This is a genomic window from Noviherbaspirillum agri, from assembly GCF_054780595.1.
Map to the genome: position 1 here is coordinate 1 of NZ_BAAGWA010000015.1, position 87,275 is coordinate 87,275.

An 87,275-nucleotide genomic window follows, 5' to 3' on the forward strand; every position below is an offset into this window, starting at 1 on the left:
CGGCGCCGCTTCGGCTGTACTTGCTGATTCTCTTCCATGGTGTACACGTGTCCACTTGAGTTTATGGTGGACACGATGCTCCGCGATCTTGACCTGCCGATTCAAGATGCGATCACCGGGCGCTTACTCATGATCAATCCCCGCGCAATTATCGCTGCTCGTCGCTTCGGCGAAATCCGCTACGCGGTAGCGTCCGAAACCACAGGGAACCTCTCTCGGTTATTGGGCAAATTCGGTCTTACGCCAGACGAGTCGCTTCTGGTCGAACATGATCGAGACTCCGCGCTTCAAATCCTGATCACCCTCTTGTGGAGGGACATGGCATACGATGACGAGTGCATGTCTAAGGACGAGGCTGAATCGCTGGCGCTGCAAATACTTACCGAGCACGAAAGCCCAGGCTGTAGATACTTTTCGAACGGAAATGTCGCCAAGGGTGAAAGTTGGAACCCCCTCACCGAATCAACGTTCGATGCCGGGCTGGTGGTGACCAACACGGTAGCCAACAATCACTTCTGCATATGGTTCCAAGACGAAGACTGAAGTCCAACAATCCGGTGACCCATCACGTCGGGCGAACGGGCGTCCGGCAACAGCAGCGTATAACTGCGCCGTGATGAATGGCTGCCCCGCCAAGCGATCCTCAGCTTGAAAATGCACGATATGCGGCTACATTAAAAGAAACGGCGCGTAGCCTGGTGTCTCACGCGCCGTTTCTCTTTATAAATTTCTCCTGATTACACATCCGTCGCGCTCTGCACGGCGCGAGCAAAGTCCCGCCAATGATCCACAAGCCCAAGCTGCAAATCTACCTCGACCTCGACGGCGTGTTTGCCGATTTCGATGCGCGCGTCAAACACCTGACCGGCAAACATCCCCACCAGCTCGATCGCGCCCATTTGTGGAAGATGGTCAATGCCGACAAGCGCTTCTTCGCCGAGCTGGAGCTGATCGAAGGCTGCATGCTGCTGTGGGAAGCGACGAAGGACCTTGAGCCGATTTTTCTCACCGGCGCACCGTCTTCGCGTGTCTTCCAGGAACAGAAGCGCGAATGGGTGTCGCGCATCTTCGGGCAGGAGTTCGTTGTTCACGTAGTGCCGAGAAAGTTGAAGCAGGATTTCAGCGGGCCACACAAAGTGCTGATCGACGACACGCCGGAGAACATCGAGCAATGGATCGCGCGCGGCGGGCACGGCATCCTGCACAAGGGCGACCATGCATCGACGGTGCACGCGCTGCAGGAACTGCTGCGGCTGTACGTGGAAGAAAAGTAGCGCATGCTGCCGGCAGGCAGCATTTACGCCTTGTGCACCTCGCGCGAATCGACCGGCGCTTCGACGCGGTCATGCATGCCATAGTCGCGCACGACATGCGCCACCCGCAGCCGGTAATCGGCAAACACGCCGCCGCGCCCTTGTGCCTGCGCGCGACGATGACTCTCCAGGTTTCGCCATTGCGCCACCGCTGCCTCATCGCGCCAGAATGACAGGGAAAGGATCTTCCCCGGCTGCGAGAGGCTTTCGAAGCGCTCAATGGAAATGAATCCGTCGATCCGTTCCAGCTGCGTGCGCAGCTCCGCAGCCGTATCGAAATAAGTCTGCCGCTGCCCTTGCTGCGGCTGTACTTCAAAAATGACGGCGATCATTGCCGCTCTCCTTGCAGCTCCGCTGGAACATGCAGCGTGCCTTCCACGACTTCGGTAAAGCTGCGTTCCTCGCGCAGGATGAAGCGCTTCTCCTGCGCCATCGCAAAGTTGTCGCGGCCGTCGGGATCGGATTTCAGCCTTGCTCGATAGGCCTCGTATGCAGCCAGGCTGTCGAAGGCGATCAGTCCGCATGCGACATTGTTCGTGCCTTCATGCGGCAGGAAATACCCGATCAGGTGGCCGCCGCAGCGGGGAATGATGCGGCCCCAGTTCTCGGCATATTTCTTGAAGGCATCGCGTTGGAAGGGATCGATCTCATAGCGGATGAAGCAGGTGATGGTCATGGCAGTCCTCGTCAATGTGGGCGTAGCCGCTGTTGCTAGCCGCTGGCGCAGTGTTACGAGCGGGTACATAACGGCACGATACGCGCTTGTTCCACCAAGATGGTTCGGCTAACATCGAACCATGAAAGACGGCCCCAACATTGTCGGCATCGCTGCGCTGATTGGCGACCATGCGCGCGCCGATGCGCTGACCGCATTGATGAGCGGGATGGCATTGACCGCAACGGAGCTTGCCAATGCGGCGAATGTGACGAAGCAGACGATGAGCTCGCATCTCGCGAAGCTGCTCGATGCCGGTCTGATCGCGGTCGAACCGGCAGGGCGGAATCGCTACTATCGGATTGCCGGTGAAGAAGTCGCCGCGCTGCTCGAATCCCTGATGGGTGTGGCCTACATGACAGGCGCAGTGCGGCTACGTTCGAGCCCGCGCGAACCGGCATTGCGCAAGGCGCGTGTCTGCTACGACCACCTCGCCGGCGAGCTTGCGGTGCGTCTGTATCAGGGTCTGCTGCGGAAGAGGGCGCTGGCGTTGAGCGTTGACGGCGTCGATGTCACGCCGGCCGGCCAGCAGCTATTCGCGCAGCTTGGCATTGATACGGCAAGGCTTGCTGCACAGCCGCGCTCTTTCTGCCGCACCTGCCTTGACTGGAGCGAACGCCGGCATCATCTGGCAGGAAACCTGGGAGCTGCCCTGCTGGCACGAATGATCGAGCTGGGATGGGCGAAACGGGCGAAGGATTCGCGCGTGGTGACTTTTACCGCTGCCGGCGAGAGCGCGCTGCTTGCGCTGGCAGGCAACGAAAGCCGGCCAGCGGCGCATGACGAGGTGCCGCTTGCCACCGCCACGGCCGTGATGGTGAAGCAGGCAGCGGCCAATACCGGTTTCGCGGATCGACACAGAAAAACATAGAACAACATAGGAGCATGCATGACACAGATTGCTGACACACCGCCGCCGCCTTATTACGCGGTCATCTTTACTTCGCTGCGTACGGAAGGCGATAACGGCTATGCGGAGATGGCGCGGCGGATGGTCGAGCTCGCCAGCGAGCAGCCGGGATTCCTTGGTGCGGAATCTGCGCGCGACGGCGTCGGCATCACGGTGTCGTACTGGAATGATCTCGAATCGATCAAGGCCTGGAAAGCCGACGCGGAGCATCGGGAAGCGCAGGTGCTCGGGCGCAAGCAGTGGTATTCCGCATTCAAGACCCGCATCTGCAAGGTTGAACGCGATTACAGCTTCGATATCCGGTAGCGGTATCGTGTGCATCCTTGAGTGGAAGAATAAAAAGGCCGGCGTACATGCCGGCCTTTTCATTGGGCGGAAAGTGGGTGCCTTCCCGCTCTCGCAATCAACAGGAATTAACTTGAATTAACTGTTCTCCAGGAAGGTCTTCAAACGGTCCGCACGCGATGCATGGCGCAGCTTGGCCATGGCCTTGGATTCGATCTGGCGAATACGCTCGCGGGTGACGTCGAACTGCTTGCCGACTTCTTCCAGCGTTGCGTCGCTGCCGGTGTCGATGCCGTAACGCATGCGCAGCACCTTGGCTTCTCGCGGCGGCAGCGAATCCAGCACGTCGCGGATCACGCTGCGCATCGACGCATGCATTGCTGCGTCGGCCGGGGCAACCGTCATGCTGTCCTCGATGAAGTCGCCGAGTTGCGAATCGCCGTCGTCGCCCATCGGCGTGTCCATCGACACCGGCTCCTTGGCGATCTTCAGCACCTCGCGGATCTTCTTCTCGGGCATGTCCATCTTCTTCGCCAGCGTCGCGATGTCCGGCTCGGAACCGGTCTCCATCAGGATCTGGCGCGAGATGCGGTTCATCTTGTTGATCGTTTCGATCATGTGCACCGGCACGCGGATGGTGCGGGCCTGGTCGGCGATGGCGCGGGTGATCGCCTGGCGGATCCACCACGTCGCATAGGTCGAGAACTTGTAGCCGCGGCGGTATTCGAACTTGTCCACCGCCTTGAGCAGGCCGATGTTGCCTTCCTGGATCAGGTCGAGGAACTGCAGGCCGCGGTTCACGTATTTCTTCGCGATCGAGATCACCAGGCGCAGGTTGGCCTCGGTCATTTCGCGCTTGGCTTTTTGCGCACGCATTTCGCCGGTGATCATCTGCTTGTTGATCGAGCGCAGTTCCGCCAGCGGCAGCGCGACGCGCTCCTGCAGTTCGATCAGTTTCTGCTGGTATTCGCGGACCGCGGGCGCATAGCGGCGCAGCACCGGGCCGTAGGCCTTGCCGCTGTCGGCTTCCGTCTCGACCCAGTCGAGGTTGGTTTCGTTGCCCGGGAAGGCGCGGATGAAGTGCTCGCGCGGCATGCCGCACTTGTTCACCGCGACGTCCAGGATCTGCTTTTCGATGTGGCGAACTTCCTCGACCTGGCTGCGTACGGTTTCGCACAGCTTCTCGACAACCTTGGCAGTAAAGCGCATGCCGAGCAGCTCGTGTGAAATCGCATCCTGTGCCTGCCGATAGGCGTCCGACTGGCGGCCGGCGTTTGTCGACGCGGCCAGCATGCGTTCGTATGCCGCAGCGATGACGTCGAATTTTTGTAGTGCGGCCTTGCGCAGTTCGCCCAGTTGCTCGTCCGAGAGGCTTGCTGCACCAGCGGCGACGCCGCCGCTTTCTTCATCCTCGTCGTCCGCGTCCTCCAGGTCCTCGTCGCTTTCATCTTCTGCGGCGCTGACGGTGACCGGTGCAGTGTCCGGCGCATCGAGATCGACCAGGCCGTCGATGACGTCGTCGATCTTGATTTCATCCTTGCGGATGCGCTCGACCTGCGCGAGGATGGCAGCGATCGATGCCGGGCAGGCGGAGATCGCCTGCATCATGTCTTTGAAGCCTGCCTCGATGCGGCGTGCGATCTCGATCTCGCCTTCGCGCGTGAGCAGCGCCACCGAGGCCATCTCGCGCATGTACATGCGAACCGGGTCGGTGGTGCGGCCGAAATCGGAGTCGACGGTGGACAGCGCGGTGGTCACCGCTGCTTCGGCTTCCTCCTCGTCGTCGCCGCCGACCGGGGCGACATTGTCCGACAACAGCAGCGTTTCCTCATCAGGAGCCTGTTCATAGATGGCGATGCCCATGTCGGTAAACATCGCGATCAGGTTCTCGACCGTTTCTTCCGCAGTCGAGTCGTCCGGCAGATGGTCGTGGATCTCGGCATGCGTGAGGTAGCCGCGCTCCTTGCCGAAGCGGATCAGTGCCGCCATTTTCTTGCGGCGCACTTCCAGTTCTTCCGGGCTCAGGCTGACGTTCGCCAGGGCATCGACACCTTTGCCGGCTGCCTTGCGCGCGCGCGCCTTGGAGGCGGCATCAAGTTCGGCGCGTTCCAGCGCGTTCAGTGCACGGACTTCGTCGTGCTCGGGCTTGAATTCCGACGGACGGCGGCCGCGGCGTGCCGGGACTTTCACCGCCGGCAGGACGTAGCCGGAGGTGTCGATGGCAGCGGTGGCGGCGGCAGGCTGGGCCGGCGCTTTCTCTGCCGGCGCTTCGGCTTTGGCTGCCGCGCGACGCACGACTTTGGCGCGTGCCGGTGCAGCGGCGGCCGGGCCTTCCGCTGCAGGAGCAGTGTTGGTTTCCACGGCGAGCACAGGCGCAGCGGCGGTGACGGGAGCTGCCGGTGCCGGGGCCGCGGCGGGCTCCGCTACAGGAGTCGATACCACAGGATCCGACGCCAGCGCCGGTTCTGCGGCGGCAGGCTTGACGATCGTTTTGGCGACGCCCTTGCGCACGACGACCACTGCCTTCGGTGCCGGGGCCGCGACTGCGGGGGCCGTCTCGGCCTCCGGCAAATCCGCTGCAAACGCCGTCGCCAGGGTTTCTTGCGTTGCGGCCGGAGGCGGTGTGACCGTGGTGACCAGGCGCGATCGCTTGGTGACTACCGTCACGGCAGACGGCACCAGCAAGGGATCCGCCGAGTGGCTCAGGGTTCGCGTGGATGCCGGCTGCGTCGATTGTGCCGATGCCGGCTTTGAAGTTTTTGCAGTCAGTGTCAGTGTCTTAACAGGCTTTGTCATCACGTGAATCTCGGAGAAGGCATCCGGTCGCCCGGTCCGCGCAGTCGCAGTCCCGGGCGGCATGCAATATCGAGCCGTGCGCGCAAAAAGGCGCGCAACGTGCCGGATTCCATGCTCGAGCCTTACTCGTTGGGGAAATAGTTGTTGGTCAAATCGGAGCGATAAATCAGTCGGTCCTGCAGATATCTGACGGCCTGTCTCGTGGCAGCGGGCTGGAACACGTCTGCAAGGCAGTCAGCAGGGCAGGAGGGTGCGTATTATATGGGGGTTTAAAGAAATATTCACGCCACTGCAGCGGAAATCGGACAGCGTTTTGACATATACCGAATGCCGCATGTTCCCTTGCGAAGAATGTTCTCGAAAGAGACCTTATCTGCGGCTAACAAGTGCGGTTCTCACGAGATTGCCGGCTGCGGCGTCCAAAGATAATTTATCTGCCGCTTGTTTTTCAGTTTTGGAGTGTTGTATCGCGATTGCTGCGGCTTCGGTCAGGCAAAAATGTTCTAACCGGTGCGTACGGGGAAGCGCCCTGTGAATTCCTCGACCGGGCAGCGGCGGGGCGTGGCAGCGCCGGCTGCGCATTTCGTGGATGAAAATGCGCAGCCTCGACGTTATTTCTCAACCTTATTCGGTGACCAGTCGCGGCACACCGTCCCACTCGTACGCGTCGAGCCGTTCCTGCTCTTCTGGCGTGAAACGGGCATTGCGCAGTTTCTGCATCGCAAATTGCGCTTCGCTTGTCTGCAGGGTGCTTCCGGTGAGTGCATTTCGTTCGGCAATATAAGCGTTGACCCGCGCCTGCCATGCGGATTCTTCGCCCTCCATGCTTGCCAGCCGTGCCGCGGTTTCCGCAGATAATGCTTGCGCGCGTGCACGGTAGACTTCGTCCTCGCTGGCGCCGCGTGCGCGCATTTGCTGCACCGACTGCTCGACGGCGGCAATATCCGAAGGCGAAGGTTTGTTCATGAACTCCTCGGGGATGCCGCGATTCGTAGTCTGTTCTGCAGCCGGTTCCGTATCCTGCGTGCCGTTTCGGGGCAACGCGGCCTCCGCTGGATCGCTGCGGGCAGAATGCGGGACGGTAATCGCATCCATTGGCTTGATGAACGCGAACAGGTCGCGCTCCACGGGTAGCGTCGCGCGCTCGTCATCCTTTGCCGACATTGCTGCGGAAACAACGGCAACCGCAACGACGACTGCGGCGCCCAGCCACGCAAGATGATTCCTGGTTTCCATTCTCAATCTCCTTGCGGTAGAGCCGCCGCGGCAGCTCTACCATCACACTGTTACAGCCCGTACAAAATGCCTGCCAACCGGTCGAATATCGGATAAACCGCCGATGTCGATACCAGCCAGCCGACGACGTCGAAGTGATCGTAGTTGTCGTAGTAACCCATATAGTTCCAGGTGCCGCGCAAGGAATTGCCGTCGAATGCGCGCGACGGTTGTCCTGCAGGCGCTTTCATGCTGACCGTATTGACCACGCCATCGTTCGGGAACCAGCTGCTGTCGATCAGGACCCGGCTCGGGTCGGTTTGGGTATAGGAACCCATGCCACGCACGAAGAGCGACGGCACGACCCACTCGCCGGCGGTCGGCTTGGTGAAGAAGATCATGTCGTTGCGTGCATAGTGGTAGCTGCCGCTCTGGAACGGTGCGATGATGCGGTCGGTGCCGTTGCAGCAGAAGCTGCCCTTTTCCGTCGCCATGCTGCCCATCGAGTAGTAGAACACGTTCGGCGAGGTTTTCACCCAGGCATTGAGCTCCCTGGCACCGTCCGGGCTCAGATCCCAGTGGGCGGCATCGCGGTTGTTCGACGACCAGAAGGGGGCGCCCTTGGTGCGCTCAAGGAAGTCCGCAGCGGACTCCGACGGCCCTTGCGCCAGGCCATACTGTTCGAGGTCGAAGCCATACAGCGCACTCGACCCGCCCAGTCCCGCCACTTCGACGAACTTGCCGATCATCTCCGACACGTTCGGCACCCAGTTGAAGATTACGTTGCGCAGCGTGGTGCCATTGTGCGGGGTGGCAATCGTCGTCGCGCTCTTGATCCAGCCGACCTTGCCGCCGGTGAAGAGTGCGCCGCCGCCTTCGTCGCCGTTGGGCGAGCCGTTTTCCAGCAACTGGATCAGCGTGCGGACGGTCTGGCCTCCTTGGCTGTGCGCGACGAAATGGATCGGATGCGCCGCGTCCCATTGCGGATACAGCGCCAGCGGATAGCGGTTCGGGTTGTTGTTCGGATCGGTTGCCCAGCACTTGCCGGCAGGTTTCTGGATCTTGCCGTAGGCGGCAAACTGTGCCGTCCGCTTTGCGCCGTAGTCCGCACAGCCGCCCTTGATCTGGTAGTACAGCTCGACTGCGCGGTCCCAGTTCGAGCTCACCGGTCCGACCGATGCGGTAAATACCTGGTGCGAGCCGTTATAGGATCGCATGCGCGCTTCGATGTCGTTGAAGCCGCCCCAGTACTTGAAGTTGGTTCCCTTCAATTCATTGGGACCGAAGCCGAGAAAGCCGTGTACCAGCACGATGGGATCGTTGTTCGCCGCGACTGCCGACTGGCCGGACAGGACGGCGGACAAGGCCACCGTCGCTGTCGCGAGGAACCTTGCCGCTCTCTTGAATAAAAACGCCATTGTGAGTCTCCTTATTGTGGTTTGTCTTGATGTGCTGCGTGATCCGGTTCAACAAGAACCGATCCCGATAGGTCGCCTGCGCACGGCAAACAGGCGTGCGCATGCCTTCTCTCCGAGCAGGAAAGGCGGCGTGCATGCAGCGTCGCCGCGCGATGAAATCTCAGCGCACAGGGCAATGCAGGCTCATGGCGAGATGGCGCATACAGCGCCGGCGATCCCTACGGGGATGGGCTCTCGGTCGGGCTCGTCGGGAAGGCAGCTACAGATGGAAGCCGGAAGGCGTTACCGTGCGGACGGCGGCCAGGGAGGGGGGAATGAAGAGTCGGCGTGGCATCATGGTTGTCTCCTGTATGGTCTTCTTTTAGTGAATGAACCCAAACGCAGGATCTCAAACAAAAGCGAACGGATTCGAAAGCATTTCACCATACGGGGCACCGGTGATCTGTAACAGCGGGTGGCCAGTCAAGCCAATGCCATGACTGCAGGAGCCACGCGGCTTATTTCATGTCAACAAGGTAACGAATTTAGTTGCAGTGAGAACCGAAAGTTGGTAGGGAAATTCCGCCTTCCAGTTATTGATCCAGTGCGAATTTGTCGCACTCTCGCCCCCCCTCTGCTGCTCGTGGGAGAGCGGGCGAGGGAACAGTGCAACAGAATACGGCCGGGTCGATAAAGAAGTCCTGCATGCCCGGGACGGGAGTCTTACGGACGAATCTCTCTATTGCCGGCAGATGCGTGCGACGAAGATGAAAAAGACCGGCACGGATGCCGGTCTTTGCCGTTGGATCATGGCTAACCGGTACCGCCGCTCATCCTTGTGCCAGCAGGGCGGCAACACGGTCGCGCAGCATATCCGGCTGCACTTGCGCAGCCGGCAGCGCATGGCCGATGTTCAGCCCGACACGGTTGAACGCACCGCGGCGAAACGGCCTCACCATGGCCACGCGGTCACCCTTGACCACTTCAACACGGCTGAAGAAGGAACCCCACAGGTTGGTCAGCGCCATCGGCACGACCGGCGGGCGGATGCCGTCCTGCTCGGCGCGCTCGAGGATTTTCATGATGCCGCCCTTGAAGGTCTGCAGGTTGCCGTCGCGTGTCAGGCCGCCTTCGGGGAAAATGGCCAGCAAATCACCTTCGCGCAGCACTTGCGCTGCACGTTCGAACGCCTGCTCGTACGTGTCCGGGTCCTCGTTACGCGGCGCAATCGGGATCGCCTTCGCCAGGCGGAACAATGCGCCCAGCACCGGGATGCGGAAGATGCGGTGATCCATGATGAAGTAGATCGGGCGCGGGCTGGCCGCCATCAGCAGCACTGCATCGATGAAGCTCACATGGTTGCAGGTCAATACCGCAGGCCCGGACAGCGGAATGTTCTGATCACCGCGCACCCGGAAGCGGTAGATGAGGTTCGACATCACCCAGGCGACAAAGCGCAGCAGGTACTCCGGCACGAGCAGGAAGATATAGCCGGCGACCACTGCGTTGGCCAGCGCAATGAAGAGGAACACCTGCGGGATCGTCACGCCCAGTTTCAGCAGGATGCCGACGATCACCGAGCTGGCGATCATGAACAGCGCATTCAGGATATTGTTGGCGGCGATGATGCGGGCACGATGCGTCGGCTGCGCGCGCAACTGGATCAGCGCATACATCGGCACGCTATACAGGCCGGCGAACAGGCTCAGCAGCGACAGATCGGCCATTACGCGCCAGTGATAAGGCAGTGCCAGGAACTGGCCGAGCGCGAGTGTCTCCGACGGCGGCAGGGAACGTGTTGCGAAATACAGGTCCAGCGCGAACACGGTCATGCCGATCGCGCCCAGCGGCACCAGGCCGATCTCCACATGGCGGCGGCTCAGCACTTCGCACAGCAGCGAGCCGGTAGCAATGCCGACCGAGAACACGACCAGCAGCACCGATGCCACTTGTTCATTGCCATGCAGGACATCGCGCGCCAGGCTGGGGAACTGGCTGAGGAACACCGCACCGAAGAACCACATCCAGCTGATGCCGAGCAGCGAGCGGAACACCACGAGGTTCCCGTGCGCCAGCTTCAGGTTGCGCCAGGTTTCGCTGACAGGGTTCCAGTTGATCGTCAGGTTCGGATCGGTCGCCGGAACAGCGGGAATCAACTGCGCGATCACGCGCCCGACAATGGCCAGCGCCATACATGCGATTGCCACTTGCTGGTGGCCGACTTCCGGAATCGCGACCAGCAGGCCGCCGACAACATTGCCGAGCAGGATCGCGACGAAGGTGCCCATCTCGACCAGGCCGTTGCCGCCGGTGAGCTCGCGCTCGTCCAGCACCTGCGGCATGTACGCATATTTCACCGGGCCGAACAGTGTGGAATGCAGGCCCATCAGAAAGGTGCAAACGAGCAGCAGCACCACCTGGTGGGAAAGGAAGCCATACGCGGCGAGCGCCATGATGACGATCTCGAGGTTCTTCACGAAGCGGATGATCTTCGTCTTCTCGAACTTGTCCGTGATCTGGCCGGCGGTCGCGGAGAACAGCAGGTAGGGCAGGATGAACAATGCACCGATGACCAGCCCGGCCATCGCCGGCGGCATCCAGTCGATCTGCAACTGGTAGGTCACCATCACGGTGAAGGCAAACTTGAACAGGTTGTCATTCGCCGCGCCGGAAAACTGCGTCCAGAAAAAGGGCGCGAACCGGCGCTGGTGCAGCAGCGTGAACTGGTTGGGATGATGGGAAGCAGATTCGGTTTGCACGGCTTCACTGGCGGACGGCGTGCGCGCGGAAGGTTGTTCCATGTCGTACCTCGATAAATAGAGTGGCACGAATATACACGCAGGCGATACTAATGTGACAATTTTCGATACCATAGGCGTCCTGGGCTACCGCCGGTAGCGAAAAATGACACTTTTATGCCACTTCCATGACGACCACCGCCAATCTCATCGCTGCCATCAAGGATGAACTCAAGTCCGCTGGCATGACCTACGCCGACCTCGCACAGAAGCTGAAGATGTCAGAGTCCAGCGTCAAGCGCATGCTGGCCAAGGGAGAAATGCCCTTGTCGCGGGTGGATACGATCTGCAGCGCATTGAAGATTGACTTTGCAGAACTTGCCCGTCGCGTGGCGGACGCGCAGCCATTGCTCGCCGAACTGACGCTGGCGCAGGAAAAAGCCGTGGTCGCGGACAAGAAGCTGCTGCTCGTTGCGATCTGCGTGCTGAGCCAGTGGACGCTGGAGCAAATCATTGCGCATTACCGGCTGACCGAGGCGGAGGCGATCAAGTACCTGGTGCAACTGGACCGGCTCGGCATCATCGAACTGCGCCCGCTGAACCGCTACCGCCTCAAGCTGGCCAAGACCTTCCGCTGGCGGCCGCACGGCCCGGTGATGAACTTCTTCCGCGAGCATGCCTTGCTTGATTATTTTGCCGGCGGTTTTGACAAGGAGGCGGAAGCGCTGCTGCTGGTCCACGGTTCCATCAGCAAGAGCCTGGCGCCGGCGTTTGTGGAGCGACTGCAGCGCGTTGCGCAGGATTTCGCGCAGCAGCACCAGACCGACCAGAAGCTGCCGCAGCAGCATCGGGAAGGTTATACGCTGCTGCTGGCGATGCGCTCGTGGGAATACGAAGTTTTCGAACGCTTCCGCCGTTAGAGCATTTTTCCCCTAACCGTACGCGGCCAATCTCGAGCCTGCGATGCTCGCCGTACCTCACGTACGGCTGCGCTTCTCGTCCCGACCTTGGCTCGCGTACAGTCAGGCTAAAAACGCTCTGGCAGGCGGTTGTAAAACTACTGCGCGGGCCGCCTCAGTAGGCTGCGGTGCTCTGCGTACCATCCATACGCGTGCGCTCCTCGTCCACAGCGCCGGCCCGCTCGCTACGTTTTTCAACCGCCTGCCAGAGCGATTCGCCTGCCTGTGCAAGGGGCCCATCTTGGGTCCGCGATGCTCGCCGCCCTTGCAGGGCGCGTATTCGCTGGCAGGTAAATACTTCTTCGCAGGCGGGCAGCATACTGCCCGAATTCCCTGCTGCACCATCGCGTACGGCTGCGCTTCTCGGATTCGGCGTCCAAACCCAACCTGGCCTCCCTTGCACAGGCACGCAAATCACTCAGAAAGCTGGTTAGCACACGTGTTGCTTGTGGCGTCTACTGCTCATACGCCGCCAGCCGCTTTTGCTCGTCCTCGGCGAAATATGCCTGACGCAACTGCAGCAATGCCGCCTCGCGATCTTCGCTGCGTTGTTGCGCGGTGGCTGCCAGCAACTGGTTGCGTTGGGCGAGATAGGCGTTGATGCGCGCTTTCCATTGCATGTCTTCGCGGTCGACTTCTGCCAGGCGGGAGGCTGCTTCCGGCGAGAGTGCGGCGGCGCGCATGCGGTAGATCTCGTCGTCGCTCGCGCCTTGGCTGCGCAGCTTGCTCACCGTTTCCTCAAGCCTGACGACTTGCAGCGGCGCGTCGCGCGCCTCCCGCAACACCTGGGGCAGCGCGGCATCGAGCGCAGCCAGTTTTTCCGCTTTCTGCACCGGGCTCAGAGACTGGTCCTGGCTGACCTCGAGGCGGGCAACCGCGTCGAGATGCTGGGTGTCCTCCATGCCGAACATCGCTTCTGCTTCCGCCGGACTGAAAAAGCGTGCACGCGTCTGCTGCATCGCCGCCAGCCTGGCACGCAGTGCATCGGGGCTGGCGCCTGTGGCCGAAGGATTCTTCTCGACGTCCACCAGCGCCTGCTTGTAATTCAGATAGCGTGCCAGCACATCCTTCGCCTCTGCTGCTGCACGCGGCTTGAGGCGCACATCGAGCACGCGCTCGATCTCCTGGCGGATGGCATCGAGCGGCTTCTCGCCGATGCCGCTGAGGTAATAGTCGAACAGGCGCACCAGTTCGGCATTGACAACGATCGCTTCACCGTCCGCGACCTGCAGTTCGCCGTCAGGGCGCGTGCCGTCCAGCGAGCGAAGGAAGGGAAACAGGTCGGGCGCCGCAATCTCGCGTGTTTCGGGCTTTTGCGGCGTACGGATCGAAGAAATGGTCAAAAAAGCAGCGGCGATCCCCACCGCTGCAAGGACCACAATGGTCGTTTTTTTCATTGCTGTCGCCTTTACAGCCCTAGGTTCTTCAGGCGGTTGGCGTGCTGGCGGAACAGCGTGACCGGGTTGGTTTCGAAGATGTTGACAATGCCGATCGTCTGGTTGACCTCATCCAGGTGGTTCATCCTGTAGTCGTCGCGAATCACGCGGCCAAGGTGGGTGGAGCAGCTGCTGACGAGGCCGTCGTTCTTGGCAAAGCCGAAGGCAAGCGACGTGAGTGCGAGGCCGGGGTCCAGCACGTCGAAGATATTGGTGTAGGGCTGCGCACCGCTCCATGAGAAGTAGTGCACGCCGCGCTCCTGATAGGCGCCTTCGCCGCAGGCCGTGGCCGGCACGCCATACGGATGGGCGGCGTTGAACCTGGCAGCGCCCACCGTGCTCAGCGAGTTTGCCGCCGCACGCGCGTTCTGCGGGTAGCCGGAGCCGCCGGACAGGAAGCTGATGATCTGTGCGAGGCCGTTGGCGACCGACTCGACGACGGCAGCCGACAGCGACCCTTCCGGTGCGATGCCGAGGATCAGGTTCGCCACGTTGGAGCCCTTGTTGACGCCGCCGATGCTGGTCACCGATGCGACCAGGTCAGGGCGCACGGAGGCAACATAGCGCGCCGTCGGGCCGCCGTGGCTGTGTCCGATCAGGTTCACCTTCTGTGCGCCGGTGGCGGCGATGATCTGCTTCACCTGCTGCAGCAGCTGTTCGCCGCGCACTTCCGTGCTGTTGGCGGCCGGCACCTGTGTCACATACACGCGGGCGCCATCGCTGCGCAACGCAGACGGAATGCCGTACCAGTATTCGAGAAGGCCGATGTTGTCAAAGCCGAAGAGGCCATGCACCAAAACGATGGGGTATTTCGTCTGGGTGTAGCCCTGGGCGAAGGAGGAAGAGGAAAAGCCTGAGAACGCGAGCAAAACCACGACGGCAAGCCGCCAGAAAGCTTTTTTCATACGGTGTCTCCTGGTTGGTGTTTTTGTTGAAGGCTCTGGAAATGCAGTAAGTCGTCGCTGGCGGACCTCCTTTCGTCATGTGCGGAATGCGGGGCTGGCGGCAAAGCGGGGGTGTTGCTTGCCGTATATGCAAGGCGGGCTGGTTGCCTGCCTGCTGCGGGGCGACGTTGGAGCCGGCAAGCGCTGCCTGCGTCAACATCGTGTGTATTTAATAGCGCTCAAGGTACGCCGCTGTACCACTTCACCCTTTGGGAGAAATCAATTTCCCTCGCAATTCGACAGGGTATGGCGCTTGAACGCATTTCTCGGGTGTCGTACGCGCTGCGGCAGATACCGTGCGGATATTCCGCTTCAGGAGAAGAACAAAGCTTCGTTCTTTGTTGTCATATCTCTCATTGAAAATCGATATATGGACCCGGAGGAGTGTGTACCGCAATGGAGAACGAAATGAACATGAACGAGCCTGAAGGCTCGGCACATCGATTGAGCGGAAAGACCGTGCTGCTCGGCGTTGCGGGTGCCGCAGCAGCCGTGACCTTGCTGGCTCTGGCGCGATCTCGCCGGCACATGCGGCGCTACGGCGACAAGGCGAGCGAACGTCGTAATCCCATGCATTTTTTCCTTGCGGGCACGCATCCGCTGCGGCGCAGGATCGATACCAGCGGCGCGCATCCCCTGTTTGAGCGGCGTCAGTCGGTCTACGACGCATACTGAACGCCGCGAGGCGCTTTACAGGGCTGGCTGACAGACTCTTGCTACACTTGGCCGCGACATGCGGAAGGATCAGGATCTTCCTTCCGCGTTGCGCATGCGTTCCCGCATCGTCGCGGGCGCTGGTGGCGGCAAGCAGGAGGAAGAGCAGTGGCAAAAAAATGGTGGTCGTTCCTGGTCAAACAGCTGCCCGAGAAGCCGGCGCAGGACGGCTGGTATGAGACCAGCACGGACGGTTTCGCCACGACGCTGGTGCTGTACTGGCGTGACAGCGAATGGGTCGTTGCGCCGGACAGCCCAAGAGGAAAGGAACATATCCGTCAGGATCGGCAGTGGCGTGAGCTGTCCTGATTACCTGCCTCTCAGGCGATCTTTTCCGCCCGGCACAAGCTCGGCAGAAATCAAGTATTCTCTTTCCTCCCGACAACAATGCGGTTGACGTCCCGCGACGCACCGCCGTCCGACTTCGCTTCAGCAGCATGAATCATCCGCTCACGCCGTCCACCATCCTGTTCCTCCTGATTCCGCCGATCCTGTGGGCCGGCAATGCGGTCGTCGGCCGGCTCGTGCACGAGATGGTGCCGCCGATCACGCTCAACTTCCTGCGCTGGGCGCTTGCCTTGCTGATCCTGTTGCCGCTGGCTGGATGGGTGCTGCGCAAGGGGAGTGGTATGTGGTCGCATTGGCGGCGCTTTGCGCTCCTGGGATTGTTGGGTGTCGGCGTGTATAACGCACTGCAGTATCTGGCGCTGCAAAGCTCCACGCCGATCAACGTGACGCTGGTTGCGGGCAGCATGCCTGCCTGGATGCTGCTGGTTGGCCGCTTGTTCTTCGGCGCGAGAGTGTCTGGCAAGCAGATTGCCGGTGCGGCGCTGTCCGTGGGCGGGGTTCTGCTCGTGCTGAGTCGCGGCGAGTGGCAGCAGTTGCTGGCGCTGCGTCTCGTGCCGGGCGACCTCTACATGCTGCTTGCCACTGTGATCTGGTCCTTGTACAGCTGGCTGCTGGCCGAACGCAAAGAACCTGAAGCCATTCGCAACGACTGGGCTGCATTCCTGCTGGCGCAGGTGACGTTCGGCGTGATGTGGTCCGGCGTCATGACGGCGGGCGAGTGGACGCTGGGCAGTCCGCAGATCCACTGGAGCTGGCCGCTGCTGGCTGCCCTGCTTTACGTCGCAGCCGGGCCGGCCGTGGTGGCGTTTCGCTGCTGGGGCACCGGTGTGCAGCGCGTGGGGCCGAGCATTGCGTCGTTCTTCAGCAATTTGACACCGCTGTTTGCTGCCCTGATGTCCTCGGCCTTTCTCGGGGAGTTGCCGCACCTGTATCACGCGGTTGCGTTTGCACTGATCGTGGGCGGCATCGTCCTGTCGTCGCGGCGTTAAGTTAATTTACAACGCCGATCAGCTCCGGATCATCCGCGTGATCGACGAGGATGCGCCGCACGCGATCCTGCCACAGCGTTGCGAATTCTTGTGCTTCCTCCGGCGAGGCCTGCCCCGACAGCGTCTTCTGCAGCAATCCCATCATGAGCGGGTTAGCGGGGACACGGCCGATGTGCATTTCCAGATCGACGGCGGCGCCGGTATCCGCGCGCTCAAAGCGGGCCTGTGCCTTGATGTCCGCGCCGAACTGCAGCAAATTCTGCCGCCGGAAATGTCCGGCGATGCCCTTGAAACCGCCTGCACCCGCAGCACCCGTGACGAGTCCGGCCACGCTGCCGATCACGCCGGTTACGCCTTCATCCTGCGCATCGGCAAAGCGCACGTACACCGCACCGCGTTCCGGTATTTGTTCCGGGTAAAGCAGCTGCAATGCGCGTCGCGTCATCAGGTAGGCGCCAGCGACGGTGGGGCAGGAGTGGCCGGCCAGCCGCACGGCGTCGACGTAGCGGTAGGTGAGGATGCCGCCCGTGCTGGCACCGAGGAATTCTGCAAGGGCGTCATGGACCGTGATGCTGGGTGCATCATCGAAAAAAGCCGGGGTATTCATGGGTTTTCCTTTCTCTGTCAGGCGCGGCAGAGCTGCTGCGAAATGCTCCGCGCATGGTGGATCTCTTCAAAGTCATTGCGCAGCACGGCAACGATGTCGCCGTCGATGGCGCGGTCAGCGGCCATCTGGTCCAGGACGGCAAGGCATTGCGCACGTGCCATGCCGCGCCGGTAAGGACGGTCCTCTGTAATCGCTGTAAACACATCTGCCACCGCGATGATGCGTGCGCCAAGCGGAATATGACGCGGACGGAACGGGTAGCCGCTGCCATCGAGGCGATCGTGATGCAATGATGCCCAGGTGTTCACGGTTTCGAGGCCGGGCACCATGGAAAGTATCTGGTGCGTGTAATAGGGATGCTGCTTGATGATCAGCATTTCTTCCGGTGTCAGTTTTCCTGGCTTGTCGAGAATGGCCGACGGCATGGCCAGCTTTCCGATATCGTGCAGGTAGCCGGCAACACCGACCAGCGTCGTCTCCTGACCGGAAAGGTCAAGCCGGACCGCCAGTGCCTCGCTTGTCGCCGCGACGCCGCTCGAATGCGTCGCCGTGAAAGAACTGCGGTAATCGATGATTTTCCCGAAGATGCGGGATAAACGATGCAGCTCTTCCAGGTCGAGCGGGACGGTCGAGCCACCGAAGCGGCGCTTGAGTATCTGTTCCTTGTGCCGGCTCACCAGATCTAGCCAGAATGACTCCTTCTGCGAAACCGACTCGAAGGCCTGCGCGGCAAGAGGGTGAAACAACCTGGGCGAACTTGCTGCAACGGTTTTTCGGATTGACGCAGCGTGCTGCAGAATCTCGCTGTCGCTGCAGGGGGCTACGGCAATGCCATCTGCCATGCGAAGGATGTGGCCGGACATGGGAACGGCCTCGCCGGCAGCTTCGCTCCCGCGGCCATCGTCCCAGTCCACGTGATGGAAGCGGATCGCGTCTGCGGCACGCGCAAACGGAGAGAAGTCGCGCAACATCAGGTAACCCTCGACGCCATGGCGATGCACGTCATCCGACGGCTGGCTTGCCAGATCGCTTGTCAGCGCCGCATCGAGCAAGCCCATCCAGGCCGGTGAGCATGCGGCGGCAAGGTCGTGCAGCGCGCCGGCAATCAGCACATCCTGCGTTTTCTCCCTGCTGAAGCCGAGCTCTTCTGCAACGCAGGAGGCAATATAGGCGACGCGCAGGTGGTGTTCGGAGATCGCCGGATGCAGAAAATCGATCGCGCGGGCAAGGCACAGCACCATGTCGAACAGGTTGACATCGAATCCGCTTTGCGCCGTCGTCATGATGTGAGTGCCTGGTTAAAACGGTATCAGCTTGCTTCGACGACCGGATAAAAATCGGTGTCTTCGCGGCGCATCCGTTCGTACAGGACTTTCAGCACGCTGTTTGCATCCGAGCGGAAGGCTTCCGGGTTCTGCGATACCGTGAACGGCGTGTTCCAGCGGCGCGCAAAGGCGAGATAGGCCGATGCAATCCCCGTCATCTCATCCTGGAACCGTTTCCCCATGCGCGCGAGCTGGGCGTTGCCGGTGTTTTCGAGCGCCGGGTAGAGCAGCTTGTCTTCGACTGCAAGGTGCAGCTTGATTGTCGAGCTCATTGAAATGATGGCCTGCGATATGTCGGCCGCATTGTCGCGGATGCCGCTCTTGACGAGCGTTCGTAAAGTTGCGATGCCATTGAGGATGTCAACGTGTTGCTGCTTGAACTTGTCGATGTTCATGTGGGCTCCCTGCAGATTGGTCCGATTGGGTGTGAGGACACGCACGGCTCGAGTGATGTGATGCACTCGCCGCTTGAAAATGCTGATGTGAATCAATTCTAGCGAGAACGATTTAAACATGCAAATAAAATGAATGTTTAAATTAGCAGGGCTGCGCCGAAGGGAATCGACCCGATTCCCTTCATGGAAAAGGGCTGTTCTACAATGCGATGCGGCGCCAACGCCATCATCGCCATGCATTGCCGGAACGGCAACGGCACATGTGCATCAATCACTTCTCCGAAGAATCCGGTGACCGAAACATCCCAAGCCAAACGACCTCGCTGTACGACCTGCCTGCGTGCGCAGACCTCCTGCATCTGTCGCTGGATCAGACCGACTGCCAATGTACCCGAGGTGCTTCTTCTGCAACATCCGATGGAAGTGGCCAATGCAAAGGGCAGCGCGCGGTTGCTGCACCTGAGCCTGAGGCGCAGCCGGCTGGAGACCGGCGAGGCATTCGATGCGCATGTGCTGCATGCACTGCTATATGCAGCGGCACCACGATCGGACGATGCGTTGCCGGGCAGTGCAGAAAGCACGAAGTATCCCGTGCTGCTGTATCCGGACACGCCCGATTGCCGGTCACTTCAAATATGTCCGCCGCCGTCGCTGGATGCCGCTGCCATTGCCGATCTGGAAAACGTGCGTCTTGTCGTGCTCGACGGAACCTGGCGCAAAAGCCGCAAGATGTTGTACGCCAATCCTTTGTTGCAGGCATTGCCGCGCCTCGCGCTGCAGGGCATGCCCGCCTCGCGCTACCTGATTCGCAAGGCGCATGGCGAGCACCAGCTCTCGACGCTGGAAGCGAGCTGTCACGCGTTGACGCAGCTGGAAGGCGATGCGCTGAAGTACCAGCCGCTGCTGGATGCGTTTGACGGCTTCGTCGCCCAGCAAATGGCATGCAGGGAAATGCGCAAGCCTGCATGAACAGGCGGGCAGTGCTTTTCTGCCCGACTTGATCCAGGATCATTCATCCCGACGAAAATTTCATCCATACTGGAAGCCGGTTCGCTGTTCAATGCTGATAGTAGGCTATTGAAAGACTGCAAGCTCGGCCCGCTCGCGTTGTTTTTCAACAGGCTGATAAAGGAGGAGTGCGATGCATTCTGGAAAAATCCTGGTCGCGCAAGGCGGCGGCCCCACCGCAGTCATTAACCAGTCCCTGGTCGGTGTGACGCTGGAAGCGCGGCGCTTTCGCAATGTCGAGCTGGTGTACGGTGCACGCCATGGCGTGCGCGGCATCATCAACGAAGACTTTGTCGACCTGACGCAGGAGACCAGCCACAACCTGGAACTGGTCGCCAGCACACCGGCTTCCGCATTGGGATCCACGCGTGACAAGCCGGACGTCAAGTATTGCCAGGAGATCTTCCAGGTTTTGCGTGCGCACGAGATCGAGCAGTTCTTCTACATCGGCGGCAACGACTCGTCCGACACCGTGCGCATCGTCAGCATGGAGGCAAAGAAGGCGAACTACCCGCTGCGCTGCATCCATATCCCCAAGACGATCGACAACGACCTGGTGGGCAACGACCATACGCCGGGCTTCCCGTCGGCCGCGCGTTTCGTCGCACAGGCCTTCGCCGGGGCCAACCTTGATAATGCTGCGCTGCCAGGCGTCTATGTCGGCGTGGTGATGGGACGTCATGCCGGCTTCCTGACCGCCGCTTCTGCACTGGGCAAGAAGTTTCCCGACGATGGTCCGCACCTGATCTACGTGCCGGAGCGCATCTTCGTGCTCGACAAGTTCCTCGCCGATGTGAAGCAGACTTATGAGCGGTTCGGCCGTTGCGTGATCGCCGTATCGGAGGGCATCCACGATGCTTCCGGCGCGCCGATCGCGACCCTGCTCGCCAAGGATTTGGAGCACGACGAGCATGGCAATGTGCAGCTTTCCGGCACGGGAGCGCTGGCCGACCTGTTATGCGAGGAGATCAAGGCCAGGCTGAAGATCAAGCGCGTGCGCGGCGATACCTTCGGGTACCTGCAACGTTCCTTCATCGGCTGCGTATCCGACGTCGACCAGCGCGAAGCGCGCGAGGTCGGCGAGAAAGCCGTGCAGTACGCGATGTGGGGCAACCGTGATGGTTCGGTCGCGATCAAGCGCACCGGTTTTTACTCCGTCGACTATGAATTGCTCGAGCTGGATGCAGTCGCCGGCAAGACGCGCGTACTCGACGATGAATTCATCGCCGAAAGCGGCACCGACATCACCGATGCCTTCCGGCTGTATCTGCGCCCGCTGCTGGGATCGAGGATGCCGGATGCCTTTCGGCTGCGCGCGACGCCTGTGCCGAAGTTGCGCAACGGGGCAGGCTGAGCAGCATGCCGCATGGCAGAGGGCGCGACGCGCGATTGGCCGGGCCGCGCCATGGGATCCGGCGCCCCAGTGTCGATCAGGCGCCGCGATTCTGCTGTTGCTCCTGAGCGTCCCGCTTTATCGCCTGCTCCATCCCTTCGGCGGCGTTGCTGTCCTGTTCCGGTGCTTGTCCGACCCGGCGGGCAGCGTCGGACTGCATGTCGAAGCTTACTTCCTCCGCAATGGAGAACCGTCCGTCCTCGTCTTCGTTACTGGAAGGCTGTGACAGTGCATAGTCGGACTGCGTCGAGCGGGATTGCGTCGATGCGTCCCGCCGGGAAGCGGCGGCCGTGCCGGCGTCGCTGTGCGCCGGTTGCCCATCGCGCACTTCTCCGCGCCAGGCGCCGGTTTCGGCGCCGCGCTCCTCCAGAAATTGCTTTAGCCGAGCCAGGTCCTGCCCGAGGCGTTCGGAAATGGCTGCCGTGCCACTGCCGTCTGCGGCATCCGATGCTCCGGATGTACCCGGTGCATTGTCTGCATCCGTCTCGAGCGTCAGCGTGACGCGTGCAGCCTCCGCCCCTACGGGCTCGACGGCGACCTTGCCGGTGGATGCCGGTCCGCTGGTGTTATGCCATGCGATATAGCGGTCCGGGACCTGCTCCGTGATTTCCGCATCCCATTCCACCTGGCGGTCGGACACCTTGGTGACCCAGTGAAGATGGCTGTCATCCAGTTGCTGCACACTTTCTACGTCCTGCATGAACTGGGGATAATCCTCAAACTGTGTCAGCTGATTGTAGGCAACGCGCGCAGGCACAGCGATTTCTACCGACTGCTGGATTCTGGTCATGATGTCGCTCCTTGTATTGGCCTTGTATTGGCAAGCGCCGTATCCCGATGTTGGCTGCCGAGACCGGCTTCTACGCGTGAGAACACAGGCGGCGCAACAAGTTGCGTCGGTGGAGCAGGCATCCGGCCGTAGTGAAGCGGCTTTGTCCGAAAGCGTTTCATTGGGGTCGCGCTTGCCCGCCTTCCCTGAAGCGCGGATTGTGATAACAGTTATATCGTGGCAAGATGCGGGAACATCCCCCAATTGCTCCCAATTCCAGTAAAGCAGCCCGTGACAGACCATTTCCTACACCGTCGCAATACACGATGAAGCTACTCGAACTACGCATCCCGCCGCTCTTGCTGGTGCTGATCATGGGCATGCTCATGTGGTTTGCGGCAATGCTGCTCCCGGCGGCTGCCATCTCGATTCCATGGCGCACAATGATCACGGTCGCGCTGGGCGCCACAGGCGCAAGCATTGCGCTGGCCGGCGTGCTGGCGTTTCGGCGCGCGCATACCACGGTGAACCCGACCACGCCGGACGCCTCCTCGACGGTCGTCGCGTCGGGCATCTATCGCCGCACGCGGAACCCGATGTATCTCGGCTTTCTGTTCATGCTTGCAGGCTGGGGCGTTTTTCTGTCCAGCGTGGCTTCGCTGCTGTTTCTTCCCTTGTTTATCCTGTACATGAACCGTTTCCAGATCAGGCCGGAGGAGAGGGCGCTCAGAGCGAAGTTCGGGACGCAATATGGTGCCTATATGCAGGAGGTGCGCAGATGGTTGTGACAGAGTCAGTTCGCGGAATGGCGATTGCGGCGCAGGCGTCTTTCTTCAGAAGGCGGAAGCAATGAAATACACGATCAGTGCCGACGTCATCGAATACAACGGCCCAAGCGGCAGCACGGCTTTTGTGTTGTTCGCGGTCTCCATGCCGCTTGCCGCCATTTTCCTGGCCCTGCTGGGTTGGGCGCTTTACGCGGGATTTCCCGTCTGGGGCGCCGTACTGCTCGGTGCGCTGGTCCTGTGTTGCGGATCCGTTGCGGCCCTTTCCGTCGTTTCCTTCCGTGCCGCGCGCGCATTCCGGCTGAAGATCGACAGGAAGCTGCGCCTGGTGACCACCGGGCGCGGAAAGCGGGAAAAGGTCGAGCAGGTCGGCGAGTTCCAGTCGCTCCAAATCGAGAAATCCGCCGCAATCGGCGCAAGGAGCTCGGACGAGCAGTACCACGTCTTTCTGGCAGGAGCGCTTCGTCGCATGCCGCTTGGCATCACGTCGTTGAGCGAGAATGGCGCACGGCAGAAGATTACGCCCCTCGCGCTGTTCCTCGAATTGCCGGTGATTGTTCTGCCGGAGAGCATTGAGGAGGCTATCGCGACCGCAGAAGCTGCGGAAGCACCGGGAGCTGAAGTAGATGCTGCGGCCGACGCAGTTGAAGAAAAGCGCGAATGCGTGCATGCGTAGCAACCTTCCTTTTCGTTAAACAAAGACCGCACGCACACACGCACATGTAAGGGCCGAGGTGGCATCGGACGGCCACGCAGCGGCGCATCGCTTGCTGCGCTACACTGGATTCCCTTGCGGCTTCCCTCGCTTCCTGCTCCCCCATCATTCATGCTTATTGCGACCCACTCCGGAAAATTCCACGCCGACGACGTTTGCGCCGTCGCGGTGCTCGATATCGTTTTCCCCGGATGCGAGCTGATCCGTACCCGCGACCTGGAGCGGATCCGGCAGGCGGATTTCGTTGTTGATGTCGGCGGCGTATGGGACCCGGCAACAGGGCGTTTCGATCATCATCAGAAGGGTTTTGAAGGCGCACGTCAGTCGGGGGTGGAATATGCCAGCGCCGGCCTGGTGTGGCGCGAATATGGCGCGCGCTGCGTGGCACGCATTGCCGAAGCATGTGCCGGCTATGCCGTCCTGCCGGAGCAGGCACGCCAGATTGCGTACGCAATCGACAGCGATCTGATCCAGTACCTCGATATGTCCGACACCGGCGCGGCGCGCAATGCGCCGGGTAGTTATGGTTTGTCTGCCGTGATTTCCGGATTCAATCCGACATGGGTCGACGAACAGCAGGCCGGCGACGCAGCGGAGGAGATGCGGCTCGCGCAGTTTCGCCGCGCAATGGAATTCATGACGGATATCCTCGTCAACGCGGTCAGGTACCGCGTCAGCGGCTCGATGGCAGTGGAACAGGTGCGGCAGGCGCAAGTGCTGGAAGACGGCAAGGTGCTGTTCCTGGAGAATGCTTCACTGCCGTGGTCAACGGTGGTGCGCGTGGAGATGCCGAAAGTGGTGTTCGTGGTCAGCTTCAGCACCGCCGAACAGCGCTACCTGCTGCATACGGTCCCGGCTGCGGCGGACAGCTTCGTCGCGCGCAAGGACTTGCCTGCAGCATGGGCGGGTTTGCAAGGGGAGGAGCTCGCAGCTGTTAGCGGCGTGCCGGACGCCGGTTTCTGCCATAACAAGCGCTTCATTGCGTCCGCCGGCTCCTTCGACGGAGCCATGGCCCTCGCGCGGCTGGCGCTGGCCGAGAGGGCCTGACGTATGATCGACCCGGCCGCGCTTTGTTGAGCTGTTCCCACTTCCCCGGCTTCTCACGCAGGCGGGAAAGGGAAGCCAGAATGCGGCAAATTCATGCCTGATCAGTAGCAGCCTGTCAATGGTGATGCGACCAGTCCAGACCCGGTGAGGCCAGGAAGGATTCCACGGCGTCCTTCTGCCCGGTTGCGTGCTTCATCACTTCACCGCATTTGCAGATGCCGAGATAGGGCTGGATATGGGAGCAGGCGGATACCTTTTGCAGGTAGACGGTGACGGGCTTGGCGCAGGCCTTGCACTTGAACGTGAGCGTGCGTGCGGGTTTGTTGCTCATGCTTTCCTCTGGTTGAAGTTCAGTCGATCCAGTTGACCCTGGAGAATTTGCCATGGAATGCCGGCGGCATCGGCACGACTTTCTTGGTCTTGTAGTTGAAGAAGACGAAGCCGGACTTGGCCATGGCGACCAGCGCATTATCGCGCGGGCGGGTGATGCGGAAGGTGATATCGCCGCCGTACTTGTTGAAATCCATAATGCCCACCTCGAACAGCAACTGGTCGCGTGCGTGCGCTTCCGTGCGGTAGGTCGTTGCGAGGTCGGTGACGATGATCCCGATGCCGTCTTCCTGGCTTTCCTCGATGCCGAATTCGAACAGAAAGCGCGCCCGCGCTTCGGAAATCATGGAAATCATCGAGTCATTGCCGAGATGATTCGCGGCATTGACATCGGTGACGCGTACGGTGAGCTGGGTGGAGTAGTAGTACTGGTCTTCGGGGAAGTCTAGTTTCAGGCGGGCCATGGTGGATCTCGTGGAGTGATGCGGTAATGCGGGGTGAGGGATTTTACCCGTTTGCGCATGAAAATTTCTGCAAATAAATGCATCCCTTGAGCTCGCTTAGGTTTGTAGCGTGCTGCTTTGCTCGACGTTGGGCGGCCAGCGGGAAAGCGAAAAATTGCGCGACATGCAACTGCGCGAAAGTTGATCCTGCAAGGGTGTCGATAGCGCCGATCATTGCCTGTGCTGGCATTGTGTTCCCCCATTGTTGCCAGTGTCGCTTGGTCGTTTGATATAGAGCATTTCGCGCCGAGTCGCGCCGGAATTAAAAAATGTCCGCTGGTAAAATTTGCGGTCTTCACCATCGACGCACGAGTCACCATGTCACCACGCTTGCCCGAGCGTCTTCTCTCCTTTTGTACGTCCCGCCCGATGCGTCGCATCGCCTACGCGCTGATTGGTGTCGTACTGCTTTACGGTGCCTTCGGCTTTCTCATCCTTCCTGCCATCGTCAAGTCACAAGCCGAACGCCTGGCGCAGGAAAAGCTGCAGCGGCAGCTGGTCATCGGATCCGTCGATGTCAATCCGTTTGCGCTGACCATGATCGTGCGCGACGTCAGGATGATGGAGCAGAAGGGCGATGTGCTGTTCGCCGGCTTCGAGACGCTCCGGCTCAACCTGTCGCTCCAGTCGGTGCTGCAGCTGGCGCCGGTGATCCAGGAGCTGCATCTTTCCAGGCCCGACGTCCGTCTGGTGCGCACCGAGCCGCATCGCTACAACATCGATGACATCCTCGCGCGGCTCGCCGCGCAGCCGCCTTCGGAAGAACCGGCGCGCTTCTCGATCAACAACATCCAGGTGGAAGGCGGCCGCATCCAGTTCGACGACAGGCCGGCGAAGGCCACGCATGCCATCGACAATCTGCAGCTGGGCGTGCCGTTCATCTCCTCCCTGCCGTCGCAGGTCAACATATTCGTCGAGCCTTTGCTCAGCGCCAGCGTCAACGGCACGCCGGTCGAATTCAAGGGCAAGGCGCGCCCCTTTGCCGACCCGAAGGAAGCCTTGCTGGAACTGGATCTTGACGGCTTCGATGTGACGCGCGCGGTGGGATATCTTCCGTTCAAGCCGAACTTTCGCCTGCCAAGCGCGCAGCTGGACCTGCACCTGAGCGCCAGTTTCCTGCAGCCGCAGGGCAAGGCGCCGTCGGTCAAACTGAGCGGCACAGCCGCACTCAGGGGACTTCAGGTCACGGAACCTGGCGGCAAACGGATCATGAAACTGGCCGCAATGACGGCCACCTTGCGCGACATGGATCTGTTTGGCGGACGCTACGACGTGGCGCGCATCGCGCTCGACGGACTGGAGGCGGATGTTGCACGCGAGCGCGATGGCCAGTTGAACCTGGTCCGGCTGGTGGCGCCATCCGCCGGCGCGCCAGCACCCACCGGGAGCGGGGGAACGGATGCTGGCGGCGGGGTGAAATTCGCGCTCGGTGAGCTCGCTGTTCATGGCGCGAACTTGCGCTATACCGACATGCATGCGGCACGTCCCCTGCAAAGCGGGGCAAGAAAGCTGGACTTGACCTTGCGCGGACTTGCCATCGATACCGGCAAGCGCAGCGTCGACATCGCGGAGATTGCCTCTAATCGTGCCGGCCTGCAGTTTAGCCAAGGGAAAGCGCAAGGCAACGTTCAGGACAACGCCCAGGCCCAACCGCTGGATCAAGCCGGAACAGCGAAGGAGGGGAGAAACGGTAGCGCATATGCGGTAAGCATCGGCAGGATTGCCATCGACAATTGGACTGCCCGTATCGAAGACCGTAGCCAGTCGGAACCGGTAGTGACCGATATTGCGCCGATCAGTCTCGCACTACACAAGCTGTCCACCGCAGGAGCGGCACCGGCTACGGTGAAACTGGATGCGACCGTTAACAAGAGCGGCCGACTGGCGCTGGACGGCAAGCTCGGGCTGACGCCGCTGCGCACCGATCTCGCACTCGACCTGAAAGGCGTGGATGTCCTGCCGTTGCAGCCCTATGTCACGCACCTGATCAATCTGAGGCTCAAGCGTGCCTCGCTGAGCGGCAACGGCCGGCTGCAGCTCGATACCGGGAGCGACGGTGCACTGAAGGGCGGCTTCACGGGAGACGTCATGCTCGGGAATGTCGCCACTGTCGACAAGGCGCAGGAGAAGGATTTCCTGCGGTGGAAGTCGCTGTATTTCGGCGGCGTCGACATGCAGCTGGCGCCGTTTGCGCTGGCCATTGACCAGGTCGCGCTGAGCGATTTCTTTGCGCGTGTGATCATCGACGAGGCCGGCCGCTTCAACCTGCAGGACATTGCACGCGGCGAGGATGGCGTATCCAAGGACAAGGACGTACCTGCGTCACAGGCAGCAGCAAGCAAACCGGCGACGACTCCAGTCAGGATAGGCAAGCTGACGCTGCAAGGCGGCCGGGTGCGCTTTACCGACAACTTCATCAAGCCGAACTATTCCGCCACGCTCGCGGACTTCGGCGGTGTCGTGTCCAACCTGTCATCCGACGCGTCCACCAGCGCCAGCCTGAACCTGCATGCCGAGGTCAACAATGCGCCGCTGGCGGTAGCCGGAAGCATCAATCCGCTGCGCGGGGATTTGTTCCTCGACGTCAAGGCCAATGTGCGCGGCATGGAACTCGCCCCATTGTCGGGATACTCCGGGCGCTATGTCGGCTACGGCATTGAGAAGGGACGCTTGTCGTTCGAAGTGTCCTATCTTGTCGACCAGCGCAAGCTCACCGCGGAGAACCGGCTGATCCTGGAACAGATCACGTTCGGCGAGAAGATAGACAGCCCGACCGCAACCAAGCTGCCTGTCCTGTTCGCCGTGGCGCTGCTGCGCGATCGCAACGGCGTCATCGACATCAACCTGCCGATTACCGGTTCCCTCGACGACCCGGAGTTCTCCGTGGGCGGCATCCTGGCGCGCGTGATCGGCAACCTGATTGCCAAGACGGTGACGCAGCCGTTTGCGGTGCTGGGCTCCTTGTTCGCAAGCGGCGGCGCCGAGCTGTCCACACTCGAATTTGAACCCGGCCGTGCGGCGATTCCGCCAGCCGGCGAGGAAAAACTGAAGTCGCTGGCAAAGGCGCTGACCGAGCGCCCGGGGCTGACGCTCGATATCGCCGGCCGCGTCGACCCGGAGGCCGACCGCGCCGGCCTGCGGCGCCTGTCGGTCGAGCGCAAGGTGCGCGCGATCAAGAGCGGCGACCTCGCAGCGCGCGGCGAAACGCCGGCCCCGGGACGCGTCGTTGTGCAACCGGCCGAGTATCCCGCGTTGCTGGAACGCGCCTACAAGGCAGAAAAATTCCCGAAACCACGCAATGTGCTCGGCCTGCCGAAGAACTTGCCGGTCGAGGAGATGGAAAGGCTGATGATCGACAATGCCGAGATCGACGGGGACGACTTGATTGCCCTTGGCAACCAGCGCGCCCAGACTGCGAAGAACTGGCTCATCAGGAATGGCGAGGTGCCGGCAGAACGCCTGTATATCCTTGCTCCCAGGATCGGTGCGCCGGACGGGCAGGCCGGCGGCGGCAAAGTCAGCAGAGTGGATTTTTCACTGCGGTAAGCAGCACGCGCAGGGGAAGACCGCGACAAACGGATGACGCGTGCGGCCCGGCCGGACGGGGCGTAGCATAGCGATACCTCCGGCTTCGCCTGGACGTGTCGCAGCGTCTTCGGCCGGCATCACGGCAGGCATTGAATATGACGCGCGACACCGCTATTCCCACCATCCTGTTCGGCGCCTTTGACCGCCATAACTTTGGCGATCTGCTGTTCCCTCATGTATGCGCAGCATTGCTTGGGCGGCGCGACCTGATCCTTGCGGGACTCGCGGATCGGGATCTGCGCGCCGAGGGCGGGCACAAGGTGCGCTCGATTGCCCGGCTTGCCCAAGAGGGGGGAAGACGCGCAGTCGACATCGTTCATGCCGGCGGCGAACTCCTGACCTGTAACGCATGGCAGGCAGCGGTCATGCTCCTGCCGCCGCATGAGGCGAAAGACATGATTGCGCGCTACGACCGCCATCCGCAGGTAGCGCACGATTGGGCGCGGCAGCAGCTCGGCATGCCGTCGCTGGCACCCTATTGCGTGCCGCGGCATTTGTTCCCGCATGCCAATCGCATCATCTACAACGCTGTGGGTGGCGTCGAGCTTGACGAGTGTGAGACAGAACTCTGTGCCGAAGTGCTGGACAACCTGAAAGCCGCCGACGCAGTCGGCGTGCGCGACCGGATCACGCATGCGCTGCTGCTGGCGGAGGGCATCAGCGCCCATCTGCTGCCAGACCCCGCATCCATGGTCGCCGCGCTCTTCGGCACGGCAATTTGCGAGCGCATGTCACAGGGTGAACTGGCGCAGGTCAGGCAAGTGTTCCCGCAAGGATATGTGGCAGTCCAGTTCAGTGCCGACTTCGAAACAGCGCACTGCAACGCCGACCCGTTGCGGCAGATCGCTTCCCAATTGGACCGATTTGCGCGCACATCGGGTCTTGGTGTGGTCTTCTTCCGCGCTGGGGCGGCGCCGTGGCATGACGAACTCGGCTGTTACGCGAAAGTGGCGGCGCAGATGAAACCGGCTTCGTTCAGGCTGTTTACGTCATTGAATATCTGGGACATCTGCGCGCTTATTGCCGGCAGTCGCGGCTACCTCGGCAGCAGCCTGCATGGCAGGATTGTCGCGATGGCATTTGCCTTGCCAAGGCTTAACGTGCGTCATCCGGCGCACGGTGGCAGAACGACGAAACAGGCCGCCTATGCCGGTACATGGGATGAAGAGTGCGTGCCGGCGACGGTGGGCCTGGACGACATGGCCGAGTGCATGCAGCAGGCCATGTTCGCCGATCCGCGCAGGCTGAGGCGCAAGGCAGAACAAGTAGCGCACGAATACCGGCGCGGATTTGAGGTGCTTTGGGCCAGCTGATATAAACCGAATGGCGGCAAGAACTGCAGCAGAACCGCAGCAGAACCGCGCAGATACAATCCCGCTCATCCTGACCGTAAGGATGAGCGGCCTGCGAGACGAAAAACGGCCTATTCCCCGGGAGGAACCATGAGCAAACAGCTAAGCAAAGAAGCGTATCTCAGCATGCAGCACAGCGAGTCGGTCGTCGCGTCGATGGCGGCAACGATCTTCGCTGCATACGTGCAGAGGCACGAGATTACCGATGCCAACGAGGATGTCTTTGTCAGGAAAGCGGTGGATGCCGCAGTCAAGCTTGCGACTTATGCCGACAAGGTCGTCAAGAGCGACGAGGAGTGGATGAGCAATGAAAGCAGGGCGACACCCATGCTGTAACACCATGTAGACGATGCGCGACGCCTGACGCCGCGCATCGGGGGAGGCTTCAGCAGCCTCGCCTTTCTATATCAGTAGCGATGCCGGTTTGTCGGCTGGTTGTCCCATTGGTTGGGAATACCGTCGCCATCGCGATCATGGTCCCAGCGGTTCGGCACGCCGTCACGATCCTGGTCGCGCGGTCCGCGATGCCCATGGCCGTGGCGATCGCGCCAATCCTGCTGGTAGCCCCATGCCGGACGCGGCTGGTTGTAGATCGGACGCGGTTGAACGTAAATCGGTCGCGGCTGTACGTACATGGGGGGCGGCTGCACGTAGACCGGAGCTGGCTGGACATACACCGGTGCCGGCTGCACGTAGACGGGTGCCGGCTGTACATAGTACGGGCCGGGCACCATAACATGCAGATCCACATTGACCCGCGCAGCGGCCGGACCCACGGCCAGCATCAGGGCGGCGCCTGCCATCAATCCTGTAACACGGTGGTGTTTCATCATCGTTCTCCTGGCGATCACACCTCCATTACATATCAGGGTTCCCTTTGCCGCTACCCGGAATGGGTAAGCCACGTTACGAGATGTATCCGGCCTGATGAGGGGAGGCGAAGAGATTGTACTCCGCGCCTGAAATAGCGGGAACGTGGCAAAGCTTGCCTTCATCTAATATCAGGAAATCAACAATGACTGATTGGCAACCATGCTCACAGCTCCACCCAATATCCCGCTAAAAGACCTGTCCGACGTTGAAATCGCCCATCTTGTGGCCGACGGCGACGAGGGCGCCTTCGAACAGTTGATGCGCCGTTACAACAGGCCCCTGTACCGCACCGCGCGCAGCATCCTGCGGGACGATGCCGAAGCCGAGGACGTCGTCCAGGAAAGCTACCTGCTCGCCTATCGCAATATCAAGAGTTTTCGCGGAGACGCCAGGCTCGCGACCTGGCTGACCCGCATCGTGGTTAATGAAGCCATTGCCCGTTCGCGCAAGGCGAGCCGCCGGGCGGAAATCATCCGCCTCGATAGCGATCTTGAAGTTGTTGCCGACTCGGAGGAGGCAAGCATGGGTGAACGATCGGATGACCAGCCGGAGCGTGCGGCAATGCGTGCCGAGGCAAGACGGCTGCTCGAGAAGCATATCGACCGGCTGCCGGATGCCTTCCGCACCGTTTTCGTGATGCGGGCACTGGAAGAAATGAGCGTCGAGGAGACAGCCGAATGCCTTGGCATTCCGGACGCGACAGTGCGCACCCGGTTTTTCCGCGCCAAAGCCATCCTGCGCGAAGCCTTGTCCCGCGAAATCGACTTCGCCTACGAGGAGGCATTCTCGTTTGACGGCGAGCGCTGCGACCGCATTGTCGCCGGGGTGCTTGCCCGCGTCAGGGCACTGCGTGACGGCGATGCCTGACCGCTTTTATCTGCATTTTCAACCGTATTTTTATCCATCACATCGAAAGGAAGGTAGGACATGACACACTACATTAACGTCGCAAAGGGTTTTGCCGGCGGTGTATTGGCGCTCAGCGTCACCATGGCGTTTGCCCAGGCGAGCGGCCCCAGCGATGCCCAGATCGCCGCCATTGTCGTGGCGGCAAACAGTGTCGATATCGATGCCGGCAAGCTGGCCAGGTCGAAATCCGGTAACAAGCAGGTGAAGGATTTCGCGCAACTGATGATCAATGACCACAGCGGCGTCAACAAGCAGGCGGTCGCGCTGGTCCGGAAGCTGAACGTGACGCCGGAGGAAAACGACATCAGCCGCAGCCTGAAGAGTGATGGCGCTGCAACCTTGGAAAGGCTCAGTGGTCTGAAGGGAAATGCCTTTGATAAAGCGTATGTCGCCAATGAAGTGACCTACCACCAGGCGGTGCTGGATGCGATCGACAATACGCTGCTGCCGAGCGCAAAAAATGCCGAACTCAAGGGGCTTCTTGAAAAAGTCCGGCCGGCAATTGACGCGCACCTGCAGCATGCGAAGCACATGCAGTCTTCCATGAAGTAAAGGGGGAAGCGATGGATGACTACATGAGCCGTCCGGCGAACCGGGCAATCCACGGCGTCGCCGTGGTCTTGATCAGCATGGCGACATGCTTTGCGAGCGACTGCGTGCTCGCGGAGGAAAAGGTGCATGTAGTCACCATCGAAGCAATGCGATACGTGCCGGAGGTAATCGAGGTAAAGGCGGGCGATACGGTCATCTGGCAGAACAAGGATGCGTTTGCGCATACAGCGACAGCCGTTGATCGCAGTTTCGACTCCGGCAGCATCGCCTCCGAACGCAACTGGCAGTTCCGGGCGCGCAGGAAAGGCAGCATCTCATACGTCTGTACGCTGCATCCGACGATGAAGGCGACGCTGATCGTCAGATAGGCAGGCAAGGAGGGATTGCACCGAGCGATACGGAAGTGCATCAAGGGGAGCGTCATGTTGCCGTGCCGGCAGGCGGAGAAGCCACGGCGCGGGAACACGAATGTCTGCAGGCTGGTCTTTATCTTGTTACAGAACGGAAGGATTGCAAGCATGACTGATACCCCCCATGGCTCCACCTCGGTCTGGATGGCGACGGCAAACCTGCCGCAATATCCCGTACTCCAGGCAGATATTGCCGCCGACGTTTGTGTCATCGGCGCAGGCATCGCTGGCCTGACTGCCGCGTATCTCCTGTCGCGCGAAAGCAGGAATGTGGTGCTGGTCGACGCCTTCGATATCGGCGCCGGCGAGACGGCGCGCACGACCGCGCATTTTTTTCCGCCCGACGACCGCTATGTCGAAATTGAGCGTGGCTTCGGCACCGACAAGGCGCAACTTGTCGCGGAAAGTTTTCAGCAGGCGACCGACCTTGTGGAATCCATTGTGCAGGCCGAGCATATCGATTGCGGGTTCGAGCGGCTCGACGGCTACCTGTTTTCGCTTACGGCCCAAGGCGTTGCCGACCTCGACAAGGAATACACGGCAGCGATCCGCGCCGGCGTCGACGTGGAGAAGGTCCCTCGCGTGCCCGGCCTCGGTTTCGACACCGGTCCTGCACTGCGCTTCCTGCACCAGGCCCAGTTCCATCCGCTGAAATATCTCGCCGGGCTGGCAGAGGCGTTCGTGCGCAACGGCGGACGCATCTATGCACAAACACGCGCACTCGGCATCGACGGCAACGACAAGATGCAGACGGTGATGACCCGTAATGGCAACATCAGCGCGCAGGCAGTGGTCGTCGCCACCAACACGCCGTTTAACGACCGCGTGGTGATGCACACCAAGCAGTCCGGCTACCGGACCTATGTGATCGGCGTGCGGGTGCCCAAAGGGTCCGTGCCGCGCGTGCTGCTATGGGACAACGGTAACCCCTACTATTACGTCCGCCTGGAAACGCCTGACCCTTCCTCAGGCGAGGAAATCCTGGTCGTGGGCGGGGCCGATCACAAGGTTGGGCAGGACGAGCATCCGCAGCACCGTTACGACGAAATCGAGCGCTGGGTGCGGGAGCGATATCCGATGGCGGGCGCCGTCGATTTCCGCTGGTCCGGCGAAGTGATGGAGCCGGCCGACGGCCTTGCCTATCTCGGCCGCAATCCGATGGATGACAAGAATGTCTACATCATCACCGGCGACTCCGGCAACGGCATGACCCACTGCACTATCGGGGCAATGATGGTCACCGACATGATCATGGGCCGCGACAACGTGTGGGAGGAAGTGTATGCGCCGTCGCGCAAGGCGGTGCACGGCATGTCGGAGTTCCTCCGCGAGCAGGCCAATACGCTCTCGCAGTATCGTGAATGGTTCAAGGACGGCGAAGTGGAATCGGTCGGACAGATCCCGGCCGGGGAGGGCGCGATCCTGCGCGAAGGAGGTCGCAAGCTTGCCGTCTATCGCGACGACGAAGGCGAACTGCATATGCTGTCGGCGACATGCACCCACCTTGGCTGTGTCGTCGCATGGAATGCGGCGGAGAAGTCATGGGATTGCCCGTGCCATGGTTCGCGTTTCGACGCCAGCGGCGAAGTGCTGCACGGGCCGGCAATGAAACCATTGCAGGCGGTCGCGCTCGGCGGCGGGCCGGCCGATGCGCCGGTCGGAGCTACCGGGGAAAAGGGCAACGCGCCCGGGAAAGGCCTGTCGCCGTAGCCGGGTTTGCGTGCATTGCACTGCATTCGCACGCAAACCATCGTTGGACGCTACTCTTCCGGAGCCACCTTGTGTTGCGCCGCCATGCGGTGCTGCGTTGCCGGCGGCACCGGATCGTAGTGGCTGAACTCCACCGTGTAGCTGCCGCGTCCTGCGGTGGCCGAATGCAGGCGTGACTGGTAGCCGTTCAATTCCGACAGCGGCACCTGGCCGGTGACGACGACGGTTCCCGCATGCGCTGTCTGCATGCCGTTGACCTGCCCGCGCTTGGCAGAGAGGTCGCCCGTGATGTCGCCCATGCATTCTTCCGGTGTCACGATCTCGACGTTCACGATCGGCTCCAGCACGATGGGTCTTGCTTTCATCACTGCGTCGATAAACGCCTTGCGACCCGCCGTCGCGAACGCGACTTCCTTCGAATCAACCGGATGGCTCTTGCCGTCATAGACCGTCACGCGCACATCCTGCATCGGGAAGCCGGCCAGCGGCCCGGCCTCCAGCACCTGGCGGATGCCTTTCTCGACCGCGGGGATGAACTGCCCGGGAATCGTGCCGCCCTTGACCGCATCGACAAATTCGAAGCCTTCGCCGCGTTGCAGCGGTTCCACGCGCAGGAAGACCTCGCCGAACTGACCGGCGCCGCCGCTTTGCTTCTTGTGGCGGTAATGGCCTTCCGCATTGCCGGCGATGGTCTCTCGGTAGGCGATTTTCGGCGGATGCGTTTCGACCTCGATCTTGTAGATTTCGGCCATGCGCTCCAGCGCGGCACGCAGGTGCAATTCGCCCAGGCCGAGCAGCACCGTCTCGTTCGTGCTGGCCTGGTGCTCGACCTTCAGGCATGGATCCTCGGCCGTGATCTTCTGCAGGATTTCCCACATGCGCTGTTCATCGCCACGCTTCTTCGGTGCGATCGCGAGCCCGAATATCGGCAGCGGGAACGGCAGCGGCTTGAGATGGATATGGTCATCCTCGGCGGCATCGTGCAGCACGGCGTCGAAGGCAATGTCCTCGACTTTCGCGACGGCGCAGATGTCGCCGGGTACGGCTTGCGCCACCTCCACTTGCTCCTTGCCTTGCAACATATACAGGTGTGCCACCTTGAACGGCTTCCTGCCGTCGCCGATGTACAGCATGCTGTCGCGCCGCACCGTGCCCTGATGGATGCGAAACACGCCGAGCTTGCCGACATAGGGGTCGACGGCGACCTTGAATACATGCGCAAGCACATGCTTCGAAGGGTCGGCTTCGGCCCGCATTTCCTTCTGCTTGTCCGGTGCGTTCTGGTCGTCGCGATAGAACAGCGGCGGGTTGCCTTCGGTCGGGTTGGGCATCAGCTTCACGAACACATCGAGCAACTCCCTGACGCCGGCGCCATTGCGGGCAGAGACGAAGCACACGGGTACAAGGTGGCCCTCGCGCAATGCCTGTTCGAACGGCGCATGCAATTGTTCCGGCTCGATCTCGCCCTGCTCGAGGTAGAGCGACATCAGGTCGGCATCGACTTCCACCACCTGGTCGACGAGGGCGCGATGAGCCTGCGCCACCGACGAGAAATCGGACTCGCCCGCCGGGTTGAAGAAACAATCCACGACCTTGGTGCCACCCTCTGCCGGCAGGTTGATCGGCAGGCATTCCTTGCCGAATTCCTCCTGTATGCGCGACAGCAATCCCGGCAGGTCGATGTTGCCGGCATCGATCTTGTTGATGATGATCATGCGGCACATGTTCCGCTGGCGCGCCATCTCCATCATGCGGCCGGTGACCATTTCAATCCCGTTCTGCGCATTGATGACGATGGCTGCGGTTTCTGCGGCGGGCAAGGCGCTGATGGCCTGCCCCATGAAATCGGGAAAGCCGGGCGTGTCGATCAGGTGGATGCGGGTATCGCGATGATGCAGGTGGGTGATGGCGGAATACAGCGAGTGCTGGTATTTGCGTTCCAGCGGGTCGTGGTCGCAGACAGTGTTGCCGCGTTCCAGACTGCCTGGCGTGCCGACCATCCCGGCACTGTGGAGCAGCGCTTCTGCCAGACTGGTCTTGCCGCTGGCGGTATGCCCCAGCAGGGCGACGGTACGGATTGCTTCTGTACTATATGGCATCGCTGGTCCCTTTCAGAAAGCGATTGAATAGCTTGAATTCCGTCAGGGGCATTATCGCGCTTGCCTGCTATTGAGGCAAACTATCCGCCAGGAAGGCGCATAATTGTCAAGGCGCAGGTGAGAGCTTATGCGCGCAGTGATGACACCAACAAGAACAGGAGCATCAAAACATGGTCACCGATGTGGTCAGCAAAGGGAGCTTATTCCCGGCAACGGGAATCGGACACACCGGGCGTATTCCGGGCAATAAGGGAATCTGGGTCGGCATTACCTGCGAGCTCATCGAGTTCGTACTCATGTTCACGGTGTACTTCGTTGCCCGAGCACATTATCCGGAGGAGTTTCACACTGGGCCGCAGCATATCTGGACTACAGCCGGCGCGATCAATACGGTGCTGATGGTCACCAGCAGTTTCTTCATCGCCCGTGCTGTGCTCGCCATGCGCGCCGGGAAGTTGCTGGTGTCGCGACGCTGGATGATTGCGGCGATCGTTACTGCGCTCGGCTACCCGATCGTCAAATTCCTCGAAGTCAGGTGGAATCTCTCTCACGGCATCAATGGCAGCTCGGGGATTTTCTACACTGTCTATTACTACTTGACGTTCAACCATCTCGTACATGCCTGCTGGGGCATCCTCGGCATGGGCTGGGTGTTTGCGCGCATGTCGATGGGTGACTATTCCGCTGAGCAGCACGACGGGCTGGAGGCGCTGGCCAGCTACTGGCATGCCACAGATATCGTGTGGCTGATGATCTTCCCGCTTTTCTACGTACTGGCGTAAATCATGAAAACGACGAATTCCATGATGTCCTTATCGGTACTGGCCTGGCTGGGCTTGCTGGCGTTGACCGGGATCAGCCTGCTGCTCGGAGCTCAATTCGGCACTGCGTCCTGGATGCCTTTCCTTGTTGCCGGCATTATCTGGCTCAAGGGCAGCATGGTTGCTCGTTACTTCATCGAGTCAAACCATGCGCATCCGTTTATCGCGTGGGTGTTGCGGGCGTTCATTGCCTTTACGCCGCTGGGACTGATATTGACTGCAGTGCTCAGCGGCTGATGCCGCTTCGCACAGGCAGGTCAGGGACGCCGCATCAATGAGCGATCTCCGCGCCCCAGCCATTGGCGAAGTTTGCCAATCCCGATCGACAGCATCGCGCCCGCAATCAGAAGCAGGGCGACCACGCCGGTCACCGTGATCAGCAATGCCAACAGCAGTGTGCTGACCAACGCGATGCCCGCGATCTTCCAGCGCCAATGACGTCCGAGCATCGCTTTCAATACGTCACGCAACGCTGGCTTGGCGCGTGGTGCGGCGCCATCGTCGACGAGTTCCCAATCCGATTTGTCGTTCATAAGCCATGTTTGCAACAGAGTGGTTTCTTGTCGCAATGTCCATGAGTTGAAGGAGCAATCATCATAAAGGGTGCTGCTCTTCATAAAAAGCGAAAAAAGCGGAAGACATCCTTCACAAAAACGGAGAGCCAAGCACTTTCTATCGACCAGAGCCAGTCTTCGGACGTGTGGCAGGAACATGTTGTGCGCCCATAATAGAATGGCAATTGTTGCCCCAGGGACATTCTCCCACCATAATGCCTGCTTACCTTCGTATCGCGCGCCATGAACTCGCTCCCACCGAACTCGATTGAAGATCGTCTCTATGTGCTGAGAACGCGCTGGGAGAGTTACGCAGCGGAAGGCCGCTTCGAGCAATTCATTGAATTCGCCGTAGCAATCAACAGTCTGGCGGAATACTTCAACCGCCAGCGCTTGCCTGGACTCGTGCGCTTGTGCGAGGGCCTGGAAGTTGCCACATTGGCCAGGCTGGGAGATGTGTCCACGCATCCGCTCCCGCAGCAGGATGTGCTGTCGCTTCAGCGCCAGATCGATGCGCTGCTTGGCTCTGTTGCCACCTCCCGCCCGCCCGTTGCGGAGCGCCGTACTGAAGAACCGGCATCCGCCGCCTCGGACATCGACTGGATCAAGCCGCGCTCGATCTGGATGCTGCACGCGCCCGAGAAGCTCGAAATGTGCAATGCGCTGTCGCGCCAGCTGCAGTTCTTCGGCTTTCGCGTATTTGTCATCGGCCGGGATTGCAAGAACCTGCCGGAAGACAGGCCGCTGGCGGTGCTCTTCATCCCGGCGAATGAATATGCGAGCGAGGAAGACTACGCCTGTATCGCTTCGATTCGTGCCGCCTGTCCGGCGAGCCAGCTGTTATACCTTGGCGTGCGGTCGGCGATCGAACCCATCGTCGCATTGATGCGCGCCGGTATCGACATCACGATCCCCGCGGAAGACCAGCCGGCAATGGTGCTCAACTGCGTCCTCGACCTGGTCCAGACCAATGAGCAGGAGCAGTACCGCGTGCTGGTAGTGGAAGACTCGCGCGTTGCCGTGGCGTTGATCCAGCGTACGCTCGCACAACATGGCATCGACACGCAGGCGATCAACGACCCCGGTTGCCTGCTGGATGCGCTGGAGTCCTATCGTCCCGACCTGATCCTGATGGACATGTACATGCCGCGCTTTACCGGCGTCGAAGCGACGCGGGTGCTGCGCCAGATGGCTGGGTACAGTTCGGTGCCGATTGTTTACCTGTCCGGCGAATCCGAAGTCGCCATGCAGGTCGAAGCCCTGCGCCTTGGTGGTGACCAGTTCCTGATGAAGCCCTTCAACCCGGTACTGCTCGCAGCTGTCGTCAAGACACGTATCGAGCGCTTCCGCGAGACGCGCCGTTCCAGCCGCCTCGACGGCTTGACCGGACTGCTGAACCACACGACCGCCAAATCACGCCTCAATACATTAGTGTCGCAGGCCGGCGGGAGTGGACCGCTGACGGTCGCAATGATCGACATCGACCACTTCAAGGCCATCAACGATACATACGGCCATCCAGTGGGCGACCAGGTGATCCGCGGACTGGCATGGCTGCTCAAGGGGCGTTTGCGCACGATTGACCTGATCGGACGCTATGGCGGGGAAGAATTCCTGCTTGCGCTGCCGGATGTCACGCCAGCACAAGCCGGTTCGGTGATCGATCGCATCCGCGCCGACTTCGCGGCACTGCCCCATGCGCATCCCCAGGGAGCCCTCTACGCAACCTTCAGCGCCGGCATCGCGGCCTATCCACACATTGATACTGCCGCCGGCCTCACGGAAGCAGCAGACGGAGCTCTGCTGCAGGCGAAGCGCCTCGGACGCAATCGCGTGGAAAGAGCGGGTTAACGCTACGCTGAACAAGTACACGCGCGCCTCGCACCCTGACTGCGGGCGGTCCGCAGCGTTGCACATCCTCGCCATGGTCCCGCCATGGCTGCGGTTTGCGCGCGGCCGGCGTCGGCCTTGCGCCCCATCCCGGATTCAGGCGCGTGCCATCGCGGGACTTGTTCAGCGTAGCCTTAAATCAATGCCAGGCGAAGCACTGCTTGGCGTGCAGCATCTTCCAGTCCTTCCAGTTCCGGCCGTTTCGGCCGGTTCCGTACACGGAACAGCATCAGGCCCTCGATCTGCGCAACGATCAACGCGGCGCGGATCATGTATTCGCTGTCAGTAATATCCGGCGACAGGCCGCGGATGAGATGGAAGACCGCTTTCCGCTCCCGTGCCTGCATCTTCTCCATTAATGCAGAAGCAAAGGTATTGCGCGTGGCCAGCGCCCAGAATTCGAAGAACATCCCGCGCATCACCGGCGCGCCCAATTCCTCCAGGAACATGTCGATGGTTGCCATGAACTGGTCGACGCGCGACGCGCCCTCCATCGAGGCGGCGATGCTGTCGATACGCACCTGGAACTGGTCCAGCGAATCGAGCAGCAGCGCTTCCACCAGCATGTCCTTGCTCCGGTAGTAGTGCTGCACGTTGCTGAGGCTGACGCCAACCTGTGCCGCGACGCGCCGCATTGTCAGCCCGCCATAGCCCTCGGCCGCAAAGATTTCCCGCGCAGCCTGCAGGATGCCCCGCGCGCGCTCAAGGCCTTTTTCTGTCGTGCCTGAAGTTTTTCTCTTGAGTGAAGTCTTTAATGCCGGAGACATGGTGAGAGGGAAATTGGCCCTTGGGAAAACGCGTCGGATTATCGCACGCGCGTTGACAAAACCATACGCTTGACCTATAAAGTTCGACTTTAGGTCAATTGACCTAAAGTGGCGAATTCTTTTACAGGGGCGAAACATGAGCCAGAAAGTCTATGTGTCGGGCGTCGGAATGATCCCGTTTACCAAGCCGGGTGCGAGCGCGCCTTACCACCAGATGGGTGCCGATGCTGCACGCAGGGCGCTGAAGGATGCCGGGCTCGCGTATGACGACATCCAGCAGGCTTATGTCGGCTACGTGTATGGCGATTCCACGAGCGGGCAGAAGGCGGTATACGAAGTCGGCATGACAGGCATCCCCGTCGTGAACGTCAACAACAACTGCTCCACCGGCTCGACCGCGCTGTTCCTTGCCAGGCAGGCAATTGCCGGCGGGGCCGCGGACTGCGTTCTGGTGCTCGGCTTCGAGCAGATGAGCCCGGGGGCGCTGGGCTCGGTCTTTACCGACCGTCCCGCGCCGTTCGACGCATTCGATGCCGTGACTGATGAACTGGTAGGCAAGCCGGAGATCCCGCTGGCGTTGCGCTATTTCGGCGGAGCGGGCCTGCATCACATGGAAAAGTACGGCACGCAACTGGAGACTTTCGCCAAGATTCGGGCCAAGGCCAGCCGCCATGCGGTCAACAACCCACTGGCGTTATTCAAGCAAGTCGTAACGACCGAAGATGTGATGAACGCACCGATGATGTGGCCCGGCGTGATGACGCGCCTGATGGCATGCCCGCCGACCTGCGGTGCAGCGGCAGCAGTGCTGGTCTCCGAACGATTTGCGAAGAGCCGTGGGTTGAATGCGAACGTCTGCATCGCTGCGCAGGCCATGACGACCGATCGTCCGAGCACATTCCATTCGCGCGACATGATGCGCCTGGTCGGCTTCGATATGGCGAAAGAGGCGGCCAGCAAGGTGTACAACGAAGCCGGCATCGGCCCGGAGGAGCTGGATGTCGTCGAGCTGCACGACTGCTTTGCGCATAACGAACTGATCAGCTACGAAGCGCTCGGTCTCTGCCCGGAAGGCAGCGCCGAAAAATTCGTGAACGACGAAGACAATACCTATGGCGGCAAGGTTGTGACGAATCCGTCCGGCGGCCTGCTATCGAAAGGGCATCCGCTCGGCGCCACCGGCCTGGCGCAATGCTATGAGCTGACGCACCAGCTGCGCGGCACAGCGGAAGCCCGGCAGGTGCAGGGCGCGCGGATCGCACTCCAGCACAACCTCGGCCTGGGTGGTGCGTGCGTCGTCACGATGTACCAGACGGCCTGATCAGGAACGAAACAAGTACAACAAGAGGACAATCATGAACTATCAGTCTCCCTGGATGAATCCGGAACTCGAGACATTCCGTGACGCGGTGCGGCGCTTTGTGGAGGGCGAAGTGGCGCCGCATCAGGAGCGGTGGCGCAAGCAGCAGCATGTCGACCGCGACCTGTGGCGCAAGGGTGGCGAAATGGGCCTGCTGCTCGCGGACATTCCGGAAGCCTATGGCGGTTCCGGCGGCAGCTTCGCGCACCAGTGCGTCGTCTTCGAAGAACTGGCCTATGCAGGCGACGTCGCGTTCGGCCTGCATGTACATTCCATCGTGGCCCACTATCTGCTGAACCAGGGAACCGAGGAACAGAAGCGGAAATACCTGCCGAGACTGGCCAGCGGCGAGATGGTGGCCGCCATTGCGATGTCGGAGCCGGGGGCTGGTTCGGACCTGAAAGGCGTCCGCACTACCGCCGTGCGCGATGGCGACGGCTATCTGCTGAATGGATCGAAAACCTTCATCTCCAATGGTTACCTGGCGGATCTGATTGTCGTCGTTGCCAAGACCGACCCGGAGGCCGGTGCCAAGGGGATCTCGCTGATGCTGCTGGAGACCAAGGATTGTGCGGGATTCCGTGTCGGTCGCATTCTTGAAAAGATCGGGCAGAAGGGGCAGGACACTTGCGAACTGTTCTTCGATAACGCAAGGGTCGGTCCGGACAGCGTACTCGGCGGCGCGGAGGGCAGGGGATTTGCCCAGCTGATGAACGAGCTGCCGTATGAGCGGACCATCGTCGGCGTCTCGGGCGTTGCCATGATCGAGCGCGCGGTGCGCCTGACGACTGACTACACGCGTGAACGCAAGGCATTCGGCCAGGCGCTGATCGACATGCAGAACACGCGTTTCGTCCTCGCAGAAGCGAAAACCGAAGCGACCATTGCACGCACCTTCATCGACCGCTGCATTGTTGACATGATGGAGGGGAGAATGGATGCGGTGCTTGCCTCCATGGCGAAGTACTGGATATCGGACTTGCAATGCAAGGTGATCGACAATTGCCTGCAGCTCTTTGGCGGCTACGGCTACATGCTCGAATATCCAATTGCACAAATGTATGCGGATGCGCGTGTGCAGCGGATTTACGCCGGATCCAACGAGATCATGAAGGAAATCATCGCCCGTTCTTTGTAATCTCCCCAGCGGGCAGCCGTTGCCGCGGCCCGCTTGCCTCCCTATCCACCTCTTCTTGCGCCTTCCCACGCCCGGAAAAACTTAATCCGTATCAATGATTTCGTAAAAGCCCTTCATCTACACTGCGCTAACTCTTTCTCAAATGCACTTTCGACGAAGGGGTTAAAGCCTTCACATGGCATCGGCGCACAAGGAGGGAAAAATGAATACCGGGAAGGTCGTTGCTGCTACGGATTCAACGAACTTTTGCATCGGTGCCACGAAGCCGTTTCAACACTGTCACAAGCCACGAGCACGGGACGGTCCTGGCAGAGGATGGTTGACCCGAACGATTCCACAAGAACCGTTCGGCGACACTCGTTTCTGCCCGAATTTTCACGGCATTCGCGGCGGCGCAACAAAGGAGGAGTTGGACTTTGCCAAAAGATGTATTTGTAATGTATGATTTAGGCGGTGGCAGCTAATAATGAATTGCAACACTGGCACACAAGCACTCCTGGGGCCGCGTCACTGCGGATCACGACGAAAGGACTTTACCTAACATGAGCTCAGCTTTCACAAAATCGACAGCGCGCAACATCTTCTACGGTGGCGCGGTGTTCTTCTTTCTACTCTTTCTTGCAATGACGTTTGACACCATGCAGACGTTGCCCAAGCGTGACAATCGCGCCAACCTGACCGAGTCAGTGGCGCGAGGCAAGCACATCTGGGAAACACGCAACTGCATCGGCTGCCACACACTGATGGGTGAGGGAGCTTACTTTGCGCCTGAACTGATGAACGTGTACACACGCCGTGGCCCGGATTTCATCAAGGCCTGGATGCAGGCACAGCCGACCGGTGCGCCGGGACGCCGCCAGATGCCGCAGTTCCATCTGAATGATCAACAGCTGGACGACCTCGTGAACTTCCTGAAGTACACGGGTGAGGTGAACACTAACAAGTGGCCGCCGAACATCGAAGGCTGATCACGGTTAACAGATCAACGCAACAAGCGGAGAAAACAATGCAATATAAATCACAGGCGGTCGCGAAGCCTTACTTTATCGCGGCGATCGGCCTCTTCGTCGGGCAGATTCTCTTCGGCCTGATCATGGGCCTGCAGTATGTGGTCGGGGATTTCCTGTTCCCGGCGATCCCGTTCAACGTGGCCCGCATGGTCCACACCAACCTGCTGATCGTGTGGCTGCTGTTCGGCTTCATGGGTGCGGCGTACTACCTGATTCCGGAAGAATCGGAGCGTGAACTGCACAGCCCGAAACTGGCATTGGCGATGTTCTGGATCTTCCTCGTCGCCGGCGCAGCAACCATCCTCGGCTACCTGCTCGTGCCGTACGCGACGCTGGCTGAAATGACCGGTAACGATCTGCTGGCAACGATGGGACGCGAGTTCCTCGAGCAGCCGCTGCCGACCAAGGTGGGTATCGTCATTGTCGCACTGGCAATGCTGTACAACCTGTCGATGACCGTGCTCAAAGGCCGCAAGACTGCCATCAACCTCGTGATGATCATCGGTCTGTGGGGCCTGGCGATCTTCTTCCTGTTCTCGTTCTACAACCCGGCGAACATCGTCAAGGACAAGTACTACTGGTGGTGGGTCGTTCACCTCTGGGTGGAAGGCGTCTGGGAACTGATCATGGGTTCCATGCTGGCCTTCGTGCTGATCAAGGTGACTGGTGTTGACCGCGAAGTGATCGAGAAGTGGCTGTATGTGATCATCGCCATGGCACTGATCACCGGCATCATCGGTACCGGCCACCACTACTACTGGATCGGTGCACCGGAATACTGGACCTGGTGGGGTAGCGTGTTCTCCGCTCTTGAGCCGATTCCGTTCTTCATGATGACCGTCTTTGCATTCAACATGGTGAACCGTCGTCGTCGTGAGCATCCGAACAAGGCAGCAGTCCTGTGGGCACTGGGCACCGGCGTGATGGCCTTCCTCGGCGCAGGCGTGTGGGGCTTCCTGCATACGCTGGCACCGGTGAACTACTACACCCACGGCAGCCAGATCACTGCAGCACACGGCCACATGGCGTTCTACGGTGCATATGCAATGGTCGTGCTGACGATGATCAGCTACACGATGCCGCTGATGCGCGGTCGTGCAGCCAACAGCGCCAAGTCGCAGGTTCTGGAAATGTGGTCGTTCTGGCTGATGACGATCTCCATGGTCTTCATCACGCTGTTCCTGACCGCCGCAGGTATCCTGCAAGTGTGGCTGCAACGCGTCGCCGCACAACCGATGGGCTTCATGGCAGCACAAGATCAGGTCGCCCTGTTCTACTGGCTGCGTGAAATCGCCGGTGTGGTCTTCCTCGTCGGTATCGTGCTGTACGTAATCAGCTTCTTCGTCAAGGGCAAGGATACGGCAGCAGCCTGATCCCTTACCTGAGAACGCCCGCCCGGATGCTCCGGGCGGGCAGACCGGGAGAAAAACCTTGAACGCATCACCGTTTCCTTCGGCATCACAACAGAATCGCGTCGGGTTGCCTGGCGACTTTGCAATGTGGTGCTTTATTCTTGCCGAACTGCTCGTGTTCGGCATTTTTTTCCTCGCTTACGCTTTCACGCGTGCCAGCAACATCGAATTATTCAATGCGTCGCAGCAGGAACTTGACCGGCTTAGCGGCGTCATTAACACCGTCCTTCTGATTTCCAGCAGCTATTTCGTGGTGCGTGCCGTCGATGAAATCCGGCATGGTCACGGCAAAGGCTGCGCCAACTGGCTGATTGCCGCGATGGTATTCGGCGGCGGCTTCCTCGTACTGAAGATGATGGAATTTGCAGCCAAGGTCGAGGCCGGCATTTCAATGTCGACCAACACCTTCTACATGTTCTATCTGTTTCTCGGCTTCTTTCATTTCATGCATGTTGTGCTTGGCATGATCATCCTGGGAGCTGTTGCACTGAAAGCACGGAATGGCGGCTACAGTGCAGAGGACCACGTCGGCGTCGAAACTGGGGCATCATACTGGCACATGGTCGATCTCGTATGGATCGTACTGTTCCCTCTGATTTACGTACTACATTGACAATCAAGAGCATGAAATCGTCAACGCTTGAATGGCTGATCCTGCTGGCGCTGACGGTGCTGACCTTCAGTCTTGCTGAGGCCGGGCTGTCCGGCGGTGCGGTACTGACACCCGTACTGATCGCAACGCTGTTGAAAGGCCGCATCGTCATCGACCGCTTCATGGCACTGCAGCGCGTGGTCGCTCCATGGCGCTGGGTTGTGCTGGGCTGGCTGGTGCTCGTGCTTGGCCTGATTGCCTATGCATTCCACTCCTCACCGAATTAACCGGAGAAAAACATGAACGACCTCACCGCCCCCGGCCTGGCAGCCTCGCTGAATGTTCCCTTTTACCAGCCGGTCGGCAACGAGTGCGAGCTGTTCGAATATGCATTTCGCAACCGCCTTCCGCTGCTGATCAAGGGCCCGACCGGATGCGGCAAAACGCGTTTTGTTGCACACATGGCAGCGAAACTCGCGCGGCCGCTCATCACGGTTGCCTGTCACGATGACCTGACCGCCGCCGACCTCGTCGGCCGGCATCTGATCGGCGACGGCCAGACTGTCTGGTCCGATGGTCCGCTCACGCGTGCGGTGCGCCAGGGCGGCATCTGCTATCTGGACGAGATCGTCGAAGCGCGCAAGGACACCACCGTCGTGCTGCATCCGCTGACCGATGACCGGCGCATTCTGCCGATCGAGCGCACCGGTGAAGAACTGCATGCGCCGGACGACTTCATGCTGGTCGTGTCGTACAACCCGGGCTACCAGAATCTGCTGAAGAGCCTGAAGCCTTCGACGCGTCAGCGTTTTGTCGCGATCAACTTCGGCTTCCCTCCGGCAGACCTGGAGCACAAGGTCCTGATCGCCGAAACCGGCATCGAGGCGATGCGCGCAACGCAGCTTGTGACCCTTGCCGGACATTTCCGTCAGCTGAAGGACCACGACCTTGAAGAAGCTGTGTCGACGCGTCTGCTGGTCTACGCAGCGAGCCTCATGCGCGCCGGTTGCGATCCGGTCGAGGCGTGCGACGCCGCACTGGTGGAGCCATTGACTGACGATGCAGATACCGCGGCAGCCCTGCTCGAAGTGATCAAGGCCACCTTCGGAAAATGATGCTCGCAGATGATGATGCCTCGACTGCAGTGCAGGCCGAGGCGCTCTATCTGATCAACCTGCTGTTGTTGCCGGGACTGGCATTTATCGGCCTGCTCTGGCTGGGCCACCGGCATTCTGCGAATGCAAGCCCGCTCACGCGCTGCCACCTGAAGCAGACCATCATCGCCAGCCTGTGGGCCGGTGCGCTCCTGACCGTTGTCAGCGTTGCCATCGTGGTGATGGGCGGGCTGCGGGTGCCGGCTACCTGGGTCGTGGCGATCCTCTATTTTGTCTGCTGCCATGCCGTGCTCGTGCTGTTCGGCGTACTGGGCCTGGCCCGCGCGATGGCGGCACAGACGTATATCTATCCGCTCATCGGGAGCAAGAAATGGTAATGCCCCTGCGGACGGCAGAAGCAAGCCGTCCATCGACAGGACCTGTAGTGCCGCCGGCGACTGGTCAGAAAAGTGCCGGCTGGCTGGGCTGGCCGGTGCAGCGCTGGCGCCAGCTTACGCAGGCAGGTTTCTTCCTGCTGTTTATCTTTGCGCCGGTATTCGACATCTTCCGGCTTGACCTGAACGTCAAGCATCTCATCTTCTTCGGCCTGGACTGGACCTTGGGGCTGGATGACTTCGTCGCCGGACGCGCCACTGCCGCCGAGGCATCGCTGAACATCGTGCTGCGCGGCTTCCTGCCACTGGTCGCCATCGGCGGCACGCTGATCTATGTGAGCTGGAAGTGGGGCCGGTTGTACTGCGGCTGGCTGTGCCCGCATTTTTCCATCGTCGAAACGATCAACCAGACCTTGCGCCGCGCCATCGGCAAGCAAAGCCTGTGGGACAAGAAGCGCCTGCCCATGCGCAATCCGGACGGCAGCGAAACCAAATACGATGCGATCTGGTGGTTCGGGGTCATCCCGCTGGTGATTTTCTGCTCGGTGTTGTGGGCAGTCGTGCTGCTGACCTACCTGCTACCCCCGGCCGAAATTTACGGCAACATCTGGAACGGCACGCTCACGCGCAACCAGACCGTCTTCCTCACCGCAGCGACGATTGCGTTCTTTATCGAGTTCATGTTCGCGCGCCATCTGTTCTGCCGCTATGCCTGCGCCGTCGGCTTTTTCCAGAGCCTGGCATGGATGGCCAACGACAAGGCGATGGTGGTCGGATTCAAACGCGAGAATGCAAAGGATTGCTCAACCTGCTATTCCGCCTGCGACCATGTCTGCCCGATGCGCCTGAATCCGCGCAACGTCAAGCGCATGATGTTCGCCTGCGTGCAATGCGGCCAGTGCGTCGATGCCTGCGACCACACGCAGGAAAACAATCCGAATGGCTCGCTGCTGAACTGGGTGCATGACATCCGCGCCGAGTCGGAAGCAGCGTTCAATGTACGTGCTGCGCGCACGATACCGATCAGGCAGGTGCCCAATCCGCCTGAACAACACGAGGGATAAGCCATGGAAGAATATGTCGGCGGCTTGTGGGACAGGCTGATCACACGCACCGCCTATCGCGGCTATCCCAAGGCGCGGGTGGAACTGAAGGAAATGGAGCGTATCGCGCCGATCTTTTTCCGCGCATTGGGCGGTGATGCGGCGCTGAACGTGCGCGCCGGCACCGCGACCGAGCACGGCGCACAGCGCAGATGGCTGGAACGGGTTGCCGGCATCGGCGAGAAGGTCGAGCTGGCCTGGGCGGACGAAACCACGCTGCACCTGCCTGCATCGATCGATTTCTTCCCTGAAAAGGCGTTGAACCGCGAACTCTACCTGTGGCTGATCGCGCTTGCTGCCCATGATGTGGAGCCGGACGAAAGCTGGATCGTGCGCAACCAGCGTGCCGCGCAGGCAACCCTGGAAGCGCTGCCCGGCATGGTGGGACGCTATCGCAAGCTGGTGGAGGCGGAAATCGCGCGCCGGCCGAAGGTCGAGAGCCTCACCGGGCCGGATGCTACCGCCGAAGAAACACTCCGGGAGGCATTGCGCGATCCAGGATCCGTCGATGAGTTTATCCCCGGCCGCAAGCCGCCCACCCCTGTCCCGTTGTGGCTGCACCCCGAGCCGCCGGTCGCCAAAGGAGAAATGCGCAAGCGCGAGCAGGGCGAGCCGCAGCAGCCGGAAGGCAGCAAGGTAAAGAATGACGAAGAAAGCCGCAAGCGCGCGGCGGAACAGGTGGAAATGCCGAAGCCGGACAGCCCCTTCGTCCTGCTGTTCCGTGCAGAGAGCCTGTTTTCATGGGCCGAGTTCATCAAGGTCAACCGCGACCTCGACGAGGACGAAAACGACGATGCAGCGAAAGCGGCCAACGACCTCGACTTCCTCAGCGTTGCGCATGACGGCAAGACCACGGCGAGCCGCGTGCGGTTCGACCTCGACCTGCCGGCCGAAGCGGACGATGATCTTGTACTCGCCGAAGGCATCCCGTTGCCGGAATGGCACTATCGCAAGCAGCAGTTGCAGCCTGCGCACTGCCGCCTGCAGATGATGGTCGCACGCGATGCCGAACCGTGCGATCTGCCCGTCGAACTGCGCGCGACAGCGCGGCGCCTGCGCAGCCAGTTCCAGGCACTGACGCCGCAGCGCTCCCGCTTGCGTGCACAACAGTCAGGCAGCGATCTCGATCTTGATGCCTGCGTACGGTTTGCCGCGGAAAAAGCGAGCGGCCTGCCGACATCGGAGCCGGGGCTGTACATCGACAGCCGCAACCAGCAGCGCGACCTGTCGTGCCTGCTGCTGGCGGACCTGTCGCTGTCGACGGATGCGTGGATCAATAACTCTGCCCGTGTCATCGATGTCATCCGTGACAGCCTGCTGTTGTTCGGCGAGGCACTGGCGGCGACGGGCGACCGCTTTGCGTTGTACGGCTTTTCATCGGTGCGGCGTGAGAATGTGCGCTACCACCTGCTCAAGGGCTTCGACGAGCGCTATAACAACGTCATCCGCGGCCGTCTTGCGGCACTCAAGCCGGGCTTCTACACCCGCATGGGTGCGGCGATCCGCCATTCCGCTGCAATCCTGTCCAAGCAGAAAACGGCACGTCGCCTTCTGCTGATCATTACCGACGGCAAGCCCAACGACCTCGACAAGTACGAAGGGCGATATGGCATCGAAGACACGCGCGTCGCAGTGCAGGAGGCGCGGCGGCTCGGCCTCACGCCGTTCTGCGTGACGATTGACGAAAAGGCGGGCGACTACCTGCCGCACCTGTTCGGCGCGAACGGTTATGTCGTGGTAAGGGATGCGGCCATGTTGCCGCAAGTGCTGCCGCGTCTGTATGTGCAGCTGACCGGCGCGAACTGAGCACCGGGCCGCACACGCGGAATTATTCGGTCTCGAGTTTGCGCCTGCGTGCTGCGGCGCTGCGCTCCAATGCAATCGAGGAGCGCGGCTTCAGCTCGACATGCTCGACCGGTTTACGGTTGGCGTCGATAAACTGCTCCAGCGCCTTGAACAGGTCATTGAATACCTGTTTGCCGAACGCCTGTTCGGTGTACTGATACTGCAGGTCGATCAGCGGCGCAATTTCGCTAATCAGCTGGTCGCCTTTTTCCGCCAGGCGCACAAGGACGCGCCGCTGGTCCTCCGTGCTGCGGGCGCGGTGGATGAGGCCGAGCTCTTCCATCCGTGCCAGCACGCCCGCCATGCTGGCACTCAGCATCTGGCACATCTCGCACAGTTCCCACGGCTCCAACTGGCCATGTTCGTCCAGCAGACGCAGGATGCGCCACTGTTGTTCAGTCAGGCCGTAATGATTCAGGATAGGCCGGAAGTGTGACATCAGGCACTCGCGCGCTTTCAGGAAAAGCTGCGGCAGGTTGCGGTAGACGATGCGGTTCTTCAAGCGGTGCTCCGATTCGGTGTGGCGACTTCACGACGACGTACGAATTTTCCCGCACTGCTGGTCAGTGCACAAGAAGTGCTGAAAAAACTCGCACGATTATAACCCCTTGACTTACTAAGATGTTAGTAACTAATATTCGCTAAGATGTTAGTGAAAATATGCCGCCGAATGTGCTTGGCGGCCAGCGAGAAAGGGAAGTCATGCAACAGATGTACGAGGATCGCATTCGTCTGCCGCGCCTGAGGGAGCGCATCACGAGCCCGGGACTGGCGGCAACCTGGATACGGGATGGCATGACGGTCGGTGTGAGTGGTTTCACCCGTGCCGGCGACGTGAAAGTCGTACCGCTCGCATTGGCCGAACGCGCGCGCGACGAGCACCTGAAGATCACGCTGATGACAGGGGCTTCCCTTGGCAACGACGTGGACAAGACACTGACCGAGGCGGGTGTTCTCGCACGTCGCCTGCCTTTCCAGGCCGATCCCACGCTGCGAGCCGCGATTAATCGCGGCGACGTGATGTTCGTCGACCAGCATCTTTCCGAAACGGTGGAACTGCTGCGCACCAGGCAGATCGCGCCGATCGACGTTGCCGTCATCGAGGCGATCGCGATTACCGAAACCGGTGCGATCGTGCCCACGACGTCGGTCGGCAACAGTGCGAGCTTCGCGATCCTGGCGGACAAGGTGATCGTGGAAATCAACCTGAGCCAGTCGCTGGAACTCGAAGGCCTGCACGACGTATTCATCCCGAAGCGGCGCCCGCAGCGCGAGCCGATTCCGATCCTGACTGCACGCGACCGCGTCGGCGGAACGGCCATCGAGATTCCGCCCGAGAAGATCGTCGCCATCGTCATCACCGAAAAAGCTGACAGCTCGTCGACCATCCTGCCGCCCGACGACGAAACGGCTGCCATTGCGGGACACCTGGTCGACTTCTTCAAGAACGAAGTCCGGCTTGGGCGCCTGACGGAACAGTTGCTGCCGCTGCAGGCGGGCATCGGAACCATTGCCAATGCAGTGATGACCGGCTTTATCGACAGTCCTTTCAGCGGGCTGACGATGTATTCCGAAGTGCTGCAGGATTCCACCTTCGACCTGTTCGATGCGGGCAAGCTGGATTTTGCGTCCGGCTCGTCCATCACCCTGTCGCCGCAGAAGAGCGAAGAAGTTTTCCGCAATCTCGGGCGCTACAAGGATCGTCTGGTGCTGCGTCCCCAGGAAGTCAGCAACCACCCGGAAGTCATCCGGCGCCTCGGCATCATTGCATTGAATACCGCGCTGGAAGCCGACATTTACGGCAACGTCAATTCGACCCATGTCTTGGGCACGCAGATGATGAACGGCATCGGCGGCTCCGGCGACTTCGCGCGCAATGCCTACCTGTCGATCTTTGCGACGAAGTCAGTGGCCAAGGGCGGCAAGATTTCGAGCATCGTGCCGATGGTTTCGCATGTCGACCATAACGAGCATGACGTTGACATCCTTGTGACTGAAATCGGACTCGCAGACCTGCGCGGTCTTGCGCCGCGCGAGCGTGCCGAAGTCATCATCAACAACTGCACGGCCGAGCCGTATCGCCAGATGTTGAAGGACTACGTCAGCGAAGCGAAGCGGCGCGGCGGTCACACGCCGCACGTGCTCGAGGAAGCATTTGCCTGGCATACGCGCTTCCGTGACACCGGTTCGATGGTGGACGTACCCTGCGTGTGCGCAAAGGCGGCGTAGGCGGCAAAAGTTACATCAGGCGGCGTGCCCTGGTCGTCAGCCACGCAGGTTGGCGAACTGGCGCAAGCGTCTCCCGTAGGGATAGGCAACATTCCACACGGTAGAAAGCTGCCCCGACTGTAACCAGAACTGCCACTGGAAATGCAGGAAATTGGTTGCATCAAAACAGGTGCGCGGGATCTCGTCCAGTGGCGTCGTCGCTTGGCAGGACCGGCGCGCTACCGTGTATTGATACCGGAAACCGGCGCGGACCGCAGCGTTGCGCCAGGCGGGCGTTGACTCTCCCCACGGCCAGGCGAGATGGGTGAAATGATTTCTCGGTAATGCCAGGCGCTGCGAAAGGATGTCGACCGAGGTCGTCAGATCCGTGGCGATATCGGTGAGCGACCAATCCGCGAAGCGCTTGTGCGAGTGGCTATGCGACTGCAGGTCGATCAGCCCGCCGGACTGCAGCGCGCGCGCCTGGTCCCATGACAGAAAAGCCGGAGGCTGTTGCGCGCCTGGTCTTTCGCTATCAGTCGTTTCGGTGTCGCGTACCAGCCTTGTCGAAATGAAGGCAATCGCGGGGAAATTGTATTCCTTCAGTATCGGCAGGGCCGTGCTGGCGATGCTTTCGTAGCCATCATCAAAGGTGATGACGAAGGAGCGCGGCGGCACCGGCTTGCCGGTCCTCATCCCGTAAGTGAACTCGTCTGCCGTCAGTGCATGCCACTTGCGCTCTGCCAACCATTGCAGGTGACGTTTGAAAACCGCCGGTCGTGTTGCGGTTGACAGCGCCGAGCCGTCGATGCGGTGATACAGAAGTATCGGAATGGCATTGTTCATTGTTGGCGTGCTCCCTGGTTGCAACTCTTTGTCTCGTCAGCGAACCTTGTAGCAGCTGTCGCTGTCCCGTACTTGTATCCTAGAAGTTCTGCAGGCGGGCAATCTTGTGTGGTATCAAGCTGCCGTAGCGACACGCATGTGCGGGATCAGCATTCCGCAATGAAAGGTCCACAAGTACCGGGAAAGGGCATTGTCAGGAAGCTGGCATCTCCGCCGAGCCGGCGAGGGCCTGGTGAAGCGTACTCATGGTGCGATTCGCCAAGTCATGAAAGGCGGCCAAATGCGCCGCATGCGCATGTTCAGGATGCGCGTTATTGTCGCCGAGCATCTTTTCCAGCGCAGCCGCTGCTGTTGCCAGCTCAGTGGCACCTGCATCGCATGCCATGCCGCGGATGCCGTGCACGGCCGACTTCGCTGCGCGGCGGTCACACTCCGTCACCGCCGCATTGAACCGTTCTATCGCGACGGCAAGATTGGACTCAAGCAAAGTCAGTACGCGGTGGTACAAATCGGTGTCACCCGAGAACCGTTCCAGCGCTTCCTCCGTATCGAAGCCGGGGAGCACCGGCAGTGCCGCCAGGCCCGGCATGGTCGCGACGACAGCGCGCGCGCAGGACGACTCGGGCGCCAGCCAGTGTGCCAAAGTCCGGTAGAAAAGGTCGGGCTGAATCGGTTTTGCGATGTGATCCTGCATGCCGCTACGGATACACTCGGCACGCTCTTCACCGCTTGCATGCGCTGTCATGGCGATGATCGGGAGCTGCGCAAAGCGCTGGTCCATGCGCAGGCGCCGTGTCGCCGCATGGCCGCTCATCTCCGGCATCTGGATATCCATCAGCACCAGGCGGTACGCATCCGGACCGGCAGCAAACAGCTGCTCCAGTGCGAGACGTCCGTTGTTTGCGACATCGACCTGAAGACCGGCAGCGTTCAGCATCTCGCGCGCAATCTGCTGATTGACCTCGTTGTCCTCGACAAGCAGCACACGGCCCGCGAAGCAGGGAACCGTTCGCCCTGCCGGGCGCTGCCGCAGCGGTGTCGGCTTGCATTGTCCAAAGTCGAGCGTAAAGCGGAAGCTGGAACCGGCACCGGCGGCACTGGCAATGCTGATGCGACCTCCCATGAGGTCCACGAGCCGCTTGCTGATGGCCAGGCCAAGCCCGGTCCCGCCGTACTTGCGCGTGATCGTCTCATCCGCCTGGGTAAAAGCATGGAACAGCTTCTTCTGCTGGTCGGGTGAAATTCCGATGCCGGTGTCTTTCACCTCGAAGCAAAGACGCACAGTCTCCCCGTTCTGGCTTTCCACGCTGCAGCGCAAAAGGACACGTCCTTCATCGGTGAACTTGATGGCGTTATTGAGCAGATTAATAAGGACCTGGCTCAGCCGCAACGAATCGCCGCGCAGTTGTAAGGGGACGTCAGCAGCAATGTCAAAGAGATACTCCAGTCCCTTGTCCGCAGCCTGCTGATAGGTGACCGCACGCACCTGTCCAAGCATGTCGTTCAAGGAAAAATCGATGCGTTCAATCGTAAGCTTGCCGGCCTCGATCTTCGAGAAATCGAGGACATCGTTGAGAATGCGCAGCAGCGCGACTGCCGCGCCATGGATCTTCTCCAGGTAGTCACGCTGTTCGGCGGAGAGTTCGGTGCGCAGCGCCAGGTGCGCAAGACCAATCACGGCGTTCATTGGCGTGCGGATCTCGTGGCTCATGTTGGCAAGGAAGGCTGACTTCATGCGTGAAGCCTCCTCTGCGACCTCCCGCGCGGACTTGAGGGCGCGCTCCTGTTCCAGCAGATCCTGGTTGGTGCGCTGCAGTTCCGCGGTGCGTTCCGATACGCGCTGCTCAAGGATGCGTTCGGAGCGTTTGAGGCTGTCGACAAGCTCCTGTTGTGCGGTCTCCTTTTCCTTCTTGATCTGGTTGAAGCGGTCCGCGAGCGTGAAGGACAGCAGCAGCATCTCCAGTGCCGAACCGATCTGCAGGCCGTACACCGCAAGGAAGTTCGGAATGCCGTTCAGGCCGAGACCCCGAAGCGCCATCGTGATGGCGGCCATGACCAGGCAGGCAAACGCGAGAAGGAACAGCCCGGCGCTGCGCTGGCCGCGCAGCTTGCACGCGATGCCGACGACGAGTGCCAGCAGAATGTTCACTCCATCCATCGCCGTGCCCGGCAGGACCATCACCTCGAAGGGAAGCAGGAAGAAGCCAAGGACATGCACCACGTTGAGCACAATGAAGATGCGCATGAGCAGGTCGAGCCGCGGCACGGTCTCGGCAGTGGCAAGCAGGCTCCTTTGGAACAGCGGCAGCGCGATGCCCCCTGCCAACGCAAATCCGACCATGGAGGCAATCCTCGTCCACGCGGTCGACTCCGGCCACAGGAACTGATAACCCATGCCGCTGTGGGCAACGAGGGCAAGACCGGTGCTGGCGACGAAGAACACGTAATACAGGAAGCTGCGGTCGCGAAGCGCGACGAACAGCAGCAGGTTATAAACACCCAGTGCCAGCATCATGCCGAAGAAAACCGACTGGCCAACATACTCACGCAGGCTCTGGCGGTCAAATACTGCCGGATCCCACAGTATGGCCCTCACATCCAGCGAGGTACTGGAGGCGATACGCAGGTAGTAAGTGCCTTGCGAGTTCGCCGGCAGGTGCAGGGGAAAGACGAAGTGGCGATGATCGATCGGGCGCTGCACAAACGGCTTGTCGTATCCCGTCGCCATATGGGAAAAGCCGTTGGCGTCAGGGATATAGAGATCGACTTGCCGGAGCAGGGGGAACGGTATTTCGAGCAGGCGGTCCAGCCCGGACTCGCTGTTGTTGACCAGTGTGACACGCAGCCAGATTGCCGAGCGTCGCAGGCCGAAGTTCAATGATTCGGCATCCCGGTGCGGCGAGACGAATTGCTCCGTGAAGGAAGCGCTGGCGACTTCGTCAATGGACCATTGCCGGCCTGGATCTTCCAGTATCGCCCAGTACGGCGTGAGGTTGACCGGTTCCGGCATCGCTCCGCCACCGAGGCTGAGAGCTGTTTCATGGGCGTGCACGGCAGCCGGCAGCAATACGGCGAGCAGGCAGACGCCAATCCAATGACGAAGCCGGCTCACTGCTCCCCGCATTGCACCATGCGCACCATGCATATGCCCGCCCAAAGAAACCAGAAGTTAACAAGAGTGTGCATTCTATCGTGGCTGCTTCACGGCACGAGCGGCTTGTGCATCGCTTTTTGGCTAGGATGGACAGGTTGGCAACATCGATGGAGAGGGGCAGAGACGAAAATACGAAGACGCAAACGCGGATACGCAAACACGCAGCAGCGAGCCGGTGCCGTCATGTCGCCAGCTGCTTCGTGGCGACTGTGATCCGATGAGCGGAGCCTGCAAGGCGAGCGACGCACTGATCCTGCTATCAAGATCAGCTGCATTTCTGTCGATATTCATGACAAGGGCTAAACGCGTTCAGGACGTCGAGTCTGTCCACCGGAAGCGGCGGACCTAGAACACATGCGCGAAAACCGTTGCCACCGACGCAAGGCGAGGCGTATCGTGGTGGAGAGAGAGCGAAGAACCGTACCGCCATTTCAACGCGGGTGCGTGGCAGCTTCGCGGCATGAGAGGAGGACGAAATGAGCATCAATGTCACGTTCAACAGCGCGAACCTGATACCGCTTTCCTCCGAGTTTTTCATGGCGCGGCGTCCCGTCATGGATGGCGATCAACATCTCGTCGCACATGAATTGCTGTTCTGCGAGACCAAGGCTCCTGCCGAAACCGGTGCCAGTAACAGTAACAGTGCGGCTTCTCCGGCGAGGCCTGAGAAGGAGGACGAGCCCGCCGGCGCATCCGTAATCGAGGACGTGCACCGGCATGGCATGAGCCGGGTCGTCGGCGACCTGCTCGGTATCCTGTACATCGATGCACAGGCGCTGACGAGCGATGTCTTTCGCAGCCTTCCGCCGCATGACCTGCTGCTGGAACTTGCCGAAATGCCAGAAGTGACACTTCCCATCCTCGACCGGATCGCCGCGATGAAGCATGACGGCTTCCGCTTCGCCCTGGCATTGCACGACGACAGGCAAGACGTGGAGCCGTTGTTGCCGATGATTGAAATGGTGCGAATTGACATCTCCGGCAAGGATCGCGGGGAGTTAGACCACTTCTGCCAGACATTTCGCGCAAGGGACAAGAAGCTGCTGGCAGAGAGGGTCGACACGCACGAGCAATTCCGCATGTGCCACGAACTCGGCTTCGACCTGTTCCAGGGTTACTATTTCACCCGGCCCCGAATCATCAACGGGAAGAAGCTGTCGCCCTCGCAGATCGCGATCACCGAGCTGATGGCGCTGGTCGCGTCCGACGCCGATTCTGCGGCAATCGAAGAGGCGATCAAGAGCGACGTGGCGCTGGGGCTGAACCTGCTCCGCCTCGCCAATACACCGGCCTTCAGCGTGCACCGCATCGATTCGCTGCGCCAGGCACTGATGGTGCTCGGGCGCCAGCAGCTGCAGCGCTGGTTGCAGATCCTGCTCTGTGCCGCGCCGGGCAGCGAACAGCCGGGCATGATGCCGTTGCTGGCGCAGGCGACGATGCGCGGCCGGTTGATGGAGCTGATTGCGCAAAAAGCCCGGCCGGGCAACCGCAATATTGCCGATACCGCTTTCACCGTCGGCATCATGTCCCTGATGGACGCGCTGTTTTCAATGTCGATGGAGACGGTTCTGCAGCAGGTGCCGGTCATCGAGGAAGTCAGCGACGCGCTGCTGCACCGGCAAGGCTATTACGGCAAGTTGCTGTCGCTGGCGGAATACACCGAATGGCAAAGCAGGACCGACACGCTGCTGCAGCAAGCCATGCTCGACATGAAGCTGTCGTACAGCGAGCTCTACATGCTGCAGCTGGCGGCATTCGAATGGTCGGACCACGTGACGCGGACCATGTAGGAGGAACCGATTGCCGGCAGGACTGACGGCACACCGGCACACCGGCACACCGGCACACCGGCGCATTGGTGCATTGGCGCACCGAAGGGCTGGCGAACTATTCCCGCGCAATCGCATCCCACCGATGCATAGTGGACAACATGCAGGAGGCCAGGATGGCAACGCGAGAATCTACGTCCGAGGGACAGGCACCGCGCCCGGCGAACGATGGCAACAGGGCGCCGCGCGGCAATGCGCCCGACGGACTTGAAAACCAGAACGTGACGCGGCCCGCACCACCGCCCGACGAGGTGAACAACCAGCACGATCGCCAGCAGGAGCGTGAAGGGCTGGAAAACCGGAATGTGACCCGGCCTGATCCGGTACGATAAGGCGGCGCAATGAGCCCAGCTGCGCAGGTGTATCGGTGCCGCGTGGATTATTTTTTTGACACGTACGGATTTCCGGCAATATAAAAGCGCAGCACTGCATCCGCCCAGTGTCCAGCATAGGCTACGCCGATGCGCGGGCGCGCGATGATGTCGAACTGCTGTGGCCGGGGCGGTTCTGCGATATAGAAATCATCGCTTAGCAGGTCATGTCCGTTGAGCGACCTGTCGATTCCGAGCGCGCGGCACAGCAGGCCCGGCCCCTTGGTATTCCCTTCCACATGTTCCAGCGGTTGCACCGCGCGCAGCAGCACTGCTGCGCCATTGCCCTCCGGTTCCGTCACCACATTCATGCAATGGTGCATGCCGTAGATCAGGTAGACATAGGCATGGCCCGGCGGACCGTACATGGTCCTGGTGCGTGGTGTCATGCCTTTCGATGAGTGCGACGCAAGATCGTGCGCACCGATATACGCTTCGACTTCCACAATCAATGCGCGGCGCACCATGCCGTCGGTGACACGCACCAGTTGCTTGCCGAGCAGCTCCCGGGCAACCAGTGCCGTATCGCGGTCGTAAAATTTTCGGGTCAGTTTGACGTCATTCGACATGAGATTTCCTGGAGCCGAGGTATGCATAGCGGCCGTAGCAAATGCGGTTTATTGCAAGGATGTTCACACGAGAGTCATATTCTTGCTACACGTTCGGCAGTCTTGCATTTCGGTTCTGCAGAATGCAGGCGCAAAGTGTTGTCATCGAACGCAAGAGGGGATATTGTGGAACGCAGGGACAAACCGTTCCTCATCCTCAGTTTACATTCAAGGCGACGCTGACCCGGCGGACGGATGCGTGGGTTTCGCCACGTAACAGCGCAAGGATGGTTGTGGATACGGTCTTTGTCTGACAATAAGGGAGAGAGCATGACGAATTTGCGTGGTTTGCGTATTGGCATCCGGCTTGGCCTGGGTATCGGACTGATTGTATTGATTCTTGTGACGTCGCAGCTTGTCGGCGGCATCGTGAGCTCAAAGAACCGGCATCAGATGGCGGACGCGCTGAAGCTGGCCAATACAAAGGCAGTCCACGTCGGGGAGATGAAGAGCGCGCTCTTTGAAAGCGGCATCGCCATCCGCAATATCGGCGTCCTGTCCGAAGTGACGGAAATGCAGAAGGAAGAGGACAAGGTCAGGGCGAACAGCAAGCGCCTGGCCGATGCACGCGACAAGCTGGCCGCCATGGGCCTGACGGACACGGAAAAGGCGATCATCGGCGAAATCACCCGGCTCGAGAAGGAGATTGATGCGCCGCTCAAGGAGGCCATGGCCCGTGCCGCAGCCTTTGACAGCGAAGCGGCGGCAAAGGTGATCTCGGAAAAAATCGATCCCCTGAATACGGCTGCGGTCAAGCAGATGGACAAGCTGGTGGAGTATCAGCAGGCCGCTTCCGCAGCGGTGCTGGAAGATGCGAATGCCGATGCCACCCTGCTGATGAAGGTATTTGCACTGGTCGGGCTGGGCGCCATCGCACTGGCCGGGGTGATCGGCTGGCTGCTGACCCGAAGCATCACACTGCCGTTGACCGACGCCGTGGAGCAGGCACGCAAAGTGGCGGCCGGCGAGCTGGCCACCAAAGTGGTCGTGACGGGCAAGGACGAGGTAAGCCATCTGCTGCAGGCATTGCATGACATGACGAAGAGCCTGTCGGCCATCGTGGGCGATGTGCGCGGCGGCACCGAAACCATTACTGTCGCATCCCGCGAGATCGCCTCCGGCAATGCCGACCTGTCGTCGCGTACCGAGGCACAGGCAAGTTCGCTGGAAGAGACCGCCTCGTCGATGGAGGAACTCACCACGACCGTGAAGCAGAACGCGGAGAATGCGCGCCAGGCAAACCAGCTGGTTGCCTCCGCTTCCGAAAATGCCGTCAAGGGCGGCGAGGTCGTCGACCAGGTTGTCGGCATGATGGGCTCGATCAAGGACAGCTCCAACAAGATCGTCGACATCATCAGCGTGATTGACGGCATTGCATTCCAGACCAATATCCTGGCGCTGAATGCAGCCGTCGAAGCGGCCCGCGCGGGCGAACAGGGGCGCGGCTTTGCCGTTGTCGCTTCCGAGGTGCGCAGCCTCGCGCAGCGTTCCGCCAGTGCCGCGAAAGAAATCAAGGTGCTGATCAACGACTCGGTGGAGAAGGTCGACGGCGGCAGCCGGCTGGTGGACCAGGCCGGCCAGACCATGGACGAGATCGTCACCTCGGTCAAGCGCGTGGCGGACATCATGTCGGAAATCTCCGCAGCCAGCCAGGAGCAGAGTGTCGGCATTGAAGAAGTCAATCGCGCGATCCGCCAGATGGACGACATGACGCAGCAGAACGCAGCCCTGGTGGAAGAGGCCGCTGCTGCCGCGCAGAGCATGCAGGAGCAGGCCTCCCGGCTGGCGCAGACGGTCAGCGTCTTCAAGCTGGAGGCTGGCGCCGCGGCCCGGACCGCAGCCTTGACACCGTCCACGGCGGCTCCCGCCTCTTTGCGCGCCCCGAAGGCGCCGAGCGCTGCGATTGCCCAGCGTGTTCAGAATGCGCCAGCGGCACGCCAGCCTGCCGCCGCCTCTCTCCCGGCTTCACCCAAGCGGCCGGCGAACGTTCCGGCGCGCCAGCCGGTCAACACCTCCGATGGGGATTGGGAAGAGTTCTGAGTTGAAGGATGTGCCCGCTTCCGTTTCCGCAATGGGGGAGCGGGCCGATGAGGCCGCAATAATCCGGGCGTATTCCTGCCAGGCAGGCGCTTGAAAATGAATGCACAGGCCTATCCTGAGGCCCGCGGCGCTCTACGTGCTACCCGTACTACCCGCACGCGAGTGCTCCCTGCCTCCACGTTCAGCCTGCTCGCTTCAGTCCGCGCCTTACGTTTTTCGCCATTCCACTAATGCCGCAGCTCCGCCGGGGTTGCAAACACTGCCCGCTGGGCGAGCAGCGCTTCAAAGGCTTGTGACGACACCGCCGTGCTGTAGATGTGCCCCTGCACTTCGTCGCAGCCGTACCTGCGCAACCGGTCGATCTGGGCCTCGCTTTCCACGCCTTCGGCAAGCACGCGCAGCTTCAGGCTGTGGGCGAGATTGATGATCGCGTAGGTGATCGCGTCGTCGTCATCGTCGTTGAGCATGTCATCGATGAAGGATCGGTCGATCTTGATCTTGTCGATCGGTATCTGCTTCAGGTAGCTGAGGCTGGAGTAGCCGGTGCCGAAATCGTCGATGCTGATGCCGACGCCAGCTTCGCGCAGATGCCGGGCGAGCTGGGCAACCTGCGTTGCGCGGCGCATGATGGAACTCTCCGTGATCTCCAGCTCGAGGTAGGTCGGATCCAGGTCTGCATCGGACAGGATGTCCGTCACGAGCTTGGCGAAACCCTTCTGCTGGAACTGCAGCGGTGAAACGTTCACCGCGATCGGTACCGTCTGCAATCCTTGGCGTTGCCATTGGCGGCATTGCTTGCATGCTTCACGCATGACCCACTCCCCGATCCTGCCGATCATGCCGCGCTCTTCTGCAACCGGGATGAACTCGACCGGTGACAGGATGTCGCCATGGGAATTGCGGCAGCGGAGCAGTGCCTCGGCACCGATGAGCTTGCCGGTGGTGATATCGACCTGCGGCTGGTACCACAGGTGCAGGTGGCCTTCGGTCATCGCTTCGCGCAGCTGGCGCTCGATACTACTGTTGCGCATGATCTGCCGGTTCAGCTCTTCCGTGAAGAACTGGTAGTTGTCGCGGCCATGGCCTTTTGCCTGGTATAGCGCGGAGTCGGCATGCTGCATCAGTTCGTTGCGGTGTCCGGCATCGTCCGGATAGATGGCAATCCCGATGCTGATCGTTGTATGGATCTGATGGCCATGCAGGAAGATCTGGCGAGACGTCGCGTCAAGGATCTTTTCGGCCACTGCAACGGCCTGTTCACCTTTTTCAAGGTCGGGCAGCACGATGACGAATTCGTCGCCGCCGAAGCGCGCGACAGTATCTTCCTCGCGCACGCACTGCATCAGCCGGTCGGCGATTTCGCGCAGCAGCATGTCGCCGATATGATGGCCGAGCGAGTCGTTGATGTTCTTGAAGTTATCGAGGTCCATGTAGAACAGCGCGACCTTCTTGCTGCTGCGCTGTGCCATGTGCATGGCCTGATCCACCCGGTCTTCCAGCAGCCGGCGGTTGGGCAGATTCGTCACGCTGTCGTAGTAGGCAAGCTGCTCTACCCGCTGCTCGGTGATCTTGCGCTCGGTGACATCGGTGCTTACCCCATCGATGCGGATCGGTTTTCCGCGTTCGTCGGTGACCAGTGCGCCCTTGCAATGGAGCCAGCGCACTTCCCGGTCGCTGCGGATGATCCGGTATTCCGTATCGCAGGCCGGATGCTCCGGTGTGAGGCAAGCGATTAATTCATTGACCCTGTCCCTGTCATCGGGATGGATGGTCTCGAACCAAATGCGAGGATTCTCGAGAAATGTCGGCAAGGAATAACCGTAGACCTGTTCCACGGACTGGTTGATGTAATGAAAGCGCGAAAAGTCCGGTGAAAAGGACCAGACGACGTCGGCGATGGAAGCCAGGATGCTGTTGATGCGGTCCTTGCTTTCGCGCAGCGCGGCTTCGGACTGCCGCCGTTCCGTAATGTCCCGTCCTATCATCTGGACGTAATGCCGTCCTTGCTGCTCGATGGCGCGAGCGTTGATCTCGATATGCCGTCCGGAGGCGTTGCCATTGCCGCCGGGCGTGGCCGCCTCGAATACCGCCGCTCCGTGCGTGCGCAGGTTTTCGCGCGACTCCGATGGCGGAGGGCTGCACGAATCCGGGAGCAGGGACCAGAACGAGGTGTCCACCAGCTCGGCGCGGCTGCGGCCAAGGAGCTGTGTCGCCTTGTCGTTGGCTTCGACAATGCTGCCGTCAGCATCGGTCAGCACGATCAGGTCGTTGGCGTATTTGGAAAGAAAATCGTATTGGCGCCGCAGCAAGGCCTGCTCCGTGGCGGCCTGCAGTGACTGATACTGGAACTGGCCTTCCCGTTCCCGCCACCAGAACAGCACCGCGGCACCCATCAACAGCAGCAGCCCCGCTGCGGCGGCTGTGACCAGCCAGGCAATCTGTTGCAGGCTTGCCTGCGCGGCATTCCGGTCCACCATCGTCACCAGGTACCATGGCACGCCATCAATCCGGCGGGCGACAGACACCATCATGCTGCCGAGCCGGCTGCGCAACAGGAAAGTCGTCTGCGGCGTGGAAGCTGCCTTGACGAACTCCTCCGGTGTGATCGGCAGGATGTTGAGGTCTTCGAAATGTGATGATTTCTCGCTGCTGGTGCTGACGACCACCTGGTCGCCGAGGATTTCAACCAGGAAGGCTTCGGTGCTGGCGGCCATGATCGGCGAGGACCGAATGAAAGCGTCGAGCAGCATGTCCACGCTTGCAGTGGCCACCATGGCCGAGGGAAGCTTGCCGGTCTGTTCGTTCCTGCTGCTCAGCGGCGAGGCGAAATAGACGACGCGCCGGGCATCGTAACCGGCCGGTGCCTGCCGGATGGAGGACACCTCGGTCTGGTTGGAGGCAAACGCGCGCATCGCGGTTTGCTTCTCGCCCAGGTCGAATTCGTGCTTGACGTTTTCGTCGCCTTCTTCCGTGGACAGGCGCATCCGGCCATTGATGTCATAGATGCAGACATCGAGGTAGCCATAGGTCGACTGGATAACCTTGAGTTGCTCGAGTATCTGCTGCTTGGCTTCATTGTCCGGCGCGCCTTGCGCCAGCCAGCCATGTATCGCTTCACCGAGAAACGGGCCGCCACTGAATGCCGTGACATCGCCGAGCCTTTCCTGCGCCCATCCGGATACGGCGGAGGCGCGTACGTCTGCGGCGCTATTGAGCGTGACCCTGACGCGTTGCTCTTCGCCTTCGACCAGGCGGCGATAAACGAGGTAGCTCGCAAGCAGCGAAAGAATGAAAAGCGCGGAAAAGACGCCGACCGCAAGCCAGAGATGCTTGCGCGGAGCACCATTGTTGTGAGCTGACAATGTCGATGCCGCCACGGCCGTATCCGGTAAGGAAACAAGTTGTCTGCTGGGCGAACAAGTTGGAAGCCAGCATCATCCGTATGACTGTTGCGGAGGTGCCTTGTTCTGCCTCGGTCGCATGAAATTGATCCCCGGCAGAATGCGGTACATTGGGAAGAATGGACTCGCCTTGCCGCACGTACTGAAGAGATATGCAAAGACGTGCAGCAAGGCGGTGAGGACAGGGCTGTTACAAATCAGGCGAGCTGGCTGGCGTAGGTTTCGAGGTGATGGTCGGTGCTGCCGAACTGCATTTCGATTGCCATCAGGCGCTTGAAATAATGACTGACATCCAGCTCGTCGGTCACGCCCATGCCGCCGTGCAGCTGCACTGCCTGCTGGCCGACGAAGCGGCATGCCTGGCCGATGACGACTTTGGCTGCCGACAGGGCTTTGCCGCGTACGGCCAGGTCGGCATCCGTGCAGCGCACGGCAGCAAGGCAACTCATCGAGCGTGCCTGTTCGATATGCAACACCATGTCGGCCATGCGGTGCTGCAAGGCCTGGAACTTGCCGATCGGCTGGCCGAACTGCTTGCGGTTACGCGAGTATTCGACGGTGGCGGCAAGGATCTTGTCCAGCGCGCCGATTGCTTCCGCGCAGACGGCAGCCAGGCCGAAGTCGAGCACGTCGGCAACCTTGCCTTCTGCGCCGGCAGCGCCCAGCATTGCGCTGGCCGGCACGTATACCTGGTTGAGCCACACTTCGCACGCAGGAATGCCGTCGACCGTCTTGTACGGCACTTTCGCCACGCCGAAGGCATCGCGCGGGACGATGAACACTGCCATCGGGCCGCTTTCACTCTCACCCGCACCGGCACCCGCGATGCGCGCAGTGACGAGCAGCAGGTCGGCCGAACCGCCGTGCGGCACGACGCTCTTGTGGCCGGTCAGCACATAGCCGTCGCCCGCCGGCCATGCTCGCGTCTCGATCGCCATGCGCTCGAAGCGGCTCGCATGCTCGTCATGCGCGAACGCCGCAATCTTTTCACCGCCGGCCAGTGCCGGCAGCAGGTCTGCGCGCTGCTGCTCATTGCCGAGCAGTGCAATCGCCTTGGTGGCAAGCACCGCGCTGCTCAGGAAGGGTTCCAGCAGCAGGCCCTCGCCCACGGCCGTCATCGCCAGCATGGTATCGATCGGGCTGCCGCCGAGGCCGCCGTCTTCTTCCGGCACGTTGAGCGCGAGCAGGCCGATGTCGGCCAGCGACTGCCATGCCTCGCGGCTGAAGCCGTCCGGGGATTTTTCCTTGATCTGGCGGCGTGTCTCGAAACCATAGTCCTTCGCCACAAAGCGGCGGGTGGTGTCGAGCAGCATTTGCTGTTCTTCGGTAAAGGTAAAGTCCATGAATCGCTCCTACAGGCCCAGGATCATCTGGGAGATGATGTTCTTTTGAATTTCATTGGAGCCGCCGTAGATCGACAGCTTGCGCATGTTCAGGTAGTTCGCAGCGAGCGGCACCGCATAGAACGGCCCGACATCGTCGCCCTGGTAGCCGGCGGCCATTGCTTCGCGGCGCAGCTGCAGGCCGTAGGGACCGACTGCCTGCACCAGCATTTCAGTGATCGCCTGCTGGATCTCGGTGCCCTTGATCTTGAGGATCGACGCTTCCGGCCCTGGCGCGCGGCGCTCGGCCTCAGCCGACAGCACGCGCAGGTTGGTGATTTCCAGTGCAGTGAGGTCGATCTCGATCTGCGCAATCTTGGCGGCGAACAGCGGGTCCTTGATCAGCGGCTTGCCGTGTTTGGTCTCCAGCGACGCGATGCGCTTCAAGCGTGCGAGCTCGCGCTTGGCGATGCCGATGCCGGCAATGTTGGTGCGCTCATGGCCGAGCAGGAATTTCGCATAGGTCCAGCCGGCGTTTTCTTCGCCGACCCGGTTCTCGACCGGCACGCGCACATTCTCGAACCAGACTTCGTTGACTTCATGCGCGCCGTCCATCGTGATGATCGGGCGCACGGTGATGCCCGGCGACTTCATGTCGATCAGCAGGAAGGAAATGCCGCGCTGTGCCTTGGCTTCCGGATCGGTGCGCACCAGGCAGAAGATCCAGTCGGCATACTGGCCGAGCGTGGTCCAGGTCTTCTGGCCGTTGCAGACGTAGTAATCACCCTCGCGCACGGCACGCATCTTCACGGAGGCGAGGTCGGAACCGGAACCCGGCTCGGAATAGCCTTGGCACCACCATTCGTCGGCGGACAGGATTTTCGGGAGGAAGCGTTCCTGCTGCGCGGGCGAGCCATACTGCATGATGACCGGTGCGACCATCTTCAGGCCGAAGGGGACCATGCGCGGCGCGCCGGCAGCGGCGAGCTCTTCTTCGAAGATGTATTGCTGCGTGGTGCTCCAGCCGGTGCCGCCGAATTCCTTTTTCCACGCGCTGCCGCCCCAGCCCTGCTTGTGCAGGATTTTTTGCCAGCGGATGTAGTCCTCGGATTTGAGGACGAGGCCGTTCAAGACCTTGTGCTGGATGTCGGGGGGGAGATGCGTGGCGACGAATTCGCGGACTTCCTGGCGGAAGGCGAGTTCTTCGGGGGTGAAGTTCAGGTTCATGGGTTCCTCTTGCTTGTTCTTTGTTCCGGCTTCCGGCGGTGTTCGGCTCTTCGGTGATGCAGTACGGTCTGTTCTTCGTTTGGGCTTGCCGGGACTGGCCCCGGCGGGCCACCTACTTTTTTGCTTCGCCAAAAAAGTAGGCAAAAAAGGCGACCGCACAGCCGCTGCCCCTTCGGGGTTCCCGGCGTTGCTAGACGCAAAGCGGGAAGCGAAACCAACTCGCCTTCGGCTCAGACATGTTTCGCTTCTTTATCCGCTTTGCGTCTCGCAACGCCGGCAGCGTCAGAAGCGGAAACAGCCCGGCACAACCTGATCGTGTTTTGGCAATCGTAGGGTGGGTTGAGCGGAGCGAAGCCCGCCACTCACGCCACTAACACGTCATTAAAATGCCGCAATCCCCGTCTGCTCACGTCCAAGGATCAACGCGTGAATGTCATGCGTTCCTTCATAGGTGTTCACCACTTCGAGGTTCACCATGTGGCGCGCGACGCCGAATTCGTCGGAGATGCCATTGCCACCCATCATGTCGCGGGCGAGGCGTGCGACTTCGAGAGCTTTGCCGCAGGAGTTGCGTTTCATGATGGAGGTGATGGCTACGGCTGCGGTGCCTTCGTCTTTCATCCGTCCGAGGCGCAGGCAGCCTTGCAAACCGAGCGTGATCTCGGTTTGCATATTCGCCAGCTTCAATTGAATGAGCTGGTTCGCAGCCAAGGGCTTGCCGAACTGCTTGCGGTCGAGCACATACTGGCGCGCACGGAACCAGCAATCCTCCGCCGCACCCAAGGCGCCCCATGCAATGCCGTACCGCGCGGAGTTCAGGCAGGTGAACGGGCCTTTCAGGCCGCGCACTTCCGGGAACGCGTTTTCTTCCGGGCAGAACACCTCATCCATCACGATCTCGCCAGTGATCGATGCACGCAGGCCGACCTTGCCGTGGATCGCCGGAGCAGACAAACCTTTCCAGCCCTTTTCCAGCACGAAGCCGCGGATCGCGCCTTCGTCATCCTTGGCCCATACGACGAACACGTCGGCAATCGGGGAATTGGAGATCCACATCTTGCTGCCGGTCAGGCTGTAGCCGCCGGGCACTTTCTTCGCGCGGGTGATCATCGAGCCGGGGTCGGAACCATGGTTCGGCTCGGTCAGGCCGAAGCAGCCGATGTATTCGCCGGTGGCGAGCTTCGGCAGGTATTTCTGTTTCGTCTGTTCATTGCCGAATTCATAGATCGGCACCATCACCAGCGAGCTTTGCACGCTCATCATCGAGCGGTAGCCGGAGTCGACGCGCTCGACTTCGCGCGCGATCAGTCCGTAGCTGACGTAGTTCAGGCCCGGGCCGCCGTACTGCTCGGGGATGGTCGGGCCCAACAGGCCGAGCGCACCCATTTCACGGAAGATCGCCGGGTCGGTTTTTTCGTGGCGGAAGGCTTCCAGCACGCGCGGCTGCAGCTTGTCCTGGCAGTACGCCTTGGCGGCATCGCGCACCATGCGTTCTTCGTTGGTCAGTTGCTGGTCCAGCAGCAGCGGGTCGTCCCAGTGGAATTGCACTTTGTTGGTCATGAATGTCTCCGGTATTAAATTTTTTCGATAACGACGGCGAGGCCCTGGCCAACGCCGATGCACAGGCTGACGACGGCGTAGCGGCCGTTGCGGCGGATGAGTTCGCGGCTGGTAGTGAGTGCGAGGCGGGCGCCGGACGCGCCGAGCGGATGGCCGAGGGCGATCGCGCCGCCGTTCGGGTTCACGCGGCTGTCCTTCAGGTCGACTTCCAGCAGCTTCAGGCAGCTCAGCACCTGGCTGGCGAATGCTTCGTTAATTTCGATGATGTCCATGTCGGCCAGCGTCAGGTTCGCGCGCGCCAGTGCTTTCTTGATCGCATTGACGGGGCCCACGCCCATGATGCGCGGCTCGACGCCGGCAACGGCTGCCGACAGGATGCGCACCATCGGTGCCTTGCCTGCCTTCTCGCCGGCGGCACGGCTGCCAACCAGCAGCGCGGCTGCGCCGTCATTGATGCCGGACGCATTGCCTGCGGTGACGATGCCGCCTTCAAACAGTGGCTTGAGCTTTTCCAGCGTGGCGGCTGTGGTTTCGGGGCGCGGATGCTCGTCCTTATCGACGACGACCGGCGGGGTTTTGCGGCCGGTCGGCACGGAGATCGGATGGATTTCTCCGGCGAAGAAACCGGCTTCCAAGGCCGCCTGGTATTTCATCTGCGACGCGAGTGCAAACTCGTCCGCTTGCGCGCGTGTGATGCCGAAGTCCTTCGCAACGTTGTCGCCGGTCTCGGGCATCGTGTCTGCGCCGTATTGTGCGGTGACCTTCGGGTTCGGGAAGCGCGCGCCGATGGTGGTGTCGAAGACCTTGAAGTCGCGCGAGAAGGGCGACTCCGACTTGGCGACGACGAAGGGTGCGCGGCTCATGCTTTCCACACCGCCGGCGAGGTATAGGTCGCCTTCGCCGCAGGTAATCGCGCGTGCGGCGTCCATCACGGCGGCGAGGCCGGAGGCGCACAGGCGGTTGACAGTCTGGCCCGGCACGGTGACCGGCAGGCCGGCTGCGAGCAGGGCATTGCGCGCGACGTTGCGTGAATCCTCGCCGGCCTGGTTGGTGTCGCCAAGGATCACGTCCTCGATCTGGTCTGCCTGCCACGGGTTGCGCGCAACCAGTGCTCGGATCACTTCCGCGACGAGGTCGTCCGGACGGACTGGGGCGAGTGCGCCGGCGTGGCGGCCGAAGGGGGTGCGTAGGCCATCATAGATATAGGCGTCGAGCATGGATCAGATCTCCTTGTGATGTAGTGACAGGCCCAGCAATGCGCGGCGTTGCAGCCATGGGCTGGGGCGATAGCGTGCATCGCCCGTCTGTTGTTCGAGGTTTTTCAGGATGGTGAGCACGGTCTTCGTTCCGAGCTGGTCGCCCCAGGCGAGCGGTCCGACCGGATAGCCGAGGCCGAGCGTCACGGCGCGGTCGATGTCCTGCGGATCGGCGATGCCTTGCTGCGCGATCTCGCAGGCGATGTTGACGATGTGGGCGACGACGCGCTGCGTGACCAGTCCGGCACTGTCGCGGATCACGCTCACCGGCACGGCTGTCGCGCCAAATACGCCGCAGGCCATTGCCAGATAGTCCGCATCGGTCGCCGGCGTGGTCATCACGACGCGGCGGCGGGAGGTGTCGAATAAGGCTTCCACGGCGACAGTGCGGCGCCCGTCGAGGTCTTCGCGCACGCAGCAGGTGGTGGCATCGTCACCCAGCGGCGTGACGATGCACAGTGCGGTATCGCTCGGCCGCGCGCCGCTTTCAATCGGGATACCGGCGGCGGCGACCAGCACCGCAACGCGTTCTGCGAGCTCCGGACGTTCCTGGCTGAGCCAGACGCTCGACGGCAGTTTTGTCGCGTGTGCCGGTTCGGCGATCGCTTCCTTCTTGCTATCGGCGCCATAGCGATAGAAACCGTGGCCGACTTTTTTACCGAGCGCGCCGGCCACCAGCATCTGGCGGGTGAGCCCCTGCGGGCGGAAACGCGGCTCTTCGTAATACTGGTGGTAAATCGATTCCATCACCGGATGCGATACATCGAGGCCGGTGAGGTCGAAGAGTTCGCACGGGCCGAGGCGGAAGCCGGCAGTGTCGCGCAGGATGTTGTCGAGCGTCGGCACGCTGGCAATACCTTCATTCAGCAATCGCATGCCTTCCGTGCCGTAACCGCGGCCGGCATGATTGACGATAAAGCCCGGCGTGTCCTTGGCGCGTACTGCGGTGTGGCCCCAGTGTTTGCCGAGTGCGAGCAGGTAATCGACGACATCCGGCGCGGTCAGGAAGCCGCCGATCGCCTCGACGATCTTCATTAGCGGCACCGGATTGAAGAAGTGGAACCCCGCGACGCGCTCGGGATGCTGGAGCCCGGCGGCGATGGCCGTTACCGACAGAGAGGAGGTGTTGGTGGCGAGAATGGCCTCGGGGCCGACGATGCCTTCCAGCGTGGCAAACAGCGATTTCTTCGCATTCAGGTCTTCCACGATCGCCTCGACGACGACATGGCAGCCGGCCAGTTCGTCGAGCGATGCGCAGGCTTGCAGGCGCTGGCCGGCAGACTCGGCTGCCGACGGGGGCAGCTTGCCTTTCTCGACCAGTTTGCCGAAGGTGGCGAGCAGTTCTGCGCGTGCGGAGACGGCTGCGCCTTCCCGGCTGTCGGTCAGCCGTACGCAAGAGCCGGCGAGAGCGGCAATCTGCGCGATACCGCGCCCCATGATGCCGCATCCTACGACACCCACTACCACTTCCGCCGAGGCGGGTTCGGGGCGATTTGCCTCACGCATCCGTGATCTCCTTAGTGATTTTCGTCTAATTCTGCACTGCAGAAAGATATATCAGAAAATGGAACTCTATTGCTTTTCCTTTAGCGGTGTCAAGAAATGCGTACGAATCAATGGAAAATAGCGAATGATAGCAACGGCAGGAGAGATTCCATGCGGCATCATCCACGATTGTCAAAACGCTAAAGTTCTGCATTGCAGCACAATATTCCGAAAAAACCGTTGCGCTTCCAAAATCCTTGTGCCAGTATCTGGCACTTGGAATGCATCCATGGAAACCCTTTTTCCGCCGGGATGCATTTGTCCTCCCATTCAAAATAATTTCTGCTGTCTTGCAAGAACAGCAAGGAGACGGGATGAATCACGAGGTGAAACCGGCTGGCGCTGGCAGCGATACGCGCCGCATTCACGAGGTCTTTCAACCTTGGACAGCAACGCAGCCGGACAAGGTTGCGCTGAAAGACGATGAGCGGTCCATTACCTATGGGCAGCTCGGCGGTGTCGTCGACGCGGTGGCGCAAAAACTGCGCGAGGCCGGCGTGCGTGGCGGCGACCGCGTGCTGCTGGTGGCAGAGAATTCCGTTGCATTGGGGGTGTGCATACTCGCGCTGAGCCGCCTGGACGCCTGGTCAGCCACCGTCAACGCCCGCCTGTCGGCCCGCGAAATCGATAATTTCCTGGCGCATTCCAGCGCGCGCCGCGCCTTGTACTTCGGCACGGCGTCCCCGCAGGCGAAGGCACATGGCGAACAGCGCGGCGCGCAAACAGTCGAATGGCCGGGCATCGGACAATTGCTGCTCGGCCCCCTGAACGAGCAGGCAACGCAGGAGCCGGTCGAGCAGGACGGCAAGCAGCAGGTCGCGGCCATGGTCTATACCTCCGGCACGACCGGTGCGCCGAAGGCGGTCATGCTGACCCATGCCAACCTGATCTTCATTGGCGCCAACAGCTGCCGCATGCGTCGCATCGGCCCGGCCGATGTCATCTATGGCGTGCTCCCACTGTCACATGTGTACGGACTTTCTTCACTGCTGGTGGCCGCCTTGATGGGCGGTGCGACGCTGCGGCTTGCCGCACGCTATCAGCCGGACACGCTGGCGCACGCGCTGGCCGAGGAAGGCATCACCGTCATGCATGGCGCTCCCGCAATGTACGCCAAGCTGCTCGAATGGAGCGAAAGCACGGGCAAGCCGATCCAGGCACCGCATCTGCGCGTGGCGCAATCCGGCGGCGCGCCGCTGACGATGCCGCTCAAGCAAGCCTTCGAGAAGGCATTCGGCCTGACGCTGCACAACGGCTACGGCATGACCGAGTCCTCGCCATCGATCTGCCAGACGCGCATGGATACGCCGCGCACCGACTGCTCGGTCGGTCCGCCGATCCCCGGTATTGAAGTCAGACTGCATGGCGCCGAACAAAGCGCCGATGGCGCCGGCGAGCTCTGGGTACGCGGCCCGAACGTCATGAAGGGTTACTACAAGGCCCCCGAACTCACCGCCGCCACGCTGTCCGAAGATGGCTGGTTGCGCACCGGCGATCTCGCACGCTTCGAGCCCGACGGCGCGGTCACGCTGGTTGGTCGCAGCAAGGAGTTGATCATCCGTTCTGGCTTCAATGTCTATCCGATTGAAGTGGAACAGGTGCTCAACGGCTATCCGAGCGTGGTGCAGTCCGCGGTCGTCGGGCGCGAAGTGGAAGGCAACGAAGAAGTCGTCGCCTTCATCGAGGTTGCCAGCGGCGCTGACGTCTCGCTCGATGCGCTGCGCGCGCACCTGAAAGCCAACCTGTCCCCCTACAAAATTCCTTCAGAGATCGTCGTACTCGATCACTTGCCGGCGGCGGCGACCGGCAAGGTACTGAAAAAGGAGCTGCAACAAATCGCCGCAAAGCGCGTCACCGAACATTCGTGAACCAGAGCTTTTTAACAAGAGGAAGAGACATGAAATTTCAACTGAACACCGTAGCGAAACTGGGCGTTGCCCTGAGCGCAGCATTCTGCGCTGCCGCTGTCAACGCAGAAGAATTCAAGGTGGGCGCGCACATGCCGCTCACAGGCGCGATCGCACGCTCCGGCGCCGGTTTCAATGAAGGCGTACAGGCCGCCGTGGAAATCTTCAACAAGACCAACGGCAAGCACACCGTCAAGATGGTGACCATCGACGACGAATCCGCGCCGGCAAAGGCAGTCGCCGCCGTCGAAAAACTGCAGTCCGAAGGCGTGGCGGCAGTCATCGGCGGCTACGGCTCCAACATCATTGGCCCGGCATCCGACGCGGCCAATCGTCACAACCTCACCTACATCACTGCCGGCGGCGTCAATGATGACCTGACCAAGCGCGGCTACAAGACCTTCTTCCGCATCAACAATACCCGCGGCTACGAGCTGGCGATCGAAAACCTGATGCAGGAAATGAAGGTCAAGTCGGTGTCGATCGTGTATTCCACCAAGGAAGCAACCACCGACCTGGCCAAGGGCGTGGAGAAGTCGCTCACCGCCAAGGGCATCAAGGTGACGACGCATGCTTTCGACCCGGCGATCACCGACTTCAAGCCGATCATCAACAAGATCAAGCTGCAGGACAAATCCGAAGTCATCCTGATGAGCGCCTACGAGAACGACTATGTCGGCATCATCCGTGCCGCCAAGGTGCTCAAGCCGCCGGTCAAGTCGGTTGTCGGCGTGTGGTCGCTGGCCACGTCCAAGATGGCAGCCGACTTCCCGGACCTGATGCCGAACGTGATCGGCACCGCACTGTTGCCGTTCCCGGTCGAGTACAAGACGCCGGAAGGCAAGCAGTTCGCCGACACCTACAAGAAGATGTTCAACAAGGACGTCGACTACCTCGCCCAGTTCGGCTACGTGAAGGCGTCGCTGCTGTTTGAAGCGATTGCTCGCGCTGCCGACAACGGCACGCTGAAGAAGGGCGGCCTGTCCGAAGAGCTGCGCAAGACCAGCCGCGACACGCTGATCGGCAAGGTGACCTTCGACGCCAACGGCGATAACCCGAACTTCCAGCACCGAATGGGCCAGCACCAGGACGGCAAGATCGCGATCGTGTCGCCTGCCGGTCAGGCAACTGCGCCGCTGAAATTCCCGGCAGTGCCCTGGTAATCCGCAGTCAGACCGCAAGTCGCTGAACGTACTTGTGCAATGACTCCTTGCAGGGCTCCTTTCCCCTGCAAGGGGCAAGGTTGGGATGGGGGTAGAGTGTTCGCGCAACAGCCTGCGATGGCTCGAGCGCATGACCCCCACCCTACGCCGGGCGCCCCTTGCCCTCCCCGCGGCAAGGGGGGAACCCGTCCGTGAAGAATTAGACACAGATGATGCGTCTGCTTTGCGACGAACCAACCGACACATCTAACGAACCATGTCAGAACTCATCCTGCAATCCCTCTACTCCGGCATGCTGGTCGGCGGCGTCTACGCGCTGATCGCACTCGGCCTGACGCTCGCCTTCGGCACCATGCGCATCATCAACCTCGCGCATGGCGAGCTGGTGCTGCTGGCCGCCTATGTCGCTTACACCGTGGAAAGCCGTCTCGGCGTCAATCCGATGATGGCGTTGCCGATCGCGCTCGTGGTCGTTTGTGCCTGCTCGGCCATCGTCTATTTCCTGGTGTCGCGCATCCAGCGCAATCGCGAGCTCAATTCGCTCATGTTGACCTTTGCGCTCGGCATGATCCTCACCAACGCGGTGCTGCTGTTCTGGTCGAGCGACATCCGCTCCACCGCCAACGCCACGATGCAGGATGCGGTGCAGATCGGCGACCTGTACAGCATGTTCAGCGAGCTGTTCTTCTTCGTCGTCAGCCTCGCTGTGGCCTGGCTGCTCGGCTGGTGGCTGTCGCGCAGCTGGTATGGCCGCGCGGTGCGTGCCGTCTCGTCCAACCGGGATGCGGCCAAGCTGATGGGTATCAATCCGGCCAAGGTCGAGCTGGCGTCTTTCCTTGTCGCCGGCGTGCTCGCCACGATCGCCGGCATCGCCATCTTCTCCAGCGGTGTGATCTCGCCGCCGCTCGGCCATTCGCTGACGGTCAAGGCATTCATCATCACGGTGCTTGCCGGTGTCGGTTCTGTGCCGGGCGTGGTGCTCGCTGCACTGCTGCTGGGCATTACCGAGGCAATGACGGTCACGCTCGCCAGCTCGGCCTTGCAGGAGCTCGCAGGCATGCTGCTGTTCCTGCTGGTTTTGTTCATCCTGCCGAACGGCCTGTTCGGTGCCAAGAAGCGTCGGGGATAAGGAAACACCAATGAAAAAACTCATGTGGATCGCAGTTGCGGTCCTGTACCTGGTCGTGCCGTTTGCGCTCAAGGGCAACAGCTATATCCTGAGCCTGACGGTATCTTCGCTGATCGTGGCCGGCGTCGCGGTCGCCTGGGCCTTGCTCGGCAATCTCGGCGGCATGGTCAGCTTCGGGCATGCGGCATTTTTCGGCCTCGGCGCCTATGCGTCGGCGCTGCTGACGATGAAGGCCGGCTGGCCGGTGCTGCTGGCTATCCCTGCCGGTGGCGTGTTTGCATCGGTCGCGTCGCTGGCGATGCTGCCGGCACTGCGCCTGTCGGGTCCGTACTTTGCGCTGGCGATCCTTGCCTACGCCCATATCTTCAAGATCCTGGCAACGGAGTTCAGCTCGCTCACCGGCGGCTCCGGCGGCCTGTCGTCGATTCCCGGCCTGCCCACATTGATGCAGGCGGATTTCCTGACCGGGCTCGGCCCGTACCTGTTCGTGCTGACGATTGTGCTGGCGTTCTGCGCAATCTACGCGTGGGTGCGCAAAAGCGACTACGGTATTGCGCTGCGGGCGATGCATGACAGCGAAGATGCGACCCGCGTGGTCGGCGTCAACAGCGTGCTGCTGAAGTCGTGGATGCTGCTGCTGTCGGCCTTCATGACCGGCGTGATCGGCGCGTTCAATGCCCACATCATCAACTTCCTCGAGCCGGATTACGCGTTCAACGGCGCCTGGAGCGTGCTGCCCATCGTCGCAGCGATTTTCGGCGGCTACCGCTCGATCATCGGCCCGATGGTGGGCGCGGTCGTCATCTACCTTGTGGACCAGCTGGTGTTCAAGGCCATGCTGTCGTCGGGGCACCAGATCATCCTCGGCATCGTGCTGGCGGCCATGATCCTGTTTGCGCCGGATGGCTTGCTCGGCTTGTTCAAGAAGCGCAATGCAGGAGGCCACCATGCTTAAGCTCAACGGCATCACGATCCAGTTCGGCGGGCTGATTGCGCTGAAGGACGTCACTTTCTCGATGGGGTCCGACCAGGTGGTCGGCCTGGTCGGCCCGAACGGCGCCGGCAAGACGACGCTGTTCAATGCGATCTCCGGCCTGGTACGGACAACGGGGGGCAGTGTCGATTTCGACGGCGTCGAGATCAGCAAGAAGCCGCTGCATGCGCGCGCCCGCCTGGGCATCGGCCGCACCTTCCAGATCCCGCAGCCGATGCATGAACTGACGGTGCGCGAGAACCTGGTCGTTGCGCAGCGCTTTGGCAATGGCAAGGTCGACCACGCCCGCATCGACGAGATCCTGGAATTCATGGACCTGCGCGCCCAGTCCGAGCGCGACGCGGCCACCGGCCTTGCCCTGCAGGAGCTCAAACGCCTGGAAGTGGCCAAGGCGCTCGCGACCGAGCCGAAGCTGCTGCTGCTTGACGAAGTGCTGGCCGGGCTGGAGACGAGCGCCAAGCGCTACTTCACCGCCAAGCTGGAAGACCTGCACAAGAAGTTCAAGATCGGCATCCTGATCATCGAACACGACATCGAGACCGTATCCACGCTGTGCGACCGCGTGGTGGTGCTCAACTTCGGCAAGGTGATCGCCGACGGCGCGCCGGACGCGGTATTCCGCGATCCGGAAGTCATCAAGAGTTATACGGGAGCTGCCCATGCTTGAAATCCGCAACCTGCGCGCCGGCTATGGCGCGATCAACGTGCTGTGGGACGTGAACCTGTCATTTGCCGAGGGAAAGCTGACCACCATCGTCGGCCCCAACGGCGCGGGAAAATCCACGCTGCTGAAAACCATCATGGGCCTCGTGCCGGCCGGCCAGGGCGACATCACTTTGCGCGGCCAGTCGCTGGCGAAGACTCGCACCTGGGAAATGGCGGAGCAGGGCGTGGTGCTGGTGCCGGAAGGCCGGCTGGTGTTCCGCGACATGAGCGTCGAGGAAAACCTGATCATGGGCGCCTTCACCAAGGACAAGCGGCCGGCGATGGCGCGCAACATCGAGCGTGCGTACGAACTGTTCCCGAAGCTCAAGGAGCGCCGCAAGCAAATGGCCGGTTCGCTCTCGGGCGGTGAGGCGCAAATGGTGGCGATGGCGCGTGGCATGATGGCCGAGCCGCGCATCCTGCTGATCGACGAGCCTTCACTTGGTCTGGCGCCGGTGATCGTGCAGGAAATCTTCAACATCCTGCGCCGGCTGAAGAACGAGGGCGTGACCATCGTGCTGGTGGAGCAGAACACGCACATGGCGCTTTCCGTGGCCGATCGTGTCTATATGATGCGCAGCGGAAAAGTCGTCCTCGACAAGCCCGCCGCCGAGATCGATGTTGCAAAGCTGCACGACCTGTATTTTGCGCTGGAGTCGTAGTTTGGCGGATAATTCGCCACCTTTTTGACGAAATTCGTGCAACTCCTCTGTTTCTGTCCTCCTCGCCGGGGACAGGAATGACAGCGAAACGACGCAGGCATTCATGGCGCAACCTAACATAGACCAACACTCCATCACCCCGAAATCCAATGCCAAGGAGGACCGCCATTTCGTCACGGCGCTCGCCAGGGGACTGGAGATCCTGTCCTGCTTCCGCTCCGGCGAAAAAATGCTGGGCAACCAGGAGCTGGCCGACCGCGCCAAGCTGCCGAAGTCGACGGTATCCCGCCTGACGTACACGCTGACCAAGCTTGGCTACCTGCAGTATGTGGAGGAACTCGGCAAGTACCGTCTGGGCACCGCCAGCCTGGCGCTCGGTAGCGCCATGCTGTCCAAGCTCGACATCCGCCAGTACGCGCGTCCCTACATGCAGGAGCTGGCAGACTTCTCCAATGCGACGGTGTCGCTCGGCATGCGCGACCGCCTGTCGATGATTTACGTGGAAAACTGCCGCAGTCAGGCCGCGCTGACGCTGCGTCTGGACGTCGGCGCGCGCATCCCGATTGCGCTGACTGCAATGGGCCGCGCCTATCTCGCCGAAGCGTCGTCCAGCGAGCGCAACGAAATCCTCGAGCGCGTGCACGAATTCGACGAACAGAAATGGCCGAGCATCCGTGACGGCGTGATGCGCTCACTGGAGGAATACCAGACCCTTGGCTGCTGCACCTCGTTCGGCGACTGGCAGAAGGATGTCAATGCAATCGCGGTCGCGTTCCGCCCGGCCAACGGCACGTCCATCTTGAGCATCAACTGCGGTGGCCCCTCGTTTAATCTGTCCCCGGAATTCCTGCTCAACGAAGTCAAGCCGCGCCTGCTGGATCTCGTCGATCGGCTGCGCCGCGCTTAACACCGATCAACGCCGATCACGGCAATAGCGCCGCCTCCTTACACGAACTTGACGAAAGCCGCCCCGTGCGGCTTTTTTTACCGGTTCGCCTCCACTATTCAAACAACAATTGCGACAAGGCAAAAAATTGCCTTGCTGTCATAGTGTTGAAACATAAATCAGCGTAGGCTGTGTGGGTATCGCGGCTCGCCGATCTTGCGAGTCATTGTCCTGATTCCCTGGCGCGCCTGCACCTGCCGCGAACGCTCGTTCTAATTACGAGCTGCCAGGAATCGGTTGAGTAAGATCAAATAAAACGTTGACACGCAGCGCTATGATGGGCGGCTTTCTTGCTGATTTGGCAATCAATCGTCCGTCGCGGTCCTTTGCCGGCGCAAGCGTCCCAAGTTTTTGTCGTTCTGAAGGGAGAGTGAAATGAATGATGTGGTAATCGTCGCTGCTGGCCGTACCGCTGTTGGAAAATTTGGTGGGTCGCTGGCCAAGGTGGCTGCCTCCGACCTCGGTGCCCATGTAATCAAGAACCTGCTGGCCAAGACCGGCATCGCGCCTGACCAGGTGAGCGAGGTGATCATGGGTCAGGTGCTGACCGCGGGCGTCGGACAGAACCCTGCGCGGCAGGCGGTGATCCGCGCCGGTCTCCCCGACATGGTTCCCGCCATGACCATCAACAAGGTGTGCGGCAGCGGCCTGAAAGCGACTCATCTGGCGGCGCAGGCGATCATGTGCGGCGACGCCGAGATCGTCATTGCCGGCGGCCAGGAAAACATGAGCGCATCGCCGCACGTGCTGCAGGGCTCGCGCGACGGCTTCCGCATGGGCGATGCCAAGCTGGTCGACACCATGATCGTCGACGGCCTGTGGGACGTGTACAACCAATACCACATGGGCATCACCGCCGAGAACGTCGCGAAGAAATACAGTGTGTCCCGTCAGGAGCAGGACGAGTTCGCCGTCGCATCGCAGAACAAGGCCGAAGCCGCGCAGAAGGCCGGCAAGTTCAAGGACGAGATCATCCCTTACGAGATCGCGTCCAAGAAGGGTACGGTCGTGTTCGATACCGATGAATTCATCAAGCCGGGCGTGACCATCGATGCGCTGTCCGGCCTACGTGCAGCATTTGCGAAGGACGGCACCGTCACCGCCGGCAATGCCTCGGGCATCAACGACGGCGCGGCAGCGGTCATCATGATGTCGGCGAAGAAGGCGGAACAGCTAGGCCTGAAACCGCTGGCGCGCATCAAGGCCTATTCCTCCGCGGGCGTGGACCCGACCATCATGGGCATGGGCCCGGTGCCGGCATCGCAGCTGTGCCTGAAGAAGGCCGGCTGGACGCACAAGGATGTGGACCTGATGGAGATTAACGAAGCGTTTGCAGCGCAGGCCATCGGCGTGAACAAGGAAATGGGCTGGGACACCAGCAAGATCAACGTCAATGGTGGTGCGATCGCGATCGGTCACCCGATTGGTGCATCCGGTTGCCGCATTCTGGTGACGCTGATCCATGAAATGATTCGCCGCGATGCCAAGCGCGGTCTTGCCAGCCTGTGCATCGGCGGTGGCATGGGTGTTGCATTGGCAATCGAGCGTTGATTGGCTGGTAATTGGTTGGTATTTGGCCGGTAATTGGCTGAAACAGGGGTGACGTAGTTTTTAGTGTCGATAAAACAGAAAAGAGAGAGCAGAACATGTCAAGAGTCGCATTGGTCACGGGTGGTATGGGCGGTCTGGGGGAAGCAATCTGCATCAAGATGGCTGCGCTGGGCTATCAGGTAGTGACGACCTACTCGCCGGGCAATACCAAGTCCGGTGAATGGCTGGCATCGATGGAGCAGCAGGGATACAAGTTCCGCGCCTATCCCTGCGATGTCGCTGATTACGATTCTGCGCAGGCCTGCATCAAGCAGATCACCGAGGAAATCGGACCGGTCGATGTGCTGGTCAATAACGCAGGCATCACGCGTGACATGACCTTCAAGAAGATGGACAAGACCAACTGGGATGCGGTCATCAAGACCAACCTGGATTCCGTCTTCAACATGACCAAGCCGGTCTGCGACGGCATGACTGACCGCGGCTGGGGTCGCATCATCAACATCTCGTCGGTGAACGGCCAGAAGGGTGCATTCGGCCAGACCAACTATTCCGCCGCCAAGGCCGGTATGCACGGTTTCACGAAGGCACTGGCGCTGGAAGTCGCGAAGAAGGGCGTCACCGTCAACACCATTTCGCCCGGCTATATCGGCACGAAGATGGTAATGGCGATCCCGCCCGAAGTGCTCGACAGCAAAATCATTCCGCAGATTCCGATGGGTCGTCTCGGCAAGCCGGAAGAAGTGGCTGGTCTCGTCGCCTATCTCGCGTCCGATGAGGCCGCCTTCCTGACCGGCGCAAACATCGCGATCAACGGCGGCCAGCACATGTATTAATGCAGGTTGATGCAGGGGCCTGCGGTCAGGCATGCTGACCGCAAAAAACAGGAAACCCGGGGCACATCGAGTGCGCCGGGTTTTTTGTTTCTTGCCCCCCCGGAGCTTGTCTCCCGCCTGTGCGGACGGGAATCGGCAGCGTGTTTTCTGCTTGCCACGCAAAGATATGGCGTCGGCATGCGGCATCCTTGATCGTGCTCATCGGGTGGCGGGCGCTATCGTGCTCCGATAGTAGCCGGCAACACGCATTGCGCCGATCTGAATGAAAAGCATGAACTTACAGTGCTCAATGCCGCTCTATCAGCGAAGATCGTGCGCAGATGCAGCAAGATGCAACATGCTGCACTTTTGCAGCAGTAACGATCGGTAAAGGAAATGCAATCTGCCAGATGCACAATTGCGCCGGCCATGCATATCCGGTTTGCGCCAAACCATAGCGTCGCGTTTTCCGGTTTGGTGCCGGCACTGATTTACCCGAAACAGGTTTATTTGGAGAGGTTTATGCGGAGCGACTATATCCAGCGGTTTGGTCCAGAAGTTGACGAAGCGCATGAAAGGCAGCGGAAAGACATCATGCGAACGATCGAGGCGCACGGCGCCAAGCAGGCTTCCGATCTGCCGGACATGACCGATGGCGAACGGGCCAAATGGTTTTTCTGGAACCTGCATGAAAACCTGGATGAATTCCGCAGGCTGGAGCCAACCCTGATCGGTCAGATTGTCCGCACGCAACTGACCGTTACCGATGGGCTGTCGATGGCAACGGAAAAATTCGGCATGGAGAAGAAGATCGCGCTGACGTGCCGCTGGCATCTCAGCATCGCGTATGCCAGTTACCAGAATGAGGAGGCGTATCCCATCGGTGAAGGCTCGGTCGACTTGCTGGTCGCCAACGCCATGCCCTCAGAACCGCCGCTACAGAAAAACCAGAAGGGCTACCTCGATTCCGACAATTCCCTTTATCCCAATCAGCTTTACCTGTATGGCTGGGTCACCGAGCCGCTGTGGGAAGAGATCAAGACGCACTTGTACAGCCCGTTGCCGAACTGCCAGTCCGACCTGATACTGCGGGACAACTGCCTGTTCCCGGTCAAGCATGGCTTCGGCTTCGTTGCAGGACCGCCGGGCGCAGTCGGGATCACCAATCTCGAGTTCCGCGTATCGTCCCATGCCGCCGACCGCAGGACGATGCGCCGTACGGAAACGCTGCAGCGCTGACGCTATCGCGCATCGCCAAACCTGTGACCATGACAACGGCCCGCGCACCGCTCGGGCCGTTTTGCCGTTGTGCCGCCGTACCATTCTCCTACTGGGCCGGCAAGAGTTTCCCTTTTACTGCCAGGATCACCGTGCGCACGGCGAGCAGGGTAATGACTGCGGAGGCTGCAAGCAATGTCGCGTAGCCGATCCACATTGGCCAGCCGCCACGGTGCACCGCCTCGAGCACGCTGCCGGCCAGCGCGGCCAACGGAAACGAGAAGGACCAGAAGCCGATCGAGAACGGCACCTTGCTCCACCAGCGAAAGCGGAGCGCCACCGTCGCGAACGGCACGGCGGCGATGCCAAGGCCGACCAGGAGAATGTCTGCCGGGAGATCCGGCCATATCACCGCAGCGGCCAACGTCGCAATGACGGGCGGTACCAGTTCCACGCCAATCGTCGCCCGGACAGTTTCGGGTAGTGGCCCATGGGACAGCTGGCTCAGGATGCGTGCTTCAAGCAGGGCCCAGCCGGACAGGCCGGTGCCGAACAATAGCGCAGCCCAGCCGCGATAGCCCAGGCTGGCGAAGGTCATTGCCCCAATGAGTGCACCACCGACGATCGGCAGATAGAGGGCCGGCGTCACCGCGTTGGCCGGCATCTGGCCGGTAATGAGTACGGACGCGACGCGAAAGGCGATCACCGCGTTGAGCGCGAGTGCACACAGGGCAAGCAATAACCAGATGCCTTGCTCCGGTTGCCGGAACTGGATGATGGCCAAGAGCATCGACAGGGGCAGCAGGGCCTGCAGCGAGCCTTGCACCGGATGTCGGAACTCGGCCGCAACCGCCCGCCAGTGGCGCTTGCACTTGATCGCATACAGGAGCAGCGATGCGACCCAGATGAGGATGGCAGGCCAGACCAGGATACTGGCCACGATGTCTGCAACGCGCCATCCGGAGGCGGCAGCACGCTGCCATGCGTCCACCAGCCCGAACAGGCCGACCGAAATGGCAAAGATGCCGGCCGGCACGCGCGCCAGCCAAGGCGTCCCCTGCGGCATGTTGGTTGCGCGGAACAGGTAGTACAGGCGGGCACGGGGCTCTGGAGTATCCATACTTGTTTTCAACAACAAATGGTTGCCGGAAAGGTAGGGCACGCGCATTCCATATTAGACCGATTCCCCTTCCATGGTGACGAAAAGATCATGGCATGTCGTGTTGGAACGGCGAATTTTGCCCCTCTTGATATCGAACCTTGACAGAAAAATCAGGCAATGGTGCGTTATCATGCGTCGCACAAAAATCGGCTTGTACTTGCATGAGGCTGCCTCTAGAATGCTTCATGTTGCTGCGCAACAAAAAATGACAACATTTTATGTCGCATGTTCGTTGCATGTCCGTCGCATGTTCTCGTCGCGAGTTGCTTTGTTCTGCTCGTACCACCCAATTTTTGGAGATCCGATGTTCCCGATTCCTGACCCGATGTCCATGGCCGCAAAGGCCGGCATGGAAGCCAATCTCGCCCTGTACACCGCGCTGACCAGCAAGACGCTGGAGAGCGTGGAGAAGCTGATCAACCTGAATATCTCCGCCGTGAAATCGTCGCTGGAGGATTCATCCAGCCAGGCCAAACAGCTGTTGTCGGCACGCGACCCGGAAGAGTTTTTGTCCGTCGTGCGTGAGCAAACCAAACCGGGCATGTCCAAGGCGGTCGCTTATGGCGGCAACCTCTTCAGCATCGCGCAAGGCATCCAGTCCGAGCTCAGTCACACCGCGGAAGCCCAGATGTCCACCGTCAACCGCAAGGTCAACGAGCTGGTGGAACAAGCTGCAAGCAACGCTCCCGTGGGTTCCGAAGCGCTGGTGGCAATGGTCAGGTCGACCCTTGGCAATGCGGGCAATGGTTACGAGCAACTGGCGCGCACCGCCAAGCAAACCATGGATGCATTCGAAGCGACGTTCAACAGCACGTTCGGCCAGTTTGTACAGGCAGCTGCACCGAAGCAAGCCTGAGTGTCCTCGCATGCTTGCTGACTGACACGGCCGCAATGCGGACTGCGTAAGTAAGTGAACGAATGAAAAAGGCACCACACGTCCGTGGTGCCTTTTTCGTTTCAGCCATGTTCATCATGCTATCCGGGGAGAACATGTTTCCGATGATCGAATGGCTGCGGCAATTGGATGCTTCGCGTCTGCGCCGCACAAGCGCTTCTCATCGAGGACCCGCTTGCGCACCTTCATCCTTCAGGGGATGCGCTTCCACTTTCCCAAGTTTCAGCGCACGCGATGCGATGCGGTAGGTGTCGGGATCAAAGCGCGGATGCTCGGCAGATGCCTGCTGCAGAGCCAGTGCATCCTGCTCGCTCCACGCGGTACCGAGGTAAGCCCAATTGTTCACCACGTGCAGTCCGAGCCTGCCATCGGCAGATCGCTCTGCCAGCGCAGCGGCTCCGGCATAGGGCCACCGTTCGATCCTGAGCGCTGAGAGCGCTTGCTCAAGGCGGGTTTGATGCTCGGTCAGCGGCTCAATGCCGACGCATGTGCCATGGCAGCGCTTTTGTAGGAACGCGGAGCAGGGCTCGCCCTCTGGTGGGGCTTCCAGCCCGAGCAGCGACAGGCAAAGCCCATGCTCCTCCGCGAGCGCACGCAGCGCCATTTCCGCCTTCTGCCGCGTCGTAAACAAGCCAAACAGGCATTCGCTGCGCCCGAAGTCCTGATCCCGTGCATAGACCAGGACCGGGCGCAGGTCGCCGGCTGCCGAAGGACGCAATTGCCATGCGCACAGGTCGCGCTCGCGTTCCCGTCGTCGCGCTTCTTCCGGCATGCGCTTCTTCAGCTGCGTTTCCAGCAGTTGGGTGCCGATTTCACCGGCCGTCTCGTGCCACGCCAGTCGGCGCAGCGCGCGAGCGAGACGCACATCCTTGTCCGAAGGGCGATCGCCGTGAAAATGCGACAGCACCCGCTGGCGCAGGTGGGCGGCCTTGCCGACGAACAGCGGCACATCCTGCTCGTCATAGAACACATAGACGCCGGGGCCGTCCGGCAGGTCCTCCAGCTCGTCGGGATCGATGTGGGCGGGCAGGTTTGGGCGCTGCAGCAGCTGTTGCGTTGCGCCCAGCAGCATGTCCTGCGGTAGTGTGGCTTGCAGCTTGTCCCAGAATTGCCAGAGGAGTTCTGCGTCTGCGAGCGCGCGATGGCGCCCGTCCGATGCGAGGCCATGCCTCTCGACCAAGGCATCGAGGCTGTGCTTGACTTCATCCGGGAAGAGCTTGCGCGAGAGCTTGACCGTGCATAGCACCTCGCGCTGCAGTTTCATGCCGTAGCGCCTGAACTCGTAACGCAGGAATCTATGGACTCCCTCCGTTTTGCAAGACATTCCGTGTTGGTGTTGACTTGAAATCGACTGCACAAATCTATCCGGCCTACTGTGGCACCCGTCGGTACCGGCCCTGATGTCATTCGCTCGCAGGCTTCCTCATTAGCTGAGCGGCCTTGCTTCGGCCATCAGCGTTACCAGGCTCTTGTCTGCGTGAGTTCGACTCATTTCTCCATCAACCCGTCTTGCTCGCAATCGTTGGCGGGGTACTCCAGTTGGTTAATCTTCGGCTCCCGATATCCGTTCAGGCAGCCGCCCTGTATTCCGTGCCTCTGGCAAGCATGGCCCACATGATCCTGGCATGCTTGGCCGCCAATGCGACGGCGG

79 protein-coding genes are annotated in these 87,275 nt (G+C 60.9%); 48 read left to right on the plus strand and 31 right to left on the minus strand.

What is annotated here, in order from left to right:
- Positions 1-75 precede the first annotated feature (75 nt).
- Both ACYVIA_RS18885 and ACYVIA_RS18890 read left to right on the plus strand, forming a co-directional pair.
- Entirely contained in the window at positions 76-543 is a 468-nt protein-coding gene (locus ACYVIA_RS18885; RefSeq protein ID WP_460843571.1) for a hypothetical protein, read from the plus strand.
- A 239-nt stretch (positions 544-782) separates the two neighbouring features.
- Complete coding sequence (locus ACYVIA_RS18890; protein WP_460843573.1) at positions 783-1,274, plus strand: 5' nucleotidase, NT5C type; 492 nt, start codon at positions 783-785, stop codon at positions 1,272-1,274.
- A 23-nt stretch (positions 1,275-1,297) separates the two neighbouring features.
- Here the strand turns inward: ACYVIA_RS18890 and ACYVIA_RS18895 are convergent, their stop codons facing one another.
- Positions 1,298-1,645, minus strand: a complete 348-nt coding sequence (locus tag ACYVIA_RS18895) for an antibiotic biosynthesis monooxygenase family protein (protein WP_460843574.1) — start codon at positions 1,643-1,645, stop codon at positions 1,298-1,300.
- Positions 1,642-1,989 carry an NIPSNAP family protein gene (locus ACYVIA_RS18900; RefSeq protein ID WP_460843576.1) on the minus strand — a complete coding sequence of 116 codons (348 nt, stop codon included), beginning with the start codon at positions 1,987-1,989 and terminating at the stop codon, positions 1,642-1,644. Before ACYVIA_RS18900 ends, ACYVIA_RS18895 begins: the two co-directional genes overlap by 4 nt.
- Positions 1,990-2,110: 121 nt before the next feature.
- Between ACYVIA_RS18900 and ACYVIA_RS18905 the strand changes: the two genes are divergently transcribed.
- Both ACYVIA_RS18905 and ACYVIA_RS18910 read left to right on the plus strand, forming a co-directional pair.
- The gene (locus ACYVIA_RS18905; RefSeq protein WP_460843578.1) at positions 2,111-2,899 is read left to right on the plus strand and encodes an ArsR/SmtB family transcription factor; all 789 of its coding nucleotides are present in this window, start codon (positions 2,111-2,113) and stop codon (positions 2,897-2,899) included.
- A gap of 18 nt (positions 2,900-2,917) precedes the next feature.
- Positions 2,918-3,244, plus strand: a complete 327-nt coding sequence (locus tag ACYVIA_RS18910; RefSeq protein ID WP_460843580.1) for an antibiotic biosynthesis monooxygenase family protein — start codon at positions 2,918-2,920, stop codon at positions 3,242-3,244.
- A gap of 117 nt (positions 3,245-3,361) precedes the next feature.
- Here ACYVIA_RS18910 and rpoD read toward each other — a convergent pair whose 3' ends face one another.
- The 4 genes from rpoD to ACYVIA_RS18930 all read right to left on the minus strand — a co-directional run bounded on the left by rpoD (position 3,362) and on the right by ACYVIA_RS18930 (position 11,432).
- Complete coding sequence (gene rpoD / locus ACYVIA_RS18915) at positions 3,362-6,019, minus strand: RNA polymerase sigma factor RpoD (RefSeq protein ID WP_460843582.1); 2,658 nt, start codon at positions 6,017-6,019, stop codon at positions 3,362-3,364.
- A gap of 624 nt (positions 6,020-6,643) precedes the next feature.
- Positions 6,644-7,255 carry a lipase secretion chaperone gene (locus ACYVIA_RS18920; RefSeq protein ID WP_460843584.1) on the minus strand — a complete coding sequence of 204 codons (612 nt, stop codon included), beginning with the start codon at positions 7,253-7,255 and terminating at the stop codon, positions 6,644-6,646.
- A gap of 50 nt (positions 7,256-7,305) precedes the next feature.
- Positions 7,306-8,652: an esterase/lipase family protein gene (locus tag ACYVIA_RS18925; protein WP_460843586.1), complete on the minus strand. Its 1,347-nt coding sequence runs from the start codon at positions 8,650-8,652 to the stop codon at positions 7,306-7,308.
- An 809-nt stretch (positions 8,653-9,461) separates the two neighbouring features.
- Positions 9,462-11,432, minus strand: coding sequence for an MFS transporter (locus ACYVIA_RS18930; RefSeq protein ID WP_460843588.1), 1,971 nt, complete (start codon positions 11,430-11,432; stop codon positions 9,462-9,464).
- Between the two features lie 125 nt (positions 11,433-11,557).
- Here ACYVIA_RS18930 and ACYVIA_RS18935 point away from each other — a divergent pair, with 125 nt between their 5' ends.
- The gene (locus ACYVIA_RS18935; RefSeq protein WP_460843590.1) at positions 11,558-12,289 is read left to right on the plus strand and encodes a helix-turn-helix domain-containing protein; all 732 of its coding nucleotides are present in this window, start codon (positions 11,558-11,560) and stop codon (positions 12,287-12,289) included.
- Positions 12,290-12,783: 494 nt separating this feature from the next.
- Here ACYVIA_RS18935 and ACYVIA_RS18940 read toward each other — a convergent pair whose 3' ends face one another.
- Positions 12,784-13,725, minus strand: a complete 942-nt coding sequence (locus tag ACYVIA_RS18940; RefSeq protein WP_460843592.1) for a lipase secretion chaperone — start codon at positions 13,723-13,725, stop codon at positions 12,784-12,786.
- A gap of 11 nt (positions 13,726-13,736) precedes the next feature.
- Complete coding sequence (locus tag ACYVIA_RS18945) at positions 13,737-14,669, minus strand: esterase/lipase family protein (protein ID WP_460843594.1); 933 nt, start codon at positions 14,667-14,669, stop codon at positions 13,737-13,739.
- A 453-nt stretch (positions 14,670-15,122) separates the two neighbouring features.
- Between ACYVIA_RS18945 and ACYVIA_RS18950 the strand changes: the two genes are divergently transcribed.
- From ACYVIA_RS18950 to ACYVIA_RS18960, 3 genes are all read left to right on the plus strand, one after another.
- Entirely contained in the window at positions 15,123-15,383 is a 261-nt protein-coding gene (locus ACYVIA_RS18950; protein WP_460843596.1) for a hypothetical protein, read from the plus strand.
- A 147-nt stretch (positions 15,384-15,530) separates the two neighbouring features.
- The gene (locus ACYVIA_RS18955) at positions 15,531-15,731 is read left to right on the plus strand and encodes a hypothetical protein (RefSeq protein WP_460843598.1); all 201 of its coding nucleotides are present in this window, start codon (positions 15,531-15,533) and stop codon (positions 15,729-15,731) included.
- Between the two features lie 128 nt (positions 15,732-15,859).
- A complete protein-coding gene (locus ACYVIA_RS18960) occupies positions 15,860-16,759 on the plus strand; it encodes a DMT family transporter (protein WP_460843600.1) in 900 nt (299 codons plus the stop codon).
- Position 16,760: 1 nt separating this feature from the next.
- On the opposite strand, the gene ACYVIA_RS18965 is transcribed toward ACYVIA_RS18960, so the two are convergent.
- From ACYVIA_RS18965 to ACYVIA_RS18980, 4 genes are all read right to left on the minus strand, one after another.
- Positions 16,761-17,366 carry an FmdE family protein gene (locus ACYVIA_RS18965; RefSeq protein WP_460843602.1) on the minus strand — a complete coding sequence of 202 codons (606 nt, stop codon included), beginning with the start codon at positions 17,364-17,366 and terminating at the stop codon, positions 16,761-16,763.
- Between the two features lie 17 nt (positions 17,367-17,383).
- Positions 17,384-18,649: an HD-GYP domain-containing protein gene (locus tag ACYVIA_RS18970; RefSeq protein ID WP_460843604.1), complete on the minus strand. Its 1,266-nt coding sequence runs from the start codon at positions 18,647-18,649 to the stop codon at positions 17,384-17,386.
- A gap of 26 nt (positions 18,650-18,675) precedes the next feature.
- Complete coding sequence (locus tag ACYVIA_RS18975) at positions 18,676-19,086, minus strand: hemerythrin domain-containing protein (protein ID WP_460843606.1); 411 nt, start codon at positions 19,084-19,086, stop codon at positions 18,676-18,678.
- A 137-nt stretch (positions 19,087-19,223) separates the two neighbouring features.
- A complete protein-coding gene (locus ACYVIA_RS18980; RefSeq protein WP_460843718.1) occupies positions 19,224-19,472 on the minus strand; it encodes a hypothetical protein in 249 nt (82 codons plus the stop codon).
- Between ACYVIA_RS18980 and ACYVIA_RS18985 the strand changes: the two genes are divergently transcribed.
- Together ACYVIA_RS18985 and ACYVIA_RS18990 are read left to right on the plus strand one after the other, a co-directional pair.
- Entirely contained in the window at positions 19,378-20,055 is a 678-nt protein-coding gene (locus ACYVIA_RS18985; RefSeq protein WP_460843608.1) for a tRNA-uridine aminocarboxypropyltransferase, read from the plus strand. The genes ACYVIA_RS18980 and ACYVIA_RS18985 overlap by 95 nt on opposite strands.
- 172 nt (positions 20,056-20,227) lie before the next feature.
- Positions 20,228-21,448 carry a 6-phosphofructokinase gene (locus tag ACYVIA_RS18990; RefSeq protein ID WP_460843610.1) on the plus strand — a complete coding sequence of 407 codons (1,221 nt, stop codon included), beginning with the start codon at positions 20,228-20,230 and terminating at the stop codon, positions 21,446-21,448.
- 76 nt (positions 21,449-21,524) lie between these two features.
- Here the strand turns inward: ACYVIA_RS18990 and ACYVIA_RS18995 are convergent, their stop codons facing one another.
- Positions 21,525-22,277, minus strand: coding sequence for an SRPBCC family protein (locus tag ACYVIA_RS18995; RefSeq protein ID WP_460843611.1), 753 nt, complete (start codon positions 22,275-22,277; stop codon positions 21,525-21,527).
- 305 nt (positions 22,278-22,582) lie between these two features.
- Between ACYVIA_RS18995 and ACYVIA_RS19000 the strand changes: the two genes are divergently transcribed.
- The 3 genes from ACYVIA_RS19000 to ACYVIA_RS19010 all read left to right on the plus strand — a co-directional run bounded on the left by ACYVIA_RS19000 (position 22,583) and on the right by ACYVIA_RS19010 (position 24,803).
- A complete protein-coding gene (locus ACYVIA_RS19000) occupies positions 22,583-23,044 on the plus strand; it encodes a methyltransferase family protein (protein ID WP_460843613.1) in 462 nt (153 codons plus the stop codon).
- A 61-nt stretch (positions 23,045-23,105) separates the two neighbouring features.
- Positions 23,106-23,717 carry a hypothetical protein gene (locus ACYVIA_RS19005; protein ID WP_460843615.1) on the plus strand — a complete coding sequence of 204 codons (612 nt, stop codon included), beginning with the start codon at positions 23,106-23,108 and terminating at the stop codon, positions 23,715-23,717.
- Between the two features lie 150 nt (positions 23,718-23,867).
- A complete protein-coding gene (locus ACYVIA_RS19010) occupies positions 23,868-24,803 on the plus strand; it encodes an MYG1 family protein (RefSeq protein WP_460843616.1) in 936 nt (311 codons plus the stop codon).
- A gap of 115 nt (positions 24,804-24,918) precedes the next feature.
- Here ACYVIA_RS19010 and ACYVIA_RS19015 read toward each other — a convergent pair whose 3' ends face one another.
- On the minus strand, positions 24,919-25,134 hold the full coding sequence (locus tag ACYVIA_RS19015; protein ID WP_460843618.1) for a hypothetical protein: 216 nt from the start codon (positions 25,132-25,134) through the stop codon (positions 24,919-24,921).
- 19 nt (positions 25,135-25,153) lie between these two features.
- On the minus strand, positions 25,154-25,597 hold the full coding sequence (locus ACYVIA_RS19020; RefSeq protein ID WP_460843620.1) for a thioesterase family protein: 444 nt from the start codon (positions 25,595-25,597) through the stop codon (positions 25,154-25,156).
- Between the two features lie 357 nt (positions 25,598-25,954).
- On the opposite strand from ACYVIA_RS19020, the gene ACYVIA_RS19025 reads away from it, so the two are divergent.
- The 3 genes from ACYVIA_RS19025 (at position 25,955) to ACYVIA_RS19035 (ending at position 30,912) form a co-directional block, all read left to right on the plus strand.
- Positions 25,955-29,182 carry a DUF748 domain-containing protein gene (locus ACYVIA_RS19025; RefSeq protein ID WP_460843622.1) on the plus strand — a complete coding sequence of 1,076 codons (3,228 nt, stop codon included), beginning with the start codon at positions 25,955-25,957 and terminating at the stop codon, positions 29,180-29,182.
- Between the two features lie 137 nt (positions 29,183-29,319).
- Entirely contained in the window at positions 29,320-30,537 is a 1,218-nt protein-coding gene (locus ACYVIA_RS19030) for a polysaccharide pyruvyl transferase family protein (RefSeq protein ID WP_460843624.1), read from the plus strand.
- 129 nt (positions 30,538-30,666) lie between these two features.
- Positions 30,667-30,912 (plus strand): hypothetical protein, encoded by a 246-nt coding sequence (locus tag ACYVIA_RS19035; protein WP_460843626.1) that lies wholly within the window; start codon positions 30,667-30,669, stop codon positions 30,910-30,912.
- Positions 30,913-30,983: 71 nt separating this feature from the next.
- Here the strand turns inward: ACYVIA_RS19035 and ACYVIA_RS19040 are convergent, their stop codons facing one another.
- On the minus strand, positions 30,984-31,409 hold the full coding sequence (locus ACYVIA_RS19040) for a thrombospondin type 3 repeat-containing protein (RefSeq protein WP_460843628.1): 426 nt from the start codon (positions 31,407-31,409) through the stop codon (positions 30,984-30,986).
- Between the two features lie 199 nt (positions 31,410-31,608).
- On the opposite strand from ACYVIA_RS19040, the gene ACYVIA_RS19045 reads away from it, so the two are divergent.
- From ACYVIA_RS19045 to ACYVIA_RS19060, 4 genes are all read left to right on the plus strand, one after another.
- Positions 31,609-32,316 carry an RNA polymerase sigma factor gene (locus tag ACYVIA_RS19045; RefSeq protein WP_460843714.1) on the plus strand — a complete coding sequence of 236 codons (708 nt, stop codon included), beginning with the start codon at positions 31,609-31,611 and terminating at the stop codon, positions 32,314-32,316.
- Positions 32,317-32,376: 60 nt separating this feature from the next.
- Positions 32,377-32,910 (plus strand): DUF4142 domain-containing protein, encoded by a 534-nt coding sequence (locus ACYVIA_RS19050; RefSeq protein ID WP_460843630.1) that lies wholly within the window; start codon positions 32,377-32,379, stop codon positions 32,908-32,910.
- Between the two features lie 11 nt (positions 32,911-32,921).
- Positions 32,922-33,278 (plus strand): cupredoxin domain-containing protein, encoded by a 357-nt coding sequence (locus tag ACYVIA_RS19055; RefSeq protein WP_460843633.1) that lies wholly within the window; start codon positions 32,922-32,924, stop codon positions 33,276-33,278.
- A 150-nt stretch (positions 33,279-33,428) separates the two neighbouring features.
- Positions 33,429-35,030 carry an FAD-dependent oxidoreductase gene (locus ACYVIA_RS19060; protein WP_460843635.1) on the plus strand — a complete coding sequence of 534 codons (1,602 nt, stop codon included), beginning with the start codon at positions 33,429-33,431 and terminating at the stop codon, positions 35,028-35,030.
- A 50-nt stretch (positions 35,031-35,080) separates the two neighbouring features.
- Here ACYVIA_RS19060 and fusA read toward each other — a convergent pair whose 3' ends face one another.
- Positions 35,081-37,129: an elongation factor G gene (fusA, locus tag ACYVIA_RS19065; RefSeq protein ID WP_460843637.1), complete on the minus strand. Its 2,049-nt coding sequence runs from the start codon at positions 37,127-37,129 to the stop codon at positions 35,081-35,083.
- Between the two features lie 170 nt (positions 37,130-37,299).
- Here fusA and ACYVIA_RS19070 point away from each other — a divergent pair, with 170 nt between their 5' ends.
- Entirely contained in the window at positions 37,300-37,911 is a 612-nt protein-coding gene (locus tag ACYVIA_RS19070; protein ID WP_460843638.1) for a cytochrome c oxidase subunit 3 family protein, read from the plus strand.
- A gap of 3 nt (positions 37,912-37,914) precedes the next feature.
- Positions 37,915-38,187, plus strand: coding sequence for a hypothetical protein (locus ACYVIA_RS19075; protein ID WP_460843640.1), 273 nt, complete (start codon positions 37,915-37,917; stop codon positions 38,185-38,187).
- A gap of 20 nt (positions 38,188-38,207) precedes the next feature.
- On the opposite strand, the gene ACYVIA_RS19080 is transcribed toward ACYVIA_RS19075, so the two are convergent.
- Positions 38,208-38,483 carry a hypothetical protein gene (locus ACYVIA_RS19080; protein WP_460843642.1) on the minus strand — a complete coding sequence of 92 codons (276 nt, stop codon included), beginning with the start codon at positions 38,481-38,483 and terminating at the stop codon, positions 38,208-38,210.
- A 264-nt stretch (positions 38,484-38,747) separates the two neighbouring features.
- Here ACYVIA_RS19080 and ACYVIA_RS19085 point away from each other — a divergent pair, with 264 nt between their 5' ends.
- Positions 38,748-40,355, plus strand: coding sequence for a diguanylate cyclase domain-containing protein (locus ACYVIA_RS19085; RefSeq protein WP_460843644.1), 1,608 nt, complete (start codon positions 38,748-38,750; stop codon positions 40,353-40,355).
- 173 nt (positions 40,356-40,528) lie between these two features.
- Here ACYVIA_RS19085 and ACYVIA_RS19090 read toward each other — a convergent pair whose 3' ends face one another.
- On the minus strand, positions 40,529-41,161 hold the full coding sequence (locus ACYVIA_RS19090) for a TetR/AcrR family transcriptional regulator (protein WP_460843645.1): 633 nt from the start codon (positions 41,159-41,161) through the stop codon (positions 40,529-40,531).
- Between the two features lie 136 nt (positions 41,162-41,297).
- Between ACYVIA_RS19090 and ACYVIA_RS19095 the strand changes: the two genes are divergently transcribed.
- From ACYVIA_RS19095 to ACYVIA_RS19140, 10 genes are all read left to right on the plus strand, one after another.
- Complete coding sequence (locus ACYVIA_RS19095) at positions 41,298-42,482, plus strand: lipid-transfer protein (RefSeq protein ID WP_460843647.1); 1,185 nt, start codon at positions 41,298-41,300, stop codon at positions 42,480-42,482.
- Positions 42,483-42,516: 34 nt separating this feature from the next.
- Entirely contained in the window at positions 42,517-43,659 is a 1,143-nt protein-coding gene (locus ACYVIA_RS19100; protein ID WP_460843649.1) for an acyl-CoA dehydrogenase family protein, read from the plus strand.
- 542 nt (positions 43,660-44,201) lie between these two features.
- On the plus strand, positions 44,202-44,627 hold the full coding sequence (locus ACYVIA_RS19105) for a c-type cytochrome (protein WP_460843651.1): 426 nt from the start codon (positions 44,202-44,204) through the stop codon (positions 44,625-44,627).
- A gap of 38 nt (positions 44,628-44,665) precedes the next feature.
- A complete protein-coding gene (locus ACYVIA_RS19110) occupies positions 44,666-46,042 on the plus strand; it encodes a cbb3-type cytochrome c oxidase subunit I (RefSeq protein WP_460843652.1) in 1,377 nt (458 codons plus the stop codon).
- Positions 46,043-46,166: 124 nt separating this feature from the next.
- Entirely contained in the window at positions 46,167-46,694 is a 528-nt protein-coding gene (locus ACYVIA_RS19115) for a cytochrome c oxidase subunit 3 family protein (protein WP_460843654.1), read from the plus strand.
- 11 nt (positions 46,695-46,705) lie between these two features.
- Entirely contained in the window at positions 46,706-46,960 is a 255-nt protein-coding gene (locus ACYVIA_RS19120; protein ID WP_460843656.1) for a cytochrome C oxidase subunit IV family protein, read from the plus strand.
- Positions 46,961-46,972: 12 nt separating this feature from the next.
- Entirely contained in the window at positions 46,973-47,788 is an 816-nt protein-coding gene (locus tag ACYVIA_RS19125; RefSeq protein WP_460843657.1) for an AAA family ATPase, read from the plus strand.
- Positions 47,785-48,165 (plus strand): hypothetical protein, encoded by a 381-nt coding sequence (locus tag ACYVIA_RS19130; RefSeq protein ID WP_460843659.1) that lies wholly within the window; start codon positions 47,785-47,787, stop codon positions 48,163-48,165. The genes ACYVIA_RS19125 and ACYVIA_RS19130 overlap by 4 nt, the downstream gene beginning before the upstream one ends.
- Positions 48,159-49,226, plus strand: coding sequence for a 4Fe-4S binding protein (locus ACYVIA_RS19135; RefSeq protein ID WP_460843661.1), 1,068 nt, complete (start codon positions 48,159-48,161; stop codon positions 49,224-49,226). Before ACYVIA_RS19130 ends, ACYVIA_RS19135 begins: the two co-directional genes overlap by 7 nt.
- A 3-nt stretch (positions 49,227-49,229) precedes the next feature.
- On the plus strand, positions 49,230-51,071 hold the full coding sequence (locus ACYVIA_RS19140; protein ID WP_460843663.1) for a nitric oxide reductase activation protein NorD: 1,842 nt from the start codon (positions 49,230-49,232) through the stop codon (positions 51,069-51,071).
- 22 nt (positions 51,072-51,093) lie between these two features.
- Here ACYVIA_RS19140 and hpaR read toward each other — a convergent pair whose 3' ends face one another.
- Positions 51,094-51,612: a homoprotocatechuate degradation operon regulator HpaR gene (hpaR, locus tag ACYVIA_RS19145; RefSeq protein WP_460843665.1), complete on the minus strand. Its 519-nt coding sequence runs from the start codon at positions 51,610-51,612 to the stop codon at positions 51,094-51,096.
- Positions 51,613-51,821: 209 nt separating this feature from the next.
- On the opposite strand from hpaR, the gene ACYVIA_RS19150 reads away from it, so the two are divergent.
- Positions 51,822-53,339: an acetyl-CoA hydrolase/transferase family protein gene (locus ACYVIA_RS19150; protein WP_460843716.1), complete on the plus strand. Its 1,518-nt coding sequence runs from the start codon at positions 51,822-51,824 to the stop codon at positions 53,337-53,339.
- A gap of 36 nt (positions 53,340-53,375) precedes the next feature.
- On the opposite strand, the gene ACYVIA_RS19155 is transcribed toward ACYVIA_RS19150, so the two are convergent.
- On the minus strand, positions 53,376-54,164 hold the full coding sequence (locus ACYVIA_RS19155; protein ID WP_460843667.1) for a polysaccharide deacetylase family protein: 789 nt from the start codon (positions 54,162-54,164) through the stop codon (positions 53,376-53,378).
- 193 nt (positions 54,165-54,357) lie between these two features.
- Positions 54,358-57,276, minus strand: a complete 2,919-nt coding sequence (locus ACYVIA_RS19160) for a 7TM diverse intracellular signaling domain-containing protein (RefSeq protein ID WP_460843669.1) — start codon at positions 57,274-57,276, stop codon at positions 54,358-54,360.
- Between the two features lie 518 nt (positions 57,277-57,794).
- Between ACYVIA_RS19160 and ACYVIA_RS19165 the strand changes: the two genes are divergently transcribed.
- A complete protein-coding gene (locus ACYVIA_RS19165) occupies positions 57,795-59,108 on the plus strand; it encodes an EAL and HDOD domain-containing protein (RefSeq protein ID WP_460843671.1) in 1,314 nt (437 codons plus the stop codon).
- Between the two features lie 155 nt (positions 59,109-59,263).
- Positions 59,264-59,479 carry a hypothetical protein gene (locus ACYVIA_RS19170; RefSeq protein WP_460843673.1) on the plus strand — a complete coding sequence of 72 codons (216 nt, stop codon included), beginning with the start codon at positions 59,264-59,266 and terminating at the stop codon, positions 59,477-59,479.
- Positions 59,480-59,526: 47 nt separating this feature from the next.
- On the opposite strand, the gene ACYVIA_RS19175 is transcribed toward ACYVIA_RS19170, so the two are convergent.
- Positions 59,527-60,087: a DNA-3-methyladenine glycosylase gene (locus ACYVIA_RS19175; protein ID WP_460843675.1), complete on the minus strand. Its 561-nt coding sequence runs from the start codon at positions 60,085-60,087 to the stop codon at positions 59,527-59,529.
- Positions 60,088-60,396: 309 nt separating this feature from the next.
- Between ACYVIA_RS19175 and ACYVIA_RS19180 the strand changes: the two genes are divergently transcribed.
- Positions 60,397-62,166 carry a methyl-accepting chemotaxis protein gene (locus ACYVIA_RS19180; protein WP_460843677.1) on the plus strand — a complete coding sequence of 590 codons (1,770 nt, stop codon included), beginning with the start codon at positions 60,397-60,399 and terminating at the stop codon, positions 62,164-62,166.
- Positions 62,167-62,393: 227 nt separating this feature from the next.
- Here ACYVIA_RS19180 and ACYVIA_RS19185 read toward each other — a convergent pair whose 3' ends face one another.
- The 6 genes from ACYVIA_RS19185 to ACYVIA_RS19210 all read right to left on the minus strand — a co-directional run bounded on the left by ACYVIA_RS19185 (position 62,394) and on the right by ACYVIA_RS19210 (position 72,438).
- Complete coding sequence (locus ACYVIA_RS19185; protein WP_460843679.1) at positions 62,394-65,543, minus strand: bifunctional diguanylate cyclase/phosphodiesterase; 3,150 nt, start codon at positions 65,541-65,543, stop codon at positions 62,394-62,396.
- 221 nt (positions 65,544-65,764) lie between these two features.
- Complete coding sequence (locus ACYVIA_RS19190; protein WP_460843681.1) at positions 65,765-66,910, minus strand: acyl-CoA dehydrogenase family protein; 1,146 nt, start codon at positions 66,908-66,910, stop codon at positions 65,765-65,767.
- Positions 66,911-66,919: 9 nt separating this feature from the next.
- Entirely contained in the window at positions 66,920-68,116 is a 1,197-nt protein-coding gene (locus tag ACYVIA_RS19195) for an acyl-CoA dehydrogenase family protein (RefSeq protein ID WP_460843683.1), read from the minus strand.
- 381 nt (positions 68,117-68,497) lie between these two features.
- Complete coding sequence (locus ACYVIA_RS19200; RefSeq protein WP_460843684.1) at positions 68,498-69,676, minus strand: acyl-CoA dehydrogenase; 1,179 nt, start codon at positions 69,674-69,676, stop codon at positions 68,498-68,500.
- A gap of 14 nt (positions 69,677-69,690) precedes the next feature.
- Complete coding sequence (locus ACYVIA_RS19205) at positions 69,691-70,893, minus strand: 3-oxoadipyl-CoA thiolase (protein WP_460843686.1); 1,203 nt, start codon at positions 70,891-70,893, stop codon at positions 69,691-69,693.
- A gap of 3 nt (positions 70,894-70,896) precedes the next feature.
- Complete coding sequence (locus ACYVIA_RS19210) at positions 70,897-72,438, minus strand: 3-hydroxyacyl-CoA dehydrogenase (protein ID WP_460843688.1); 1,542 nt, start codon at positions 72,436-72,438, stop codon at positions 70,897-70,899.
- 353 nt (positions 72,439-72,791) lie between these two features.
- Between ACYVIA_RS19210 and ACYVIA_RS19215 the strand changes: the two genes are divergently transcribed.
- The 10 genes from ACYVIA_RS19215 to ACYVIA_RS19260 all read left to right on the plus strand — a co-directional run bounded on the left by ACYVIA_RS19215 (position 72,792) and on the right by ACYVIA_RS19260 (position 83,588).
- Positions 72,792-74,345 (plus strand): class I adenylate-forming enzyme family protein, encoded by a 1,554-nt coding sequence (locus tag ACYVIA_RS19215; RefSeq protein WP_460843690.1) that lies wholly within the window; start codon positions 72,792-72,794, stop codon positions 74,343-74,345.
- 29 nt (positions 74,346-74,374) lie between these two features.
- A complete protein-coding gene (locus ACYVIA_RS19220) occupies positions 74,375-75,547 on the plus strand; it encodes an ABC transporter substrate-binding protein (RefSeq protein ID WP_460843692.1) in 1,173 nt (390 codons plus the stop codon).
- 256 nt (positions 75,548-75,803) lie between these two features.
- Entirely contained in the window at positions 75,804-76,676 is an 873-nt protein-coding gene (locus tag ACYVIA_RS19225; protein WP_460843694.1) for a branched-chain amino acid ABC transporter permease, read from the plus strand.
- 10 nt (positions 76,677-76,686) lie between these two features.
- The gene (locus ACYVIA_RS19230; protein ID WP_460843696.1) at positions 76,687-77,631 is read left to right on the plus strand and encodes a branched-chain amino acid ABC transporter permease; all 945 of its coding nucleotides are present in this window, start codon (positions 76,687-76,689) and stop codon (positions 77,629-77,631) included.
- Positions 77,624-78,337 carry an ABC transporter ATP-binding protein gene (locus ACYVIA_RS19235; RefSeq protein WP_460843697.1) on the plus strand — a complete coding sequence of 238 codons (714 nt, stop codon included), beginning with the start codon at positions 77,624-77,626 and terminating at the stop codon, positions 78,335-78,337. Before ACYVIA_RS19230 ends, ACYVIA_RS19235 begins: the two co-directional genes overlap by 8 nt.
- Positions 78,330-79,037, plus strand: a complete 708-nt coding sequence (locus tag ACYVIA_RS19240) for an ABC transporter ATP-binding protein (RefSeq protein ID WP_460843699.1) — start codon at positions 78,330-78,332, stop codon at positions 79,035-79,037. The genes ACYVIA_RS19235 and ACYVIA_RS19240 overlap by 8 nt, the downstream gene beginning before the upstream one ends.
- Before the next feature lie 103 nt (positions 79,038-79,140).
- A complete protein-coding gene (locus ACYVIA_RS19245; RefSeq protein ID WP_460843701.1) occupies positions 79,141-79,944 on the plus strand; it encodes an IclR family transcriptional regulator in 804 nt (267 codons plus the stop codon).
- Positions 79,945-80,358: 414 nt separating this feature from the next.
- Positions 80,359-81,534: an acetyl-CoA C-acetyltransferase gene (locus tag ACYVIA_RS19250; RefSeq protein ID WP_460843703.1), complete on the plus strand. Its 1,176-nt coding sequence runs from the start codon at positions 80,359-80,361 to the stop codon at positions 81,532-81,534.
- A 95-nt stretch (positions 81,535-81,629) separates the two neighbouring features.
- Positions 81,630-82,370 (plus strand): acetoacetyl-CoA reductase, encoded by a 741-nt coding sequence (gene phbB / locus ACYVIA_RS19255; RefSeq protein ID WP_460843705.1) that lies wholly within the window; start codon positions 81,630-81,632, stop codon positions 82,368-82,370.
- A gap of 573 nt (positions 82,371-82,943) precedes the next feature.
- Positions 82,944-83,588: a hypothetical protein gene (locus ACYVIA_RS19260; protein WP_460843707.1), complete on the plus strand. Its 645-nt coding sequence runs from the start codon at positions 82,944-82,946 to the stop codon at positions 83,586-83,588.
- Between the two features lie 88 nt (positions 83,589-83,676).
- Here the strand turns inward: ACYVIA_RS19260 and ACYVIA_RS19265 are convergent, their stop codons facing one another.
- A complete protein-coding gene (locus ACYVIA_RS19265; protein ID WP_460843708.1) occupies positions 83,677-84,687 on the minus strand; it encodes an SLAC1 family transporter in 1,011 nt (336 codons plus the stop codon).
- 346 nt (positions 84,688-85,033) lie between these two features.
- Here ACYVIA_RS19265 and phaP point away from each other — a divergent pair, with 346 nt between their 5' ends.
- On the plus strand, positions 85,034-85,585 hold the full coding sequence (gene phaP, locus ACYVIA_RS19270; protein WP_460843710.1) for a TIGR01841 family phasin: 552 nt from the start codon (positions 85,034-85,036) through the stop codon (positions 85,583-85,585).
- 199 nt (positions 85,586-85,784) lie between these two features.
- Here phaP and ACYVIA_RS19275 read toward each other — a convergent pair whose 3' ends face one another.
- Positions 85,785-86,948, minus strand: coding sequence for an exonuclease domain-containing protein (locus ACYVIA_RS19275; protein WP_460843712.1), 1,164 nt, complete (start codon positions 86,946-86,948; stop codon positions 85,785-85,787).
- Between the last annotated feature and the right edge of the window lie 327 nt (positions 86,949-87,275).

Excerpts from the sequence above, each read along its gene's own strand:
- ACYVIA_RS19275 (WP_460843712.1), bottom strand. The coding sequence starts at position 86,948 with ATGTCTTGCAAAACGGAGGGAGTCCATAGATTCCTGCGTTACGAGTTC.
- ACYVIA_RS19060 (WP_460843635.1), top strand. The coding sequence starts at position 33,429 with ATGACTGATACCCCCCATGGCTCCACCTCGGTCTGGATGGCGACGGCA.
- ACYVIA_RS18910 (WP_460843580.1), top strand. The coding sequence starts at position 2,918 with ATGACACAGATTGCTGACACACCGCCGCCGCCTTATTACGCGGTCATC.
- ACYVIA_RS18960 (WP_460843600.1), top strand. The coding sequence starts at position 15,860 with ATGAATCATCCGCTCACGCCGTCCACCATCCTGTTCCTCCTGATTCCG.
- ACYVIA_RS19030 (WP_460843624.1), top strand. The coding sequence starts at position 29,320 with ATGACGCGCGACACCGCTATTCCCACCATCCTGTTCGGCGCCTTTGAC.
- ACYVIA_RS19170 (WP_460843673.1), top strand. The coding sequence starts at position 59,264 with ATGGCAACGCGAGAATCTACGTCCGAGGGACAGGCACCGCGCCCGGCG.
- ACYVIA_RS18920 (WP_460843584.1), bottom strand. The coding sequence starts at position 7,255 with ATGGAAACCAGGAATCATCTTGCGTGGCTGGGCGCCGCAGTCGTCGTT.
- ACYVIA_RS18895 (WP_460843574.1), bottom strand. The coding sequence starts at position 1,645 with ATGATCGCCGTCATTTTTGAAGTACAGCCGCAGCAAGGGCAGCGGCAG.
- rpoD (WP_460843582.1), bottom strand. The coding sequence starts at position 6,019 with ATGACAAAGCCTGTTAAGACACTGACACTGACTGCAAAAACTTCAAAG.
- ACYVIA_RS19210 (WP_460843688.1), bottom strand. The coding sequence starts at position 72,438 with ATGCGTGAGGCAAATCGCCCCGAACCCGCCTCGGCGGAAGTGGTAGTG.
- ACYVIA_RS19200 (WP_460843684.1), bottom strand. The coding sequence starts at position 69,676 with ATGACCAACAAAGTGCAATTCCACTGGGACGACCCGCTGCTGCTGGAC.
- ACYVIA_RS19075 (WP_460843640.1), top strand. The coding sequence starts at position 37,915 with ATGAAAACGACGAATTCCATGATGTCCTTATCGGTACTGGCCTGGCTG.
- ACYVIA_RS19080 (WP_460843642.1), bottom strand. The coding sequence starts at position 38,483 with ATGAACGACAAATCGGATTGGGAACTCGTCGACGATGGCGCCGCACCA.
- ACYVIA_RS19150 (WP_460843716.1), top strand. The coding sequence starts at position 51,822 with ATGTACGAGGATCGCATTCGTCTGCCGCGCCTGAGGGAGCGCATCACG.
- ACYVIA_RS18990 (WP_460843610.1), top strand. The coding sequence starts at position 20,228 with ATGCATTCTGGAAAAATCCTGGTCGCGCAAGGCGGCGGCCCCACCGCA.
- ACYVIA_RS19165 (WP_460843671.1), top strand. The coding sequence starts at position 57,795 with ATGAGCATCAATGTCACGTTCAACAGCGCGAACCTGATACCGCTTTCC.
- ACYVIA_RS18935 (WP_460843590.1), top strand. The coding sequence starts at position 11,558 with ATGACGACCACCGCCAATCTCATCGCTGCCATCAAGGATGAACTCAAG.
- ACYVIA_RS18970 (WP_460843604.1), bottom strand. The coding sequence starts at position 18,649 with ATGACGACGGCGCAAAGCGGATTCGATGTCAACCTGTTCGACATGGTG.
- ACYVIA_RS18905 (WP_460843578.1), top strand. The coding sequence starts at position 2,111 with ATGAAAGACGGCCCCAACATTGTCGGCATCGCTGCGCTGATTGGCGAC.
- ACYVIA_RS19000 (WP_460843613.1), top strand. The coding sequence starts at position 22,583 with ATGAAGCTACTCGAACTACGCATCCCGCCGCTCTTGCTGGTGCTGATC.
- ACYVIA_RS19100 (WP_460843649.1), top strand. The coding sequence starts at position 42,517 with ATGAACTATCAGTCTCCCTGGATGAATCCGGAACTCGAGACATTCCGT.
- ACYVIA_RS19260 (WP_460843707.1), top strand. The coding sequence starts at position 82,944 with ATGCGAACGATCGAGGCGCACGGCGCCAAGCAGGCTTCCGATCTGCCG.
- ACYVIA_RS19010 (WP_460843616.1), top strand. The coding sequence starts at position 23,868 with ATGCTTATTGCGACCCACTCCGGAAAATTCCACGCCGACGACGTTTGC.
- ACYVIA_RS19230 (WP_460843696.1), top strand. The coding sequence starts at position 76,687 with ATGAAAAAACTCATGTGGATCGCAGTTGCGGTCCTGTACCTGGTCGTG.
- ACYVIA_RS19085 (WP_460843644.1), top strand. The coding sequence starts at position 38,748 with ATGAACTCGCTCCCACCGAACTCGATTGAAGATCGTCTCTATGTGCTG.
- ACYVIA_RS18975 (WP_460843606.1), bottom strand. The coding sequence starts at position 19,086 with ATGAACATCGACAAGTTCAAGCAGCAACACGTTGACATCCTCAATGGC.
- ACYVIA_RS19070 (WP_460843638.1), top strand. The coding sequence starts at position 37,300 with ATGGTCACCGATGTGGTCAGCAAAGGGAGCTTATTCCCGGCAACGGGA.
- ACYVIA_RS19055 (WP_460843633.1), top strand. The coding sequence starts at position 32,922 with ATGGATGACTACATGAGCCGTCCGGCGAACCGGGCAATCCACGGCGTC.
- ACYVIA_RS18945 (WP_460843594.1), bottom strand. The coding sequence starts at position 14,669 with ATGAAAAAAGCTTTCTGGCGGCTTGCCGTCGTGGTTTTGCTCGCGTTC.
- phbB (WP_460843705.1), top strand. The coding sequence starts at position 81,630 with ATGTCAAGAGTCGCATTGGTCACGGGTGGTATGGGCGGTCTGGGGGAA.
- ACYVIA_RS19015 (WP_460843618.1), bottom strand. The coding sequence starts at position 25,134 with ATGAGCAACAAACCCGCACGCACGCTCACGTTCAAGTGCAAGGCCTGC.
- ACYVIA_RS19205 (WP_460843686.1), bottom strand. The coding sequence starts at position 70,893 with ATGCTCGACGCCTATATCTATGATGGCCTACGCACCCCCTTCGGCCGC.
- ACYVIA_RS18950 (WP_460843596.1), top strand. The coding sequence starts at position 15,123 with ATGAACGAGCCTGAAGGCTCGGCACATCGATTGAGCGGAAAGACCGTG.
- ACYVIA_RS18890 (WP_460843573.1), top strand. The coding sequence starts at position 783 with ATGATCCACAAGCCCAAGCTGCAAATCTACCTCGACCTCGACGGCGTG.
- ACYVIA_RS19180 (WP_460843677.1), top strand. The coding sequence starts at position 60,397 with ATGACGAATTTGCGTGGTTTGCGTATTGGCATCCGGCTTGGCCTGGGT.
- ACYVIA_RS19155 (WP_460843667.1), bottom strand. The coding sequence starts at position 54,164 with ATGAACAATGCCATTCCGATACTTCTGTATCACCGCATCGACGGCTCG.
- ACYVIA_RS19120 (WP_460843656.1), top strand. The coding sequence starts at position 46,706 with ATGAAATCGTCAACGCTTGAATGGCTGATCCTGCTGGCGCTGACGGTG.
- ACYVIA_RS19190 (WP_460843681.1), bottom strand. The coding sequence starts at position 66,910 with ATGGACTTTACCTTTACCGAAGAACAGCAAATGCTGCTCGACACCACC.
- fusA (WP_460843637.1), bottom strand. The coding sequence starts at position 37,129 with ATGCCATATAGTACAGAAGCAATCCGTACCGTCGCCCTGCTGGGGCAT.
- ACYVIA_RS19090 (WP_460843645.1), bottom strand. The coding sequence starts at position 41,161 with ATGTCTCCGGCATTAAAGACTTCACTCAAGAGAAAAACTTCAGGCACG.
- ACYVIA_RS19040 (WP_460843628.1), bottom strand. The coding sequence starts at position 31,409 with ATGATGAAACACCACCGTGTTACAGGATTGATGGCAGGCGCCGCCCTG.
- ACYVIA_RS19020 (WP_460843620.1), bottom strand. The coding sequence starts at position 25,597 with ATGGCCCGCCTGAAACTAGACTTCCCCGAAGACCAGTACTACTACTCC.
- ACYVIA_RS19105 (WP_460843651.1), top strand. The coding sequence starts at position 44,202 with ATGAGCTCAGCTTTCACAAAATCGACAGCGCGCAACATCTTCTACGGT.
- ACYVIA_RS19135 (WP_460843661.1), top strand. The coding sequence starts at position 48,159 with ATGGTAATGCCCCTGCGGACGGCAGAAGCAAGCCGTCCATCGACAGGA.
- ACYVIA_RS18885 (WP_460843571.1), top strand. The coding sequence starts at position 76 with ATGCTCCGCGATCTTGACCTGCCGATTCAAGATGCGATCACCGGGCGC.
- phaP (WP_460843710.1), top strand. The coding sequence starts at position 85,034 with ATGTTCCCGATTCCTGACCCGATGTCCATGGCCGCAAAGGCCGGCATG.
- ACYVIA_RS18995 (WP_460843611.1), bottom strand. The coding sequence starts at position 22,277 with ATGACCAGAATCCAGCAGTCGGTAGAAATCGCTGTGCCTGCGCGCGTT.
- ACYVIA_RS19250 (WP_460843703.1), top strand. The coding sequence starts at position 80,359 with ATGAATGATGTGGTAATCGTCGCTGCTGGCCGTACCGCTGTTGGAAAA.
- ACYVIA_RS19025 (WP_460843622.1), top strand. The coding sequence starts at position 25,955 with ATGTCACCACGCTTGCCCGAGCGTCTTCTCTCCTTTTGTACGTCCCGC.
- ACYVIA_RS18925 (WP_460843586.1), bottom strand. The coding sequence starts at position 8,652 with ATGGCGTTTTTATTCAAGAGAGCGGCAAGGTTCCTCGCGACAGCGACG.
- ACYVIA_RS19005 (WP_460843615.1), top strand. The coding sequence starts at position 23,106 with ATGAAATACACGATCAGTGCCGACGTCATCGAATACAACGGCCCAAGC.
- ACYVIA_RS19240 (WP_460843699.1), top strand. The coding sequence starts at position 78,330 with ATGCTTGAAATCCGCAACCTGCGCGCCGGCTATGGCGCGATCAACGTG.
- ACYVIA_RS19195 (WP_460843683.1), bottom strand. The coding sequence starts at position 68,116 with ATGAACCTGAACTTCACCCCCGAAGAACTCGCCTTCCGCCAGGAAGTC.
- ACYVIA_RS19095 (WP_460843647.1), top strand. The coding sequence starts at position 41,298 with ATGAGCCAGAAAGTCTATGTGTCGGGCGTCGGAATGATCCCGTTTACC.
- ACYVIA_RS19220 (WP_460843692.1), top strand. The coding sequence starts at position 74,375 with ATGAAATTTCAACTGAACACCGTAGCGAAACTGGGCGTTGCCCTGAGC.
- ACYVIA_RS19050 (WP_460843630.1), top strand. The coding sequence starts at position 32,377 with ATGACACACTACATTAACGTCGCAAAGGGTTTTGCCGGCGGTGTATTG.
- ACYVIA_RS19125 (WP_460843657.1), top strand. The coding sequence starts at position 46,973 with ATGAACGACCTCACCGCCCCCGGCCTGGCAGCCTCGCTGAATGTTCCC.
- ACYVIA_RS18940 (WP_460843592.1), bottom strand. The coding sequence starts at position 13,725 with ATGAAAAAAACGACCATTGTGGTCCTTGCAGCGGTGGGGATCGCCGCT.
- ACYVIA_RS19265 (WP_460843708.1), bottom strand. The coding sequence starts at position 84,687 with ATGGATACTCCAGAGCCCCGTGCCCGCCTGTACTACCTGTTCCGCGCA.
- ACYVIA_RS19225 (WP_460843694.1), top strand. The coding sequence starts at position 75,804 with ATGTCAGAACTCATCCTGCAATCCCTCTACTCCGGCATGCTGGTCGGC.
- ACYVIA_RS19115 (WP_460843654.1), top strand. The coding sequence starts at position 46,167 with ATGTGGTGCTTTATTCTTGCCGAACTGCTCGTGTTCGGCATTTTTTTC.
- ACYVIA_RS19215 (WP_460843690.1), top strand. The coding sequence starts at position 72,792 with ATGAATCACGAGGTGAAACCGGCTGGCGCTGGCAGCGATACGCGCCGC.
- ACYVIA_RS19140 (WP_460843663.1), top strand. The coding sequence starts at position 49,230 with ATGGAAGAATATGTCGGCGGCTTGTGGGACAGGCTGATCACACGCACC.
- ACYVIA_RS19245 (WP_460843701.1), top strand. The coding sequence starts at position 79,141 with ATGGCGCAACCTAACATAGACCAACACTCCATCACCCCGAAATCCAAT.
- ACYVIA_RS19110 (WP_460843652.1), top strand. The coding sequence starts at position 44,666 with ATGCAATATAAATCACAGGCGGTCGCGAAGCCTTACTTTATCGCGGCG.
- ACYVIA_RS19235 (WP_460843697.1), top strand. The coding sequence starts at position 77,624 with ATGCTTAAGCTCAACGGCATCACGATCCAGTTCGGCGGGCTGATTGCG.
- ACYVIA_RS18930 (WP_460843588.1), bottom strand. The coding sequence starts at position 11,432 with ATGGAACAACCTTCCGCGCGCACGCCGTCCGCCAGTGAAGCCGTGCAA.
- ACYVIA_RS19130 (WP_460843659.1), top strand. The coding sequence starts at position 47,785 with ATGATGCTCGCAGATGATGATGCCTCGACTGCAGTGCAGGCCGAGGCG.
- ACYVIA_RS19035 (WP_460843626.1), top strand. The coding sequence starts at position 30,667 with ATGAGCAAACAGCTAAGCAAAGAAGCGTATCTCAGCATGCAGCACAGC.
- ACYVIA_RS18900 (WP_460843576.1), bottom strand. The coding sequence starts at position 1,989 with ATGACCATCACCTGCTTCATCCGCTATGAGATCGATCCCTTCCAACGC.
- ACYVIA_RS18965 (WP_460843602.1), bottom strand. The coding sequence starts at position 17,366 with ATGAATACCCCGGCTTTTTTCGATGATGCACCCAGCATCACGGTCCAT.
- ACYVIA_RS19045 (WP_460843714.1), top strand. The coding sequence starts at position 31,609 with ATGCTCACAGCTCCACCCAATATCCCGCTAAAAGACCTGTCCGACGTT.
- ACYVIA_RS19175 (WP_460843675.1), bottom strand. The coding sequence starts at position 60,087 with ATGTCGAATGACGTCAAACTGACCCGAAAATTTTACGACCGCGATACG.